Annotated in this window: 69 protein-coding genes; 29 read left to right on the forward strand and 40 right to left on the reverse strand. The window is 57.2% G+C overall.

From position 1 onward, the window contains the following. Positions 1-182, forward strand: a 182-nt coding sequence (locus tag J3U88_RS29325) for a hypothetical protein (RefSeq protein ID WP_207862582.1), incomplete at its 5' end; no start/stop codon positions are given. A 1-nt stretch (position 183) separates the two neighbouring features. Here J3U88_RS29325 and J3U88_RS29330 read toward each other — a convergent pair. The 8 genes from J3U88_RS29330 to J3U88_RS29365 form a co-directional block, all read right to left on the reverse strand. Further along, on the reverse strand, positions 184-828 hold the full coding sequence (locus tag J3U88_RS29330) for a hypothetical protein (RefSeq protein ID WP_207862583.1): 645 nt from the start codon (positions 826-828) through the stop codon (positions 184-186). Between the two features lie 12 nt (positions 829-840). After that, positions 841-2016: a 6-bladed beta-propeller gene (locus J3U88_RS29335; protein ID WP_207862584.1), complete on the reverse strand. Its 1176-nt coding sequence runs from the start codon at positions 2014-2016 to the stop codon at positions 841-843. 1065 nt (positions 2017-3081) lie between these two features. Further along, a complete protein-coding gene (locus tag J3U88_RS29340; RefSeq protein ID WP_207862585.1) occupies positions 3082-3972 on the reverse strand; it encodes an STM4011 family radical SAM protein in 891 nt (296 codons plus the stop codon). Next, on the reverse strand, positions 3969-5285 hold the full coding sequence (locus J3U88_RS29345; protein ID WP_207862586.1) for an STM4012 family radical SAM protein: 1317 nt from the start codon (positions 5283-5285) through the stop codon (positions 3969-3971). Before J3U88_RS29345 ends, J3U88_RS29340 begins: the two co-directional genes overlap by 4 nt. Continuing rightward, on the reverse strand, positions 5282-6091 hold the full coding sequence (locus J3U88_RS29350) for an STM4013/SEN3800 family hydrolase (RefSeq protein WP_207862587.1): 810 nt from the start codon (positions 6089-6091) through the stop codon (positions 5282-5284). The genes J3U88_RS29345 and J3U88_RS29350 overlap by 4 nt, the downstream gene beginning before the upstream one ends. Further along, positions 6084-6755 carry an HAD family hydrolase gene (locus J3U88_RS29355; protein WP_207862588.1) on the reverse strand — a complete coding sequence of 224 codons (672 nt, stop codon included), beginning with the start codon at positions 6753-6755 and terminating at the stop codon, positions 6084-6086. Before J3U88_RS29355 ends, J3U88_RS29350 begins: the two co-directional genes overlap by 8 nt. A gap of 9 nt (positions 6756-6764) precedes the next feature. Next, entirely contained in the window at positions 6765-7682 is a 918-nt protein-coding gene (locus J3U88_RS29360) for an STM4015 family protein (protein WP_207862589.1), read from the reverse strand. 119 nt (positions 7683-7801) lie between these two features. Next, entirely contained in the window at positions 7802-8890 is a 1089-nt protein-coding gene (locus tag J3U88_RS29365; RefSeq protein WP_207862590.1) for an STM4014 family protein, read from the reverse strand. Between the two features lie 631 nt (positions 8891-9521). Between J3U88_RS29365 and J3U88_RS29370 the strand changes: the two genes are divergently transcribed. The 3 genes from J3U88_RS29370 to J3U88_RS29380 all read left to right on the forward strand — a co-directional run bounded on the left by J3U88_RS29370 (position 9522) and on the right by J3U88_RS29380 (position 16271). Then, the gene (locus J3U88_RS29370; protein ID WP_207862591.1) at positions 9522-11855 is read left to right on the forward strand and encodes a TonB-dependent receptor; all 2334 of its coding nucleotides are present in this window, start codon (positions 9522-9524) and stop codon (positions 11853-11855) included. 77 nt (positions 11856-11932) lie between these two features. Then, positions 11933-13786 carry a sodium:solute symporter family protein gene (locus J3U88_RS29375; protein WP_207862592.1) on the forward strand — a complete coding sequence of 618 codons (1854 nt, stop codon included), beginning with the start codon at positions 11933-11935 and terminating at the stop codon, positions 13784-13786. Beyond that, positions 13767-16271: a glycoside hydrolase family 94 protein gene (locus J3U88_RS29380; RefSeq protein ID WP_207862593.1), complete on the forward strand. Its 2505-nt coding sequence runs from the start codon at positions 13767-13769 to the stop codon at positions 16269-16271. The genes J3U88_RS29375 and J3U88_RS29380 overlap by 20 nt, the downstream gene beginning before the upstream one ends. On the opposite strand, the gene J3U88_RS29385 is transcribed toward J3U88_RS29380, so the two are convergent. Next, positions 16268-17308 (reverse strand): LacI family DNA-binding transcriptional regulator, encoded by a 1041-nt coding sequence (locus tag J3U88_RS29385; protein WP_207862594.1) that lies wholly within the window; start codon positions 17306-17308, stop codon positions 16268-16270. The genes J3U88_RS29380 and J3U88_RS29385 overlap by 4 nt on opposite strands. Before the next feature lie 671 nt (positions 17309-17979). On the opposite strand from J3U88_RS29385, the gene J3U88_RS29390 reads away from it, so the two are divergent. The 6 genes from J3U88_RS29390 (at position 17980) to J3U88_RS29415 (ending at position 26888) form a co-directional block, all read left to right on the forward strand. Further along, positions 17980-21300, forward strand: coding sequence for a glycoside hydrolase family 9 protein (locus J3U88_RS29390; protein ID WP_207862595.1), 3321 nt, complete (start codon positions 17980-17982; stop codon positions 21298-21300). Positions 21301-21380: 80 nt separating this feature from the next. Further along, positions 21381-23246 (forward strand): cellulase family glycosylhydrolase, encoded by a 1866-nt coding sequence (locus J3U88_RS29395; protein ID WP_207862596.1) that lies wholly within the window; start codon positions 21381-21383, stop codon positions 23244-23246. Between the two features lie 363 nt (positions 23247-23609). Further along, positions 23610-25025: a YHYH protein gene (locus tag J3U88_RS29400; protein ID WP_207862597.1), complete on the forward strand. Its 1416-nt coding sequence runs from the start codon at positions 23610-23612 to the stop codon at positions 25023-25025. A 12-nt stretch (positions 25026-25037) separates the two neighbouring features. Then, positions 25038-25604, forward strand: a complete 567-nt coding sequence (locus J3U88_RS29405) for a toxin-antitoxin system YwqK family antitoxin (RefSeq protein WP_207862598.1) — start codon at positions 25038-25040, stop codon at positions 25602-25604. Beyond that, positions 25601-26275, forward strand: coding sequence for an SCO family protein (locus J3U88_RS29410; protein WP_207862599.1), 675 nt, complete (start codon positions 25601-25603; stop codon positions 26273-26275). The genes J3U88_RS29405 and J3U88_RS29410 overlap by 4 nt, the downstream gene beginning before the upstream one ends. Positions 26276-26618: 343 nt before the next feature. Next, positions 26619-26888, forward strand: coding sequence for an HU family DNA-binding protein (locus J3U88_RS29415; RefSeq protein ID WP_207862600.1), 270 nt, complete (start codon positions 26619-26621; stop codon positions 26886-26888). 114 nt (positions 26889-27002) lie between these two features. Here the strand turns inward: J3U88_RS29415 and J3U88_RS29420 are convergent, their stop codons facing one another. From J3U88_RS29420 to J3U88_RS29460, 9 genes are all read right to left on the reverse strand, one after another. Further along, complete coding sequence (locus tag J3U88_RS29420; protein ID WP_207862601.1) at positions 27003-27749, reverse strand: TrmH family RNA methyltransferase; 747 nt, start codon at positions 27747-27749, stop codon at positions 27003-27005. Positions 27750-27795: 46 nt separating this feature from the next. Continuing rightward, a complete protein-coding gene (locus J3U88_RS29425; RefSeq protein ID WP_207862602.1) occupies positions 27796-28107 on the reverse strand; it encodes a hypothetical protein in 312 nt (103 codons plus the stop codon). Positions 28108-28554: 447 nt separating this feature from the next. Beyond that, complete coding sequence (gene rlmN / locus J3U88_RS29430) at positions 28555-29619, reverse strand: dual-specificity RNA methyltransferase RlmN (protein WP_207862603.1); 1065 nt, start codon at positions 29617-29619, stop codon at positions 28555-28557. After that, positions 29603-29944: a hypothetical protein gene (locus tag J3U88_RS29435; protein WP_207862604.1), complete on the reverse strand. Its 342-nt coding sequence runs from the start codon at positions 29942-29944 to the stop codon at positions 29603-29605. The genes rlmN and J3U88_RS29435 overlap by 17 nt, the downstream gene beginning before the upstream one ends. Positions 29945-30264: 320 nt before the next feature. Further along, positions 30265-30714: a dUTP diphosphatase gene (dut, locus tag J3U88_RS29440; RefSeq protein ID WP_207862605.1), complete on the reverse strand. Its 450-nt coding sequence runs from the start codon at positions 30712-30714 to the stop codon at positions 30265-30267. A gap of 19 nt (positions 30715-30733) precedes the next feature. Then, complete coding sequence (locus J3U88_RS29445) at positions 30734-32029, reverse strand: M16 family metallopeptidase (RefSeq protein WP_207862606.1); 1296 nt, start codon at positions 32027-32029, stop codon at positions 30734-30736. 99 nt (positions 32030-32128) lie between these two features. Beyond that, positions 32129-32902, reverse strand: a complete 774-nt coding sequence (locus J3U88_RS29450; protein WP_207862607.1) for a hypothetical protein — start codon at positions 32900-32902, stop codon at positions 32129-32131. Between the two features lie 490 nt (positions 32903-33392). Continuing rightward, positions 33393-34544, reverse strand: coding sequence for an AI-2E family transporter (locus tag J3U88_RS29455; protein ID WP_207862608.1), 1152 nt, complete (start codon positions 34542-34544; stop codon positions 33393-33395). A 113-nt stretch (positions 34545-34657) separates the two neighbouring features. Further along, positions 34658-35461, reverse strand: coding sequence for a hypothetical protein (locus J3U88_RS29460; RefSeq protein ID WP_207862609.1), 804 nt, complete (start codon positions 35459-35461; stop codon positions 34658-34660). 447 nt (positions 35462-35908) lie between these two features. Between J3U88_RS29460 and J3U88_RS29465 the strand changes: the two genes are divergently transcribed. The 3 genes from J3U88_RS29465 to J3U88_RS29475 all read left to right on the forward strand — a co-directional run bounded on the left by J3U88_RS29465 (position 35909) and on the right by J3U88_RS29475 (position 37870). Further along, a complete protein-coding gene (locus tag J3U88_RS29465) occupies positions 35909-36223 on the forward strand; it encodes a YbjQ family protein (RefSeq protein WP_207862610.1) in 315 nt (104 codons plus the stop codon). After that, the gene (locus J3U88_RS29470) at positions 36223-36717 is read left to right on the forward strand and encodes a YbjQ family protein (protein WP_207862611.1); all 495 of its coding nucleotides are present in this window, start codon (positions 36223-36225) and stop codon (positions 36715-36717) included. Before J3U88_RS29465 ends, J3U88_RS29470 begins: the two co-directional genes overlap by 1 nt. A gap of 274 nt (positions 36718-36991) precedes the next feature. Beyond that, the gene (locus J3U88_RS29475) at positions 36992-37870 is read left to right on the forward strand and encodes a M48 family metalloprotease (RefSeq protein WP_207862612.1); all 879 of its coding nucleotides are present in this window, start codon (positions 36992-36994) and stop codon (positions 37868-37870) included. Here the strand turns inward: J3U88_RS29475 and J3U88_RS29480 are convergent. The 8 genes from J3U88_RS29480 to J3U88_RS29515 form a co-directional block, all read right to left on the reverse strand. Beyond that, the gene (locus J3U88_RS29480; protein WP_207862613.1) at positions 37864-38364 is read right to left on the reverse strand and encodes a c-type cytochrome; all 501 of its coding nucleotides are present in this window, start codon (positions 38362-38364) and stop codon (positions 37864-37866) included. The two genes, J3U88_RS29475 and J3U88_RS29480, sit on opposite strands and share 7 nt — an antisense overlap. 14 nt (positions 38365-38378) lie before the next feature. Further along, entirely contained in the window at positions 38379-38816 is a 438-nt protein-coding gene (locus tag J3U88_RS29485) for a cytochrome C oxidase subunit IV family protein (protein WP_207862614.1), read from the reverse strand. Further along, positions 38816-39445: a cytochrome c oxidase subunit 3 family protein gene (locus tag J3U88_RS29490; RefSeq protein WP_207862615.1), complete on the reverse strand. Its 630-nt coding sequence runs from the start codon at positions 39443-39445 to the stop codon at positions 38816-38818. Before J3U88_RS29490 ends, J3U88_RS29485 begins: the two co-directional genes overlap by 1 nt. A 15-nt stretch (positions 39446-39460) precedes the next feature. Next, a complete protein-coding gene (locus J3U88_RS29495; RefSeq protein WP_207862616.1) occupies positions 39461-41074 on the reverse strand; it encodes a cytochrome c oxidase subunit I in 1614 nt (537 codons plus the stop codon). Between the two features lie 14 nt (positions 41075-41088). Beyond that, positions 41089-42024: a cytochrome c oxidase subunit II gene (gene coxB / locus J3U88_RS35125; RefSeq protein WP_207862617.1), complete on the reverse strand. Its 936-nt coding sequence runs from the start codon at positions 42022-42024 to the stop codon at positions 41089-41091. Further along, positions 42021-42827 carry an SCO family protein gene (locus J3U88_RS29505; RefSeq protein ID WP_207862618.1) on the reverse strand — a complete coding sequence of 269 codons (807 nt, stop codon included), beginning with the start codon at positions 42825-42827 and terminating at the stop codon, positions 42021-42023. Before J3U88_RS29505 ends, coxB begins: the two co-directional genes overlap by 4 nt. A 196-nt stretch (positions 42828-43023) precedes the next feature. Next, on the reverse strand, positions 43024-43797 hold the full coding sequence (locus J3U88_RS29510) for an SURF1 family protein (RefSeq protein WP_207862619.1): 774 nt from the start codon (positions 43795-43797) through the stop codon (positions 43024-43026). 516 nt (positions 43798-44313) lie between these two features. Beyond that, positions 44314-45753 carry a YfcC family protein gene (locus J3U88_RS29515; RefSeq protein ID WP_207862620.1) on the reverse strand — a complete coding sequence of 480 codons (1440 nt, stop codon included), beginning with the start codon at positions 45751-45753 and terminating at the stop codon, positions 44314-44316. Between the two features lie 1679 nt (positions 45754-47432). On the opposite strand from J3U88_RS29515, the gene J3U88_RS29520 reads away from it, so the two are divergent. From J3U88_RS29520 to pheA, 5 genes are all read left to right on the forward strand, one after another. Continuing rightward, positions 47433-47696: a MoaD/ThiS family protein gene (locus tag J3U88_RS29520; RefSeq protein WP_207862621.1), complete on the forward strand. Its 264-nt coding sequence runs from the start codon at positions 47433-47435 to the stop codon at positions 47694-47696. Between the two features lie 3 nt (positions 47697-47699). Beyond that, positions 47700-48215, forward strand: a complete 516-nt coding sequence (locus tag J3U88_RS29525) for a molybdenum cofactor biosynthesis protein MoaE (protein WP_207862622.1) — start codon at positions 47700-47702, stop codon at positions 48213-48215. A gap of 92 nt (positions 48216-48307) precedes the next feature. Next, positions 48308-50440: a methionine--tRNA ligase gene (metG, locus tag J3U88_RS29530; RefSeq protein ID WP_207862623.1), complete on the forward strand. Its 2133-nt coding sequence runs from the start codon at positions 48308-48310 to the stop codon at positions 50438-50440. Next, a complete protein-coding gene (locus tag J3U88_RS29535) occupies positions 50424-51167 on the forward strand; it encodes a TrmH family RNA methyltransferase (protein ID WP_207862624.1) in 744 nt (247 codons plus the stop codon). The genes metG and J3U88_RS29535 overlap by 17 nt, the downstream gene beginning before the upstream one ends. Positions 51168-51248: 81 nt before the next feature. Next, positions 51249-52316: a prephenate dehydratase gene (pheA, locus tag J3U88_RS29540; protein ID WP_207862625.1), complete on the forward strand. Its 1068-nt coding sequence runs from the start codon at positions 51249-51251 to the stop codon at positions 52314-52316. A gap of 66 nt (positions 52317-52382) precedes the next feature. Here pheA and J3U88_RS29545 read toward each other — a convergent pair whose 3' ends face one another. Continuing rightward, positions 52383-53309 carry a MerR family transcriptional regulator gene (locus J3U88_RS29545; protein WP_207862626.1) on the reverse strand — a complete coding sequence of 309 codons (927 nt, stop codon included), beginning with the start codon at positions 53307-53309 and terminating at the stop codon, positions 52383-52385. 211 nt (positions 53310-53520) lie between these two features. Here J3U88_RS29545 and J3U88_RS29550 point away from each other — a divergent pair, with 211 nt between their 5' ends. Both J3U88_RS29550 and J3U88_RS29555 read left to right on the forward strand, forming a co-directional pair. After that, positions 53521-54486 (forward strand): YbgA family protein, encoded by a 966-nt coding sequence (locus J3U88_RS29550; RefSeq protein ID WP_207862627.1) that lies wholly within the window; start codon positions 53521-53523, stop codon positions 54484-54486. Between the two features lie 36 nt (positions 54487-54522). Beyond that, positions 54523-56004, forward strand: coding sequence for an SDR family oxidoreductase (locus J3U88_RS29555; protein ID WP_207862628.1), 1482 nt, complete (start codon positions 54523-54525; stop codon positions 56002-56004). 39 nt (positions 56005-56043) lie between these two features. Here J3U88_RS29555 and J3U88_RS29560 read toward each other — a convergent pair whose 3' ends face one another. The 6 genes from J3U88_RS29560 to J3U88_RS29585 all read right to left on the reverse strand — a co-directional run bounded on the left by J3U88_RS29560 (position 56044) and on the right by J3U88_RS29585 (position 65923). After that, positions 56044-57132 carry a hypothetical protein gene (locus tag J3U88_RS29560; protein WP_207862629.1) on the reverse strand — a complete coding sequence of 363 codons (1089 nt, stop codon included), beginning with the start codon at positions 57130-57132 and terminating at the stop codon, positions 56044-56046. A 10-nt stretch (positions 57133-57142) separates the two neighbouring features. Beyond that, positions 57143-57940, reverse strand: coding sequence for a hypothetical protein (locus J3U88_RS29565; RefSeq protein WP_207862630.1), 798 nt, complete (start codon positions 57938-57940; stop codon positions 57143-57145). Between the two features lie 71 nt (positions 57941-58011). Continuing rightward, on the reverse strand, positions 58012-58623 hold the full coding sequence (locus J3U88_RS29570) for an imm11 family protein (RefSeq protein ID WP_207862631.1): 612 nt from the start codon (positions 58621-58623) through the stop codon (positions 58012-58014). A gap of 75 nt (positions 58624-58698) precedes the next feature. Beyond that, positions 58699-59769 carry an AHH domain-containing protein gene (locus J3U88_RS29575; RefSeq protein ID WP_207862632.1) on the reverse strand — a complete coding sequence of 357 codons (1071 nt, stop codon included), beginning with the start codon at positions 59767-59769 and terminating at the stop codon, positions 58699-58701. A gap of 275 nt (positions 59770-60044) precedes the next feature. Next, complete coding sequence (locus tag J3U88_RS29580; protein WP_207862633.1) at positions 60045-65156, reverse strand: two-component regulator propeller domain-containing protein; 5112 nt, start codon at positions 65154-65156, stop codon at positions 60045-60047. A gap of 59 nt (positions 65157-65215) precedes the next feature. Then, positions 65216-65923 (reverse strand): phosphoribosylanthranilate isomerase, encoded by a 708-nt coding sequence (locus J3U88_RS29585; protein WP_207862634.1) that lies wholly within the window; start codon positions 65921-65923, stop codon positions 65216-65218. A 785-nt stretch (positions 65924-66708) separates the two neighbouring features. On the opposite strand from J3U88_RS29585, the gene J3U88_RS29590 reads away from it, so the two are divergent. Beyond that, positions 66709-68088 carry a CPBP family intramembrane glutamic endopeptidase gene (locus J3U88_RS29590; RefSeq protein ID WP_207862635.1) on the forward strand — a complete coding sequence of 460 codons (1380 nt, stop codon included), beginning with the start codon at positions 66709-66711 and terminating at the stop codon, positions 68086-68088. A 6-nt stretch (positions 68089-68094) separates the two neighbouring features. Here J3U88_RS29590 and J3U88_RS29595 read toward each other — a convergent pair whose 3' ends face one another. The 3 genes from J3U88_RS29595 to J3U88_RS29605 form a co-directional block, all read right to left on the reverse strand. Further along, a complete protein-coding gene (locus J3U88_RS29595; RefSeq protein WP_207862636.1) occupies positions 68095-69438 on the reverse strand; it encodes an OmpP1/FadL family transporter in 1344 nt (447 codons plus the stop codon). 789 nt (positions 69439-70227) lie between these two features. After that, positions 70228-70728, reverse strand: coding sequence for a peptidylprolyl isomerase (locus J3U88_RS29600; protein ID WP_279382645.1), 501 nt, complete (start codon positions 70726-70728; stop codon positions 70228-70230). Positions 70729-70908: 180 nt separating this feature from the next. Then, a complete protein-coding gene (locus tag J3U88_RS29605; RefSeq protein ID WP_207862638.1) occupies positions 70909-71763 on the reverse strand; it encodes an NAD-dependent epimerase/dehydratase family protein in 855 nt (284 codons plus the stop codon). Between the two features lie 225 nt (positions 71764-71988). On the opposite strand from J3U88_RS29605, the gene J3U88_RS29610 reads away from it, so the two are divergent. Beyond that, positions 71989-73320 (forward strand): cryptochrome/photolyase family protein, encoded by a 1332-nt coding sequence (locus tag J3U88_RS29610; protein ID WP_207862639.1) that lies wholly within the window; start codon positions 71989-71991, stop codon positions 73318-73320. A 13-nt stretch (positions 73321-73333) separates the two neighbouring features. Further along, the gene (locus J3U88_RS29615; protein WP_207862640.1) at positions 73334-73516 is read left to right on the forward strand and encodes a rubredoxin; all 183 of its coding nucleotides are present in this window, start codon (positions 73334-73336) and stop codon (positions 73514-73516) included. Between the two features lie 22 nt (positions 73517-73538). Here the strand turns inward: J3U88_RS29615 and J3U88_RS29620 are convergent, their stop codons facing one another. The 3 genes from J3U88_RS29620 to J3U88_RS29630 all read right to left on the reverse strand — a co-directional run bounded on the left by J3U88_RS29620 (position 73539) and on the right by J3U88_RS29630 (position 77540). Next, a complete protein-coding gene (locus tag J3U88_RS29620) occupies positions 73539-73889 on the reverse strand; it encodes a hypothetical protein (RefSeq protein WP_207862641.1) in 351 nt (116 codons plus the stop codon). 456 nt (positions 73890-74345) lie between these two features. Continuing rightward, positions 74346-76544, reverse strand: a complete 2199-nt coding sequence (locus J3U88_RS29625) for an NAD(P)-binding domain-containing protein (protein WP_207862642.1) — start codon at positions 76542-76544, stop codon at positions 74346-74348. Positions 76545-76985: 441 nt separating this feature from the next. After that, on the reverse strand, positions 76986-77540 hold the full coding sequence (locus J3U88_RS29630) for a YqgE/AlgH family protein (RefSeq protein ID WP_207862643.1): 555 nt from the start codon (positions 77538-77540) through the stop codon (positions 76986-76988). Positions 77541-77909: 369 nt separating this feature from the next. On the opposite strand from J3U88_RS29630, the gene J3U88_RS29635 reads away from it, so the two are divergent. From J3U88_RS29635 to J3U88_RS29660, 6 genes are all read left to right on the forward strand, one after another. Further along, complete coding sequence (locus J3U88_RS29635; RefSeq protein ID WP_207862644.1) at positions 77910-79961, forward strand: tetratricopeptide repeat protein; 2052 nt, start codon at positions 77910-77912, stop codon at positions 79959-79961. Continuing rightward, positions 79948-81180, forward strand: coding sequence for an ATP-binding protein (locus J3U88_RS35130; protein WP_207862645.1), 1233 nt, complete (start codon positions 79948-79950; stop codon positions 81178-81180). Before J3U88_RS29635 ends, J3U88_RS35130 begins: the two co-directional genes overlap by 14 nt. 84 nt (positions 81181-81264) lie before the next feature. Then, positions 81265-82683 (forward strand): sigma-54-dependent transcriptional regulator, encoded by a 1419-nt coding sequence (locus J3U88_RS29645; protein WP_207862646.1) that lies wholly within the window; start codon positions 81265-81267, stop codon positions 82681-82683. Positions 82684-82757: 74 nt separating this feature from the next. Further along, entirely contained in the window at positions 82758-83510 is a 753-nt protein-coding gene (locus J3U88_RS29650) for a thioesterase II family protein (RefSeq protein WP_207862647.1), read from the forward strand. Then, the gene (locus J3U88_RS29655; RefSeq protein WP_207862648.1) at positions 83507-84040 is read left to right on the forward strand and encodes a GNAT family N-acetyltransferase; all 534 of its coding nucleotides are present in this window, start codon (positions 83507-83509) and stop codon (positions 84038-84040) included. Before J3U88_RS29650 ends, J3U88_RS29655 begins: the two co-directional genes overlap by 4 nt. Positions 84041-84169: 129 nt before the next feature. Continuing rightward, the gene (locus J3U88_RS29660; protein ID WP_207862649.1) at positions 84170-84445 is read left to right on the forward strand and encodes a hypothetical protein; all 276 of its coding nucleotides are present in this window, start codon (positions 84170-84172) and stop codon (positions 84443-84445) included. Positions 84446-84742: 297 nt separating this feature from the next. Here J3U88_RS29660 and J3U88_RS29665 read toward each other — a convergent pair whose 3' ends face one another. Beyond that, positions 84743-87751 carry a TonB-dependent receptor gene (locus J3U88_RS29665; RefSeq protein WP_207862650.1) on the reverse strand — a complete coding sequence of 1003 codons (3009 nt, stop codon included), beginning with the start codon at positions 87749-87751 and terminating at the stop codon, positions 84743-84745. Positions 87752-89282 lie beyond the last annotated feature (1531 nt).

The raw sequence follows: 89282 nt of genomic DNA on the forward strand, positions 1-89282 counted from the left end.
CCAAGCTGCCGGGGGTTTCCGCTAAGCTTCTGAGCATTAAACACATTAGCTTCAAAATCGAGCGGCTGGGACATCACATCACGCTATTTTTGGTTTCCGAGATGCGAGGTGCCCCGCTACACATAAGGTTTAGCCAAAATCACCGCGAGTTATCGCGCTTCTTAGGTTTCAGAGCTTCTTAGGTTACAGGCTCCATTCTTGAATTAATCGGTGCGTCAAGTTTCGAAACCCCTCTGAGAACTTAGTTTCTTCAGGTATGGGGCGGTGAAAGTATAAGACCTTGTCGTTTTCCAAAATCAAAACCGTTGGATTTACAGGGAGGTGGTTTTTCTTTGCAAAAGAACCGGTTTCATCGAAAAACACGGAGGCGTTCAGCTGGTGTCGCCGGATTAAACTTGTTACATATCGTTTGTTCGTGGCATGTACTATTATCATAATGTTGAGTTCAGGGTATTCCGTGTGTAGGTTTTCGGCAATGCGGATTTCCTCATCGAGACATAAATCGCAGCCTAATTCACTTACATGAACGAGGTACTTGATTCCATTTTTTGATGAGATCGGCATGGCGTTTTTTTGATTCTGTATGTCTAAGAGTTCGACATCGGCAATCTTTTTATGCACAAACTCAAGGGCTAACTTCTGCTGGTTTTGAAGAGCTTCTATCCTTAGATCAGTGCTCTGTTCTTTATCCCTGAGGGCTTTTGTGGCTTTCCTTAGTTTCTCTTGTGAAGACGTGAACTTGATGCCGAGTGCGATGGCTGCCGCGGTGTTTAAAATAAAAAGAAAGATTATGAAAGACGCGAGCGCTTTACCAATGGTAGCTTTCAAGGTTGAAGCCCCCTATATCTGGGTTGGCGAAGTTTTGTTATAGACATCACTTTTAAGATTGAAGAAAATTAATATCTGGTTATCTTTGGCAGTAAAAAGGATATCTTTAAAGCAGGGGTTGCTACTTTTAAAATCCGAGAACCGCATTGGATCGTTTATTACGCCGATTAATGATTTTGGTGAATGACCTACAATACGTCGGATGCTCGGACTGTTTTTATTCGCTGGGTCTGTGTCCCTTAAAATTGATCCTTTGAAAGTGACTGCCTTCAGAGTATCAAGGTGGATCATCCTGTATCGATCTACAGAGAAATCTGCTCCACGACTTGCTTCAAAAAAAAGCAGGCTGCCATCGAAAGTGTGTATTAACGGGAAATTCCAAAGATTATCGCGTATCTCTTTTCGACTCCCCTCATTGAATGGTTCCTCGTTCCAGGCAGCGAGAAAGGCTGGGTTTTCCTCTCCGAATTTCCAAGTTCGAAGTTGAGACTTTTTATACTTATTTAACGATGGCGCGTATAGATCCGTAAAATACAATGAGTCTTCATAAGCTGCAATCGTTGGGCTGGAAGTCGTGAGGTATTTGTTTTGGCGTAAGTCTAATGAACCAATTGAACCAATGTTACGTAAGTCGTTGTCATATATTAAGAAGCTTGGGCTTTTTGTGTCTGGTTTACCGATTCCAACCCTGATGTATTGCAAGCCTAAGTGGGAGAATATTTCAATTGGCGCAAAGGTGAGACTTTTTTTGCCAATAAACTTCCCGGTGGGAGAATACTTGAGAACAGTTCTGTCTGCTAGCAAGAAAAGTTCTTCTTTCTCATTTATAGAAAAGTCTGTGAGTTGTCTGTATTCACCTGGTCCGGGGCCTTTTTGGCCAACCCTTCGGATGAAGGCACCGTCTTTGTCAAAGATAAAAATGGCTGATGATGAGTAATAATCTCCGACAACAATATTGCGTGTCTTTTCTGCGATTTTTACTTTGTTTATTCGTCCAATCAAGGCATGTTCATGAGTTTCGAGTTTAATGGCTTTTTGGATGTTAAAGATGTCCTCAAGAGTCTGGGCGTCTAAGTGTTGAAAATGTAATTTTTCATACGAAGGCGTGCTCTCGCTTGATAATTGGGGTGGAGAGTTTGATTGACAACTAACAACACAAGCGAGGATGACGAGCAGGAAAAATTTCAAGCTAAATCCTTATAGTTTTTTTCATTTTGTGTACAAAGAGTGGTTGCACCTAAACAAGTAATTACATGAGAAAGCGAATTTGAGAAGACGAGCTTGCCTCGTCTTCTCAAGCTAAAACCTAGATTGAGTGATTTTTGGCGGCGCCATCGACCCCGTTGGGTTACAACGTATTGTCAATATTCGCAACGTACTTTGCAAACACGCGTCGCGCGCGAATCCTATGGCTTTTCTCCATACCTTTCGCTCTAACCCTCGGCGCGTTTTGCGCCGATTCTTGTTCGATTGCATCCACCCAAATTGCACGCTTTAGATTCAATAGCTAGTTCGGGTTGCAGTATTTATCGGTACATTTTTGGGTTCCGCCCTTCGAACAGGTCGTCTTTTCTGGAGAGTTTGGATCCTCGGCATTGCATTTTACATCCACTCTGCTCCAGGTAACCACGTCACTGGAGCCCTCACTGCCACCACCAGAGTAAAATGAGTCTCCATGGCCAGGGTCATTTTGAACTTCGATTGTACCGGCGAAACTTAAAAATGAGAAACAAGTCAGTAAGAAACAAGAGAAAGTAGTGAAAATTAGGTTTTTCTTGGTCATAAGTACCTTATTACTTAAATATAGCCCCATAGGGTTCGAGACATTATACATAGACCCTAAAAATGGAACAAGTCATTTTTTACCGACTCAAGATTTGATTTAAATTAACCGAAAAACCAAAGGCGAGCAGAAAAAAGCAAAAGGGGCGACAATTACGGTCTTTCTTGATGGGCTTTCTGAGATAAATCACCAAGAAACTGAGGGGTTTTACCCGCTGGGAAGGATGTGGGGACAGGCTTATGCAAAAGGACGTGGGGACAGGCTTATGCAAGGTTGCAGGGGACAGACTTGTGCAACGCGCTGTTTTCGTTTTGGTTGTGCCGGACACACTTTTACCCACACCTAGGTTTAGGTTGGGCCTGTTTCTTCCGCCCCCACCGGTTCGGTTGGGGGGGTTGCTGGGGACAGACTTGTGCAACGCGCTGCTTTCGTTTCGGTTATACCGGACACACTTTTACCCACACCTAGGTTTAGGTTGGGCCTGTTTCTTCCGCCCCCACCGGTTCGGTTTGGTAGGCAACCGGAATGCGCGCGGCCAATCGCCGACGGTACACGCTGTCGAGCTGCAAACGCGCCAAGTGGATGTAGCCGATGTAACAACCACAGCTTGCATTGGTACAAGGCCTTGGCTTTAGGCCGGCTTCAAAGGCGGGATCCTCGATATTGCCAATCACCCCGGGGATGAAGAAACAACGACGCACATCTCCTTTTTCATCCACCGCGAAGCTGGATGCGCCGGCGCGGCAAGCTTGATCCCCACTGTCGTAGGTCTCTAAGTTCAGAGGGAACCACGGATCAATCTCGGTGAGGAACGCAATGTCCGCCTCGCTGTAGTAGTCCGGTTCTCTTTTGTATGCATTGATCCACAGATAGCGAAACTCGGGAAGCGCGGCGCGCACGGCTTTGATTTCGTCAAAGTGTTCCTTGAGCCCAACCACGCCCACGCTGTAATCCATTTGCAGCTCGTCCAATGCGCGACATTGCGCCAGAAAGGTGGCGCGGTCGGTTTCGCCCGGGTGGTAGGTGGCCCATAGCGCGAGCCGCCGTCGGTCGGCTTCGGCAAGATCCGCGATGGGAAACGACAGATTGGTTTGGGCGGCGACGGTGTCGACCTGCTCAAGTCTACTGAGCTGCACCAAGGCCTTGCGGTAATAACCGCGAATCAGGGCTTCGCCCCACGGGGTAAACAAAATTTGGTGACGCTCCGTGGTTTGGCGGGACATCCAGGTGACAAAGCGGTCGACCCCGGCGGCGTCGACGGCCAACGCCGCGCGGGTATTGCTCGTTTTGGCAAAAGGACAATAGGGACAGCCGTAGTTACAACTCGACAACGAACCGCGGTAGTAAATGAAGCGACTCATGCGACGACGAAAGCGCCCATGCGTTCCTGCACGGTCTCGGAGTAAAGCGCGGGCGCCAGCACATCAGCATGGTCCAGGCCGGATTCCGTGGGCAACAGCAGCTCGCCCTGCCGCGCCAGCCAACCCAAGGCAAGCGCTTCCTGTAAAAGGGGCAGGGTCACCAAAGGATCCAGCCCCAGCCAAGCACGACAGGCGCTCAGATCAAGCCCGCGGCGTTGGCCCAACGATTGGATCACATAACGGCGCAAGCGCTCATCAGCATTGAGTTGGAAACCGTAATCGGTCCACCCAAAATCCGCCTGTTCCCGCATCAGATAGTCCTGCAAAATGGCTTTCACTCCTGGCCGCGAAACGGCGTATTCGCTGCAATAATGCAGGTTACGCGTGTAAGAGCGCGCGCCCGGACCCAAGCCGATCATGCCGTCTTCTTGGCAGCAGTAAAGCGGGCCGTCTTCGTTCGCCACCTCGCCTTTGCGGAACAACCGCATCGATTCGCGTCGGTACCCGGCCGCGGTCAGGTGTTCCACGGCCTGACGGTAAAGGGCAAAGGCGTGGTCGCTAACAATCAAATCATGGCGACCGTCGAGCCCGGTGCGCGGTCGCACGTAAAGCGGATAAAGGTAGAGTTCCTCCGGCTGGTAGGCTAAGGCGGCGGCCAACGAATGCCGCCACGTTTCGGCGGTCTGACCTTCGATGCCGTAGATCAAATCGAGGTTTAAGGTTTCGAATGCGGCCTCGCGCAGCAAACCCAGCGCGCGATGCAGTTCGCTCGGATCCTGGGGCCGACCAAGTCGGCGGGTTTCTTCCACGGCGAAACTCTGCACGCCGATGCTGGCGCGGGTCACCCCGTACCTTTGCAAAACGGCGACCTTTTCCGCGGTAATGGTACCCGGCGAGCATTCGAAAGAGATCGGCAGCTTGCCGTAATCCAATTGAAACGGATCAAGCAAGGTGAACAAACGTTCCAATTGGGGCGCGGTCAGGTAGGAGGGTGTTCCGCCACCGAGCGCCAAACGCGTAAAACGCGCGGTGGAACCCAGGGCCGGTCGCACCGCGGCGATCTGACGTTCGAGCGCGTCGAGGAACGCGGTCACCCGGTCCCCTTGCGGGCCGGCCAAGGTGAACAAGTTGCAGAAACCGCAGCGCATTTCGCAAAAGGGAACATGCACGTAAAGGAACAACTGCTGCAAGGGTTCATCTGCCCAAACCGCGGCGAGTTCCTGTCGCGGCAACGCGCGGTAAGCGGATTTGTGGGGATAGGCGTAGGCGTAACCCTGGTATTTGGAGGCGTTCGCACGCGTGGCGAGGTTCATGGCGTCATCTCCGTGGAAGAACGGTAGGCCAGCGGCACGGTCCAGATGCATTCGTGGGCGGCACGATGACCGACGAAACCCCCTTCGCCGTAGGAGGTGCCGTGGTCGGAGCAGATCAAGAAAAAAACGGGGCGCGGGCGGTTGAGCAGGAACGCGACAAAAGACGCCAGTGATTGGTCGACGTAACGCAAGGCCGCGGCATGGCTGGCCAGGCTGTCTTCCTCGGCGCCTTTCAGATAAAAACAATTCGGTTGGTGGAGCGCGGACACATTAATGAACATCAAATAAGGTTGGTTCGGTGCGGTGGTTTCGATGCATTGGATGGCCTTCGCGAATTGATGTTCGCTGCTGCGTGGGTCGGTCACGCCGAAAGCCGGTTCCCAATAGGCTTCGTCGAAAAGGCTGGGGAACACTTGGCCGAGCGGGGTCGCTTGGTTAAAAAAACCAACGCCGCCGATGCAGAAGGTTCGGCGGCCGGCCGCGCGCAAACCGGTAATCAGATCGGGCGCCTCGAAAACGGCGGTGTCGCGGTTTTTGGTGGTGGCGCCGTGGAAGTCCATGGCGAAGAACCGCGGTTGTTTGGGGTTGTCGGCCGGGGTCGGCAGGAAACCGACGAAAAAAGCGGCGTGGGCGGCGTAGGTGAAGCTGCCGGGCGTGTGGCATTTTTGCCAACCTTGTGGGAACAAACGGGCCAGCGTGGGCGTGCGGCCGGCGTCCATTTCCGCGACGGCGACGTCGTAACGCAAGGTGTCGAGCGTTAGCCAGACCAAGTCGTGGGTGGCCAGGATGCGGTTCATGTCAGGCATACAAAAGCGGCTCCAAATCGAAGATCGAATCGATGGTCCAATCGGCGGTAACCGGATCGAGGTGGGGGTTGGCAAGCCAACAGGTTTTCATGCCCAGCGCGGCGGCCCCCAGTATATCCCGTTGCGGATCGTCACCGATGAACAGCGTGTTTTCGGCCGGGATACCGAGCCAGGCCAAGGCCGCGCGGAAGATCGCCGGTTCGGGTTTGGCCGCGCCGCATTCAGCGGAGAGGAACAGGCCGTCCGCGGCGAAGCAGGAACCCAAGCCGCTCGCGGCCAGCTTGGCGCGTTGGGTTTGGGAACCGCCGTTGTTGACCAAAGCGAGGGGAAACCGCGCCGCGAGCCGGTGCAACAGGTCGCAACGGGCTGGATCGCGCGGGAACAGGCGGGGGATCGCGACCACCCATTGTCGGTGTTTGGCCGCGATGTCGGCGGCGCTAAAATCCCAGTGCGCCGCCAGGAAACAGTCTTGATCGTCACGGGAACCAAGGCCGAACCCGTCTAGATCCATGAGCTGCCGGAACAGGGCGGTACGCGCCGCGGCCGGAACGCGCGGCTGCTCCGCCAACCATTCACGGTGGAAACGGGACCAAACGCCGTTGCGGTCGACCAAGGTGTTGTCGAGATCGAAGCACAGCGCCTGAATCGCGGTGGGTCGCGTCATCGGCGGCGGCTATTCCGCCACCGCGACGTAACGATCATCGTCGTGTTCTTGCTTTTCCTCGTGGGTGACGGTGATGCCAAGCCCTCGAACCAAATCGATACCGGCATCGCTCATGTAGTGGTGATCGAGGTGAAGGGTGTTGAGTTGTTTGATGGCGGGAATCAGGGTCAAGGCGGCGGCGCCGGCGTCACCAAAAGTGCCTTGTGACAAATCGAGCACCTCCAATTGACCGAGCCACGAAAGGTTGCCCAATTCACCGGCGAGGTCGTCGGCAATGACGCAGTTGCGCAAACCCAGGTACCGCAAATGGGGAAGTTCGAGCCCGTTTAAAAAGGCCAAAATCTGGCCGGCATCCATGTTGAACCCATACCACTCCGAACCGAACCAAAGCTCCAAATGGTGCAACTTGGGGAAGCTGCACTGGCTGAGATCCTTGAGTACCGAAAGGGCGAGGCCCCCGGATTCAATCACCAAATGGGTGAGGTTGGGGTGTTGAACACGACTAAACATCAGGCTGTTGGCGCCACGCACGCCGAGGTATGCCAATTTGGGAAAAGCTTGCAGAAGCGGCGCGAGGTCGCTTTGTTCGATCCACGAGACCTCTTGTTCTTCGCAGGTGATGTCGCCGATGAACAGGGCCCGCAGGCTTTCGAGTCGCGTGGCGTGACGGACCAGTTCGGCCACAATCACGGCCGAGGATTCGGAGGCCTCGAAATCCCAGGAACCGATGGACACCCCTTGCACGGCCTCCACCATGGGATCTTTGAGAAACGCTTGGATACGGTCGACAATGGTGATGTCGGAATCATATTCGTCGTAATCAATTTTTAGGCGGTAAGCCTCGGTTGTGGAACCGATGCCCGCCTCGGGGTCAAAATCGGTAACGGGCAGGTCAAGAAGCTTCTGTTGGTACTCACTAAAAACCATAACAATGCCTCACAAAGTTAATAAAACCAAGGAAAAAGAGGGCAAACAAGAACTGTCAACGAATGACCTCATTTTAAAGCAATTGCGGACATCCACCACATGGAAAAACGTTGCTTCCATCACCGCCGCGCACGTAAGGCTTCCACCTGGGCGGCGTAGGTATCGCGTCCCTCATGCACAATCCCTGGCAGCAGGTCACCGAAGGCATTCACCTCGAACACGACCACGTCGCGGTGGTTGGCGGCCAAGCCGAGGTCGACCGCCACCGCCAAACAGGTGGGAAACGCACGCGCGGCGGTTTCGGCGCTCGCTTCCAATCGCGCCCAGAGGGTTTCGCCGAGTTCACGGCGCAGAGAAGCAAGCTCACCGCGACGATTGCCGAGGTGCAGATTGGTGAAAGGCGAACGGCTCATGCGCACCACGGCATGGCGCGCGCGGCCGGCGATCACCAGCACGCGCAAATCCCAGGCTGAACCTTGCCAGACCGCCTTGGGCACCCATTGTTCGGCCACCAATTCCTCCGGGGCGAGCTGATCCAACAACCATAGAATCTCGGCCGGATTTTGGTAAGTACGCGGTTTGAGGTTGTTAAATAACCTACCGCCAACGCCTTCCATCTCCAGCGTGGTGGTGATTCGTTCCTCACGATCTCGCCGACGATAGGCCAAGATCCCGGCCGCGGAAGATCCGTAGCGCGGCTTGAGAAACAAACGGGCAAAGCGGCGGTTCGCGTGGACGGCGCGTACCTCGGCGGGCGTGGATAAGCAGCCATGGTAGGTCGGGCGCGGGGCCCCCGCACCAACCAAACGCTGATGACTCTCGTGTTTGTCAAACATGGCAACAATCGCTTGGGGCGGACAGCACCAGCGCGTGTTCGGGTTCGCCTTTTCCAAATGTAGGAGCAAATCGCGCCAACCGAGAAACAAGTCGCGACCATAACCCTGCTGCCCATGTTCCAACGGCGGCGGCTCCTGCTCGCAACCGCGTGTCCGCGGCCCGCGCCGGATTAAAGCACCCTGGACGGCGGCGTTTTCGCCAGGCGATTCAATGCGAACCCAATCAGCATCGGGCAAGACCCAGTTTGCACGACCGACGAGCAGATCCTCATAGGCGATTTCAACCGCGGGCGGCAGACCGAATGCAGCAAGGGCCTGCTGGAACAAACGAACACGACGATTCTCGGGATTACCGACAACAACCAAGCGCAAAAGGACCCTTCCTCCAGAATGAGATGACGCCTCCGAATTCTACGTCATTGAAGGCGACCGCGGACAAACCGAATGAGCACAACCAAAAAGCAACCGTCGTTTTCAAACGGTGCCGATGCCCGAACGCGCCCACGGGATTCCGCGCCTTAAAGCGAGGAAAAAAGGCGAAAAGAAAAAGCCTGTTGACAACGCTGTCATTAACGATTACTTTTAAAGCATCACAAGGATCCCTGTATCTTGCGGCGTGTTTTCGGCACCACCGCGCGCGCATTTTCTCTTCACTCAATCCTCTTGAAGTATTTCATTTATTTCAACAGGCGCGCCATTCTTTTTAGGCTGTCGATCCTTTTTCGCCCCTTGCCCTGCCCTTACGTCCTGTTTCCACTGAATCGTTGCGGATTTGCCGCGCGACCCTTACCAAACCATTCGTTTTGCGGATGGAACTCCCGGCTCGTGTTTCACAACCACGGGACCGTTTTTCACCGTATCCGCGACGCCCCGCGACCCAGTCGCAACTTGCGACTATAGGCTCCTCGCGTACGGTGCACGTCTTTGGAAACCGCGTGTTGCCGCGGCCGGCCTGTGCCCGGCGCGCGTTGCACCCGCGGCGCCCTTTGGAAGGATGGGAAAAATGACACTCTTGCTTTGGCGAACCTGTTTGGTCGCCCTGCTTCTGCTTTGCCTGCCGCTCTCGGCACAAACCACGGAAACCGAAACCAAAACGCGCGACACCACCCCTTCAGCCGAAACGGCTGAAACCATTGTGGTCACGGCGCAAAAACGCGAAACCGACCTGCAAAAAACGGCGCTGGCGGTCACGGTCCTTGATCCCGACCAGGTGGCCATGAAAAGCACGCCCGACATTCGCGCCCTCGCCGAAACGGTGCCCTTTGTTCACCTGGGTGTGCAGGAAGGCAATTTTGAGCTAAACATCCGCGGCATCGGCAGCAGCAACAACACGGAGCTGGGCGACCCGGCCGCGGCGCTGCACATCGACGGGGTGTACATCCCGCGGCCGCGCGGTTCCGGCGCGATGTTTTTCGACATTGAACGGGTCGAGGTGCTGCGCGGTCCCCAAGGCACGCTTTACGGGCGCAACGCCACGGCGGGCACAATGAACTTGATCAGCAAAAAACCCCAACTCGGCCGATTCGCGGCCGACGTGGAACTCTCGTTGGGCAATTACAACGACATCAACAGCCAAGCGATGGCCAACATCCCGATTAACGGTCAAACAGCGGTTCGCTTCGCGGGCATGGTGGAGCGCCACGATCCCTACCTGGAGAACAGCGGTTCACCGGTTACCAACGTCACCGGCACGGAGGACGCGGACGACCGCGCCTTTCGCGTGCAGTGGTTGTGGCAAGCCGACAGTCGCGTATCGCTGCTGGTGGGCTACGACCACGTCATGCAGGACGGCAACGGTTATTCCGGCATCAACGAATTTGGCGGGCGTGCCGAGGATCCGCGCATCACCAACTACTTCGACCAGCTGGTCCACGAATCGGAGAACAGCGGTATTTCGGCAGTCCTGACCTGGAACCTGACTGAATCGCTGCAGTTGGTCGGCCAGCTCGGCCAACGTTCGGTGGACTACCTTCAGGAAACCGGCGCCAACAGCGCGACTTCAACCCAGCTCAACTATTCCAAAACTTTTTGGGACAGCCATTCCGATTCGGACACGCTGGAACTGCGCCTCATGCACGAGGGTGACCGGCTGCGTTGGACCCTGGGCGCTTTTGGCTTCGACGAGGAACAAGACGTGTTCCTCGGCAACACGGCCGACCGTTCGGTGGTTTTCGCGGGCACGGTGTTTGACCAGCCGGTGGTCGAATCTGAATCGCGGGCATTGTTCGGAGAAATGACCTTCCGGCCCAACGAACGCCACGCGATCACGGCCGGGCTGCGCACCACCCGCGACGAAAAGTTCCGCGAGGGCACGGGCCACATCATCCTGTTTCAGTACAACGACGGCGACGCCTACGCCGACGGCCACCGCTTCGGTACACCGGGTTTCCGCTGGACGGGCAACGGCCGTGAGGTCGGACAATACGGCCAACTCGATACCCTGGACGATTTGATGGGCGCGGACGAATCCAACGATTTCGTCAATTTCGGCGAGGCCGATTGGGATCACACCGATTTCAAACTGGCCTACGAGTTCACCATCGACGACGAACACTTGGTTTATCTGTCCAGCCAAAGCGGCTACAAAGCGGGCGGTTTTAACGACGGCGATCAACGGGACACGGGCAGCGACGTGGTGGCAAACAACCTGTTCACCTACGAGCCGGAAACCCTGATCGCCTATGAACTGGGTTCGAAAAACCTGTTCCTCGACCGCCGTCTGCGCGCCAACTTCGCGCTGTTCCACTACGACTATCAGGACCAACAGTTTTCCACGGTGCGCGAAACACCGGCGGGCGGGCGCCTGCTGCTGACCACCAACGCGGCCGATTCGGTCAACACCGGGCTGGAATGGGAAACGACCTGGTACCCGGCAGGCGGGTTCCAAGTCGATTTCAGCGGGGTATGGATGCAAGCCGAATTCGACCGCTTCAACACGGTGGATACCCGCGTCGGCTTCAACCCGGACGACCTGCCGACCATCGACCTCTCGGGGCGAAAACTGCCGAAAGCGCCGGACTGGACGGCACGACTCGGCATTAGCCAACGCACGGTCACCGAGTTCGGCGGGGTGCTGCGCTGGCGCGCGGCGGCCTACAGCCGCGACGACCACTACCTTAACATCTTCAACGACGCCGCCGACCGCGTCGCGGGGTACACCCTGTTCGAGGCGGGCCTTGGTTACACCAGCGCCAACGGCAAATTCGAGGTCGACCTATTTGGCGCCAATCTGGGCGACGAGACCTACCGCACCAGCTTGATTCAAACACCCAGTTTACTATTGGGTTTCTACAACGTGCCGCGCACCTACGGCTTACGCCTCAAGGTCGCGCTCTGACTTAACCCGTTGTACGCATCCGTTGTACGCATCCGTTGCACGCATCCGCTTGAATCCATCCAAAAAGGTCTCTCCCCATGCAACTCACCCCACTCGACTACGCGGTCATCGCGGCCTACCTCGCCACCACGGTGGTGATCGGCCTGTGGGTCCGTCGCCGCGCCGCCAAAGATCTCGACAGCTATTACCTCGGTGGGCGCACGCTGCCCTGGCCGATGCTCAGCCTCTCCAACGCCTCCGGGATGTTCGACATCTCCGGCACCATGTGGCTGGTCACGCTCGGCTTCGTTTACGGGCTCAAAAGCATTTGGATCCCCTGGCTGTGGCCGGTGTTTAACCAGGTTTTCCTGATGGTGTACCTGTCGATGTGGTTGCGGCGCTCCGGGGTGTTGACCGGCGCGGAATGGATTCGCACCCGCTTCGGCGACAGCCCCGGCGCCCGGCTCAGCCACATCTCGGTGATCCTGTTCGCCATCCTCAGCGTGATCGGCTTCCTGACCTACGGCTTTGTGGGCATCGGTAAGTTCATCGAGGTGTTCATCCCTTGGGAGGTCGTCGCCCCCTACTTCCCACTCACCGTCACCCCGGCTTATGTTCCCCACGTGTACGGCATGCTGTTTACCGCCGTCGCCACCTTCTACGTGATGCTCGGCGGCATGCTGGGCGTGGTGTGGACGGACCTGATCCAATTCCTGATCATGACAACCGCGGCGGTAATCATCGGCGTCACCGCGATGCAACAAACGGATCCCGAAACCATAGCCGCCCTGGTCCCCGTCGGTTGGTCAAGCCCGTTCTTTGGAAGGGAGCTCAACCTCAACTGGCAAAACGAGTTGGCCCTGGTCAACACCAAAATCGACAGCGACGGCTACCAGTGGTTCGGTTTCCTGGTCACCATGATGCTGTTCAAAGGCGTCCTCGTCAGCGCGGCGGGTCCGGCACCCAACTACGACATGCAAAAAATCCTGGCGACGCGTTCGCCGCGCGAGGCGGCCCTGATGAGCGGCTTCGTTTCGGTGGTCCTCATGCCGATTCGCTACCTGATGGTGGCCGGCTTCTGCGTGCTCGCCATCACCCACTTTCACCAACTCGACCTACACGTCGGCGGCCGACTCGACCTGGAAAACATCCTGCCGGCGGCGATCAAAGCCTTTGTCCCCACCGGCGTGGCGGGCCTGTTCCTGGCGGGCCTGATCGCGGCCTTTATGTCGACCTTCGCGGCCACGGTCAACGCGGCGCCGGCGTACCTGGTCAACGACCTCTACCGCCGTTACATCAACCCGAAGGCGTCCAACCGCCGCTTGATCTACGCGAGTTACGCGGTTTCGCTGGCGGTGGTGGTGCTCTCGACCACCATCGGCCTGTTCGTCCACAGTATCAACAGCGTGCTGCAGTGGCTCGTCTCCGGCCTGTGGGGCGGCTATGCCGCGGCCAACGTCCTCAAATGGTACTGGTGGCGCTTCAACGGCAACGGTTTCTTCGCGGGCATGCTGAGCGGCATCCTCTGCGCCCTGACCTTCCCCGCCCTGTTCGGCCCGCTTCTGCCGGACGTCGCCGCCGACATTTTGCCACTGTACCTGTTCCCCTTACTGCTCGCGGTTTCCGGCGCCGCCGCCGTGATCACGAGCCTGCTCACCCAGCCCGACGACCCAGACACCCTGATCCACTTTTACGAAAGTGTCCGGCCCTGGGGATTCTGGGGACCCATCGACCGGCTCACCCGCGCGCGCAACCCCGATTTCCAACGCAACACCGCCTTTGGCCGCGACATGTTCAACGTCGCCGTCGGCATCGTCGCGCAAACGGCGCTGGTCGCCCTGCCCATTTTCATCGTTATCAAGGAGGCATTCTCGGTAGCGGCAACCCTGGTCCTGGTGACCCTGTGTTTCGCCACCTTGAAGAAAACATGGTATGACACACTCGAACACTGACTTAGACATGCTTGCGCCCCCCGCGTTTCACGACCGGGAACGGTTTGGCCACTTCGACGACAGCACCCGCGAATACGTGGTCGAAACCCCCTACACCCCTTACCCTTGGATTAACTACTTGGGTAACAACGATTTCCGTTCGTTGATCTCTCACACCGGCGGCGGCTATCAGTTCTACCGCGACGCCAAACTGCGCCGCCTCACCCGCTATCGCTACAACAGCGTGCCGCGCGACCAAAACGGGCGCCTGTTGTACCTGCGCGACGATACCCAGCTGTGGTCACCTACCTGGCAACCCTGCCAAACACCGCTCGACCATTTCGAATGCCGTCACGGTTTGGGCTACACCCGGTTCCACGCCCGTTACGCGGACATCGACAGCAACCTGCTGTGTTTCGTTCCCCGCGATGCGGCCTGCGAAATCCAGCAACTCACCCTCACCAACGGCGGCCCACGCCGACGTCATCTACAGCTCTTTGCCGGCCTCGAATGGTGCCTGTGGAACGCCCACGACGACGCCAACAACTTCCAGCGCAACTTCTCCACCGGTGAGGTGCTCGTCGACGGCGGTTCCATTTGCCATCTGACCGAATACCGCGAACGCCGCAACCACTTCGCCTTTTTCTCGGTCAACAGCGACCCGGTTGGTTTTGATACCGACCGCGATAGCTTTCTCGGCCCTTACGGAAGCTATCAAAAACCCCGTGCCGTCCAGCAGGGCGCCTGCCGTCAAACCAACGCCTTTGGCTGGGCCCCGGCCGCCGTATTCCAACTGGCAATGACCCTGGAACCGGGTGAAAGCCGCGAACTGGTGTTCCTCACCGGTTATGTCGAAAACGAACCGGAACGCAAATGGACCCCCTCCGGCACGGTCAACCTTGAACGAATGCACCAGATGCAGACCCGCTTTGCCGACAGCAACGCGGTGGCAACCGCATTCGCCGCCGTGCAACACCATTGGGAAGGTTACCTGGACCACTGCACCGTGCAAACGGAGGAACCACGCCTGGACCGGTTGGCCAACATTTGGGCACCCTACCAATGCGCCGTGACCCACCAACTCTCGCGCAGCGCATCGCTGTTTGAATCGGGCGTTTCGCGCGGGATGGGGTTCCGCGATTCCAACCAAGATCTGCTCGGCATTGTGGGAACCCAACCGGATCAAGCGCGGCAACGCATTTTGGACTTGGCGGCAGTCCAGTTTCGCGACGGCGGTGCGTACCACCAATACCAGCCGCTCACGAAGCAGGGCAACGCCGACATCGGCGGCGGCTTTAACGACGACCCGCTGTGGCTGATCCTGTCAACCGGGGCCTACCTCAAGGAAACCGGCGACAGCGGGATCCTCCACGAGGCCGTGCCTTTTGCGGACGAATCCCCCGGCCTGGGCACCACCTTGTTCGACCACCTGCGCGCCTCCTTCCAGCACGTGGTCGACAACCTCGGTCCCCACGGTTTGCCGCTCATCGGTCGTGCCGATTGGAACGACTGCCTCAACCTCAACTGCTTCTCATCCAACCCCGACGAGGCGTTTCAAACCACGGACATTCGCGAGCAAGGTGTCGCCGAGTCCCTGATGATCGCGGGTTTGTTTCTGTTCGTCGCCCCCGACTACCAACACATGTGCCGCTTGGTGGATCGCGACGATTTGGCCGCGGCCGCCGGTGCGCACCGCAACGCGATCACCGCGGCGGTGGACAAGCACGGCTGGGACGGGCGCTGGTTCCTACGCGCTTACCGCCACGACGGTGGTAAAGTCGGTTCCAGTGAGAATCGCGAGGGGCAGATCTTTATCGAATCCCAGGCCTGGTGCGTGATGGCCGGCGTGGGCCACAAGGACGGCCGTGCCGAACGGGCGCTGGATTCCGTACGCGCGCTGCTGACCTGTGAGCACGGCGTCGTTTTGGTTTATCCCGCCTACACCCAATACGATCCCGCCTTGGGCGAAATCAGTTCCTACCCGCCGGGTTACAAGGAAAACGGCGCCGTTTTCTGCCACACCAATCCCTGGATCGTGATCGCGGAGACCATGCTCGGCCGCGGCGAACACGCCTTCCAAACCTTTTGCAAAACGGCGCCGACTTGGCGGGAAAGTCAGGCCAAACGCCACAAAACCGAACCCTACGTATACGCGCAAATGATCGCCGGTAAGGAAGCCGCCGTCCCCGGTGAAGCCAAAAACTCGTGGCTCACCGGTACCGCCGCCTGGAGCTACCACGCGCTTACCCACTACATCCTCGGCGTGCGTCCCGATTATGACGGCCTGCGCATCGATCCCTGTATCCCGCCCTCATGGCCTGGTTTTGAGGTCACCCGTCGTTTCCGCGGCACCGAATACCACATCAAAGTGCACAACCCCAACCACGTCACCAAGGGCGTTGCACGGATGACCGTCAACGGCACCGAACTTGACGGAAACCTGCTCCCGCCCGGCGGGGTGGGGGACAGCGTCCAGGTTGTCGTGACCATGGGCCACGTGGGTTAGCCCGGCGCCGAGCCCGTCGAAGCGCGGCGCACCAGTTCGCAGTGCAACAAATGACTCTGGTCGCCGCCCGCCTCGTTGCGAATCCGCTTCAACAGAACCTCAGCCGCCAGCAGGGCCACCTGGTGGATCGGCTGACGCGAGGTCGTCAACGGCGGCCAGGAGTAACGCGCCATCGGCGTATCGTCAAAACCGCAGACCGAAAGCTGACCCGGCACCGTCACGCCCTGCTCGTGGGCCGCGGTCAGCACGCCCATCGCCATGTGGTCGTTGCAGGCGAAAATCGCCGTCGGCCGCAAAGCCGCCGCCAACAAGCGCCGACCCGCGCTGTAACCCGACTCAAAATTGTACAGCCCTTGTTCCACCCAATCGGGGTTCACCGTCAAACCCGCCGCGGCCATCGCCCGCTGGAACCCGTCGTGGCGGTCGTGACTGGAACCGTGATCCGGGTGACCCATCACAAAACCAATGCGCGTGTGGCCCAGTTCGATCAGATGTTGGGTCATGCGCGCCGCCGCTTCCTCGTCGTTCACCGATATACAAGGCGCGCCCCCGAGCGCCCGCTGCGAAATGCGGACGTGGGGAATGTTGCGCTGTTCCAAAGCTTGGATCAGCGCGGCGTTCTCGGAAATCGGCTGCGACAGCAGGAATCCGTCCACCATCCCCTGACTCTTCAAGTTCACCGCTTCCGAAACCAAGCCGGCCGGTTCCTCCGTGCAGGGATGAATCAAGATGTGATAACCGTACTGACGACAAATCTGTAGGGCCCCTTCTTGAATGGCAATAATGTAATCGGACTGCGGATTGTCATAGAGCAACCCAATCACAAAAGCCCGTTTGGCCGCCAGACGACGTGCCGAAAGGTTGGGTTGATAGTCCAATTCACGCGCGGCGGCCATCACCCGGTCACGGGTGGTCGGTCGAACATTGGGTTCGGCGTTAAACACGCGTGATACTGTTTTAATAGAAACCTTGGCCAATGCGGCCACATCATCAATCGTTGCTTTTTTACCTTGGTTGGCTGGAAACAAATCGTTCAATCGAAACCGTCCCGTGACTAATGGGTATCGCCGGTTCGTCGGGCGATACAGCCGGCGCGGTGGATTCAGCCGAAACCCTCCCCCGATGCCCGGCCTGCCGCGTTGGTGAATTCTAGCGCAAAGTGCCGTCCCAAACGGGTCAAATTTACGCGGCTGCATGTTCCTTCACAAAAAACGTCATTCTCGAGCTTTGAGGTATCCGGCACCTTCCACGGGGCTTCCCAGTTCATCCCCACCTTTCAAGCCATCAACACAAACGCTTTATTAACAGCGATTTAATCTTTCAGACAAGCAATCAAACGCAACCGACACCCACCCCGGCAGGGGCGACCATGCCGGACGCGAACAAAACGTGAGATCGCTCAATGACAGCGTTGTCACACAAAAACTAAGATAATCATGTCCTTCAATCAGTCACGCCACATGACTTTGTTTCACGATCATCGGCGCATTTTGCGCCCCACACACGCGACCCTTTTGTGTGCTGTTTCTCTGATTTCATGCTTCATTCAGATCTTCACGGTCCTTAACCATACTATGACAAGCAGTTTGTTTTAATGCTTCCTCTTCGTTCGCTCACTGCTTGATCTTCGCGTTTGGTCCCCCGTGCCGGCAGCGCCATGCCTCGCCCCGGCACCTTGGTACCGCGCCTTTTCTTTGAGGAGAAAACCATGAGTTTCCCACAAGGCTCGTTGCGACTGAGCCTTCAAGCCCTATTGATTGCATTGCTGCTCTTTACCAGTGCCGCGCCCGCCCTCGCCCAGGGCGGCGACACGCCGAATTACGGCGAGGCCCTGCAAAAATCCATGTTCTTTTACGAGGCGCAACGCTCCGGCCCACTCCCCGCGGACAACCGTGTTTCTTGGCGCGGTGACTCTGGGCTTCAGGACGGCGCCGACGTCGGCCACGACCTGACCGGTGGTTGGTACGACGCCGGCGACCACGTCAAGTTCGGTTTTCCCATGGCCGCCACCACCACCATCCTCGCATGGGGTTTGATCGAATACCGCGAGGCCTACCAACAGACAGGCCAATACGACATCGCCCTGGCCAACCTCAAATGGGCCACCGACTACTTCATCCGCTGCCACACCGGACCCAATGAATTTTACGGCCAAGTCGGCAACGGCCAAGCAGACCATAGTTGGTGGGGCTCCGCCGAGGTAATGCCGATGGCACGACCCGCCTACAAGGTTGACGCTTCCTGTCCCGGCTCCGACCTGACCGGTGAAACCGCCGCCGCCCTCGCCGCCGCGTCGATGGTTTTCCGCGAGGTCGACGCCGCTTACGCCGACACCCTGCAGGAACACGCGCGCCAACTCTACACCTTCGCCGACACCTACCGCGGCGCGTACCACGAGTGCATCACCGACGCCACCGCCTTCTACCGTTCCTGGAGCGGTTACCAGGACGAGCTGGTGTGGGGCGCGCTGTGGCTGCACCGCGCCACCGGCGAGGCCGCTTACCTCAACAAAGCCAAGCTGGAATACGAAGGTTTGAGCACCGAACAGGGTCAAAGCGCCAAAAGCTACCGCTGGACCCATGCCTGGGACGACAAGTCTTACGGCAGTTACGTGTTGATGGCCACCTTGACCGGCGAAAGCCGGTACAAAGAAGACGCACAACGCTGGCTCGACTACTGGACCGTGGGCGTCAACGGCAACCGCATTCGCACCACGCCGGGCGGTTTGGCCTACCTGGACACCTGGGGCGCCTTGCGTTATTCAGCCAATACCTCGTTTATGGCCTTGATCTACGCCGACTACCTGGCGGCCAACCAGGGCGACGCGACGCTCGTCGACCGCTACCACGGCTTTGCCGTCAGCCAGTTGGAATACATGCTGGGCAACAACCCACGCAACAGCAGCTACCTGATCGGTTACGGCAACAATTCACCCACCAAACCGCACCACCGCACCGCGCACGGAAGCTGGAACGACGCCATCAACGAACCCGTTGAAAACCGGCACATCCTCTACGGCGCCCTGGTCGGCGGCCCCGATGACAGCGACAACTACAGCGACGCCCGCGACGATTACATCCGCAACGAGGTCGCCACCGACTACAACGCCGGCTTCACCTCGGCCTTGGCCCGGTTGTACCTGGAGTTCGGCGGCGATCCCGATCCCAACTTCCCACCCGCCGAACCCCGCGACGACGAGTATTTTGTGACCGCCAAACCCAACGCCTCCGGCCGCAACTTCATTGAGGTAGCCGGTACGCTCCACAACCGCAGCGCATGGCCCGCGCGCAACGACACCAACCTGAGCTATCGTTATTTTGTGGACCTCAGCGAAATCTACGCGGCCGGGTACACGGTCGCCGACGTCAGCGCCCGCACGGCCTACAACCAGGGTTCCGGTTTCTCCTGGCCCAACGTCTACGACGCGGCGAATCATATCTACTATATAGAGGTCCAATTCGACGGCGTCGCGATTTACCCAGGCGGCCAATCCGCTTCGAAGAAACAGGTTCAGTTCCGGCTGACGCTGGACAGTACCGACAACGTTTGGGACAACAGCAACGACTTCAGCTACGACGGCATCGCGAGCGGCGGTGGTAGCTTCGGCGTGAAAACCGAACGCATCCCAGTTTACCGCGGCGGTTCCCGCGTGGCCGGCATCGAACCCGCGGGCGGCTGCACCGCCGGTTGTCCCCCAACCGCCGAGGATCAATCGGTGACCGCTTATCTGGGTGTTCCCGTCGATTTGACCCTGCAAGCGGCCGACCGCGACGGTTCGGTCACCGCTTATGAAATTCTCAGCGTGCCCAGCCGCGGTGAGCTGAGCGGCAACGCGCCCAACCTAAGCTACACACCAGGTGGCAATACCGCCGGCTCGGACGCCTTTATGTTCCGTGCACTTGACAACGACGGTTTGTCTTCCGCCGCGGCCACGGTTTCCATCAGCCTTAAAGAACACGGCTTAACCCTGAGTTCCCCAGCAGCCGACGCCCAATTCGACGTGGGTCAGCCGGTCACAGTACGGTTCAGCAAGGACAGCCCGCTGGATGTAGTCCTTTGGATCGACGGCGTCGAACAAGGTCTCGTCGAAAGCCCGGCCACGATCACCGATCTCGCCGTGGGCGCCCACACTCTGGCACTGAGCCTTGCCGGCCGCCCCACCGTTCAACAATCCGTTCAAATCGAGGTGGTTGCCCCGCAACCCCGCGTTCAATTTACCGCGCCGCAAGACGGCACGGTCATCAACAAACTGGAAACCAGCCAAGTCCTGGTTCGCTTCGAAACCGTCAACCATACCGGTGCGGTCCTGCTCAGCAACAACGGCGTTGACCTCGGCGCGGTCACCAGCCCGGTCGTGGTGAACCTGGTCGACGGTGAGAACCAGTTGACACTGCAACTCGCCGACGCGCCAGGAGCAAGCGACACCATCTCCGTGTACCTGACCATCCCCGACCCGGAACTGCGCATCACCGCGCCGGCCGATTTCCAAAGCTATCCGCTTGGCGAAGCCGTTACGGTGACCTTCGACGCCGCCGGCGGTGACGCGGTCGCCGTGCGCCTCAACGGCGACAGCCTCGGCCGCTTCCCCATCGACGCGCCGCTCACCATCAGCGACGGCTTAAACCTCGGCGAGAACCTAATCGAGTTAGAGCTGATGACCGCAACCGGCAGTACCGGCCTCACCGCCTCGGTCACCGTGGTGGTGGTTCCCCCCGCCGGCGGCAGTTGTCGCTACGTAATCCAAAACGTGTGGAACACCGGATTTGTGGCCAATGTCGAAATCACCAACGACGGCGACACCCCGATTGAAGGCTGGAACATTCACTGGACCTTCACGCGTGACCGCCTTGAGCACGCTTGGAACGCCGTCATCGACGGCGAGGGTCCCGGCCGCATCGATGCATCCAACCTCGAATGGAACCGCGTGATCCAACCCGGCCAAACCGTGGTCTTTGGATTTAAAGGTGTGCTGGGCACGCCCAACGGCGAACCGGAAATACCGACCATCCAAGGTTCCGTCTGCCAATAACGACCTCCCCTCCGACGGGTCGGGTCCTCCCGGCTCGGCCCGTCACCTTCTTTCCATCGATTGTTCTTGAGGAGAAAACCATGTTTCCAATCAATTCTTTTCGCTTCCTACAACGCACCCTGCTGCTGTGTTTCTTGCTTGCCCTCACCACCACCGCGCTCGCGGTCCCACCCCTCACCGTCAACGGCAACCGCGTTCAGGCGGGCGGCCAAAATGTCAGCCTCGGCGGCGCCAGTTTGTTCTGGAGCAACAACGGCTGGGGCGGTGAACGCTACTACAACGGCGAGGTCGTCTCCTGGCTGAAACGGGACTGGCACGCCACCATCGTGCGCGCCGCGATGGGTGTCGACGAGGGCGGCGGTTATTTCCAAGATCCCGACGGTAACCGTGAAAAAGTGATTCGCGTGGTCGACGCCGCCATCGCCAACGACCTATACGTCATCATCGACTGGCACTCGCACCACGCCCACCGATACCCGGACCAAGCCGTGGCGTTTTTCCAAGATATGGCGCGCCGTTACGGCAACCATCCCCATGTCATTTACGAGATTTACAACGAACCCCTGGGCGACGCCTCCTGGGATAACCACATCAAACCCTACGCGGAACGGGTGATCGGCGCCATTCGGCAAATTGATCCCGACAACCTGATCATCGTCGGCACCCGGTTCTATTCGCAGGAAGTAGAAGAAGCCTCGTGGAACCCGATCCAAGCCAACAACATCGCCTACACGCTGCACTTCTACGCGGGCACCCACGGCCAATACTTGCGCGACAAAGCATTGGCCGCGATGAACAACGGCATCGCCTTGTTTGTGACCGAATGGGGCACGGTGAACGCCAACGGCGACGGCGGCGTGAACGAGGGCGAAACCCGCGCTTGGATTAACTTCATGAAACAACACGGCATCAGCCACGCCAACTGGTCCGTCAACGACAAAGCCGAGGGCGCCTCAGCCATGTGGCCGGGCGCGAGTACCTCCGGCGGCTGGGGCGACGGTGCGCTCACCCCCTCCGGTAAGCTGGTGCGCGATCTGGTTCGCAATTCGGACCCCATTCCCGGTGGTGACGGCGGTGACGGTGGCGACGGTGGCGACGGTTCGGACGGCGGCGACGGTTCGGACGGCGGCGACGGTTCGGACGGCGGCGACGGTTGCCAAGACAGCGTCCGTTTGCCGGGAAAGATCGAAGCTGAGGACTACTGTCAGATGGACGGAATTCAAACCGAAACCACCTCGGACCAAGGTGGCGGCAGAAACGTCGGCTGGATCGACCCCGGCGATTGGATGACCTACAGCCTCAACGTCCCCAGCGCGGGTCGCTACACCATGAACCTACGCGTCGCGGGCCTGCAAGCCGGCCAGCTCCAGATAGAACAAGGTGGCGGCGGCGCGGTGTACGCGGTGGTTTCCATCCCAGCCACGGGCGCCTGGCAAGCCTGGACCAACGTCTCGGTCGACATCGACCTCCCCGCCGGTGAGCAGCGCCTTGGCTTGGTCGCGTTGACAAGCGGTTTCAACATCAACTGGTTTGATTTTCAGGACGGTGATACCGGCGGCGGCGAAACCATGGTGATGCAAGGCGAAGATTACCTGGTCATGAACGGGGTTCAGTTGGAAAACTGCAGCGATCAAGGCGGCGGCCAAAATGTCGGCTGGATTGATCCCGGCGACTGGATGTCCTATCCCGAAATGGACCTACCGCGCGCGGGCCGCTACAAGGTCGCCTTCCGCGTAGCGAGCCAAAACGGCGGCGGCGTGCTGCAATTCGAAAAGGCGGGCGGCGACGTGGTTTACCAACAACTCAACATCCCACGCACCAACGGCTGGCAGAACTGGGAAACCATCGAAACGGTGGTGGAACTGCCCGCGGGCGTGCAGCGATTCGGCATTTTCGCCCCGGCGGGCGGCTGGAACCTCAACTGGTTCTCGGTGACCCCGCTGTAACACGAGCTTCTCTGAACCGGGCCACAACCCTGGAACCCTCCTGAATCCATCTGAGATTCACCACTTCAACCGCATGTCCCCCCGACATGCGGTTTTTTTTCGGTCTGGTTCGCGGTAGCCTAAGCCGCGAAAGCAACGGATTTCATTTCCTTTTGTAACAAAAGGTTGCGGGTTTGTAACAGCAGGTATCACCACGGTTTCTCCACACTCTCTCCTTAATTGAGACCTATTTTTCAGGACATCGAGGCGACAAAAAGACGACGCCCGACATAATAGTGCCGGTTCTCCCAGCCATGGGCCGGCCCCCGACCGTCCACGAATAGAAGGTGTTGGTCCCGTTCCCAATGCCTAAAGGAGACCTGTATGTCCCGATTGATCATCCCCGCCGGCCTTGCTTTGTTGGCCCTGCTCTCATTCGGCCAATCCGTTGTTGCCGGTGTCGCCGGCGATTGCGATTTTGTCTTTCCTTGGATCACCCACAACGACCGCTTCAGCGCCGACTTGGTGTTTAACAACCTTGGCGCCGAGGCAACCTCGGTCCAACTGATCGCCGTTCGCGCCGACGGCAACAGCGAACAGGCCGAAATTTTTATCGAAAGCCTGGAACAACAGGTCTACGCCGCCGACGCGCTCTTTCCCAGCCTCGGCAGCGGCAGCGGCTACAGCGTTTACGCGACCACCGCGCGGACCAGCGACCACATCGAGGCAGCTTTCGTGGTAACCGGTCGCGACAGTTGCTCGCAAAGTTCGCCGGCTCAGGCCAACGTGGTCAAACCTTCCGCAGCCGCCAACCTACTGCTCTTTAAATACATGCCCCAGCTGAACGGCGGCACCGCCGCGCCGGTGATCGTCAATACCGGCGATCAGACTGCCACCGTCACCGTACACGGCTACCAATACAACGGCAAAGTCGGCACCAACAACATCCTCATCGGCGCCAATCAACCCTACGCGGCCACCATCCAAAGTCTGTTCCCCGGCACCCGTGAGGATCTGTACTTGGTCGTCCAAAGCGACCAACCCGTGGTCGGCCTGAGCTTCGCCTTTAACGAACTGGGCGAACCCGCCATGGCCGACGCCGTCCCGCTCACCGTGCTGCCAGACGGTGGCAATGACGACGGTGACAACAACGGCTTGACCGGCTGGGATGCCATTCTCGCCAAGTTCACCGATAACGTGCAGGCCTTTGTGGACGGCAACACCGTCGTGATTCGCACCGACGGTGTGCCCAACCACGGCAGCCCCTACTTCGGCGCCGGCGACAGCCGTTACCTTCAACCCCATAGCGGTATGCACGTGAACCCCAACCGTATCGGCGAGCAAAATTTGGAATTCGAAGTCCCCACCAACCCGGCCGTGGCCGCCACCGGCAGCGAAACCCGACTGGGCCCGATCGGGGTCGCGCTTAACGGGGTCCCTTTCTTTAACCAGTACGCGGGCCGGACCGCCGCCGGTTGGGAAGCCCTGGATAACGAAATCCTCAGCTTCGACATCTACAACGGGCACCCCGCCGGGAACGACATGTACCACTACCACTTCGAACCCGTGTTCCTCACCGAGGGCGACAAAGCCGCCTTAATCGGCGTCATGATGGACGGGTTCCCGGTTTACGGACCTCAAGATCCAGACGGTTCTTTACCCAACAATTTGGACGAATGCAACGGCCACACCCACGCTACCGCCGAATTCCCCGAGGGGATTTACCACTACCACGCCACCACCGAGTTTCCCTACCTCAACGGCTGTTTCCGCGGTGAGTCCGGCACCGTGAGCCAATAAAGGGAGAAAGCCATGCCGACCCTGCTGCTGATTCTCCTGAGCCTCACGCCAACCCCCACCACCGCATCGCCTTTGATCCTCACCGAAAGCGACGCGCGTTTGATCCCAAACGGTCGCCGCCTGATGTTCCTGGACCAACCCTTTAGCGGGGTGGTCTGGCGGGCGGCGACCGAGGGCAACGGCCGGCTGGTTTCCTATCACAACGGCTTGCGCGAGGGTTTGGCCCTGAGCTGGCGCGGTGACGGCGGCATCGCCACCGTACGCCGCTTTGCCGCCGACCGTAAGGTGGGCACCCACCTCGGCTGGTGGCCCGACCGTCGCCCGCGCTTTGTCTACCACTTCGAAAACGGCCTCACGCACGGCCCGCAACACACCTACTACGCCGACGGCAGACCCGCCACCGCCTACCATTTCATCCAAGGCCGGGAAACCGGTGCCCAAAAAGCCTGGACCCGAAAGGGCGAGTTGGTTGCCAACTACGTCGTGCGCAACGGCCGCCGCTATGGCCTGATCGGCGCCAAACCCTGCTACACCACCACCGCCGTCACACAAAACATCGAAGAAGGAAGGACACCATGACCCTCGCCCGCCCCCTCACCCTGCTCCTGCTCGTTGCGACCACCCTGTCCACCTTTGCCGTCGAGCCGGTAACCCCCCTGGTGCTCCCATTCTTCGACAGCGCGGATCTTTCGCCCCGTTGGGCGGACGACAGCGGCGAAGGTCCCGCGCCCGGAAGCCACCGCATCGGCGATTTCCAATTCACCAACCAGCAGAACCAAACCGTGACCCGCGCCGATCTGCTCGGCAGCATCCACGTCGCCGACTTTTTCTTCACGAGCTGCCCCGGAATTTGCGCCACGCTCACCCGCAACCTCAAACGGGTTCAAGACGCCACCGAAGGCCGTGACGTCGCGCTGATTTCCTACTCGGTCACGCCGCGGATGGACACACCCGAGGTACTGGCCGCCTATGCTCTGCGGTTCGGTGTCGACAACAAGCGTTGGCACCTGACCACCGGCGACAAAGAAGCCACCTACGCCCTAGCGCGCGAATCTTATTTCGCCGACGGCCTCAAGAACCAAGGCAAAGGCAGCGAAACATTTCTGCACACGGAGAACCTTTTCCTGGTCGACGCCCAAGGCCGCATTCGCGGCGTCTACAACGGCACCCGCGCAACCGACGTCACCCGCCTGATCGAGGACATCGCACACCTTCGGGCTGAGATGCAAGACACGGCCACCCCACGCTGAATCGCCACACATGAGAACGCGTGATCAACACCGGGGCAAAACACCTTTCACATTTACCCAAAGCAAAAATTAACGAAAAAATGCCTTTAAAAAAGCGCGGTTCAAACCCATAAAAAGACCCAACAAGCTCATTTTAGTGGATCTAGCGTTTTTCCTCGATTCGATTTGTGTTATCATTCTGAAACTGGTCTCCCGCTTACCATCGTCTTTAGAGGAAGATAGCGCGAATGAGGGGTTTTCATCCTTCATTTCGGCGGTATTTCTGCGAGCGCATGGCAATCGGGAATGGCGACAAGCTACCAAGTGACGAGGTCTAAAAAGACCTTCTCTGGAGGTTATCCAAATGATCAAGATCGACATTGCTGAGAAAATTACCGAACGTGTGGACATTCCGCGAGTGGTCGCCTTAAAAGCAGTTGATGTCATTTTGGACGAGATGAAAGACTCCCTCGTTCGCGGTGAGCGAATTGAAATCCGTGGGTTTGGTGTCTTCCAAAAGAAACTCCGCAAGAAAAGCGTGGGCCGTGATATCCAACGCGCGAAAACCATCGAGATCCCCGAAACATACACCGTCAAGTTCAAACCCGGCATTGAAATGCGTGTCCTCGACTAAGACACCCCAACCAAAAACACCGCACAACCCCAAGCAACCATTCAAAAGCATGGTTGTTTGGGGTTGTTTCGTTTAAATCTGAGATGTCGGTCAAAAACGGCTCATTCGCGCCGTTCAGCCACGCGTCATGGCATACATTAATATATGGGCCGCACCAGCGACATTCAGGCTCTCAACCCGGGGCTGAATGGGAATGGCCACCAAATCGGTGAGCCGCGCGCGCAGATGCTCGCGCAAACCATGCCCCTCGTTACCCATCGCCAAAACCAAATCGCGCGGCCAGGTGAGATCGTGAAGATCCCGTCCCGCGCCGTCCGCGCCGAAAATCGGCAGCGGGTTTTCGGTCAGCCAGGCCGCCAAGCTGTCCTCGGAGAGTGCGTAATGCTTGATGTGAAACACCGTTCCGGCCGAGGCGCGAATGCAGGCGTGATGGAACGGGGAGCAGCCGGGCAAGGCGTAGACCACCCCATCGAAATCAAAGGCGGCGGCGGCGCGAATCAAGGCGCCCGTGTTGCCGGGTTCTTGTACCGCGTCCAGCAGGAGCAGGCGGCCCGTGGTCGGCGGTTTTTGTTGTAGTAAATCGTTTTTGTCAAACACGGCAAGCGGTGGTTTGCCGGATCGGGTCGGCGACAACGGGCCGTACATATCGGCCGAAACCTGATAGGTAGGGCAAGAAAAATCGCCGCCGACCGCGGGCGTGCGCCAAACAGCACGGGGCCGGAGCCCGGCCGCGACCGCCTCGCGGATCAGCTTCTCGCCTTCTACCAGCAGCACCGGTGCCGCTGCACCGGCGCGTTGCCATGCTTTGAGTTCTTTGTAGCGGGGGTTCGCACGACTGCGAATCGCCAAAACGTCGGTCACCCGATCACCCTCTTTGTTGGATCGCCCGAACGACGCCCCCAAACCTTTAAGCTTCGGCTTCTTCGTCCTTCTGATCGTCGTACCAGTGCTGAAGCTGACTCACAATCATGCGCGCTTGTTTTTCAGAGCTGATGTTGAATTTGCTTTTGCTCATGTAACGGCCGCGCGACTTCTGGTAGCGCTGAACACGAACCTTGGGGGGACTCCAGGAACCATCGCTTTTCTTTTCGCGGTAGAGAAACATGATCGTTGACCAGGCGCCCTTGGAAAGAATGTACTTGTCCAACTCTTCCACAATCACTTCACCATCCTGTTCCCAGGCACAGGTCAAGTCGTCAATTGTTTGTTCACCATCCATGGGTCCGTCCTCACTTTTTGAATAAAATCTCGCACGCGGTTTTTTCCGCGAGCTGTACGCCGTCCACAACAGCGGAATCAACGCGGCCGTCCTGAACAGCCGCAAACAAAACCAGAGCATAAACGATTTTTTTTTCGCTGAAAACCCCCATGTAGGAAGTGAGGAGCCTTGAATCGCGACCTTTGGGGTCCCTTTTGGGTATGGCTTGGTATTCCTATTGCCCAGGAATGCGAGACCAGAAGGATACGAATAAATCGCCGCATCCTTTACCGATGATCCCGACCTGGAAAAGTAGGTCCTTCCGCGATGACGGGCCTGGATAGGGGCATAAAACCGCTTCCAAAACAAGTACGACGAGGCAGGGTGTAAAAATCGTCCCATTCTCAGGAATGAGGCCGCGAACAAGCCGGGCCCAAGTCAACGCATAAAAAACCCGGCATCCCTAAACTATCCAACCCGGAGATTGGGCCCCCGCTTGGCGATAGGGGTGGCCAACTGGCCGCAGGCGGCACCGATGTCACGCCCTTTGGACCAACGCACGGTGTTAAGGATCTTAGAACGGTTGAGAATTTCTTGGAATCGCTCAATCACCGGCAGTGCCGGTTGTTTGTATTCGAGTTCCGGCGTTTCGTTAAACGGGATCAGGTTGATTTTACAGCGGAGGTTGGCCACCAGTCGCACCAACCGTTTGGCGTCGGCCGGGCTGTCGTTCAACCCTTCGATCAAAACATATTCCAAGGTGATACGCTCGCGCGGTGGAATCGGCAGTCGGCGGCAGGCCGCAAGCAAGGCCTCAATGTTCCATTTGAGGTTCACCGGCATCAGGTGGTTGCGCTGCTCATCGGTGGTGGCGTTGAGCGACACGGCAATGCGCGGCAAACGCGGGTACTCACCCAACTTGAGCAGGTTGCGCACGTGGCCGCTGGTACTGACGGTAATCCGGCGCGGCGACAGGTTGAGGCCTAACGCGTCGACGAAGTGATCGAGCGATTTGGTAAGGTTGTTGAGGTTCAACAGGGGTTCGCCCATGCCCATCATGACAATATTAAAAGGATCATTGAGCTCCATTTCACGCGCGATCACGAAGGCTTGGCCGACGATTTCGGCGGGGGTCAGGTTGCGGATGAACCCCATTTGCGCCGTCATGCAAAAGCTACAGGCCTGCGCACAGCCCACTTGGCTGGACAGGCACATGGTTACCCCTTTGGTCATGGGCATGTAGACCGCTTCCACATCACCACCCGCTTCAAGGTGGAACACGAATTTAATCGAGCCGTCGCGGGACAGGTGTCGCTCGTAATTCAGCGGCGGACGCACCTCACAAGCATCTTGCAACTTTTCGCGCAAAGACTTGGAAAGGTTGGTCATCTGCTCAATCTCGAGCACGCGTTTCACGTAGATCCAGTGGCGGATTTGCTTTTCGCGAAAGGCCGGTTCGCCCAGGTCGGTTAACAGCTTCTTGATTTCGGCGGCACTTGCCCCGAATAGGTTAAACTTACTCTTCGTCTTCAATGTCGAGTTCGAAGCTTTCATGATCGTCGCCGGAATCCTCAATTTTAATCTTCAATGCAGCCAAGAACTCTTTGTCGTAATGATTGAAATTCTGGTCGGCCGCTTCGTAACGTTCTTCCGGCTTGCCGAGATACAACACGCCTTCCCCGTCTTCTTCATCGCGTTTATCCAGGGCGATGTTGGCTTCCATAATCAAGTAGATATCATAGCCGTTGCCTTTGATTTGGTCCGTTACGTTTTTAATGGTTTGGTCTTTGGTTAACGCATGGTGAAGGGCCACTCCCAGCTCTTTGAGCAAGGATTTCATTTGATCGTCAAGTTCCATGCGCTTCTCCTTACGGTGCCTTTCCATCAGAAAGGGCTTGGGTGGGCCAAATGGGGTTTGGCGTTAACAGAAAATTCGGCGGACAAACAAACGCGGCAGCCCTGGCCGAAACACCTCAAGGTTAAACCATTTGGGGCGGCACGTCCATGGTTATTCAGGAACCTGACCGGCGCAAGCCGAGGAAAAACCCCCGTGGAAACGCGGACCAAGCACACCATCCAAGATCATATTTTTCAATAACTTAGTAAAAAATCGCCAAGTTTACCGCACCTCTCCCAAACATCACCTAAACACCTTAAAAGGGTCAAACGGTCGTCTGGTTAGCGGCTTCCAGTATGTCCAAATCCACCCTCTCCGCGTTCGGTTTCGTCGAGGCCCTCCACCTGCCGCCAGGTCACTTGGATGACCGGGGCAACCACGAGCTGGGCGATCCGCTGACCGCGTTCCACCGAAACCGCTTCTTGGCCGAGGTTCACCAGCGGTACCAAAATTTCGCCGCGGTAATCGGCGTCAATGGTGCCGGGACTGTTAATGACCGTCAATCCCTGTTTAAGGCTGAGCCCGGAGCGAGGACGCACCTGGGCTTCATAACCGGCAGGTAGGGCCATGCACAACCCGGTCGGGCAGGCTTGGCGGGCGCCCGGTTCAAGCACCAGTGGTGTCTCGCCGGCATAACGCAAATCGACACCGGCGCTTAAGGCGGTAGCGTATTCGGGTAAGGGTAAGCCCTCGTGATGGGGCAGGGTCTTCAGGGCAACGGAAAGCGTCATGGTCGTTCCTCTGTGGGGATTAGTGTGGGATGAGGATCGGGGTGTCATGGAAACCACGGCCGGCCAAAAAGCCGTCGTCGGGTCGCCCCGAGGCCGCGCCGAGTCCGGCCAAAGCGCGTTTGTCGGGATGAAATGCGTAACGCGCGGCGTCGCGTACCGCGTCGGCCTCGACGCTTTCAATCAAAGCGACCCACTTTTCCGGCTCGTAAATTTCGCCGTGAACCATTAGGGCGCGGGCTAAGGAGGTGGCGCGGTTGTAGGTACTCTCATAACCCATCAGCAGCGAGCCGATAACTTGCTCCTTGGCGCGTCGCAATTCGCCCGCGTCCAACCCATCCTGCTGCACCCGTTCAATTTCGTCAAAACACAGGGATAACACCGTTTGGTAGTTCTCAGGGCTGCAAGCGCCGTAGAGATTGAAATAACCACAATCCGCGTAAGGGACCGTGTAACAACCGACCGAATAGGCCAGGCCCCGTTGTTCCCGAATGGACTGGAACAGACGGGAGCTCATGCCGCCACCCAAGGCCACGCTCAACAGGTTCAGTGCATGGCGGCGCGGGTCGCGTTGGGAGAAACCGTGGGTGAACAGGGTGAAGGAAACCTGCTCCAGGCGGTCATCCGTGTGATAGGCCTGGAAGCCACGCACCTCGGGTGGCGATTCCACGATGTCCGCCGGCGGGCGATCCGAAACAGGAAACAGGGTTTCACACAGGCGACAGAGTTGATCGTGGTCCAGGTCGCCGGCGGCGGCTACGACCATGTCTTGGGTGCGGTAGAAACGTCCGTGGAAGGCGGCAACCTCGTCGTGATCAAAACGTTTTACGTTTTCGACCGGGCCGAGAATCGGTCGGCCCATGGCATGGTCGCTCCAGTAACGCTGGATACCCAATTCGAACACGCGATCCTCGGGATCATCCTCACCCATTTTGATTTCTTCCAGCACAACCTTGCGCTCCAGCGAAAGCTCGTGGGGATCGAAGGTGGGATGTTGCAGCATATCGGCGAGCAACGCCAAGGTGCTTTCCAAATGAACCGCGCGAACTTTAATCGAATAACAGGTTTCCTCGCGCGCGGTGTAGGCGTCTAAAATGCCGCCGACACCGTCGACGGCTTCGGCAATATCGCGGGCCGAAAAACGCGGGGTGCCTTTAAACAGGGTATGTTCGATGAAATGGAAAAGCCCGTTTTCGGCAGCATTTTCGTGCCGCGAGCCTTTGTTTAACCAGATCCCCAACGAAACGGTGGCGACGTGATCAACCCGTTCGGTGACGACACGCATGCCGTTGCTCAGTTGGGAAAAACGTTTAACCATGGAACCTCAATCTCAAAAAAGCTCGACCGCGCAACGGCGTGGTCGAGCTTCGGGCAATGTGACGGGCCGATTCGGGCCCTTCGTGGCGCGGTAAAGGCGCTAGAACTCGCGTTTCGGAACGCTACGGCGGACCGGCTGCGCGGTATTTTTGCGGTTGTTGCCCGACCGACGAACATTGTTGTTCTTGGAACGGCTGTTATTGTTTTTCGACCGGTTCGCATTATTGGTTGGCGCACCTTTTTTGGTAACCGGCAATGGCTTTTTGTTGTTCTTGACCACCGGTTTCGCCTTGTTGTTTTTGCGATTGGTCGTTTTCTTAGGCGCGGGTTTGGCAATTTTCTTCGAGCCGCCGCGATTGGTTTTGGTACCGTCAAACATCCGCAAGGTAAGCTGTTCACGACCCTTGGTGAGCACCACGTGATCACTTTCAATTTTGGCAACCAAATAACCTTGAAGCTTGTCGTTTTCGCTCAAGCGTTTCGTTTCCATCTGACTTTTTATATTACGCGGGCGACGAATCGGTTTGTTGCGACGGGCGACGTTGGTTTTAGGATTTTGGTTGCGTCCGGCAATGTTGCGCACACGAGCCGCCACCGGGCTCTCCATCTCACTGGGATCGGGCTTATATTTGATGATCGCCATTTTGCGACTGGGAAAAATGATGGTGCCGTCGAGTTGGAATTCCACATTGGTCGGGGTCACTTCAACGATTTCCTCGACTTTCTCCTCTTCTTCAACCTGTTCCTTGCCGCGGTTGGGGTCAAAGGGATCGCGATCAACAATATCGTCCACCTGGTTCTGAGCAAAAAGGCCGGCGCACAAAAACAAGGTCGTCCCTGCGAGGAGTAAGGTTTTAATTGGCGAAGAAATCATGGAATCCTCCAACTTTGGTCACCCAAGGGCGCGCGGCTCTTCATCTTAAGGAGCAGGACGACCGGGTGTCAAGCAACGGTCGGCCATTCTTAGACGGCAGGGGGAATAGATTCGACGAAATTATTTGAAAAAAATGCGACCGAGGAAAGAGAGCCGACGTTCTCCTAGGTGACAGGCTGCTTAAATCACCTGGGTTCAATAGAGATAACTTCTAGCCGACACCCTCGTAGCGGCTTGAACCAGGTGATTGCATTAGAGATAACTTCACGCCGGTATTCAGCGCGTTTAGGCTGCATCACCTAGAACCCGTCGATGGGCATCGGAAACCGATTGCTAGAGGCGCTCGACCGACGACTTACTCCCTAGGTCTTTTACTATCAAATATTTAACCCTGCCTGTCACCAGTATTTCTCTACCACCAACTGCCCCTAACACCCATGTCTTTTATTTACAAATATTTAAAGATGCCTGTCACCATAAAAAAGTTCTCTCAGGTTTGTCCCGCGGTTTCGCCGTCCATAGCTTCCTGATGGCGCTTGGCCAAAAAGCGCAGGAAGCGGTGGTAATAAGAAGAGACAAGAAAGGTCATCGGAAGGGCGATAATCAGGCCGAGCATGCCCAATAACTTGCCCCAAATCGACAGGCTAAGTAACATCACGGCCGGGTTGAGGCCGGTGACGTCACCCATAATTTTTGGTACGAGAAAGCCGTCTTGAATCGCCTGCACCACCGCAAAAACAATCAGCACCAGCAGCATCATGATCCAAAAACTACGCCCCGTTTCCAAACTGTGGACCAACGCGAAGAAGGCGCAAGGCAGAAGGCCGAGTGTTTGTAAATACGGCACCATGTTGAGCAGGCCGATGAACAGGCCAATCACAATACCCAGCGGGAGGTCGATGATTTCGAAACCAACCGCAAACAAGACACCGCAAATCGAGGCGATAAGCGCCTGGGCACGAAAGTAACCCCGCATGGCGGCCGTAAAATCTTCGACCACCTCAATCATCATGGTTCGGTAAGACGGGTGGAGCAGGTCTTTCCAGCCCTCCATAATAGTGTCGTAATCGAGCAAGATAAAAATTAGGTACAGTAGAATGATGAACAAACCGACCACGCCGATCACGATATCCAAGGCACCGGAAAACAGGCCCCAGACGCCCGGAACCACGGTACGCAAGGTGTTGATCACGATTTCACCGAATTTTTCGGTGTTAAAAAAAGCCTGAATGTCCTCGCGTTGGGCCAATTCGGCAACGTAAGCCGACATATCTTCCGGCAGGTATTGAGCAACCTTCTCGTTAAGCTTGGCATCGTTGGCCATTTTGGTGACCAATTCGCCCACGTGGCGAATCTCCTTCACGAACACGGGCACCATAGTCAGGCTGAACAACACGAAGGCCGTGGCGATCAGAAACAAGCTGATAAGAATGGCGACCAAGCGGTTTTTGATGCGGACCCGAACCTGGAGGATGTTCACAAGGGGTTGGATTAGATAGGCCAACAAGGCCGCGATGGCAAAAGGAATGAGCACATCCTGAACGGTCCGCACGAGGAGGAACACCAGGTAAACCACGCCGAGCGTGATGAGCAAGCGAACAATTCGATCAAGGGTAAAGGGTTTATCGCTGAACAAGCCCATCGCGGAAACCTCGTCATCTTTATGTTGGGGAAACGCGCTTTATTATAGCCGAATAAGCAGGCGATTCGAATGCAGAGCGAGGGTCACAACCGATGTACATTCAGTCGATTTAGTTAATTTCTGAAATGCACCTTAAGCCAAAGGTCGATTTTGGCGCGGTGGCCGCCCCCCGGCCGGCGACGTGGTGGGGGCCCCATCCCCTCACGACCCATACCGCCACCACGACCCATACCGCTACCGCGCCCCATGCCGCCACCACGCCCCATGCCGTCACGACCCATGCGTTCACCGCCACCGCGTCCCCCACGCTGACCACCCCGAGGTTCCTGAGTGAACAAACCCAAGGCAATTTTCTTTTTCACAGCATTTACCGCGAAGGGTCGGCCCTTGGCCGAGGTGAGCGGGAAACGCACCTCGGCGGTAAAACCTTCATCGGTAAAAACCACCTCAAAGGCCAAACCAAAAGACGTTGCCGGGTCGATCCATTCCCGAAAAGCCCCGTCACCACCCAAAACTTCAAAAGCACCGTAATCCTCGCCACGCATCTCATCCCGCGAACGTCCGGATTCGGATAATGCGGCTTCTTCCAAACTCCCATGACGCGCGCCACGCGGCCCACCCCGTCCAGGTAAGTAAAGCCCCAGGGTTTTGTCTTTTTTGCCTTCCGGGTTCACCCAAACCGTAAGACCGCGCGCGTGAATGTTGCGCGCTACATCGGCGTCGGTGCCCCGCAAAGCCACGTAAAAATAGTGTTGGTCTCGATGGGTGGCCAGAAAAAGCGTGCCCTTCTCTAACCGGGTCCAAGGTGCGTCGGCCCACTCTTCCGGGGTACCGTCCAGAATAATCGCAAGATCGCGTTGGGGACAGTCAACTTTTTTGACGGCGGTCATCGCCAGCAAGATCAGTAGGTCAAACACGGTTTCTCCTCGGGGCCCGCTTTGGTTCACGGGACACACAGTCGCTCTTCCGATTGTTTTCGGCCGCTTGGCTAGGAACAAGCTAATTTACCAGTTGTTACAATGAACCGCATGGGTACCACGCAACGGTCGCACGATTCTCAATGTCCGCCATTAGGGCCGCATCACGACCAAAAAGCGTGCTGCCATGTAAATTGACGATTGGGTAACCGAAACCCACTGCGGAACAGAAGTCTCCCGCGAACAGGTTCATCGTGAAACGCCAGTCGGCCCAAACCGCGAAAAACCGTCCCACCGCGGCACTTCACGGTCGGTTCATGCGCCCCCCATATCAGCACGGCCAAAGCGTAAACACGGGACACCAAGGTCATTTTTCGATGCCGGATTTCCCCACGAAATACGCGTAGACTTGCAGTGTGTATATTTTCATCCAAAAGGGAGCATTTCATGATCATGACCAACTTAGAAACCGTACCCGGTAAAACCATAACCGCCCATTACGGCTTGGTCCAAGGCAGCACCATCCGCGCCAAACACGTCGGCCGCGACATCATGGCCGGGTTCAAAAATATTTTCGGCGGCGAACTGACCGGCTACACCGAACTCCTCAAGGAATCCCGCGACGAATCCATGCAGCGCATGCAGGAACAAGCCCACGAAATGGGCGCCAACGCGGTGATTAACATCCGTTTCTCCACCTCCAGCGTGGCCCAAGGCGCCGCCGAAATTCTGTGCTACGGCACGGCCGTGCGGGTGCAGTAATGGCTGAATACCTCGTTTTTCTCCCCTACCTGGTTCCCATCGTCTTGCTGGTCGGCGGCGGCCTCGTCGGTTGGCGGCGCGAACGCGACCACTATGCCTCGATTGAAGCACGTGAAAGCCAATACGCCCGCCAGCCCATGCTCAACAGCAGAACCCTGCCGGCGGAAGCCCAATCGGCGCGCACCGAAATGGTCACGGGCTCCGTGGTCATCTCCATCGACCGCTTCAAACAGTTCTTGGGCGCGCTACGCGGTTTTTTCGGCGGCGAAATCAACGCTTACGCCAGTCTTATCGACCGCGCCCGTCGCGAGGCGGTTTTGCGCATGCGCGAGCAAGCGCTCGGTGCCGACATCATCGTCAACCTGAAAATGGAAACCGCATCACTCTCAAAAGGCGGCGAGAAGCAAATGGGCACGGTGGAAGTACTCGCCTATGGTACGGCCGTTTGGTACAGCGACCAACCTCCGCGCCACCGCTCCATCGGCGGCGTCTAGCCCCCATTTCTCACAAGGATTCGTCGCGAGAAGCTGAAAGCCTTATGCGTACGAAGATGACGACCGAGAGACGGCACAGGGGTCCAACCTTTCGCGGGGCCGACCATTCGCGGGGCCGACCTTTCGCGGGGCCGACCTTTCGGCGTAGCAGCTGAGGCCAAGGCGGCGCGACCGAGTAATGCGGAAGGCCGCCCCCCTCGTAATCGCATGGGTTGCCCCGTCGCAGAATTCCTGGTGAGAAATGCAGGCTAACCAAAAGTCAGAGAGGCGGCACGTGAACATCGAACCCAAAATCCCATCCAACACCGCGCACAACAGCCGCGGCAACACCAGCAGTCGTCGTTTTCTGGTAAATACCGCCCTGGTGTTTTCCTTTTTTGTCGCACTGTATTTCGCCTTAGGTTGGCTTTCTCTTATCCTGGTCCACCTGATGCCGGTTCATTGGGAACAACACCTGACCTTCAGCACGCCGGATCATTGGGAAGATGCAGCTCCGCCGGAGGTCCAGCGGATCTTTGACGAAATGATCGCGGGGGACGACAGCGGCCGGGTCTACAAACTGCGAATCGTACCCTCGGACACACCCAACGCCTTCGCCCTGCCCGACGGAACCATCGGCCTAACCCGCGGCTTGCTTGCACAAAGCGAAACGGAACAAGAACTCGCCTTTGTGATCGGCCACGAAATCGGCCACCTGCAGGCACGCCACAACCTCAAGCGCATGAGCCGTCAAGTGGTCTACGGCCTGGCCAGGACCCTGCTCATCGGTGAAAACGACGCCTTGGCGCCTTTTGTCCACGCGGAAGGCATGGCCCATTTGCATTTTTCGCGGGAACAAGAATCAGAGGCCGACCGCAACGGCTTGCACTTGGTTCAATTACGGTACGGCCATGTCGGCGGCGCCGATCAGTTCCTCATCAAAGCCGGCGGCACACTGTACCCGGAGTGGGTCACCACGCACCCGCATCCCGAGGAACGCACCCAAGCCCTGCGCGATTATGCAGCGGACCAAGGCTGGGAGAATGGGTCAACGACACCCCTTGCCTACCAAAAAAAGGAATCCGATACTTACCGCCATGAGGCGTCTGGATCAGAAGCAAGCAACATCGAACCCGAAACCTTTGAATCGGCCAAACAGCCGACCCCTTATTGAGAGGAATCGACCGTTTCGGTTTTTTCGGGTTGCGGCCCGGACGTTTCAACCTCGGATGCGGGTTCTTCGGCCGGTGAAACCTCACGATAGGTCGCCAAAAAGGCGGTTAAATCCTCGATCACCGCGGGATCCAGGGAAAGGTTGGGCATGATGGTTTCCGGCTTCACCGCGGGCGGGTTCCACAACCAACGACGCAAATACAGCGGTGCCACATGGGGCTGATTCATCGCGGCTTCGAACGAAGGCGCGGTGGATAGCTGGTGCCCTTCGCCGTCGACCACATGGCAGCCGAGGCAATATTGTTTGGCCGCGCGTTTACCTGAGGCAACGTCCCCTTGCAAGGCGGCCCAGGTCGCGGGCGCCTCGGCAAAAGCAGGTGGTTCCGGTAATTGGCCGGGATCAATGCGACCACAGCCCAAAAAAAAGACCGCCGCGAGGAGCGGCAGTCTCGTAAGGCGGCGGGCGTACACCCGCCGGTATGAATTGTCAGACATAGCTGTGAATCCGTTTAGTGGTCGCTGTCGTCTTTTTTGGCGTCGCCGTGGTCACCGCCGTGCTCTTTACCGTCAAGAATGGATTTCGCATCGTTGATGTACAGCTCTTTGATGGTGGTTTTCTCGATGTACAGGTCGTTTTGACGACCGGCGTAATCGATAAACAAAGCCCCCAACAAGGTAGCCAGCAGGATGATCGGTGCCCAGATGAAACCCCAGGTTTCGGCCTTCTCATACTTGCCGTGCATGAAAAACACGATGACGAGGGTGGCTTTCACGGTAGCAATACCCATCGCGATCAAATCGTGCATCAGCGGGCTGGTTTCGAAGCTCGCAACGAATACGGTCAAAAGGGTGAGCGCAATAAGGGCGCCAAAGGTACCGTAGTAAACCACGGGCGCCTGAATGTGGCCCATTTCACCATGATGGTCGTCGTGATGATCGTGTCCCATTAGTGACCTCCCAGCAAGTAAAGTAATGGAAAGAGGAAAATCCAGATGACGTCAACCAAGTGCCAGTAGAGACCGCCGACTTCAACGCCGGCGTGACTGGCGCCCTCATCGGTGTAGCGACCAGTCCTAGACCGGAAAAACATCAGGGCGATGTAGTACATGCCGATCAAAACGTGAATCAAGTGGAGACCGGTGGTCATGTAATACACACTGAAAAACACGTCTGAACCAGGAAGCTTGCCACTGGTCAGCTTGGGATACCATTCCATCCCTTTGATCACGAGGAAGCCGCAGGCGCCGAGGAAGGTCGCACCCAGCATCAGGGTCAGTTTGCCTTTGTTTTTGCGTTGGGCGGCATCAACCGCGAGTGCCATGGTCAGCGAACTGGCCAGCAGGACCACGGTGTTGGTGGCGCCCAGCTTAACGTCCAAGTAAGCTGAACCGGCGGCGAAAACCTCGGGCCACTTGTACTTCAGGATGAAGTAAGCCGCGAACAAACCACCGAAGAACAAAACCTCGGTAGCCAGGAAGATCCACATGCCAAGTTTGAAGAACTCGTAAGCCACCAGGGGTGGTTCCTTGTGGAAGTTGAAAAAGGTGCCGTCGGGTGCATTCTTATGATTAAACATGAAATAAAACCCCTATTATGCCTTTTGTTCGTCGCCGTAGCCGTAGGTCCAATCGGTGACGGTAGGAACCTCGTCAAAGTTGGTCAACGGGGGCGGCGAAGGTGTCTGCCATTCCAGTGAAAGGGACCCGTAGGGGTTGGCGGAAGCGCGCTTGCCCTTGTAGACGGCCCAAATCAAGTTACCGAAGATGATGAAGTAGGCCAAGCCGTTGATCATCGCACCGACGGAAGACAAAAAGTGCATGTCGTGGAACTCGCCGAGGTAGTCGGCGTAACGACGGGGCATGCCTTGGTAACCCATGATGAACTGAGGAATGAAGGTGGCGTTAAAGCCGATGAACAGCGTCCAGAAGCCGACTTGGGCAACGGTTTCGTTGAACATGCGACCGTAAATTTTCGGCCACCAAAAGTGCAAACCACCGACCAACGCGACAACGGTGCCGCCCTGCATGGTGTAGTGGAAGTGGGCGACAACAAAATAGGTGTCGTGGAGGTGAACATCCGTCGCCAGGGTCGCCAGTGGCAGACCGGTCAAACCGGCGATGGTGAACAAGAAGATGAACCCACAGGCGTACAACATGGGGGATTCGAAACTGACGGACCCTTTGTAGAGGGTGCCGATCCAGTTGAATACCTTAATCGCGGTGGGGATGGCAACGGCAAAGGTCAGCAGGGAGAAAATCCAGCGCGACCAGTTGGACATCCCGGAAACGAACAAGTGGTGACCCCACACGAAGAAACTCACCAGGGCGATGGCCAAGGAAGAGTAGGCGATGGCGCGGTAGCCGAAGATGGGTTTTCTGGCGAAAACGGGCAAGATCTCGGCGACAACACCCATGGCGGGCAGGATCATGATGTACACAACGGGGTGTGAGTAGAACCAAAACATGTTCTCGAACAGGATGGGGTCGCCACCCATGGCGGCACTAAAGATGCCGATGCCGAGCAGGCGTTCCATGATCAGGAGCAACAGGGTGATGGCAACGACGGGCGTGGCCAGAACCTGGATCAGCGACGCGGAGTACAAAGACCATACGAACAACGGCATACGGTGCCAAGTCATACCTGGTGCACGCATGCGGTGGATGGTCACGATGAAGTTCATGCCGGTGAGGATTGAGGCGAAACCGAGGATGAAGGCACCCAAGGTGACGGGAATAACACCGGTAGAAGATTCAATCGAGTACGGCGTGTAGAAGGTCCAACCGGTGTCGAGCCAAGAAGAGCCCGGGGGACCGATCAAGGAACCCAAAACGACCAGGGCACCCAACACATACACCCAGTAACTGAGAATGTTGAGGCGCGGGAAGGCAACGTCTTTGGCGCCGATCATCAGGGGCAACAGAAAGTTGCCGAGGGTGGCGGGAATGCCGGGAACGATGAACAGGAACACCATCAAGGCGCCGTGCAGCGTGAACAGCACGTTGTAACCGTGGTGGTCGACGATTTGCTCGCCGGGATAAAACAGCTCGGCACGGACACCCAGGGCGCACAGACCGGCGATCAGGAAAAAGAACAAAATGCTGTACAGGTACATTAAACCGATGCGTTTGTGGTCAACGGTCCAGAACCAGTTGTAAAACCCCTTCGGCTCAAGGTAGGGGCTGTATTCTTTATTTTCGGTAGCCATTTCTAGCGCCTCCCTTATTCCGATTTGATCGATTTAATGTAGGTGATGATATCGGACAGTTCGCTATCCGATAACTGGCCGTCAAACGACGGCATTTGGCCGCGCGGATAGCCTGCTACGATGTGACGTTCGGGGTATTTGATGGACTCGACGATGTAGTTGTCGTCGATGGTGTAGCTCTGACCGTCGTCAAAAGCGGCGGAACGCCCGTAAGCGTCGAGCATGGTGGGACCAACGAGCTTGACGCCGTCGATGGAGTGACAGCCTTTACAACCGCGCTTAACAAACAGCTTCTCGCCGTTCTCCAGCGGGGGCAGGATCTCCTCGCCCAGCATCAAACCGGTTTTCTCCCAGTTCTCCCAGTTGTCGGCATCAAGAACTTTGACTTTACCCAACATGTGCGAGTGGTCTTTACCACAGTATTCGGTACAGAAGATGTTGTACTCACCGGCATATTTGGCGTTGAACCACATGTAGGTGTATTGAGAGGGAACGACGTCTTCTTTAACCCGGAACTCGGGGATGAAGAAACTGTGAATGACGTCGGCCGACTTCATGTTGAGCTTGATGTTGGTTCCCACGGGAACAATCAGCTCGTTACCGGTGGTAGCGCCGTTGGGGTACTTAAAGCTCCACGACCACTTTTGACCGGTCACGCTGATTTCATAAACCGGTTCACCTTCCGGCGGCACCCGCAAATCTTTCCAGACCACGACACCGTAATAGAAAATGATGAGGACCAAAATACAAGGGATCACGGTCCAAACGATCTCCAACATGTGGTTCCCTTTAATATTGGCAACCTTGTCATCCGGCCCCTTGCGCCGGTACCGCAGCATGAAATAAACCAGCACCGCGTTACATGCGATGAACCAGAACGCCATCATCCCAAAGATGAAGATCTGGACCATATCGACGCGTGCGGCAACTTCGGTAGCATCTGAAATCACGTGCCTGCCTCCGTTTTGTTTAAAAGCTCACTTCTCCAAAGGAAAAACCCGATCACCAGCATCGCGAGTAACGACAAACCACTGCCCAAACGCATGAGGTTCATCGCGTCTTTGACGTATTTGCCCGCGAGGGGATCGTATCTGAAACAATAAATCAGAACCTTGTCCAGTGTGGTGCCCACTTTGCCCTCGGCCGCTTCCACGAGACCGAGGCGAACATCCTTGGCTGGATAAGTCACGCCGTATACGTACCGCGAGATCACCCCTTGCGGGCTGACCAACACGATCACGCTGGCATGGTTGTACTGTTCGTCCACTTTTTTGTACCGAAAGCCAATTTGGTCCATGGCATTTTCGATGACTTGGCTGTTTCCGGTCAGGAAAAACCAGTTTTTATCGGCGGGCTCGGGACGGTCGAGCGTGCCGATGTAATTTTTGGCCTTGTCGGCGGCCATTTCCGGCGTATTGTCCGGGTCGATGCAGATGTTGACCACACGATAGTCTTCACCCAAGGTGAGGGTCATATCGTTGATCAAATTGCGTACGCCGTTAAGCACCAGGGTACATAACTGCGGACAAGAGTAGTACACCGGGGCAATGATCACGGGTTTGCCGTCGGTGAAAAGATCACCCAACGTGACGGGATTCCCGTGACGGTCGGTAAACGTCTGTGCAAGGTTGATGCGTTGGCCCAACTTTTCATCCACCCCGACATCTTCGATGAGGGGTTTGGTATCGAGTTGCGCAAAAAGCGGAAGACTCAGTCCAAAAAACCAGCACACAAACAAAACATTAAGGCGCATTAAATCAAACTTCCTGTGGGGACACTAACTGAATCCAGCGGGTTATGGAACGAAAAACCGCGGAACATGTAAGGGTTCGAAGTCCTACCAACCGGCCACACATTTTATGTGAAAGTGCTTACCCTTTCAAGGGGATTCTTTGTTTGCCGAACGGCCGCAAACGGGGGTTAAGCCTAATGAAACGTGCATTTTAAAGTCAAGAAACGCGCATTTGAGAAGATTGCGCCACTGCCGGCTTGCGGCGAAACTGGACCAAAGCACCGATAAAAAGCCCAAATGTGCCGAAACTGAACCACTGCAAGGTGTAGTTCAGATGGCGCGAGGCGGGCAGGACGGCGTGGGTAATCGGCAGTGGAAATTCGCCGTCGACGGGTGCGGTTTCCTGTTCCAAATAAATGGGCAGCACGGGATAGGGCAACTGCATCGCCATTTTTTCGACCTCGATGCGCAACCAGCGTCCCTTCCATTGGCCGGGGGTTGGGTCGGCGGTTTCCGGGGTCAAAAAGAAGGATTTGGCCTGGGCCGGTCGCAAGCGCGCGGTAAAGGCCATTCGGCCCTCGGGCTGGTATTCGGATCGGCGCGATTCATCCATGGTGTAGGCAAAAGGCAAAAAGCCGCGGTCGACCAGGACGGCCGGGCCGCCGTCCGCCGGCAGCAGGGGCGTGATCACTTTCACGCCCGGTTGATCGCGATGGGAGCGATTGATGAGGACCACCTGGTGTTGGTGGTCGAAGGTACCCGACACGGTGACCTGCCCGTGGTACAGGGCGGAAAAGTCGGTCAGCGTGGGATCGAGCGGGGCGGGACCCCGCTCGTTTTGTTCTTCCAAGATTGCAAAATAGGCGTTCTTCTCGTGAAACCGCGTCAACTGCCAGTATCCCATGCTGTAACACAACACGGCGGCAAGGATAACCAGAATGGTTGTTTCTGCTGAAAACTGGAATTGGCGGTTTCGGAAGAAGGCGATCAAGGGGCGCAACCTCGTCAGCAAGGTTTTTGGAGTCACTACGCATCATAGCCGATACCGTGAAGCATCGCACCAAAAAGGCCTAAATCACTGATAATGCACAACAAGTTAAGAATCGGAACCCTTGACGGAATCGCGATTGCCACTTGTCGCGGGACGGTTGACGCCGACACCGGTCGCCGTACCGCCGGCCTGAGCCGCGGTTTTCAGCATGCTCTGGTTTGAAACCTCGGCACGTTTGACAGCCTGTAATCTACGTCTCCTCCGCAAGTTAACCACTTTGATCCTCCATGGAACGGTCGTACCGTAATTCGGTGTTGGGTGCTTGACCTTCAACCTGCTTTCCGTGGTGTGGGCTGAAGTCCCGAATTGGTCCTGCAAAAAAATGAATGCACGGAAATTTGCCAAATGGCGGATAACACAAAAACGCATGAATCAATTGAGAAACAGTGATGTCATTGAATCAATGAAGCGACAGCTCAGAAAAATGCTGACAGTGCAAGATATTCTAAACTGTTTTTAGAGCTGGATCACGACTGCAATCGCCAAAAAGATTCCCGATGTGAGCAAAAACATGCCGAACAAGGGAAGCATGAAGCGCAGCCAGCGATCATAGGGAATCGACGCCAAGCTGAGCATGGACATCAAAATCCCGGAGGTTGGAATGATGAGGTTGGAGAAACCGTCGCCACACTGAAACGCGAAAACGGCGGTTTGACGGGTGATTCCGAGCACGTCGGCCAAGGGTGCCATCAGCGGCATGGTAACCGCGGCTTGACCCGACCCGGAGGGGATGAGGAAGTTGAGCACTGTTTGGAAAAGCAACATGCCCTGGACAGCCACAATATTGGGCAGGTTTTCCAACAGTGAAGCGCTGTGATAAACGATGGTGTCAAGGACCATGGCGTTGCTGAGCACGACCTCAATGCCGCGCGCAAAGCCGACCACGAGGGCGGCGACAACCATTTCTTCCATGCCTTTGACAAAAGCGGAGGCCGCTTCGTTGACTTTGAGGCCGGCGATGGCGGCGGCGAGGATACCCATCAGCATAAAACCACCGCCCATTTCGGCCATCCACCAATGTTTGAGGATGACGCCGGCAAGGACCCCGATAAAAATCAGCGAACTGGCGATGATGATCCACAGGTGCCGCGAGGTAAATTCTACATTTTCGGATTCCAATGTTTTGCCAGGAACATCAGCTACATGCGAAGCCTCTGGGTTCTTGCGAACTTTTTCACCGTAATAGATGAGGTAAACCAAGGTGATGGTCAAAATGACGACGTAAAAAATAGCGCGGAACCACATGCCGCTGTAAATCGGTACCTCGGCGATGCCTTGGGCAATGACCACGGTAAAAGGGTTGGTCGTCGCGGCGGCAAACCCCACCTGGGCGGCGAGGATCACCATCGCCATCCCAAAGATACGGTCGTAACCCAAACGGGTCGCCACCATCACAAAAATCGGTACCAGCGGGATAAATTCCTCGCCCATGCCCAGGGTGGAGCCGCCGAAAGAGAACAGCACCATCACCACGATGATGAGGATCCAGGGTTTTTTCCCGACAGAATCCACAATCGCCTGAATGGCGGCGGTAATCACACCGGTTCGGCTCAAAATGCCGAACACGCCGCCGATCACGAAAATGAAAAAGATGATATCGGCGGCTTTTTCCATGCCGCGCGGGACGGCGGAGAGGAATCCGTGGAAGGAAGTGGGCACGGCCTCGCCCTCGGGCGGGCTTACATCAAGCAATAAACCTTCGCTGCTGACAAATTTGTCAACCGAGGTGTAGGTGCCGGGAACAACCACGGTCCGTTTCGAACCTTCAATCTCAACCTGTTTGCGCTCGTAACGCCCGGAGGGGAGCACATAGGTCAGGACAGAGCAGACAAAAATGACGCCCAGGATCAGCGCAAAGACATGAGGAACGGGGATTTTTCTGAGCAGGTCAAACATGAATTTGCCTCGACCAGTGTTCCAAAAAAGGCTTTTGATCAAACGCCGAACACCAGTCATTGTGTCTTAGTTAATCAACCAATCAAGATATTGTGCAGGTCAAAAAACCTGAATACCTTTCCCTCTCCAAATAAGCGGTCATTATAGCCCGCCTCCCCCTTCTTTCCAAGGGCCGCTTCTGTAAAACGATGAGCTTTCTTTCACAAGGAATCTCGTCGGTTTTTTGGAAAAAGGCTGGGCCATGGGGGTTTCGCGGCGACGGCCGGTTCGGCAAACAGGCGTACGTCAAGATTTGGTGAGACAGCGCTCCGTTGTCGGGGTACGCGCTCTTTGCAGCCATGCCTTCACCCGGCGCGCAACCATGCCCGGCCCGGCCTTCATCCCGGCGCGCAACCATGCCCGGCCGTGCCTTCACCCCGACGCGCAACCATGCCCTGCTCGACCTTCACCCCGGCGCGCAACCATGCCCGGCCATGCCTTCACCCCGGCGCGCAACCATGCCCGGCCGTGCCTTCACCCCGGCGCGCAACCATGCCCGGCCGTGCCTTCACCTCGCCCGCAACCATGCCCGGCCGTGCCTTCACCCCGCGCGCAACCATGCCCGGCCGTGCCTTCACCCCGGCGCGCAACCATGCCCGGCCGTGCCTTCACCCCGGCGCGCAACCATGCCCGGCCCGGCCTTCATCCCGGCGCGCAACCATGCCCGGCCGTGCCTTCACCCCGGCGCGCAACCATGCCCGGCCGTGCCTTCACCTCGCCCGCAACCATGCCCGGCCCGGCGTCCAATCCTGCCCGGCCGTGCCTTCACCTCGCCCGCAACCATGCCCGGCCCGGCGTCCAATCCTGCCCGGCCGTGCCTTCACCCCGGCGCGCAACCATGCCCGGCCCGGCCTTCATCCCGCGCGCCCCAACCGGGGCCGCACAACCCCATCCATGGACCATGCTTTGATTAAACGCGAGGCTCTGCCTCGCCTCTCTGGACGCACCCCGACGGGGTGCCATAATTTAGCCCCGGGTACGACCATTGAAAATGGTCGCACCCTGGGTCTCGGGGGTTCACGGACGGGAAATCCCTGAAGGGGATGACACTACAGACGTTTCGGGTTTTCAACCCCGCGGGGTGGATGAGGGAAACGGGCGTGGTTTCGGGGTCAATGAACCCGATGGTTCGGTTACGGGTTGTTTTGCCGGCGCCTTCAGCGCCTACACAACAAGAACCCCATGGGACCTAGGGTAAGCGGTTGCTTTGCAACCGCTTACCCTAGGCTGAAATCTCATAACGCCTTCAGCGTAACCAGATGATGTTCGCCTCCGGCTCACGTTTTCAATCAGTTGTGGTCCCAGCCGTTGGGTGTGCGTACCCCTTCGGGGTACACCGGTTCCATCCCCGTCCATTCATTTCGTTTCCGTTCCACCATCCCCGTCCATTCATTTCGTTTCCGTTCCACCATCCCCGTCCATTCATTTCGTTTCCGTTTCACCATCCACATCCATTCATTTCGTTTCCGGTCCACCATCCCCGTCCATTCATTTCGTTTCCGGTCCACCATCCCCGTCCATTCATTTCGTTGCCGGTCCACCATCCATCCACACCCTACACGCCGCCCCGATTAACCCACACCCGCAACCCACACGTCATTTGCGCTACAATGGGCGCCAATTCAAAAACGGAGGACCTCTTGCCGGATCCATCCCCCATTCAATATAAAGTCCTGGTCTTCGCCTCCCTGCGCGATGCGGTCGGCGGCGATACCTGGCTCTACCAAAGCACCCAACCGGTTTCCGCGGCGGCACTGCTCCAAACTTTTTTTGAAACCTTCCCCGCCACCGCCGGTCTCGCCAAAACGACCCGGCTCGCGGTCAATCAAGAATTCCTTGCCGAGGATCGCGTGCTGGACGTCGCCGACGAAATCGCCCTGATCCCACCCGTGTCGGGAGGTTAAGCCATGACCACGACCCAAGAAACCCTGGTCATCGACGTCCCCGTCGGCCAACCCCAACCCCGCCACGTCGCCATCATTCGCGCGACCATCGACCAACACCTTCTCGCCGACCGCGGCGGCCATCCCGAATGCGGCGCGGTGCTCACCTTCAGCGGCACGGTACGCAACCATCACCTGGCCCGACAGGTGGAACAACTGGCCTACGAGGCCTATGCACCCATGGCGCTCAAAGAGCTCAACCGCGTGGTCGACGCCATGTACCGCGAACAACCCGAGGTGCGTTTTGCCCAGGTGGTTCACCGCTTCGGCACCATGCCGGTCGGCGCCTCCTCGATCTTTTTAACGGTGGCCACACCGCACCGGCCCGCCGGCTTTGCCGCGCTTCGCTTCCTCATCGACCGCATCAAACGCGACGTACCCATCTGGAAAAAAGAGTTTTATGCGGACGGCGAAACCGACTGGCTCCACCCCGAGGACGGTTGCTGCCATCACCACCTGACCGCCAAACCCAATTCCTAACCCGGCCCCCTCCCGGGCTGTGATTCCCGCGATGATTGCGGTACAATGCGGGCTTTACCAGGCGCCGAGGGCGCAACCCAGGGGTGGATTCCATGAGCCAAAAACGAAAACTCATTACTTCAGCGCTACCGTACGTCAACAATGTGCCCCACCTGGGTAACATCATCGGCTGTGTTTTGTCCGCCGATGTCTACGCCCGTTTCTGCCGCCAACGCGGTTACGAAACCTTATATATATGCGGTACCGACGAGTACGGCACGGCCACCGAGAACCGCGCCCGCGAGGAAGGCCTGACCCCGCGCGAGATTTGCGACAAGTACAACGCGATCCACACCGAGATCTACAAAACCTTTAACATCGCTTTCGACACCTTCGGCCGCACCTCCACCGAGAAACAAACCGAAATCGCCCAGGGCATCTTTCACAAGCTGGACGAGGCGGGCCTGATCCAAGAACACACGGAGGAACGGGTTTACTGCGAGGTCGACGTGATGTTCCTCGCCGACCGCTTTGTCGAGGGTACCTGTCCCAAGTGCGGTTACGAGGACGCGCGCGGCGACCAATGCGATCGCTGCGGTACCCTGCTCGATCCCGAGAAACTGCTGACCCCGCGCTGTAAAATCTGCGGCACACCCCCGGTGCGCAAGCCGACGACCCACCTGTTCCTGGACCTGGCGGCGCTGCAACCCAAACTGGAAGCTTGGTTTGAAAAGGCCTCCAAGGCGGGCAATTGGACCCGCAACGCGATTCAAACCACCCGCGCTTGGCTGGACCAAGGCCTGCAGGCACGCCCGATCACGCGCGACCTCAAATGGGGCATCCCGGTGCCCAAACCCGGCTTCGAGGACAAGGTTTTTTACGTCTGGTTTGACGCCCCCATCGGCTACATTTCCATCACCGCCCACGCATTCGAAGATTGGCAAAGCTGGTGGCTCGATCCCGATAACGTCGATCTCTACCAGTTCATGGCCAAGGACAACATTCCTTTCCACACGGTCATTTTCCCGGCCTCCTTGCTGGGGACCGGCCAAAACTGGAGCATGCTGCACCACATCAACAGCACCGAATACCTCAATTACGAGGAAACCAAATTCTCCAAATCGCGGAGCGTCGGCGTGTTCGGCACCGACGTGGTCGAAACCGGTATTCCCATCGACCTATGGCGTTTTTACCTGCTGCGCGTGCGCCCGGAAAGCAACGATTCCAAGTTCAACTGGGAAGAATTTTACGAGCGGGTTAACAAAGAATTCATCGACAACCTGGGCAACCTGGTCCACCGCGGTTCCACCTATGCGGTCAAAAACTTCGACGGCGAAATCCGCGACTTCGAGCCGGACGACAGCCACCGCGCCTTCACCGACGAGGTCACCGCCGAATGGGCACGGTTCACCGAGGCCCTGGAAGCGGTTCGCCTGCGTGACGCGCTCACCATCCTGCTGCGCATCGGCGACATCGGCAACAAATTCTTCCAGGAACAAGCACCGTTCAAACGCATCAAGGAAGACCGCGACGCGGCCCACACCACGGTTTCGCTGCTACTGTACCTGGTGCGCCATATCGCGACCGGTCTCTACCCTTACATGCCGGAAACGGCCGAACGCATCTTTGCCACGCTCAACCTCAAGCCGGAAACCTGGACCGACACGCCCGCGTTCACCGGGCTCGACGGCCACAAAATCGGCAAACCCGACCTGCTGTTCAAAAAGCTGGACCTGAAGGACGCGGCCAAATTCCGCAAAAAGTTCAGCGGCGAACAGGCCAATTTCGGCATCCTCAAAGTCGCGGTCGGCCAAGTGGTCGAGGTCGCCGACCATCCCAACAGCAATCAGAACTTTTTGCTGAAGGTCGATATCGGCGAGGATCAACCCCGGCAAATTGTGGCCGGCCTCAAAAAGCACTACGGGGCCGACGACATTCAGGATCGCAAGGTGCTGGTGATGGCCAACCTCAAAGCGGCCGAGCTGCAAGGCAAGTTGTCCGAGGGCATGTTGCTGGCGGCGGTTAAAGGCAAAAAAACCGAATTACTGCATCCCGGCGACGCACCGGTCGGCCAATTGCTGGAAGCGGCCAAACAAACCGTGATTCACGAAGAGATCAGCATCGACATCGTCAAAAGCGCCCCGCTCAAGGTCACCGATAGCCAGGTTACTTTTGACGACGAACCGCTGTTGCTCGACGGCAAAACCATCAAAACCAGCGTCATCGCCAATGGAAAAGTCCGTTAGCACCATTAGTTTGCGCAAATGGGTCAAACTCAACCCACGCAAACAACACCAACTGCTGGCAACCTGGGCCGAGGACCACGCGGAACTCGGTCCGACCTTCCACGCCCGTTACACGGAACTGTGCGAGGCGGCGGATCTGGATCGCTACCAAAGCCCGGCTTGGCTATCACCGGCCGAGGCACGCGCGGCCCTGGCCGGTTTTCACGCCACCATCGCGGGCCTTGACCAACAAGAAAGTGAAACGCTGCCGACGACGGCTTGGCAGCCGCGTTTTGCCGTGGAGGTGGTGCTCGATCAGGTTCACAACCCCTACAACGTGGGATCCATCCTACGCCTGATCGACAATTTCGGCTTGGCCGGCCTGACGATGAGCCGTCCCTGTCCAGCCCTTGACCACCCCCGCCTGATTCGGGCCGCGCGGGGCAGTCAGGCCTGGCTTCCAGTGACGGTGGTGGATGATTTGGCCGCGCGTTTGGCCGCGGAGGAACGTCCGGTTTACGGCCTGGAACGGGATGATCAGGCCGTGGCCGTCGGCGACTGGCAACCCAGCGCGCCGTGCGTGCTCCTGCTGGGTAACGAACGCTTCGGCATCGCCGATCACTTGCGTCCCTTGTGCACCCAAACCGTCGCCATTCCCATGTTCGGCTTCAAGCATTCCATGAATGTCAGCCACGCTTTTGCGGTGGCCGCCCAGAAAATGGTTGAGAATCTAGAGCGACTCAAGTAACCTGCTGCACAATTTAGCGTTTCCCCCCGTTTCGTCCCAACGGACCAAACACAACGCAATTTCCCCAAAAGCAGGTGTCGTATGGATCAACTAGGAAAGCTTCGCGAGGAGATTGACGACCTCGACGAACGCATCTTGGAACTGCTCAACCGCCGCGCCAAGGTCGCCATGGAAATCGGCCATTTGAAAAAGGTTTTGCGCAAACCTTTTTATGTCCCCAGCCGTGAACGCGCCATCTTTGAGCGTCTGCGCAGCATCAATCCGGGTCCCTTCCCCAGTGACGCGATTGATACCGTCTTCCGCGAAATTATTTCAGCTTCCCTCTCGCTGGAATACCCCATGAAAGTGGTTTACCTGGGTCCCAAGGCAACCTTTACCCATGTCGCCGCGCTGCAAAAATTCGGCAAACTGGCGCAACTGGCGGCCTGCAAATCAATCAGCTCGGTGTTTGACGAGGTGGCCTCGGGTCGCGCGCTTTACGGCGTTGTCCCTATCGAAAACAGCAACGAGGGCGCGGTCACCCACACCCTCGACATGTTCCTCGAATCCGACCTCAAAATCATCGAGGAACACTACCTGGAGATCAGCCACGACTTGCTGGTAAACGACGGTGAATTGGGCGATGTACGCCGCATTTACTCACACCCCCAAGCGCTGGATCAATGTCGCCGCTGGATCGAGGACCACCTACCGCACGCGCAGCAGGTCGTGGTGACCAGCACGGCAAGGGCGGCACAAATCGTCGCCGACGAGCCGAATTCCGCAGCCATCGCCAGCCGTCACGCCGCCAACCTCTACAAACTCCGCGTTTTGGAATCCAACATTCAGGATAACCACGAAAACTACACACGCTTCCTGGTGATCGGTCGCGACTTGCTGGAGCCCACCGGTCACGACCGCACCAGTATTTTGTTTGGGTTCAAGGATCGCCCGGGCGTTTTGGGCGAAATGTTGGAACCGTTTAAAAACCGCTCGCTGAACTTGATGAAAATCGAAAGCCGGCCCATCAAGAAAAAGGCCTGGGAATACGTCTTTTTCCTCGATATTGAAGGCCACGTGGAAGACGGCCCCATCAAAGAAGCGATTAAGGAACTGGATTCCTTCGCCACCTTATTGAAGGTGCTGGGTTCATTCCGCCGCGCGCGCTAAACCCCACCTTAGAAATGAAAAATGCCGGGCATCTACCCGGCATTTTTTTATTGCAGATCTCGCAAGCTAGTTGATGATGTGATGGTATTTTTGCAACAAGTCTTCGAACTCTTCGAAATCCTTCACCGGGCTAATACCGATCTTGCGCAGGGCCCCGTAAAGGCTCTCGTTGTGGTAGAGCCCTTCAAGAACGATGTCGGTTTTGAGCGACAGACCTTTGCGCAGTTGGCGCAGGTAGTTGGCGCGGTCATGCAACTTGGTCAGACCCGGTTTCACCCCGATCACCACCGCGGCGGGATGGGTTGTGTCGGCGGCCTGGATGATCTCGTCAACCGGAAGGTTGGTACCGAGGTAAACGGGACGCAAGCTTCCGGCGGTAGCCAGCATGGAAGCGATCATGATGCCGTGCTGATGTTCTTCGCCGGGTAAGGTGGTAAACAGAACCGTGGCGGCGGTGTTGGGGCGGTGGATTTGACCGCCCAAAAGCAACATGGCGTTGCGCAGGGACGCGATGGTCATGTGACGTTGCGCCTCTCGGAAAGGTTCGTCTTTCCAGGATTCGTTAACATGTTGCAGGAAAGGAATCACGAAGGAGTAAACAAATTCGCGCGGCGTCACCAGGGAAATGACTTTGCCGATCAGTTCGTCAGCGGCTTCCTGGTCGTAGGCGATGAACTTTTCAGCCAGTTCGGCGACGGCGTCGCTGAAATCGTGGGTGCGTTCGTCGCGGGGACGCGGCTTGCGGTTGGGCGCGTTAAAAGGCAGATTTTCAAGTTCAACGGTCTCGAGGTTGGCGATTTGACCGATGCTGTGGCCCATGCCGACAGCACGTTTCAACAGCTTGAGTCGGTAGATGTCATCCTCGGAAAAAAGACGACCGCCTTTGGCACGTTCAGGATTAAGGGCTCGATAGCGGCGCTCCCAGGCACGAATACAGTCAACGGAAACACCGGAAAGACGGGACGCGGCACGTATGGGGACTTTCACACTCATTGGTCGGCCTCCTTAATTGTTAGACCTATAAGATGGCGATTTCTCATCGCTTTGTCAAGATTTTGTCCAAAATTAAATCCGATTACCTTGACAACCCCTTGTCAGAAGATCATATTTTGTACGTCCAACGCATCGAATTTGATTCAACAAAGGGAAACGCCGACGCCCACTTTTTTATTCCCGGCACCACACAACAATCGGGGGAACTGCTATGAAATCAGCATCAAACAAGCCTATCATCGGTATTTCCATGTGCCTGCTCGGCACCAATGTTCGTCACGACGGCGGCAATTGCGCCAATTCATTTGCCAACAAAAGTCTGAGTGAATTTTTTGAGTGGCACCCGGTTTGTCCCGAGGTCGGTTCAGGCATGTCCACGCCGCGGCCGGCGATGCGCCTCGTTCAAACGGAATCGGGCATTCGCCTCAGAGAAAGCCAGTCGGGAAAAGACCGCACCGAGCAATTGACGACCTACTGTGCATCACTCGTCCAGAAGTTGTCCACCCTGCCCCTACAAGGCTTCATCCTCAAATCAAAATCGCCTTCCTGCGGTCTCAAGCGGGTCATGGTTTACGGCGAAAAGGGAAACAAAGTCGCCGCCCGCAACGGTTTGTTCACCGAAGCGTTGCAACAGGCCCTGCCCTTTCTTCCCATCGAAGAAGACGGTCGCCTGAACGATGTGACCCTGCGCGAACATTTTGTGGAACGGGTTTATGCCTACGGACGCTGGACGGCTTTTCGCGCGAACAAGCCACAACCCAAACATTTGGTGCAGTTTCAGCAACGCCACAAAATGCAGCTCTATGCGCACGACCCAAGACTTGCGCAGAAACTCGGCCGCCTCGCCGGCAACCACGGCGAATCTTCCTTCGAAGACGTGCTTAAAAACTACGAAGCAACTTTTTTTGAATGCCTGAGCAATCCCACCAAACACGGTCGCCACGCCAACGTGCTCCACCATTTAATGGGGTTCCTCAAAAACACCCTGGACAGTGGCGACAAACAAGAACTGCTGGAACAGATCGAGGCCTACCGCCTCCGCCACACGCCGCTCGCCGTTCCCCTGATGCTACTCAACCACCACCTTCGTCGCCATCCCCACCCCTGGGTCGGCAGCCAAACCTACCTGGAACCCTATCCCGGTGCGTTGCGGCACGGGCAAATTTTGGTCGGATAAATTTCGACCACCATCTATCCAAAGGAGATCGTCTCCATGCATCTGCTTGTCGCAGGCGCCTCGGGTTACATCGGGCAACGTCTGTTACCCACACTCTTGGCCGAGGGCCATCGTGTCACCTGCCTCGTCCGCGACCCGGCCCGCTTTGCCGCACCGGCCGGCGCCGGCCCCAACCTGGAGATCCTACGCGGCGACCTACTGGACCCATACAACCTGCCCATCCTGCCAGGCACCATTGAAGGCGCCTATTATTTGGTGCACAGCATGACCGCCGGCGAAGGCGATTTCCGCGAAAAGGAAGCCGCCTGCGCCCGCAACTTCACCGCCGCCCTCAAACCCACCGCCTGTCGCCACATTGTCTACCTCAGCGGCATTGCCAACGATCCCAGGCTCTCACACCATTTGTCCTCACGCGTCGGCGTCGAATCAGTACTCCAGGAAAGCGGCATTCCCGTCACCGTGCTGCGCGCGGCGATTATCATCGGCTCGGGTAGCGCCTCCTTCGAAATCATCCGCGATCTGGTGGAGAAATTGCCGATCATGATCGCACCCCGCTGGCTCAACACCCGCTGCCAACCCATCGGTGTCCGCGATGTGGTTGTCTACCTCACGCGCGTGCTCGACCAACCCGCCGCCTTTGGGAAGATATGGGATATCGGCGGGCCCGATGTGCTCAGTTACCGCGAGATGTTGTTGGGTTTTGCCCAACAACGGCGGCTACGTCGCTGGATTCACACGGTTCCGGTGCTGACCCCGCGGCTCTCCTCCTACTGGTTGTATTTCATTACCTCGACCTCCTACCACCTGGCCTGCAGCTTGGTGGACAGCATGAAAAACGAGGTCGTGGTTGAACGGACGGGTATCGAAACGGTGGTCCCCCACACACCCGCGGATTACGCAACAGCCCTCGCCCGCGCCTTTGAAAAAATCGACAACAACCAAGTGCTGTCCTCCTGGAAAGATTCTATTGTCAGCGGCACCATCAGCGACGCCGATATCAACCACTTGCAAGTCCCACGCAACGGTGTCTACCGGGACGAACACATCCTACCGATCACCCGGCCCGTGGCCGAAACCCGCGCGCTGGTGTACGGCATCGGCGGGGATCGCGGCTGGTACGTGATGAACTGGGCTTGGTCGCTGCGCGGGTTGCTTGACCGCTTTGTCGGCGGTATCGGTTTGCGCCGCGGCCGTCGCAACAAAGACAGCTTACGTATCGGCGATCCCCTGGACTTTTGGCGGGTTTTGGTTACGGACACGGCCCAAAACCGGCTCACCCTTTATGCCGAAATGAAATTACCGGGCGAGGCCTGGCTGGAATTCGAGATCCAGGGTGAAACGAACCCAAACCTCCGCGTCACCACCATCTTCCGCCCACGCGGTGTCTTAGGCCGCCTGTACTGGTACGGCATCCTGCCCATGCATCGCCACGTCTTCCGCGCCATAAACCGGTTTTTGGCACAACCACCCAAAAACCGACCCCTCGACGGTCAACCCCGCGTTCGCGAGGCCAAATAAGGCAATTGGGACAAAGTGCTTCCTGTTCAGAACCGCGGCTTAAGCGCGTGTTACCAGGATCGCGCTCGCGGCGCCGTCCTCGTCCAAAGACAGCACCAAGGCCGCTTCCGCGTCGGTCGCCTGGTTTTCATAGCTCCAGGCAACCATCGCGAGGTTGAGACCGCCGAATGCAGCACCGATCTCACCGACACTTTCACCGGCGACAATAACATTGGTGCGGTCCCAATCAACGCGCTCCGCCAGCAGCACCATCACCTCGCCCCACACCTCGTTGCGCAACATCCAACCGTTGGCATCGAGGTAGATATCGCCGGTGAAGACAAAATCGGTGTCGTAGGCCTCGGTCAACGCCTTGACCACCGCTTTTTCCCACAAACGCGCCAAGGCGGTAATCACAAGATGACGGTCTTGCTCGGGATCAACCTGTTCCCGTTCCACGGCGCAGGCACGTACCCGCGCCAGAGAAGCATCGGCCTGCTTGGCAAATAACACCGCCGCGGCGGCCTCGCCCGGCAGGTAGCCGTCGTTGCCCTCGCCGGTCCGAATCATGCCCGAACCCAAAGCGTAATCAATGCTCTTGCGATCAAAGTAGGAATCCACCGCCACCACAAGCACCCGATCAATATCATCATTTTGCAAAAGCGCACTAACCCTGGCCGTCGCATCGGCCGCGGCGGCATGGTCTGTCGGCACCACCCATTGGTTGCGGGTGCGCGGCGGGTGGTCGAGGTGCTCGCATAAAATGGCGTTTAAGCACTTACCCAAATGATCATCGGCAATGTCGGCGGGCCATTCGTGGCGCATGCCCGCGACATTGGGCAAGGCCCACAACAGCGCGGTCCGCTGCCAGTAGGCGGCCGGCTCGGCGGTATGGGGAAGCACCCATTTTCGCGCAATCTCGTTCACCGCAAAAACCGAGAGGCGGATCCAAGCCCCGGTGAACTGGAACCCATCGGTAATCCCACTGACCGGGCAACCAATCAGCGGCGCTTCCAGGTCGTCGGGATCAAAGGCGGTGAAATCCTTGAGTTCGGCATGACGCTGAATACCCGCTCGGATCGATAAGATAGAAGACACGGCGTCAATGCCGACATTGGTGATCGCGCCGTAACCCGCAATGTAAACCATTCAGGACTCCTTAGCCTTCGCCCACAAAAGCATTGGGAATGTTCATCCAGGCCCCGTCGGCCGGAGGATCCACGGCTTTTTTGACCCGCGCCAAAGACGGCGCCAACGGGTAATCGTCGTCGGGCACCATCCCCTTGCGCGCCAGCAAGTAAATCCAGGTCAACACCTCGGTGGAGACATGCAGCAGGGTCGCCTCGTCCTCTGGGAAATACACAAAGTCCTCGACCTTCTCCTCCAACCAATCGTTCATGGCGTCGATCGCGTCGAGCAAACCTTCGTTTAGGTCGTCCTGCTCCCATTCTTCCTCAAGCAGCAATGCCACCAAGTCGTAACGGAAATCATCCTGATCGGTCAGCAGTTGCGCCCATCGCTCAAGCAAGATTTCCATGTCTTCTTGTGGCATAACCCCCAGAAACATTTCGGCGATGAGGCGCACGTAAAGGTAGTCGTCCTCGTATTCCCAGGTTTCGTTGTGTTCGGGCGGGGTGGCGCGCGCAATCGCTTCGGCCAAGGCGATATGCCCGCCGGCAATCGCATCAAACAGCCCCAAACCACGGTCTGCAATCCGCTGGTCCTTCGGCGCATGGTTGAGAAAGTGAAGCCATGCTTGGGCCCCGTGACCAAGGTGTTCGCTAAAGGGCAGCTTGCTGCCGTCGAGCAATAACTCGGCAACGGCCACGCGCCGGAACATGTGGCACACGGAAGTCATCACTTTCCAAGAAAGGTCGCCGTTTTTGGCGAGGGCGAGTTTGTCCATCAAGAGGACGCCGGAATTTTTCCAAGCCAACGGCAAATAAAGTGCGGCCATGCTTCATCCTATCCTCGGCACGGCAGAACCCTCCCAACATCGGCGGGGCGCCCACGATGCCGATGTACCTGCTAGGTTTCGCTTTCGCCTTTATGGGAAACGGCGACTTGCGAGACGTAGATATTGGTCGGCGGGGGTACCACCATGGTGGTGATGTAGTACATCAAACGCGAGCTGGCGAAGTAACGATCTTTTTCTTCCTTAAGGCGAAACAAATCCGGCGCCTTCAAGGCTTTGCGTTCATCGAAGGTCAACCCTTCAATACTCGCCACGTCCCCTTCAACCTCGTTAAGCTTGGCAACTTCTTTGTCGAGCACGTCGGCGGTTTCTAGAACGTTGCAGATAAAATAGTCCTTGGATGCGAGGCGCCGTTTGTGGTTGTGAATCCAAACCGGCAAAAACTCCATCTTGGGCATGTTCAGTTCGTCGATGTGCATCACTTCTTTCACGCGTTTGCTAAAAACCAAGGCATTACCGGTATTGCCGATAAAATCGCCCAACTTCATGCCTGGATCTTTTTTGCTCATGTAGACCTTGGGCTCCTCCGGGTAGTCGTCGCCAAAGCGGCCTTCACCGAAAAGGACCTTGTAACGATCCGCGCGAACTTCCTCGGGAAGCGGCTCCCGCAAAAACGCAAAATCGAGGTCATGACTGGGCGTCACATCAATTTCATACCAATCCATCGAATCCTCCAGGTATTCAGTACATCAATTAGGCGATATAAGAGACACAGTGGGACGGCAGGCCGGCTTGTTGGGTTAGGTGGGCGAGAACATGCCGGGCGTCGCCGCCGTCGAGGGGGCGGCCTGACCGGGCGCGGGAAAATTCATCCCCTGGAACTGGGTGGCGACATCCAGGGAGCGGCCGGCCGAAGCTTTGCTGTGATCGTAAATCCACTTGAATAAATGGTCCGACAGGTCCTCGAGCAACTTTTTGCCGAGCTTGGCGTTGGGCACCGCGTGGCGGCGCTGCTCCGCTTTTTTGATGGCCTTGCGTGCCGCCGCCTCAAAATGGCCGATAATTTTGGTCAACTTGGACTCAACCGCCCGATTGTAAACAGGGTGGTTGGTGGTGGCCGGGCTCACCATAAAGGTGTCTTGGTGCTTGAGTTGCAAGTGGCGCAAGATGCCGATGTATTTGGCGACGTGAAGATCTTGCGGCATCAACAGCAAGTTGTTGTGGTGGTTCACATTGTATTTCACGTTTAACAAACCGCGTTGAATAATAAGCGCGTGCTCGCTGCCGACAATGGCACTTTTGAGGGAACCCTTGGGCAAGATGTGGTGGGCATTGTTCCAATATGGCCAGGTCTCGGTAATAAAGTTCATTCCCTGGGGAATGGCCGGCAAATCCATGACATTTTTGTAATCACCCCGCCGCGGTCCGTCGATATGCCAGTCGCCGGCCTTTTGGGGAAAGGTCACGTGGGTGCCGTAATCAGAATTGGGCGTTTTCAATTTGTCGCGGCCGTTTTTCTGCTTAACCGAGCCGTCGGCCGCAAGGTCTAGTTCGGTCGAGGTACGCGCCACGCCGAAACTAAGCGGGTATTCATGCAATAACTCTTTCGTTTGAGCGGTCTTATGCCCACTCCGAAGCCGGTGCATCGATTGGTAGCGGTAGTTACAGGTGCTCTCTTTGCGCGAGTCATAGGTTTTGGTTTTAACCCCGTTCCGGGTTTGGTTCTTCCAAACTTGATACTCGTGACCGGTGAGGCAGGCGCCCCCCTCGGTTTGATTCAACTGACGCGCTTCCTCGTGCAAATCTTTGGCTTCGGCGTTAAGGACAACGTGTCCCTCTTCTTTCGCCTGCTGGCTGTCGGTTTTTGCCATATGCTTACTCCAAAAAAACAGGTTCGACCAGAAACGCGGCGTTCTTATAAATGATGGCGGTTTCAAAATGCCGAACGGTTCGTATCCACGCCACCTAAATCACCTCCATAAGCGATGTGATCGGTAACGCGGATGATATAAAAATTAGATGGGACAACGCCTCAACGCGGAATCGGCTTATTTTATAACGTCGTCCGAGGGAATGGATATGATTTTCCGCACGGTGTAGTGTCCCTCTTGGTTTACCAAACAAACGCGGAAACATGTTTACCCGTCTACAGATCAAGTTGGTCCCTGGCGAGGGAACTGTCAAGCACTATTTCGCCGCGTGCCACGCAGCCAGGTAAGTCATCACGCACCCGTTTGAACAAATCGCCGTCGTGCGGACCTTCCCCCGCGCGCATGCCCAACCAGCCGTTGCGGCCGGAACGTTTCACCACGTACAGCGCTTGGTCGGCAAGGTCGATCACCTGCTCCCACTTCAAACTACCCGGTGCCTCGGGTAGGAAGGGAACACAAGCGAAGCCAATGGAACAGGTGCGATGAATGGTCTGACCGTCGCCTAAATCAAAGTGATGGGCGGCCACCGCGGAACGAATGCGCTCGGCCACGTCGGTGGCGAACCGTCGATGGGTAAAGCGGCTTACCACCAAAAATTCCTCGCCGCCCCAGCGCACAATCACATCCGAACCGCGACACACGTCCTTGAGCACCTCGGCAAATTGCCACAGCACCTTATCGCCGGCGGCGTGGCCGTGGTTGTCGTTCACCGCTTTAAAATGATCCAAATCAAGCAGCAGGAAAATCAAATCCTTGTCGTCGCCACCGACCGGCTCGGGGCCGTCGGCGTAATCGCGCAACACCTTGTGGACGTCGCGGTAAATGTATTTCACCAAGAACCGGCGGTTGCGCAGCCCGGTCAGGGGATCGGTCAGGCTCACGTCTTCCAGCTTGGCGTAGGCCTCTTCCAACTCGTTGTTTTTCTGTTCCAACTCTTCCGACTTGGCGACAATGGCTTCGTTTTTGTTGCGTAACTCGGCCAGCACCCGCGCCTTGGAAATGGCGGCAAGGGCGTGTTCACGGAAACGATTCAAGCGTTTGGCCGCGGCACGGTCAAAGGCGTTCTCCTGCTGCGCATTCACCAAAATGAGCACGCCCTCGAGTTTGTGACTCGCCGGCACGGTCATCACCAGCATGGAACGCGGCGGGATGAATTCGCGCAAGATCTGAACCACCTTGAGCCGGTCGCAATCGGTCACGGGGAAAATACCGTCACTAACCGCGTCCAAGGGCCGTAAATCGTGATCCACCAAAGCGTCACGGGACAGCGAATGCCGTTGCAACGGCGCCAGGGGGTACCCCGTCGCCGCCGCAAATTGGTACAGGTTCAATCCCGGTTCCCACATCAAAAATACCGCGTGCTCCGCCTCGGCGAGGAGTTGCAGCGATTGGTTGAGCAGGGTTTCCAAGACCTGCCCCATTTCCATCTCGCGGTTCACGGCTTGGACAATGTCGTCCAAGGATTCCAGTTCCGTATTGCGGAACGCCAGCTCGCGGGTACGCTCCTTGACCATTTGCTCCAAGTTGCGGTGGATGTCCAGGAGACGGGTGTGGGTATTAATGCGGCTGACCAACTCATCTTTGGACACGGGTTTGGTGATGTAGTCGTTGCCACCGGATTCAAACCCGGCCACGACGTCCGAAATTTGGTGTTTGGCGGCCAGAAAAATAACGGGCAAGTCTTGAACCGCATAGCGTTTGCGAATACGGCGACAGACCTCGTACCCCGAGATGCGCGGCATCACCACGTCCAGCAGCACCAAATCAAAGCGGCGCCCCTGTTCAATGGCGCGCAACACCTCACGACCGGTCGCCATTTCCGTCACGCGGTAACCCATCACGGCCAGGTGGTTCGCCATGACCTGACGGTTCAGCGTTTCATCCTCGACAATCAGAATGTGGAATCGCTGATTGGCCTCCGCGCCCTGGGCGACCGGGGCATCACGCAACGGGTGATCGGGTACCGGCATGACCGCCCCGGCCGCGGTGTCGCCGTCCCCTTCGTTTTCAGGGAAAAACCCGGTGCCAGCCTCGCCCACGGGCAGGGTAAACACCACGCGGGTGCCCTCCCCTTCCGACGATTTCACGGTCACCGCACCGCCGTGTATTTCAATCAATTGTTTGGTGATCGATAATCCCAAGCTCCCACCGTAACGCACGCGCCGCCCCGGCAGCGTTGAATGTTCGATGGTGTCGAAAATGGTTTCAATTCGAGCCTGACTCATGCCCAGCCCGGTATCCTCCACATAAATTTCAATCTTGCCCGCCATTTTGCGCGCACCGACGCGGACCTCGCCGCTTTCGGTAAACTTGAGGCCGTTGCCGACCAAGTTAATCAGAATTTGTTGCAATCGGTTTTCGTCGGCGCGCACGGGCGGCAGGTTGGGGCTGACCTCGTTCACCAGTTTCACATTTTTCCCCCCGACCAAGGGATGCATCAAGGTCATCACCACATCGGTCGCCGCGCGCAGGTCAAGGCTCCGTGGGTTGAGCTCCAGGCTGTTGTTTTTGATGCGGGCGAAATCCATGATATCGCTGACCAAACTCACCAGGCGCCGCCCACTGGAACGCACCATTTTTAGATCGGCACGGGCTTTGTCACTGAGCGGACCGGCCACGCCGTCGAGCAATGACTCGACAATGCCGATCATGCCGTTGAGCGGGGTGCGCAATTCGTGAGAGGTCCCGGCCAGGAATTCGTCCTTAAGGTGATCCAACTGCACCAGACTTTGGTTGACTTCTTGCGCCCTCTCCAACTTCTGCTTTTGCAAATGCCACAATCCGGTTAACAGCAACAAAGCCAGCCCCGAATACCCAGCAAAGGCCAGGGGTGAGCGCCACCAAGGCGTCAGCACCACCAGACGAAAGGCGGCCCCGTTTTCGTTCCAAATGCCGTCGTCGTTACAGGCTTTGACCCGAAAGGTATAAGCGCCCGGTCTTAGGTTGGTGTAGGTCGCCTCGGTACGGGCGCCGACCTCCACCCAATCATCGTCAAAAGGATCCAGGCGATAGGCATAACGGTTTTTGTTGGGGGCGGCGTAATCCAAGGCAATGTATTTAAACAACACCACGTTTTCACCCGGGCGAACCTCGGCAACGCTGTCCGGCTCCAAGTAAGGGGTACTCGGTTGCTGATCGAAATCGCTGCGAAAATAGGTGATGTGGACGGGGGGTTCGTGACGGTTGTTGTGCACCTTCTCGGGCAGGAAGCGGTTCAGGCCGCGGTTTCCGCCAAAATAGAGCCATCCGTCGGCGGAAACAGCGGTCGCCCGCGGCAGAAAGCCAAAACCCTGTAAGCCATCCTTGGGCGCGTAGTTACGAAACGTTTTTTCGACCGGATCAAAACGACACAAACCACGGTCGGTACTAATCCAGAGATACCCCTGATCGTCGCCCTCAATCCCGAAAATCGTATCGTTGGGCAAACCGTGTTTAATTTGATACGTCTCGAATCGGGCCCGGATTGGATCGGCCTGAATGTCGCGCAACACGGTCAAGCCACCGTCATAGGTGCCGATCCACAGTTGTTGCGCCTCATCCAAATAAAGCGACACCACACGGTTACTGGGGAACCCACCTTGATTCACATCCCCTTTGTAGTAACCGGTAAAACGGCCGGTGGCGGGATCAAACCGTTTCAAACCGTCCTCGTAGGTCCCGACCCACACCACCCCGGCAGGTTCCACGGCGAGGGCGTTGAGGCGTTGTTGCTCCTGGCTGGGCACCAAATCCAAGGGATACCAACGATCGAACCGAGTACGGTCGGGACCCAACCGATTTAAACCCCGGTCGGTGGAAATCCAGATATTGCCGTCGCCATCCTCGGCCAAAGCAAGAACGGTGTTGTTGCTGAGAGAGTGGGGATCGTCGGGCCGGTGTTGAAAACGCGTGAAACGACCGGTTTCCGCATCAAAGCGGTTGAGACCGCCCTCCCAGGTTCCGGCCCAAAGGTCGCCGTCCCGGGTACGCAACAAACACAAGACGCGGTTATGGCTGAGAGAATTGGGATCCGCGGGATCATGGACAAAAATTTCTTGGAAGGCGCGGTCGGTCTGATAACGAATCAGGCCCTTGGTGGTCCCCAACCAAAAGCGATCTTCGTCGTCGGGAATGACCGCGGTAATGCGGTTCAACGCCGGATCGACCGTGTTCATTACCGACACGCGGTAGAGTTCAAACTTCAGCGAACTCAAGTTAATGCGGTTAATCCCGCCGGCCCGCGTCCCAATCCACAAGTTCCCAGCGCGATCCTGGAAGATGGCGCGAATGTCGTCTTGGGTCAGGCTGCCGGGATCCAGGGGACGGTAGTGGAAACGGCGAACCTCATAGGCGGGTTTTTGCACCTTGGCGCCGTCGGCACGGGGCGCGGGCACACCACGTTGTAGGCGGAACAAACCACTGTTCATGGTACCAATCCAGACCACGTTCTGCTGGTCTTGATAGATGGTATTGATCACATCATTGTTCAGCAAATCGGAGGCGGCGGCCCCCCAAAGTTGCGGCTGGACCAAGCGATTGGTTTCGTGATTGAGCAACATCAGCCCGGATTCGGTTCCAATCCACAGGGTATTTTGATGGTCGTGAATCAGGGCACGCACCTGTTGGTGAGGCAGCCTTAGCGGACCGATCTGTTCCGGGCCGGGGCAATGAACGGTGCCGCCCGGTTCGATGAAACACAAACCCCGCTGAGTACCGACCCAAATACGGCCGGCACGATCTTCACTCAGGGTCCAAATGCGGGTACCCGGCAATCCTAAACGTCCCTGATCAATGCGGGTAAACGATTGATTGGACGCATCGTAGAGGTTGAGACCTGCCCTGCTGGTGCCGATCCAAAGGCGGCCGCGGCGGTCCATTAACAAAGCCTGTACCTCATTGTGGCTCAAGCTGGTGGGATCAAGTGGATCGTGAGCGAAGTGCTGGAAGGTAAATGTATCGGGATCAAAGAGTTCGAGGCCGCCTCCCCAGGTACCCAGCCACAATTTTCCATCGGGGCGCATCACCATGCTGCTAATCCCCTTGGCGCTGAGAGAGTAGGGATCGACACTGTCGTGTACAAAACTTTGGAAGGTCAGGCCGTCGTAGCGGTTAAGCCCGTTTTGGGTCGCAAACCACATAAAGCCGTGTCGATCTTGCACGACCTCGTACACGGTGGCGTGGGACAAACCGTCTTCAATGGTTAAGGATTTGACGGGATAAATCTGGGCGAACGTCGTGGTCGGCCACCACAGCAGCAACAGCGCCCAAAAGAAGCAGCGGCCGCACGTTGGAAAACCGTCCGCCGGGCCGCCCTTACGGCGTCGAAAATCGCCTAATTGATCCTTCATCCCCATTGATTCCAGCAAGTAAGGACTCTCTCCATCAGGGTCTCATTGATCCATCCCCGTTAGGGGGCGTCACGCAAAGCTTGGTAAGCACGCCGCGCGGCACCCAAAAACCGGGTCACTTTATCCATAGCTTTCCGCCCATCAGCCGCTTCGACCCCGGTATGGACGTCGACTCCGGCCGGGCGCACCTGCCGAATTGCCTCGGCAACATTGGCCGGATGAAGGCCGCCCGCCAAAATCACCGGTTTCGGCGAAGCCGTTACCAGCGTACGGCTGACCCCCCAATCGTGGGTTTTCCCGGTGGCGCCGCTTGCGCCACTGGCCGCATCATAGGTATCGGTTATAAACGCATCGACCCAAAGGGCACATTCCTGAACTTGTTGAAGCAATTCCGACACATTGTCACGCCGAATCACCAAACTTTTGATGATGAAGAGGTTGGGGCGCGCCTCGCGCAGGCGCTGTAACTGGATGGGCTGGATGGGGCCGTGCAGTTGGACGGCGTCCGCGCCCAGTTCATCCAGGAAGGCGAGGATCGCTTCCGCTTGGTCCAGATAGGTAATCACCACCCCGTGAACCCCGGCGGGTAAACCGGCAATCATTCGGGCGGCTTCCGCCTCGCTGCAATCGGGTTGATGCACCGCCAAACGCAGCGGGAAACCAAGATAAGTAACGCCGGCGGCCACCAAGGCGGCGGCTTCAGACGCGTCAATCACCCCGGCAATTTGAATCATCGGCGGCCCCTCGGGCCAAAATGGACCGTGCATGCTTCCCACTCCCCTGATCGATGTTTCACTCATAAAATCAAAACCGGCCGTGGATGGCAAGGAACGAAGTGCCGGCCAATCCGGTATTCACATCGAGGATAGGCGATTGGGTGGGGTCTCCCTTTTTGGCTGGGTTTCGCCGCGGATGTGGCCGTTGCTTTGCATTTTTTCTCAGGATTGCCCGATGGGTTGAGGATGGGCGATTTTGCTTTTCTCCCCTTTTTTGAAGGGGTTACGCTGTTGATGAACCCGTTGCTTCGTTCGTCTGGGTCGGGATGGCGCTTGGGTCGGGTCTCCCTTTTTGGCTGGGTTTCGCCGCGAATGTGCCCGCTGTTTTACCGGCCTGGAATGGGGTTAGACCCATACCTGCCCTTAGTCAATCGACCCCGCTCAGCCGGTATTCCGAGAGGAACAAACCAACCCGTTCCCCTTTCCAAAGCGCGCCCGACCATGGCCGTGGAAAACCGCCTCATCGCAACCCCTTCATCAACGGCGCGATCCCGCAACGACGAGCAGGTCCTCTACGCCGCCGATCCTCATTCCATCCTTGTATCCTGAGAAATAAACGAATTCCAACAACCCGCCTCGACAAGCAGGTTCTCGACATGCTGCCGATCCTCATTCCATCTTTTAACCCTGAGAAATCATCGAATTCCAACACCGGGACCACCCATACAGATCCCCCTTCCATCCACCCGAAACCAACAACCATCAACGCTTCCTCGTTTACAGGGCGGGATTGACAAGATAGGCTACGGACGAACCTATCCCTGATCGGAGAAACCATGGCCGAACACAAACCCAGCATTGAACACCCTTATTACCGCGCATTTTTGTTCGGTCACTTTATGTTCCTCGTGGCGGTGTTTTTGGTGTTGTCCGCCTTTTTGCCGATTGAGCCACCCGATCAACCGCCGGCACCGGAAACCTTCAAACCCGGCATAAGCTTTGACCTCACCGCCCGGTACGTGCTCGGCGTCGGTTCCTTCCTCAACACACCCGCATACCAAGTACCGCCGTCCCAACGCGCGGCCTTTACGGCCGATTTTGCCGAAAGCCTGGAAACAACAGCGCTCACCGCGGGCGAACAAATGGCTGTTGCGGTCGTCTTGGCCGAGTTGGAAGACGCGGACCGCGCCACGGCCTACCTGGAAAACCTAACGCGCGAAGACTGGAGCGACCAAGCCCAAGAACATTATGCGACCCTTTACCAAATCTACAGCACCCCCACCTGGCTGGGCGATGCGGAGGCGGGCGCGGCGCTGGCTTCAGCATTCGGGCTCTACGGCACCCTGGCCCAAACCTTTCCCCGCGAAGGGTTGCCGCCCGAGCTCGAGGCCGCGCGGGAAACCGTGCGCAACAAAACCCGCCGAACAGCCACCGCATTGATGGTTTGGATGGGGGTTGGGTTGGTTTTGTTTTTCGCGGCCTTCCCGGTCGCGGCGGTCATGGGCCGGCGTTTCATCAAGGGCGCCTCACGCTGGGGCCAAGCAAGCCTCAACCAAAAACTGCCCGTCCATCGCACCGCCTTTTTGGAGGCGATGTCGGCCTTTATGTGGTTTTTTATCTTTTTTGCGGTGATGAGCGCCTTTTTGCCCATGATGTTCCAGTGGCTGGCCTTCGCCTTACCCGTCGGGTGGTTGGTGCTGCGCGGTACCGACTTGGACCACATTGTGTTCGGCGTCGGCTTACACCGGGGTCGCGGCATTCCACGCGAAATGCTGTCGGGCTTCATCGGTTACTTGGCCGGCATACCGATCCTGCTGCTCGGTTTCCTGCTCACCCTCACCCTCATGAACCAAACGGGCAGTCAGGCCGACCACCCGGTTGTAGAACTGTTCGCACAAGGCGGCACCTTCCAGAAACTCAACCTGTTGGTGATGGCCTGTGTCGCGGCACCCATCTTTGAAGAAATCATTTTCCGAGGCATTTTTTACCATTACCTACGCGGCACCGCGGCCGCGGCGGGCGCGGCCCTCATCACCGGTTTCTTCTTCGCGATCCTCCATCCCCAGGGCTGGGCGGCGGTGCCGATGCTGACCGCCATCGGGTTTGTGTTCGCCATGATCCGCGAATGGCGCGGCAGCTTGGTGGCGTCCATGACGGCCCACGCGCTCAACAACCTGATTCCCATCAGCTTGTTGCTCATTTTTTACGGCGGTTAGCGCGCCTTAAAAGCGGTACAGCACGGAGGAAACCAAAGCGTCGAAATCATCGGAGGTCACGTAGGCGGTATCCACTTGGAGCTTGTTATTAAACACGTAACCGAGACCGAAGGTGTAACCCAGTAACGATTTGTCGTTGCCGCCGATGTTGTAGATGAAACGCTGAATATCGTAGAAAATACGCAACTCATCGGGGTTGTTGGCATCGGGATCGGGCTCGCCGACGAAGCGGGTATTGTGGTCGGACTCGCGGAACGCCCCCCCCCGAAACGCAAAAATATGCCGACCCCGCGGCCAAAGGTACTCGGCACCCAGATGAAAGCTGGGATCGTTGCCGTTTTTAAAATCGCCGGGTTCAAATTGACGCAGTTCCCGCTCGACATCAGGCGTCGACAGCACCGTCATATTGTCGCTAAGCTGTTGGTATTGAACCCAGTTAATCTCACCCACCAAGGTCCAGAAATCGTTGGGTCGCCAGGCCGCGCCGAACTGAATGGAATCCGGGGCTTTGAAGGTGACCGGCGTGGGGACGCGGCCGTCGGGCTCATCGGTAACCTGGCCCGATTGGAAGTTCAAGACCCGTTCGATGTAGGAAAACTCGGGCAGACGTTTGGCGGAAAAGGCAAGCGAAAGCTGGTCGTTGACCGGCACCATCAACCCAACCACGAAGGTGAGCTTGGCCGTGTCGTGACGGCTGTTGGACTCGACCCGATCTTGGATCAGGATGTCGTTGGAAGACAACGAGGTACGGTAGATATACCGCAAATCCAACCGTGAGAGACCAACCGAAACACCCCACGAGAGGCGGCCGATACGATTGGACAAACTCAGCCCGTAGGTATCGAGCCGAATCTTTTCAACATCAAAGCCGTTGACGTAGTTGAAGGTGATGCCGTCGTCGAGATTAAACCATTCGGTGGAGGTTTCACTGCGGGAGCGCCGGTAATTCAACTGATTGGTATAGAACGCGTTGAGGTTCATGCGACCGCGCGACAGACTGAACGAAGCGAAGGTTAGCCCGCTCAAGCGGCTCATATCGGCCTCGGGCGCGGTCGAGATGGGCTCAAAGGAATTGTTTTGGGTCAGCGGCGGATATTCATGGTCGGTCTGCCGGAATTCAAACGAAAACTCGGGTGCACTGAGCACCGCCAACCCGGCCGGATTGTTGTAAGCGGCGGTGGCCTCGTCACTAAGCCCGACAAAAGCACGACCCATGGCGTTGGCCCGGGCGCCAGGCGTGGAAAAATCGAAGCGAAACTCGCGAAAAATGGTTTCGTCGGTTTGGGCAAAGAGGGTGGCGGGTACCGGCAGGAGCAACAACAGCAGCCACCATGGCCGAATCCGTGCCATGGAAGTTTCCCGCACGCGGGGGCAGGCGGTAGGCATTGACCGCTTCATCATAGCCCGATGGGTTCCAGAGGTTGGGTAACGAATTGAAACACTCTCCATTCACCTAAAAAAGTCGCTGGAAAAACGCCGAATGAACCGAAAAGGACCAAACAGGCCGCCGCAAGGAAGGAAATTCCCCACGGATTGCCGTCACGAATGCAGCCACCTTTGGCAGCCACCTAACGCATGTTGCCGGCGCCAAAGGCGCAAACACGCGCCCAACCTCCTCGAAACAAAAGGGAACGAACACGCGGGACGGGGCGCAAACGCTGGGCGCTCGCCCCGCCGGTGCAGGGTGCTTGGCGGAACGAAACGCAAGCAACCGCGGTACCCGACGGTTCCAAATAGGTCGACTTTGTTGATGAAAGCGGAACATGTCTCTTGCAGAACGACGATCCGGCGATAGATCGCGGGAACCGGCGTCGGAGCCGGCTGCTGTCTCGCTCGTGGTGAACATGTGTTGCCTGACCAGACACAAAGCCTACCTTTTTCACAAAGCTCGGTGAATTGATTCAATAAACCAACCAAATAAAGAGGGATGCATCGCATCGATAAAACAAAACGGGGCAAACGGCCCCAAAGCTAGAATCATAATTGATTCGCGCCCAAAGTGAGACAAAAAAATGACATAAATGGGTTCCCTTACCAAATACAGCTTATCGGGAAGCTGTCTCTCACTAAGAGCCGCGCGAACCCCGAGACCGGTCGAAGCGATGGGGTACGCACCCGTCGCCCCGACCGAAGTGGTGCTTAGCCAAGCACTTCGTTCCATTTTGCAACGTTGTCTTTTTGCTGCTCCAGCAACGCATCTGCATCGCCTTCGATGGTCACGGCAACCATTTGGTCGCCACCGGCAATCGCGTTAACCACATCTTGGTCCTCACCGGTTTTTACCGCGCCGAACACGGTGTGACGGCCGTCCAGCCAAGGCGTGGGCACGTGGGTGATGAAAAATTGACTGCCGTTGGTTGCCGGGCCGGCGTTGGCCATTGACAAAATACCGGGGCGATCATGAATTAAGGAATCGTCGAACTCGTCGGCAAAACGGTAACCGGGACCACCGGTGCCGGTGCCTTGCGGGCAACCGCCCTGAATCATAAAGTCGGCAATCACACGGTGGAATTTCAACCCATCGTAGTAACCCCGTTTGGCCAAGTTCACGAAGTTTGCGACCGTCATGGGCGCTTTATCGGCAAAGAGGTCCAAATGGATGGTGCCTTTGTTGGTTTCAATTTTGGCGGTGATGTTCATAACAAGCATTGCTCCTTTTATTTGCCACAGGGCACCCGCCGTTTCGTTTCAAACGTTTCGTGGCTCGGGTGGTGGCGTGGGTGGATGTTAGGTTTTACCACGAAACGGCGGCAAACCCGAATCTTTACCACCCAAGCGCGACCCGGGCGCACCAAACCCCCCCTATTTCATCGGAATCCCCTACTGGGCGCGGCGCCATTGATCCCAAAGCGCGCTGTAACCGGCCTGATAATCGGGATACGCTGGTTCGAAACCGGTCTGGAGCATCCGCGTGTTGCGGCAGCGCCGGTTGGCACGACCCGGTGAAGAACCCGCGCCCACGGGGGCGAGCGCGATGCCGTCCGCCGCCATGCGTGCTCGCAGCCAAGCCGCGATTTCGGCCATGGGCGCGGGCGACCCGTCACTGCAAATGTACAGGGGCTCCGCCGCTTCATGTCCGGCCAGAAACGCCATAAACCGGGCGGCGTCTTCGATATGAATGCGATTGCTGTACACCACCGGCGTCTCGGCATAAGCAGCCCCGTCCCGAATCGAGCGCAACAGCCAGAAACGGCCCGGTCCGTAAATACCGCTAAGACGCACAACACAATGGGCGTAACCTGATTCACGAACCAACTGCTCGGCTTCAAGCAAAATACGCCCGCTAAAGCGGGTTGGCTCCGTCGGGGACGTCTCGTCCACCTCGGCCCCGCCACCCTGGTGGTACACGCTGGTGCTCGACGAAAAAAGCACCTGCCGTAAATGGGGGCATTTTTGTCGGACCGCGGCCAGCACCCGGCTCAATCCGGTCAGGTACGCGGCACGGTAGGCGGCCTCGTCGCGCCCGCCCGCCGAAGCGGTGTAAAAAAGGACCTCAATGTCCTCGGGAACCAGGGATTCGAGCGGTGCCACCGTCATGTCGGCGGCAATCGGTAGGATCTCGACCGGGAGCCGTTCCACCGAACGCCGCATCCCATGCACCCGCGCGCCTCGGCCCGCCAAAATACGGCCGATCCGGCCGCCTAAATCACCACATCCCGCGATAAGAACCTTCAAAAAACCCTCCTCCGTCCATGATCAATACCACCCGTCCGCCAAATTCACCGCCACACACAAAAACAGGGGCAATCCGGCCAAGGCCTACCCAGACAAGCGGTAACCGTTCTGTAAACGCCATTGTAGCCTCGCCCGCGCATCCCATCACGACAAACCACGGCCGAACCAAACGCCGGCCCGCTAAGATACATACCCAATGGGCGAAACCAGCCCAACGAGGACGGCATGACACAACAAAAAGTGAACCTGGTTTGGCTGCGACGCGATTTACGCTGTCACGACAACCACGCGCTCTCGCTCGCGCTAAGCGAAGACCTACCGGTCCAACCCCTATTTATTTTTGATCCCACCATCCTCGAAAAGCTGACGTCCCGGCAGGATCGCCGCGTATCCTTTATCCACCAAACCCTGGGCGAGCTCAATCAGCAACTGGGACAACATGGGGCGGGCATTTGGGTACGCCACAATAAACCTCTGGCGGCGTTCCAAGAATTGATTGAAGGTGACCACCCGTTTCAGATCCACAAGGTTTTCACCAACCGCGATTACGAACCTTATGCGCGGCAACGCGACCAACAGATCCGCGATTACCTCGCCGCCAAGGGCGTGGGCTTCGTCGCCTGTCAGGATCAAGCGATTTTTGAGTGCGACCAAATCCGCACCAAAAGCGGTGACCGCCCTTACACGGTTTACACGCCCTATAAAAAAACATGGTTGCAACGCTTGGAAGGCCACGAATTTGCCCCCTATTCCGGCCTCGCCGAGGCTCCCGACCCACGTCTGTCAACCATGGCCGACCACTTTCCCCTTCCCGACCTGGACCCATTGGGCTTTGAGCCCGCCACCGCGGCATTTCCCGACACCGAGCCCGACCAAAGCCTGCTCGCCCAATACGACCAATTGCGCGACTTCCCGGCCCGCGACGCCGGCTCCAAACTCGGGATTCACCTGCGCTTCGGCACGGTCAGCGTGCGCGAGATTGCGGCCATGGCGCAAAAGGTCAACGACACCTTACTCAGCCAAATCATCTGGCGCGACTTCTTCTTCCAAATCCTTTTCCACTTCCCCCACGTCATCCGCGGCGCCTTTCGTCCCGAGTACGACAAAATCGCCTGGCGCGAGAGCGAGGAAGACTTCGCGCGCTGGTGCAACGGCCAAACCGGTTTTCCCATCGTGGACGCGGGTATGCGCGAACTCAAAGAAACCGGAACCATGCACAACCGGGTTCGCATGATCACGGCCTCTTTTTTGTGCAAACACCTGCTCATCAACTGGCGACGCGGCGAACGCTGGTTTGCCCAACATCTCCTTGACTACGATTTGGCGGCCAACAACGGCAATTGGCAATGGGCGGCGGGGACCGGCTGTGACGCGGCGCCCTACTTCCGTGTCTTCAATCCCTGGACCCAAACCAAAAAATTCGATCCCGATTTTCGTTACATCAAACAATGGGTCCCGGAGCACAACCAACCGGGCTACCCGCAACCCATGGTCGACCACGCGTTCGCCCGGGAACGCGCCCTCGCAACGTACAAACAAGGGTTAGGCAAAAATTAGCTAGGAGCAAATGATGGGCGGCGCTTTCAAAAAATACGTGTGTCTGGTGTGTGGCTTTCTTTATGACGAGGCCGTGGGAGACCCCGAGGCGGGCATCGCCGCGGGCACCCGCTTTGAAGATTTACCGGAAACCTGGTTTTGTGCCGACTGCGGCGCGGGGCGAGCCGACTTCGAGCGGGAAGGTCTGAGCGGTTAAACCGCGTCGGTCGGGGCCGCGGTCATCCGCCTTTCGCGATTTCAACCCATTCCCCGGCCTCGGCCGGCAGGGCCGGCGTTTCCAAAAGCTGCTGTTCTATTTCGCGCGAACCCACCTCGCCGGAAACACGATGATCCGGGATCTGATAGACGTGATCCGAGGGTTTGTCGCTTTCGGTGTTCTCAAAAGGATCGCAAAATTGCCAATCGAGCTGTTCACCAGGACGGACAGTGTTGCCCAACATGTGCTTGTTCCCGATCAGAGACGCCGGTGCGGTAGGCGTCTCCAGCCAAAAAACCATCAAGCCGGACGCCGTCGCAAACAGGCTAACCGACAGAATTAAGCTTAAATTTCTTATATAATCGTAGTTCATATCCACACCTCGATAGCTGAGGGAGCATTGTGTCAATGCCTTCTTAAGGCGAAATTGATGCCAACCTTCGAACTGTGACTGGAGACACAATCTCAAAACCACCCGAGGATCGCCCCTGGGTTATCCGTAAAGGCGGTAATTAACCAAAGAAAGTGACAGACGCGTCCCATGCGTACAACGCGGAGCGGGACACAGCCGACCACTTACCCGTCTTACGCGCGTTTTGGCGGCAAATCCATCAAACCTTTCGGTAAATAGTTTCTTGTGCGGACTTTTTTCCCGAAATCGCGGGAGATCAGACTTTAACCTAAGAAGCGCGATAACTCGTGGTGATTTCAGCTAAACCTCTGGGCTACAACGGCCTGTGAAAATGCTCACCGCACCCTACGGGTGCGCGTCGTGCGCGACCCCGGCCCGCTTTTCCTAGACCATTTCGCTCCAGATCTTGAGCCAAAATCAATCACGCTTATCGCGCTTCTTAGGTTTGAAACCCGGCCCGAGGCGGTGGCCCGCCGGTCCCAATTTGGCCGCGTTGTCGTCGTCACCACGGGTACCGATCTCGAGCACTTCCATGGGGCAGACCTGAATACAGATGCCACACTGGATGCAGGCCGAGTTGCCGTTATGGAAGGTTTCGCGGCGCTGGGCGAAGCGCTGGACGTCAATCCCCATCTGGCAAAAACGGGTGCATTCGCCGCAGCCAATGCATTTATCGTTGGCGGTAATGGCGATTTTGGAAAACCAACGCGAGAGCAATTCCATGTAGGCGCGGAGCGGACAGAAAAAGCGGCACCAAACGCGGTTGCCCAGGTAGGGATAAAGCGCGACGCCGACCACGGCCGCCAACCAGAAGTCGACCATCAGGCCGTACCAATGCTGGGCGAAGGCCTTGGCGTTGGACAGGGCGCCCGCCGCAAAAAACTGCCAGGCGTCGTTGAGGATCAGGAGCGTGACCGGAACCGCCATAAACAAAATGATACGGCCGAACCATTCCGCCTTGTAGCTGGTCACCCCGCGTGGGGCCAGGTGGCGCCATTGGTCGCCGAGCGTTTCCGCCAAACCACCGCAACCGCACATGTAACTGCAAAACCGTTCCCCCTGGTAACGCACGTAAAGCGGAACCGCGATAAAAGAGACGGAACAGCCGGCCAGCAACCAGCCGACCGCGGCGCCCGTATCACCGCCCGCCCAACTGGGCGCGTCGATCACCGACCAAATCGAGAGTGGCCAGGGCACCGTCAATGCATAAACCTTCCAGGGTCGATCGATAATAAAGGGCGCGACCAATTCGGGGATGCCGAACAGAAAAAATAGCTGGAACACGATCAGTGAAATGTACCTTCGTTTTTGCATCAGGCTGGGGTACTTGAAATAAGCTTTGATGCCAAAGACCAGAATGAACAGCGAATAAACCACGGTCCCCCAAAACCCGGCGTCCACCTGCCGAAACCCCAAATCGACCTGAAGCATGCCCGGCACGAAACCGAGGATGTGGTCGGGACCAAAGGGAAACATTTCTTTTTTGGCCTTGAGCACGTAAAAGAGGTAGGTCAACAAAGCGAACGAGGTCACCCAAATCCAGCGCAGCAAATCCATCTCGCCGGCCATGCGCATGCCGATTTTGCGCAGGAACGGCAGCGGCAATTTGGTGCCGATAAACACCAGCACGGCGTCGTTCTCAAGGGTGAACTGATCGCCGCCACGTTCCAGGGTCACGTCTTTTTCGCCAATGGCGATGGGGACACTGCCGTACTCGGCTTTAAGCTTGCCGGCCGCGATCATGGCCTCAATTTTTTCGCGGTTGCCGATTTTGGCGCGCGAGAATTGATCCTTGCGATAGCTGACCGTGACCGCCGCGCCGGCCTCGGCACAGGCCATGGCCGCTTCCACCGCGGAGTCACCGCCACCGACCACCAACAGCTTGCGGCCGGCGAAATCGTCGGGATCGCGCAGGCTGTAATCCACCTTGTCCAAATCTTCGCCGGGAACATGGAGGCGACGCACCGAGCCGCGTCGCCCGATGGCTAGGATCACCTTACGGGCGCGGTAACGATTTTCGGCGCCGGCCTCCCGTGCGAAATCGCCGTCCGCCAATTCCTCGCCCAACCCCTCGTCACCGACCTTGGTATGAACCACGAACAGGTCGCCGTCTTTCTTGATGTCGACCACTTCTTCGGGTTGATGAATCACGAGTTCGCGATCATCCAGGGCGCGTTCCCAACGATCAACCAAGTCTTCTTTTTTGGCGTCTTCGAACCAAAAGTTCCCGGCATTGTGCATCTGACGCGGTTCGGAAAAGATCATCTTGGCCTTGGGGAAGTTTTGGATGGTCGCAAAAGGTTTCTCTTTTTCAAAAACCCGGTAACGGCGTCCGCCGTCCTGTAACGCGAGCGCGGCGCCAATCCCGGCGGGGCCGGCGCCAATCACGGCCACATCCAGCACATCGGCTTCGCCCACTTGCGGAAAATCGAGCTTTTGGGCCACCTCGTAACCTTGGTTCAGGGCAACTTTAATAATGGGCGCATCGGCCAAATCGCCCACCACGTACAAACCGGGAATGTTGGATTGGTGAAGTTGGTCGAGCTTGGGTAAATCACGTACCCCCAGCTTCGAAGAGAATTCAAAACTAATCTTCAAAATATCGGGACGACCCATAACCTCATCCTCCTGACCCGCGGTTTTCACAACAAAACCTGGTGAAAATACGGGCTATCAGCCCAAAGGCCCAGTCCGGTCTCGACGATCCAATTCAGTTGTAAAGGGTTAACCCAACCAAATTACCACACCGAAGCGGCCCAACCAAAGCCCCACGGACCAGACACACCGGGTCCGCGGCGGCGCCGGTACAAAAATCCTTCTTTTCCACGGGTTCTTAAAGGGAAAACGAATGCCAACCGCGACCTATTCCAAAAGAAGCAGATCATTGCCGGCAAACCCGTTCTTAAAAAGCGGTCAAAACGATTCCGTCACTTCGCGCCAGGCGATCCCAATCATGCGGGGGCGGAACGCGCGGCACCAAACAGGTTGCCCTTCAATCGCCCCTTCTATTTGCCCCGCACTCCTCGCAAAACAAGCGTGCCAAGCCGAATCGAATCCTCAGGCCTCGCCTGTCTGGAAGAACGAGGTCACCGCCGGGTCAATGCCGAGGCTGGCCAGCACCGCTTCCCAGCGCTGCCCGTAGGCCATGTCTAACACGAGGTCGGTACTTACATCCTGAATCCACCAGGCCCCTTCCTTGAGCTCGTTATCGAGCTGACCCGGTCCCCAGCCCGCGTAGCCGCATCCCAAGTGGAAGGTGTGCGGGCCGCGCCCCTCGGACAAAGCGTTGAGCACTTCCAAAATCGAACTCATGTGGATGTGGTTGTTGATCACCGTCGTTGAATTACCGGTGTATTCCGAACTATGCACCGACCATAAAAACTCGGCCTGAACCGGGCCACCCAACAGGATCGGGGTGGTGATGTCGGTGGCGAGCACGGTTTCCTCGTTGAGAATATCTTTAACCTTTACAGGAGAGGGTCGGTTAATCACTACCCCAAAGGCGCTTTCCTCGGTGTAATCGCAAAGCAGGACAACGGTTTTCTGGAAATAAGGATCGCGTAAGTTGGGCAACGCCACCAGCAGACTAGGTGCTCCGATTGTCTGAATCATCCATGACTCCTCGTGCAGGGCGGGCCGAAATAGAAATGCGTCAACAGGACCAAAAGCGAAAGGACGAGGTACTTGAGTCACGGCGACCACGCCGCCTCGAAAAAGGCGGACGACAGGTCGAGGGTTATCCCAAGGGTCCAAAACATGTGACGGGTTCTGCTGGCGGCTATTCTACCTGAGCCCGCGAGCGCAGGCGAGCCCTTTCGTGACGCGGCCCACCGACAACAAGCCGCACGCCAAACACGGAATGCGGGTGTCCCTACAGCGGCAAGCATGGTTCCCCTCAGGTTTAATGCTAGACTTGCCGAAACGTATCCCAAGGGCAAAACCCGTTGCCACCCGATTCCCGCTCCTCCGCCAGGTACCCCGATGGTTGCATCCGCTTTCCTTATCCCACTGATGTGGTTACTTTTATTTCAAGAAGAAAAACCGCCGCCTCCACCGCCGGTTGACCCCGAACCCCTGCTCGCTCAGGCAAGGCAGACCTACCTGCGCGGCGAGTTCAGCGAAACCATCGACATCCTGAAACCGGCGGTCCGCATCAACCACGGCCTGTCGATGCTGCTATCGGCCGACGCTTATTACGCGCTGCAAACCCCGGAATCCTTCAAGAAAGCACGATTCCTCTATGAACGGAGCATCTACGAAGACGATACCATTCCCTTCGCCGACCACAGCTATTACCGGCTGGCACAAATTTACATCGCCAACGCGGCCGAGGCCGACGACAAGGGACGCGCCTACGATGCAACCACCTACCGTGAGGAAGCCGGCTTTTTCCTCACCCAGATGCTCAAAAAGTACCCTGACTCTTACTTCCGTGATCAGGCGCTCAACAGCGTCTACGAGGTAGCCCGCGACATGCGCCGTTATCGGCAATTCAAAAGCGCGGCCGAATTGATTTGGGCCCGTTCCACCGACCTGGACCTGCTGATCCGGGCGGAACCGGTGATGTTCATCGAGCAGCGACCCCCGCCTCGCGATGTGGCCGCCCTAACCGACACCTACACGCGCCACGCCGACACCATTCACCTATTCCCCGAATTGATGTTCGCCTACGCCGACCGCTTCGAGGCGCTCAACGACCTCGCCAAAGCGGGCGAACTCTACTTGGACATCATTAACCTGTGGCCCCAACGAGAGGACAGCCCCACCTCCCTGCTCCGTTTGGCCGAAATAAACCGCCGCCAGGGTTTCTACGAGGCGGCAGGCTTTTTGTGCCGGTACATCGTCGAAGCCTACCCCAACAGCGACGAGGCCGAACTGGCGCTGCTGGCCGGACTCGAAATGATGGATCGGCGGCAAATCCGCGATTTCGTCACGCCGTCCCACCAATGGACCTACGCCGAATTGCTCGAAGCCGTGCGCCATTCCGGCCTGGACGACCCCATCCGCGCCCGTTACAGCTACCAGCTGGCGGTCATGGAAGCCATGTTCGGCAACCTCGAAAAGGGCCTGCTGATCATGGCCAACCTGGTCGCCGAATACCAGCGCGGCCCGTTCTCCGGCCTGTACCGCAACGCCTACCAAAACCTGTTGTTCCAAACCATCGACGATTACCACGCGGCCGGGAATTATTGGGGGCTCGACCGCATTTACAACAAACACCGTCCGTTGCTCGCGTTCACCACCGAGGTCCGTTATCCCGAAAAAATCGCCGACGCCTACCTGAAACTCAACCTACCCAGTTCAGCCCTTTTGGTTTACGACAACATGTGGAACTTCAAGCAGTCGATCACCGGGTTCGAGCTCGCCTTTGAGCCGGCGTTAACCGAATACCTCAAGCTCCTCGACATCATGCGCATGGACGAAAAGCTGACGTTGCGCATGGCCGAATACGCCGATATCTACAGCGAACGCGACCGCTTCTACCCCCAGTACCAATTCGTGGAAATGGAACTGAACGCACGGCGGGTCGACGGTGAAACGCTGCTAGAACCATACACCGAGGAACCCTTTGTGATTGGCAACATCTGGGACGCCCGCCGGCTGCGCCGCCTTGCGCTGGTAGCACAGGAAGAAGAGAAAAAGAACCTGGCCGACCGCCTTTACGCCACGGCCAGACGGCGCCCCTCCCTACGCGAAGACCTGCCGATCCTGCTGCGCGAGGCCGAACTCTATTACGCCGACCGCCTGTTTGAGTTGGCCGACTACAACGGGGCCCGCGACCAATACGAACGCATTTTGGTGGATCAGCAGTACGATGCATCCGACCGCGATTGGGCCTACCTCCAAATCGCACGGCTTTTCGAACTCGAGGGGAAACGCAAGCAAAGTCTGCGCATTTACGGCCAAATCGCTTGGTCGCCCGACGCCGATTCCGTGCCATATTCGCTTTTTGCCAAACGGCGCCTCGACTCGCTGGCCGCGAACAAAACCATCAACCAAATGGAAAAGGAGCTAGAAGGTGGCCAATTCTAAAAACCCGCCGACCGACGCAACCGGCGCCGCCGAAACCAACTTGCTCATCGAAGCCTTCCGCTCCTTTAACGAAGCCTCCACCGTGCTGGAACGCTCCTACCAAGAATTGCAGGCCCACACCCGTGAACTGGACCTCGAACTCGCGGACGCCAACGAACGGCTGCGTCGCTCGCTGCTAGAACAGGAAGCGACAAGTCTGCACCTGCGCAGCATTCTCAACAGCTTGCAGGTCGGCATTATGGTGGTCGACCTCGAGGGCGTGCTGGAAGCGATCAACCCTTGCGCGGTGAAGCTCGTGGATTTCGAAGGTTCGGTAGGCGTGAATTACGCCGAGGCGAACCTGCCTCAAGCCGTGGCCGACTTCATTTACGATTGCTTGGAAGGCACCATGCCGCGCATCGCCAAACGCGAGGTGACCCTGCCCCAACCCGACGGGCAACGGGACCTGGAGTTGCAATTTAAGCTGGTACGGCCCGAGGGCGGCGGGATTTTGTCGGTGCTGATCCTGATGACCGACAAAACCTTGCTCAACCGCCTACAAAGCCAGAGCAAACGCACCGCGCGTCTGGCGGCAATGGGTGAAATGGCGGCCGAGTTAGCCCACGAAATCCGCAATCCGCTCGGTTCCATTAAATTGTTCTCCGGCTTGCTGGAAGGCGACCTGGAGGAACAACCGGAACAGGCCAAGCTGGCAGGCCAAATCTCCCACGGCGTCAACGTCCTGGAGAACATTGTCGGCAACATCCTGGCCTTTTCCCGCAACGTCACCCCCAAAAAAGAAGCGCTTGAATTGGCGGCGCTGGTTGAGCAGAGCTTGCCGTTGTTTGAAATGGAACGGGCCCGAAAAAACATCGAGGTCACCCTGCGTAAGCCGGAACGGCGCCTGATGATTGAAGCCGACCCGCACCTGCTCAAACAAATGCTGCTTAACCTTTGCAACAACGCGATTAAGGCGATGGCCCCCGGCGGTCGCCTCGATATTCAAGTCAACACCCACGACGAATTCGCCGAACTCGTGATCACCGATACCGGCCACGGTATTCCCGCCGACCAGCTGCCCAAAATTTTCGACCCCTTCTACACCACCTTTCACGGCGGTACCGGCTTGGGTCTTTCCGTGGTCAACCAGATCGTCGAAAAACACGCGGGCGCCATTGATATCAAATCGGCAGTGGATCGTGGCACCTCGGTGTATGTCTCGTTACCGCGTAGCCTGTAGGCCGCCGACGCAACGCTGGAATCGCTGGTCGGCGCAACGGGGAAACGTTAGACTAAGTGAAACAGAGCATATCCTGGAGGAATCATGAGTTTTCGGCCGGAAGCCCATCGCATTTTGGTAGTCGATGACGACGACGGCATGCGCCTCGCCATGGCCGAAACACTGAAGCGCAAACGCTACCAGGTCGATACCGCCGAGGACGGCGCCACCGGACTCAGCATGGTCACCAAACACAGCTACCAAGCGCTAATCACCGATCTGCGCATGCCCGGCATGACCGGTCTCGAACTCCTCGCCGAGGTAAAAAAAGCCTCGCCCGCCACCGAGGTCCTGCTGGTTACCGCCTACGGCACCATTCCCACCGCGGTGGAAGCCATGAAATACGGTGCCTACGATTTCATCCAAAAACCCTTTAGCGCCAAAGAATTGGAAAGCATTGTTTACAACGCCCTCGTCAAACAAATGCCGCAAAACGCCTACCGCGCCGACACCGCGGAGGACCGTTACCACATCGTAACTCGCGCCGAAAAAATGCTGCACTTGCTCGCGCTGGCCAAACGCGCCGCCGCCAGCAACGCCACCATCTTGATTCAGGCCGAAAGCGGTACCGGTAAAGAACTGCTGGCGCGCTTCATTTGCCAACACTCCGAGCGCGCCAAAAAACCCGTGATCGCCATCAACTGCGCCGCGCTACCCGATAACTTGCTGGAAAGCGAACTCTTTGGTTATGAAAAAGGCTCCTTTACCGGCGCGCTCACCGCCAAACCCGGTAAGTTCGAAATGGCGGACGGCGGTACCATTCTGCTGGACGAAATCGGCGAAATGCCGCTGGGCTTACAAGCAAAACTGTTGCGTGTCTTACAGGAGCACGAGGTCGACCGCATCGGCGGTAAACAGCCCATCAACGTGGATGTGCGCGTCATCGCCATGACCAACCGCGACCTCAAAAAACAAATCGCGGAAGGCCGCTTCCGCGAGGATCTCTACTACCGCCTCAACGTGATTCCCCTGGAAATCCCCAGCCTGCGCGAGCGCATCGAAGATTTGGAAGAACTGGTCGCCCACTTCACCCGCAAATTCGGCAATCCCAACGCCAAACTGGCCCCGGCCGCGCGCAACATCCTCAAGCGCTACGATTGGCCCGGCAACGTGCGTGAACTGGAGAACATGATTCAGCGCGCGCTGATCCTAAGCGGCAAGGACGAACTGGAAATCAGCGACCTGTTTCAGTTCAGCGAGGCCCCGCAAATCAGCGACGCGCCGCAACCGACACAGGCCGGCGCAAACGCGGCCGATGCAGGCGACGCACCGGGCTACCAAATGCGCGCGGGCATGTCGGTTGCCGAGGTAGAACGCATGCTGATCGAGCTGACCTTGGACGAAACCGAAAACAACAAAACCCATGCCGCCAAGATGTTGGGCATTTCGCTGCGCACCCTGCGCAACAAACTCAACGAATACACCGCCGCCGGCAATCCCGTGAAAACGCCCGCGAAGGATTAACCCGGTTTGAGGCTTTGTGTTAAGGTGGGGATCGTTCTTTCCTGCTTCGAAAACACCTCTGGGAGAGCCTCGCCATGACCACCTTCCGCACGCCCTGGCTGCGCTGCTTTGCGCCCCATACAAACCCCAAGAAACGCCTGTTTGCCTTTCATCACGGCGGTGGTTCAGCCGTGTTTGTCAAAAACTGGCACACGTTTCTCGGTGAGGATGTAGAAGTGGTCGGGGTGCAACTGCCAGGCCGCCAGGAACGCATGCGCGAAAAACCCATCACCCAGGTTGAGGCCCTTGTTCAGCCTTTGGCTCAAGCCCTGCAACCCTACACCGACCTGCCCTTTTATTTGTTCGGCCACAGCCTCGGCGCCATGGTTTCCTTTGAGCTGGCCCGCTACCTCTGCGATTTCACCAGCGCGCAACCCCAAGCGCTGATCGTTTCCGGTCGCCACGCACCCCAGGTCAAAAGTGTTTTTCCCAAAATCGCCCGTCTCGACGATCAAGCCTTCCTTGAAGGCGTCAAAAACTACGACGGTTTACCCGCGGAAATCTTGGCCCACAAGGAACTGCTCCAGCTCATTCTGCCCTCGTTACGGGCCGATTTTGCGCTCTCGGAAACCTATTTCTACCAGCCCGCCCCACCCCTGCCCCACCCCATCGCCGCCATCGGCGGCAACGCGGATCGCAGTGTGCCGGTTGCCAACCTCGAAGCCTGGCAAAAACAAACGCGCGGCGGTTTTTCGATGCAGTTAATCGACGGCGGGCATTTCTATTTCGAGGAACAGCCCGACGCCTTTTTTACGGCGCTTAAGCAGGTACTGGACGGCGCGTCATGAGCGCGGTACGGATCGGCAAAGCCGGCCCGGACCAAGCCGTCGCGCTTCAGGCCTTTGTCGAACGCACCTTCCGCGATACCTACCGGGAACACAACACCGCGGAAGACATGGAACAGTACGTGGCGGAAAGCTTTGGCCTGGATCGCGTCCGCGCCGAACTCCATGACGCCGACATCACCTACCTCATCTTAGAAAAAGACCATGCCGTGGCAGGATACGCCAAACTCAATCGCGGTGAACCCACGGCCGTCACCCTCGCATCACAACCCAATCTGGAGTTATGCCGCTTCTATATCGACCAGCCCTTTCACGGCCAAGGCTTGGCGCAGAAGCTGATGGAACATTGTTTTGCAGCTACCCGGGGACAGGGATACCGGGGAATTTGGTTGGGCGTCTGGTCCCAAAACCACCGCGCGCTGCGTTACTACGCCAAAGAAGGATTTGAGAAAGTCGGCTCGCAAATCTTCGTCCTAGGCCGCGATGAGCAGTTGGATTACATCCTTTATGCGGGCCAGGATCGTTCGATTTAGGGCGAGGATCAGGCGATGGATGTTTGCTTGTCGATCCCGCTTCCGCTTTAGTGTGAGGCGATGAAGGTTTGGCTACCTGTCGCGGCCACTTCCGCTTTGGAGGCGCCGTTTTTTTCGCAGGATAGGGCGATGAGCGTCTGCCTGCTTTTCGATTCCTATTCCGCCTTTGATAAGCAGGATGGGCGATGGTGGTTACCTGCTTTCCTCGGCGCTTCCCGCCCTGGATGCGTTTCGAGCGATGCCCATAGCCTTCCCCTTGAAGCGTTTTCCGCTATGAAGGGTGAGGTGATAGAGCAGAAGGCCTACCGGCCCGTGGTTCTCGCCAAGATTCGTCGTATGGAGCGAGTTCAAACTGTTGCAAGGAAAAAGATGGTAGCCAAGGGCGAGGCGTTTCGATCTTGGTAGACCCATTCATCCGCGGTCCGACCTGCCATAGCTTGCGAAGGCAGACGCAACCGGGCAGCGCCGGCAGGCAGGCGTGGCACCGATCCTAATATCCTGCCCATCCAAGGCGCGATCAGCAATGGACCAAAGCCAATGCTCCATCGCCCATCCTGAGAACCTTCCAACAACAACCCTGGCACATCTGGAACACCCACCATCCACAACATCCTAAACAGAAAAAAGCAGGCCCGGGGTGAACCAGACCTGCTTTTCAAGGGAAGTCGGCAAGCGCAAGCGCCTACCGACAACTAAGGTGACTTAGAAACGAATACCAAGATCGATGGTCATTTCGCGAGGAGCTTGGAAGTGCTGGTTGAGGGTACCCTCACCGAAGCTGCCGCCACGCTCGTAGTGAATGCCTTCGACAGGCGTTTCGTTGAAGATGTCAAAAGAAGGTGCACCAGAGATGGCCGTTACCGTCTGGTTACCGTCGATTTGCGCATCACCGTTGAACATGTTGGTTACTTCGAACTGAACGAACAACTCGTAACGGTTCTGAATGGTGAAGCTGTAGTTCACAGCGAGGTCGAGAGAGGTGAAGCTGTCGAACTCGAATGCATCAGGATCGGTTACGTGGTAAGTCGCCTCGGTGGGCGGTTCGGAGTAAGGCAGGGTAGCAGGATCGGGGAAACCGTATTCGGTCTCACGACCACCAATCTGTACGTTGTACTGCATGCCGTAAGGAATACCGGAGAAGTAGTTAAACAAACCGGTGAAGTTGAAGGTACCAAACGAGGTGTTCAGGTCGTAACCCGCCCACATACGCAGGGTGTGCTCAATGTTCTCAGGCAAGAGGCCGGTAGGGTTGGCACGGCTGTAGCCGGCGTACTCAGGATAGGTGGTGGTACGTTCCGTAGAGATCGCACCGGAACCGGAGGTTTCACCGTTGATGTTACCTTCAGCTTGAGAGTAGGTGTAGTTACCACCGAAGGTGATTTCGTTTTCGAACTTGTACTGACCGGAGAGGTTGATACCGAAGTACTCACGCTCGTAGCAGTCGTCACAGTTAGAAAGAACGGTACGGTCAACACCAAAGGTGTTTTGACCCGTGGTGGTGTCAATGGTACCGATCAGGAAGCTGCCGTACTCACGAATGATGACGTCAGACTTTACGAAACCACGGTTGCCCAACTTGTGCTTGTAGCCCAAGCTGATTTCGGTTACGTCCAAGGCATCCAAACCACCGGCTTGAGGAACCACGGAAAGTGATTCAAAAGAGGTGTCGGGAGAGAAGTCTTGGAAGAAGAGGTAAGGGTTTTGGATGGCGTTGGCGTCGAGGGCTTCAACAGCGGCACGGCCACCGGGGAAAGCAGATTCCAACCAAGCGTAAACGTCGGCGATGCTTTCGGTTTGAGGACCGTCGTAGATCCAAGCGAAGATCGCGGGAGAACCGGCGGTAGAACCGTCTTGAGCAGCGTCGTTCAACTTACCAGTGTAAACGTTGTAGCCCAAGCTGAACTGGTGAACACCGTCACCACGAGGATCGTAGTTCACGGTCAAACGGGGGCTGAAGTTATCGGTAGCGGAAAGTTCCTGACCATCTTCAGCAGCAGTATCGTTGCGGTCGAAACGCGCGCCGATGTTGAAGTACCAGTTTTCGTTCAAGGTCCATACGTCGTTCACAAACAACGCTTCGGTGGTGAAGTCGGAACCTTGGGACAGGTTTACGACGGGGAAGTATACGAACCAAGCAGAACCACCAACGGTGCCGTCACCTTGGAAGATGGGGATGGGTTCGCCGTTGGCGTCGAAACGGGTCCAACGAGGACGCAACTGCCAACCGGTAGGCGACTGGAAGTTGTTTTCGTTACGGGTCTCGGTCAAGCTCTGGGCACCGAAGGTGATGTCGTGAGAGCCGAGGTTGGTGGAGTTGTAGAAGTAAGAGAACTTCAAGTTCCAGTTTTCAGAGTTACGCTCGGCAACACCGCCGCCGCCAAAAGGCGCGTTGGAGTATGCGTTACCTTGGTCACGGTGAATCAAGGTGGTACCGGCGATGATGTCGTCGGTGATCAAACCACCACCCAGTTCGCCGGTGCGCTCGGAGTAGTTGGCGTCAACGGTGAAAGCAGGGGTGATAATACCGCGGTAGTTCAATGAAAGCAGGCTACCGGGGAAAGAAGCAGCGGGATCCAAGGCGCTGGTGCCAATGGATACGAAGGTTTGACGGTTGATGACGTCAACTTCGTCTTCCAAGTAGGAAGCAACAACCTGGTGACCTTCAGCGATGGTACCGGTCAACTTCAACTGGAGACGTTGGCGCTCGGTAACCTCGGTGTAACCACGCGCGGGAGGCGCGGTTTGACCGGTGGGCAGACCCAGTGCAGTCGCTTGCGCGTCGCTCAGGGCGGTACCGGCACGCAGTGATTCGGTTTCGTCGGTGTCGAATGAACGACCGGCAACGGCGAACCACAAGCGGTCTTTTACGATGGGACCGTTGAAGGTGAAGGTGTATTCTTTGTTGATGGTGTCAACTTTTTCGGTACCGGCTTCGAGTTCCAGTGGATCGCGCGCGAGCCAATCTTCGTTGGACAGAGAAGCACGGAAGGTACCGTGGAATTCGTTGGAACCGGACTTGGTGATGGAGTTAACCACACCACCGGCGAAGAAACCGAATTCAGCAGAGGCGTTACCGGTGATAACCTGCGTTTCTTGAATGTCATCTTCAATGAACAGGTTGTCCGCACGGCCGCGGATACCGTCACCGTTAACGAAAGCGCCGTTCAGCATGAACACGTTTTCCGTTGCAGATGCACCGTTAATGGAGATACCGCCGAATGCACCGGTGGTAACACCAGGTGCCAAACGCGCTACAGACTGAAGGTCACGAGCACGGGGCAGTTTCTCGACGAAGTCGCCTTCAAAGTTGGTGGCGACTTGGGTGGTATCCAATTCAAAAACACGGTCGGCCACAACAACCAGCACTTCGCTGGTGCCTTCGGGCTCCATCACCATTTTGGGACGGGTGGTCGTACCGATGGATACACGTGTTTCGAGTTTGACGGTTTTCATACCGGGCATGGTGGCGGTCACGGTGTAAATACCGGCCGGCAAAAGACGTACGAGGTACTGACCGGTTTCAGCAGAAACAGCGGTACGGGTACCCTGAAGGGCAGGTGATTCGAGGGTGATTACGACGCCGGGCAGCGGTTCGCCGTTGGCATCCTCGACACTACCGTTAATATTACCAGTCTGTTGCGCAAACGCGGGAAAAGCAAAAAGCGCAGCAAACATAACGCCGAATACGACGTTGGAAAGCCTTGTGTTCATGATAACTACGATCCTCCATATCTAAGGACTTGAAGCAATGAGCGGGGAATCATGCCGCAAAGTCTTGCTCGTTAAGAACAGAGCGGCGGAAGCAACCATTTGTCTTCCTAAATTCACAATTCCGATACAACGCGACAGCACGTACGGTCCGCCTTTCTAAGGTCTGTGTCGGCACCCCTCCGCACAGACGGCATCACGTGACGTGTATCTCTATTACCCAAAACGACTCATTGTGGTGAATCCCCCTAAGGTCGAGATAATAACCCAGGTTTTACAAAGCGGAAAGGAATTGTTGCATTTTGGCGAGAAAAAAACGGGCCCGCCGTGATGCGCTCCCTCACACAAAGTCAAGTAAATTCCTGAGTTGTGCGCCCGGTAACGTCGTCAAAAACCCGACATAAAGCCGCCGTTCACACCTCTAAGGATCGTCACGCATGCATCAATTTACTGGGATTACACCAGTTAATCACACTTTTGCCTTTTTGGCCATTTCTTCCACCCCTTTCGTTTCTCTTCTAACCAAACCCAAACAAGGAAAACATGATTCGAGCCCGAAAATGGGCTTATTTAGCCCGTTTCACTCTGTAAAACTTTTTTCATTCCCTTTTCGTTTTGGGCTTTGGCGGGGGTTGAAGGTGGGAAATCGGCGTATTTCGTTTGGGATTTTTTTTGCCGACGGTTGGCAAGCCACCCGGTGTCAACCCCTTCAGGGTTTTCCCGTCCGTGAACCCCAAAGACCCAGGGTGCGACCATTTTCAATGGTCGTACCCGGGGCTAACATATTGCCCCCCTTCAGGGGGCGTCCAGCGTTGCCGGGCTCCGCACGGCGTTTATTCAAAGCATGGTCCATAGATAGGGTTGTGCGGCCCGCTTCGGGGCGCGCCGGTACAAACCGTGGGCTGATCCGGCGCACCCCGAAGGGGTTCGCACACCGCAAGGCGTGGTCCACAACTGATTTAAACGGTGAGCCGGAGGCGAACGACCTTTGGTTACGCCGAAGGCGTTACGGATTTCAGCCCTGGGTAAATGGTTGGAACAACCGTTTACCCAGGGTCCCCGGGAGTTCCCGTCGCGCAGGCGCTGAAGGCGCCGGCCAAACGACCCCTAACCGAACCGCCGGGTTCATGGATGCCGAAACCACACCCGTTTGCCCCATCCTCCTCGCGGGGTTGAAAAAACGAAACGCCCGCGGTGTCAACGCCTTCAGCGTTTTCCCCTCCGTGAACCCCAAGGCCTGTGCTCCAGTGGCGCGCCGGTACAAACCGTGGGCTGATCCGGCGCACCCCGAAGGGGTTCGCACACCGCAAGGCGTGGTCCACAACTGATTTAAACGGTGAGCCGGAGGCGAACGACCTTTGGTTACGCCGAAGGCGTTACGGATTTCAGCCCTGGGTAAATGGTTGGAACAACCGTTTACCCAGGGTCCCCGGGAGTTCCCGTCGCGCAGGCGCTGAAGGCGCCGGCCAAACGACCCCTAACCGAACCGCCGGGTTCATGGATGCCGAAACCACACCCGTTTGCCCCATCCTCC

Source organism: Acanthopleuribacter pedis (genome assembly GCF_017377855.1).
In the GTDB taxonomy this organism is placed as follows: Bacteria; Acidobacteriota; Holophagae; order Acanthopleuribacterales; family Acanthopleuribacteraceae; genus Acanthopleuribacter; species Acanthopleuribacter pedis.

Coding starts and splice junctions, on each gene's coding strand:
- J3U88_RS29560 (WP_207862629.1), bottom strand. CDS start 57,132: ATGGTTTACATTGCGGGTTACGGCGCGATCACCAATGTCGGCATTGAC.
- J3U88_RS29620 (WP_207862641.1), bottom strand. CDS start 73,889: ATGAACTACGATTATATAAGAAATTTAAGCTTAATTCTGTCGGTTAGC.
- J3U88_RS29655 (WP_207862648.1), top strand. CDS start 83,507: ATGAGCGCGGTACGGATCGGCAAAGCCGGCCCGGACCAAGCCGTCGCG.
- J3U88_RS29490 (WP_207862615.1), bottom strand. CDS start 39,445: ATGTTTAATCATAAGAATGCACCCGACGGCACCTTTTTCAACTTCCAC.
- J3U88_RS29575 (WP_207862632.1), bottom strand. CDS start 59,769: ATGGCAAAAACCGACAGCCAGCAGGCGAAAGAAGAGGGACACGTTGTC.
- J3U88_RS29410 (WP_207862599.1), top strand. CDS start 25,601: ATGACCCTCGCCCGCCCCCTCACCCTGCTCCTGCTCGTTGCGACCACC.
- J3U88_RS29380 (WP_207862593.1), top strand. CDS start 13,767: ATGACACACTCGAACACTGACTTAGACATGCTTGCGCCCCCCGCGTTT.
- J3U88_RS29425 (WP_207862602.1), bottom strand. CDS start 28,107: ATGGATGGTGAACAAACAATTGACGACTTGACCTGTGCCTGGGAACAG.
- J3U88_RS29580 (WP_207862633.1), bottom strand. CDS start 65,156: ATGAAGGATCAATTAGGCGATTTTCGACGCCGTAAGGGCGGCCCGGCG.
- J3U88_RS29615 (WP_207862640.1), top strand. CDS start 73,334: ATGGGCGGCGCTTTCAAAAAATACGTGTGTCTGGTGTGTGGCTTTCTT.
- J3U88_RS29525 (WP_207862622.1), top strand. CDS start 47,700: ATGACCACGACCCAAGAAACCCTGGTCATCGACGTCCCCGTCGGCCAA.
- metG (WP_207862623.1), top strand. CDS start 48,308: ATGAGCCAAAAACGAAAACTCATTACTTCAGCGCTACCGTACGTCAAC.
- J3U88_RS29350 (WP_207862587.1), bottom strand. CDS start 6,091: ATGCCTGACATGAACCGCATCCTGGCCACCCACGACTTGGTCTGGCTA.
- J3U88_RS29445 (WP_207862606.1), bottom strand. CDS start 32,029: ATGGTTAAACGTTTTTCCCAACTGAGCAACGGCATGCGTGTCGTCACC.
- pheA (WP_207862625.1), top strand. CDS start 51,249: ATGGATCAACTAGGAAAGCTTCGCGAGGAGATTGACGACCTCGACGAA.
- J3U88_RS29595 (WP_207862636.1), bottom strand. CDS start 69,438: ATGGCACGGATTCGGCCATGGTGGCTGCTGTTGTTGCTCCTGCCGGTA.
- J3U88_RS29625 (WP_207862642.1), bottom strand. CDS start 76,544: ATGGGTCGTCCCGATATTTTGAAGATTAGTTTTGAATTCTCTTCGAAG.
- J3U88_RS29550 (WP_207862627.1), top strand. CDS start 53,521: ATGAAATCAGCATCAAACAAGCCTATCATCGGTATTTCCATGTGCCTG.
- J3U88_RS29660 (WP_207862649.1), top strand. CDS start 84,170: ATGAGCGTCTGCCTGCTTTTCGATTCCTATTCCGCCTTTGATAAGCAG.
- J3U88_RS29435 (WP_207862604.1), bottom strand. CDS start 29,944: ATGGAACTTGACGATCAAATGAAATCCTTGCTCAAAGAGCTGGGAGTG.
- J3U88_RS29340 (WP_207862585.1), bottom strand. CDS start 3,972: ATGAGTCGCTTCATTTACTACCGCGGTTCGTTGTCGAGTTGTAACTAC.
- J3U88_RS29395 (WP_207862596.1), top strand. CDS start 21,381: ATGTTTCCAATCAATTCTTTTCGCTTCCTACAACGCACCCTGCTGCTG.
- J3U88_RS29610 (WP_207862639.1), top strand. CDS start 71,989: ATGACACAACAAAAAGTGAACCTGGTTTGGCTGCGACGCGATTTACGC.
- J3U88_RS29665 (WP_207862650.1), bottom strand. CDS start 87,751: ATGAACACAAGGCTTTCCAACGTCGTATTCGGCGTTATGTTTGCTGCG.
- J3U88_RS29360 (WP_207862589.1), bottom strand. CDS start 7,682: ATGGTTTTTAGTGAGTACCAACAGAAGCTTCTTGACCTGCCCGTTACC.
- J3U88_RS29505 (WP_207862618.1), bottom strand. CDS start 42,827: ATGCGCCTTAATGTTTTGTTTGTGTGCTGGTTTTTTGGACTGAGTCTT.
- J3U88_RS29450 (WP_207862607.1), bottom strand. CDS start 32,902: ATGATTTCTTCGCCAATTAAAACCTTACTCCTCGCAGGGACGACCTTG.
- J3U88_RS29555 (WP_207862628.1), top strand. CDS start 54,523: ATGCATCTGCTTGTCGCAGGCGCCTCGGGTTACATCGGGCAACGTCTG.
- dut (WP_207862605.1), bottom strand. CDS start 30,714: ATGACGCTTTCCGTTGCCCTGAAGACCCTGCCCCATCACGAGGGCTTA.
- J3U88_RS29485 (WP_207862614.1), bottom strand. CDS start 38,816: ATGGGACACGATCATCACGACGACCATCATGGTGAAATGGGCCACATT.
- J3U88_RS29345 (WP_207862586.1), bottom strand. CDS start 5,285: ATGAACCTCGCCACGCGTGCGAACGCCTCCAAATACCAGGGTTACGCC.
- J3U88_RS29590 (WP_207862635.1), top strand. CDS start 66,709: ATGGCCGAACACAAACCCAGCATTGAACACCCTTATTACCGCGCATTT.
- J3U88_RS29570 (WP_207862631.1), bottom strand. CDS start 58,623: ATGGATTGGTATGAAATTGATGTGACGCCCAGTCATGACCTCGATTTT.
- J3U88_RS29465 (WP_207862610.1), top strand. CDS start 35,909: ATGATCATGACCAACTTAGAAACCGTACCCGGTAAAACCATAACCGCC.
- J3U88_RS29565 (WP_207862630.1), bottom strand. CDS start 57,940: ATGGCCGCACTTTATTTGCCGTTGGCTTGGAAAAATTCCGGCGTCCTC.
- J3U88_RS29390 (WP_207862595.1), top strand. CDS start 17,980: ATGAGTTTCCCACAAGGCTCGTTGCGACTGAGCCTTCAAGCCCTATTG.
- J3U88_RS29585 (WP_207862634.1), bottom strand. CDS start 65,923: ATGCACGGTCCATTTTGGCCCGAGGGGCCGCCGATGATTCAAATTGCC.
- J3U88_RS29515 (WP_207862620.1), bottom strand. CDS start 45,753: ATGTTTGACCTGCTCAGAAAAATCCCCGTTCCTCATGTCTTTGCGCTG.
- J3U88_RS29400 (WP_207862597.1), top strand. CDS start 23,610: ATGTCCCGATTGATCATCCCCGCCGGCCTTGCTTTGTTGGCCCTGCTC.
- J3U88_RS29455 (WP_207862608.1), bottom strand. CDS start 34,544: ATGGGCTTGTTCAGCGATAAACCCTTTACCCTTGATCGAATTGTTCGC.
- J3U88_RS29650 (WP_207862647.1), top strand. CDS start 82,758: ATGACCACCTTCCGCACGCCCTGGCTGCGCTGCTTTGCGCCCCATACA.
- J3U88_RS29630 (WP_207862643.1), bottom strand. CDS start 77,540: ATGATTCAGACAATCGGAGCACCTAGTCTGCTGGTGGCGTTGCCCAAC.
- J3U88_RS29480 (WP_207862613.1), bottom strand. CDS start 38,364: ATGTCTGACAATTCATACCGGCGGGTGTACGCCCGCCGCCTTACGAGA.
- J3U88_RS29405 (WP_207862598.1), top strand. CDS start 25,038: ATGCCGACCCTGCTGCTGATTCTCCTGAGCCTCACGCCAACCCCCACC.
- J3U88_RS29470 (WP_207862611.1), top strand. CDS start 36,223: ATGGCTGAATACCTCGTTTTTCTCCCCTACCTGGTTCCCATCGTCTTG.
- J3U88_RS29370 (WP_207862591.1), top strand. CDS start 9,522: ATGACACTCTTGCTTTGGCGAACCTGTTTGGTCGCCCTGCTTCTGCTT.
- J3U88_RS29545 (WP_207862626.1), bottom strand. CDS start 53,309: ATGAGTGTGAAAGTCCCCATACGTGCCGCGTCCCGTCTTTCCGGTGTT.
- J3U88_RS29355 (WP_207862588.1), bottom strand. CDS start 6,755: ATGACGCGACCCACCGCGATTCAGGCGCTGTGCTTCGATCTCGACAAC.
- J3U88_RS29415 (WP_207862600.1), top strand. CDS start 26,619: ATGATCAAGATCGACATTGCTGAGAAAATTACCGAACGTGTGGACATT.
- J3U88_RS29375 (WP_207862592.1), top strand. CDS start 11,933: ATGCAACTCACCCCACTCGACTACGCGGTCATCGCGGCCTACCTCGCC.
- J3U88_RS29635 (WP_207862644.1), top strand. CDS start 77,910: ATGGTTGCATCCGCTTTCCTTATCCCACTGATGTGGTTACTTTTATTT.
- J3U88_RS29645 (WP_207862646.1), top strand. CDS start 81,265: ATGAGTTTTCGGCCGGAAGCCCATCGCATTTTGGTAGTCGATGACGAC.
- J3U88_RS29495 (WP_207862616.1), bottom strand. CDS start 41,074: ATGGCTACCGAAAATAAAGAATACAGCCCCTACCTTGAGCCGAAGGGG.
- J3U88_RS29535 (WP_207862624.1), top strand. CDS start 50,424: ATGGAAAAGTCCGTTAGCACCATTAGTTTGCGCAAATGGGTCAAACTC.
- J3U88_RS29600 (WP_279382645.1), bottom strand. CDS start 70,728: ATGAACATCACCGCCAAAATTGAAACCAACAAAGGCACCATCCATTTG.